The organism is Paenibacillus lacisediminis (assembly GCF_046567315.2).
The window spans coordinates 173,015-288,357 of the sequence record NZ_JBKIAX020000008.1 but is presented as its reverse complement, the minus strand read 5'-3'; the positions used below and the strand labels follow the sequence as shown (position 1 = coordinate 288,357).

Annotated in this window: 99 protein-coding genes, 5 pseudogenes and 1 riboswitch (1 of these 105 cut by a window edge); of the genes and pseudogenes, 32 read left to right on the top strand and 72 right to left on the bottom strand. The window is 54.2% G+C overall.

Annotated elements, in window-relative coordinates; genetic code table 11:
- Window positions 1-1,382, bottom strand: the 5' portion of a protein-coding gene (locus ACLD72_RS17805; protein ID WP_410998570.1) for a sensor histidine kinase. Its footprint begins 454 nt before the window's first position; the window shows 1,382 of its 1,836 coding nt (coding positions 1-1,382); it begins with the start codon at window positions 1,380-1,382; its stop codon lies beyond the left edge, outside the window.
- A gap of 730 nt (window positions 1,383-2,112) precedes the next feature.
- On the opposite strand from ACLD72_RS17805, the gene ACLD72_RS17800 reads away from it, so the two are divergent.
- Window positions 2,113-3,246, top strand: coding sequence for an asparaginase (locus tag ACLD72_RS17800; protein ID WP_410998572.1), 1,134 nt, complete (start codon window positions 2,113-2,115; stop codon window positions 3,244-3,246).
- A 95-nt stretch (window positions 3,247-3,341) separates the two neighbouring features.
- On the opposite strand, the gene pgmB is transcribed toward ACLD72_RS17800, so the two are convergent.
- The 11 genes from pgmB to ACLD72_RS17745 form a co-directional block, all read right to left on the bottom strand.
- The gene (pgmB, locus tag ACLD72_RS17795; RefSeq protein WP_410998574.1) at window positions 3,342-3,977 is read right to left on the bottom strand and encodes a beta-phosphoglucomutase; all 636 of its coding nucleotides are present in this window, start codon (window positions 3,975-3,977) and stop codon (window positions 3,342-3,344) included.
- A 47-nt stretch (window positions 3,978-4,024) separates the two neighbouring features.
- Window positions 4,025-6,493 (bottom strand): glycoside hydrolase family 65 protein, encoded by a 2,469-nt coding sequence (locus tag ACLD72_RS17790; protein ID WP_410998576.1) that lies wholly within the window; start codon window positions 6,491-6,493, stop codon window positions 4,025-4,027.
- On the bottom strand, window positions 6,490-8,796 hold the full coding sequence (locus ACLD72_RS17785; protein ID WP_410998578.1) for a glycoside hydrolase family 65 protein: 2,307 nt from the start codon (window positions 8,794-8,796) through the stop codon (window positions 6,490-6,492). The genes ACLD72_RS17790 and ACLD72_RS17785 overlap by 4 nt, the downstream gene beginning before the upstream one ends.
- Window positions 8,797-9,422: 626 nt before the next feature.
- Window positions 9,423-10,559, bottom strand: a complete 1,137-nt coding sequence (locus ACLD72_RS17780; RefSeq protein ID WP_458476081.1) for a stalk domain-containing protein — start codon at window positions 10,557-10,559, stop codon at window positions 9,423-9,425.
- Window positions 10,556-10,843, bottom strand: coding sequence for a hypothetical protein (locus tag ACLD72_RS17775; protein ID WP_458476080.1), 288 nt, complete (start codon window positions 10,841-10,843; stop codon window positions 10,556-10,558). Before ACLD72_RS17775 ends, ACLD72_RS17780 begins: the two co-directional genes overlap by 4 nt.
- Before the next feature lie 633 nt (window positions 10,844-11,476).
- Window positions 11,477-11,725: a hypothetical protein gene (locus ACLD72_RS17770; protein ID WP_410998582.1), complete on the bottom strand. Its 249-nt coding sequence runs from the start codon at window positions 11,723-11,725 to the stop codon at window positions 11,477-11,479.
- A gap of 289 nt (window positions 11,726-12,014) precedes the next feature.
- Complete coding sequence (locus ACLD72_RS17765) at window positions 12,015-12,884, bottom strand: inositol monophosphatase family protein (RefSeq protein WP_410998583.1); 870 nt, start codon at window positions 12,882-12,884, stop codon at window positions 12,015-12,017.
- A gap of 208 nt (window positions 12,885-13,092) precedes the next feature.
- Window positions 13,093-13,863 carry an enoyl-ACP reductase FabI gene (gene fabI, locus ACLD72_RS17760; protein WP_251592486.1) on the bottom strand — a complete coding sequence of 257 codons (771 nt, stop codon included), beginning with the start codon at window positions 13,861-13,863 and terminating at the stop codon, window positions 13,093-13,095.
- Between the two features lie 115 nt (window positions 13,864-13,978).
- Complete coding sequence (locus ACLD72_RS17755; protein ID WP_251592178.1) at window positions 13,979-14,302, bottom strand: hypothetical protein; 324 nt, start codon at window positions 14,300-14,302, stop codon at window positions 13,979-13,981.
- 27 nt (window positions 14,303-14,329) lie between these two features.
- A complete protein-coding gene (locus ACLD72_RS17750; protein ID WP_410998585.1) occupies window positions 14,330-15,427 on the bottom strand; it encodes a D-alanine--D-alanine ligase in 1,098 nt (365 codons plus the stop codon).
- Window positions 15,428-15,734: 307 nt separating this feature from the next.
- Window positions 15,735-16,736, bottom strand: a complete 1,002-nt coding sequence (locus tag ACLD72_RS17745) for an amidase domain-containing protein (protein WP_410998587.1) — start codon at window positions 16,734-16,736, stop codon at window positions 15,735-15,737.
- A gap of 222 nt (window positions 16,737-16,958) precedes the next feature.
- On the opposite strand from ACLD72_RS17745, the gene acnA reads away from it, so the two are divergent.
- The 4 genes from acnA (at window position 16,959) to ACLD72_RS17725 (ending at window position 23,049) form a co-directional block, all read left to right on the top strand.
- The gene (gene acnA, locus ACLD72_RS17740; protein ID WP_410998589.1) at window positions 16,959-19,676 is read left to right on the top strand and encodes an aconitate hydratase AcnA; all 2,718 of its coding nucleotides are present in this window, start codon (window positions 16,959-16,961) and stop codon (window positions 19,674-19,676) included.
- Window positions 19,677-19,897: 221 nt separating this feature from the next.
- Window positions 19,898-20,293 (top strand): GntR family transcriptional regulator, encoded by a 396-nt coding sequence (locus ACLD72_RS17735; RefSeq protein WP_410998590.1) that lies wholly within the window; start codon window positions 19,898-19,900, stop codon window positions 20,291-20,293.
- Between the two features lie 2 nt (window positions 20,294-20,295).
- A complete protein-coding gene (locus ACLD72_RS17730) occupies window positions 20,296-21,396 on the top strand; it encodes a DUF1648 domain-containing protein (RefSeq protein ID WP_410998591.1) in 1,101 nt (366 codons plus the stop codon).
- A 45-nt stretch (window positions 21,397-21,441) separates the two neighbouring features.
- The gene (locus ACLD72_RS17725) at window positions 21,442-23,049 is read left to right on the top strand and encodes an alpha/beta fold hydrolase (RefSeq protein WP_410998592.1); all 1,608 of its coding nucleotides are present in this window, start codon (window positions 21,442-21,444) and stop codon (window positions 23,047-23,049) included.
- 466 nt (window positions 23,050-23,515) lie between these two features.
- Here ACLD72_RS17725 and ACLD72_RS17720 read toward each other — a convergent pair whose 3' ends face one another.
- The gene (locus tag ACLD72_RS17720; RefSeq protein ID WP_410998829.1) at window positions 23,516-24,262 is read right to left on the bottom strand and encodes an IclR family transcriptional regulator; all 747 of its coding nucleotides are present in this window, start codon (window positions 24,260-24,262) and stop codon (window positions 23,516-23,518) included.
- 293 nt (window positions 24,263-24,555) lie between these two features.
- Here ACLD72_RS17720 and ACLD72_RS17715 point away from each other — a divergent pair, with 293 nt between their 5' ends.
- Window positions 24,556-25,593 carry an alpha/beta hydrolase gene (locus tag ACLD72_RS17715; protein ID WP_410998593.1) on the top strand — a complete coding sequence of 346 codons (1,038 nt, stop codon included), beginning with the start codon at window positions 24,556-24,558 and terminating at the stop codon, window positions 25,591-25,593.
- A 65-nt stretch (window positions 25,594-25,658) separates the two neighbouring features.
- Window positions 25,659-27,389 carry a Fe-Mn family superoxide dismutase gene (locus ACLD72_RS17710; protein WP_410998594.1) on the top strand — a complete coding sequence of 577 codons (1,731 nt, stop codon included), beginning with the start codon at window positions 25,659-25,661 and terminating at the stop codon, window positions 27,387-27,389.
- Window positions 27,390-27,580: 191 nt separating this feature from the next.
- Here the strand turns inward: ACLD72_RS17710 and folE are convergent, their stop codons facing one another.
- The 6 genes and pseudogenes from folE to ACLD72_RS17680 all read right to left on the bottom strand — a co-directional run bounded on the left by folE (window position 27,581) and on the right by ACLD72_RS17680 (window position 32,004).
- A complete protein-coding gene (folE, locus tag ACLD72_RS17705; RefSeq protein ID WP_410998596.1) occupies window positions 27,581-28,174 on the bottom strand; it encodes a GTP cyclohydrolase I FolE in 594 nt (197 codons plus the stop codon).
- Window positions 28,175-28,289: 115 nt separating this feature from the next.
- Window positions 28,290-28,526 carry a YneF family protein gene (locus ACLD72_RS17700; RefSeq protein WP_251592488.1) on the bottom strand — a complete coding sequence of 79 codons (237 nt, stop codon included), beginning with the start codon at window positions 28,524-28,526 and terminating at the stop codon, window positions 28,290-28,292.
- 87 nt (window positions 28,527-28,613) lie between these two features.
- Window positions 28,614-29,654, bottom strand: coding sequence for an HD-GYP domain-containing protein (locus ACLD72_RS17695; RefSeq protein WP_410998598.1), 1,041 nt, complete (start codon window positions 29,652-29,654; stop codon window positions 28,614-28,616).
- A gap of 75 nt (window positions 29,655-29,729) precedes the next feature.
- A pseudogene (gene queG, locus ACLD72_RS17690) lies at window positions 29,730-30,911 on the bottom strand (tRNA epoxyqueuosine(34) reductase QueG); the annotation flags it as partial.
- 90 nt (window positions 30,912-31,001) lie between these two features.
- Window positions 31,002-31,442 carry a ribonuclease HI gene (gene rnhA / locus ACLD72_RS17685; protein WP_410998600.1) on the bottom strand — a complete coding sequence of 147 codons (441 nt, stop codon included), beginning with the start codon at window positions 31,440-31,442 and terminating at the stop codon, window positions 31,002-31,004.
- 118 nt (window positions 31,443-31,560) lie between these two features.
- Window positions 31,561-32,004 carry a GNAT family N-acetyltransferase gene (locus tag ACLD72_RS17680; protein WP_128631642.1) on the bottom strand — a complete coding sequence of 148 codons (444 nt, stop codon included), beginning with the start codon at window positions 32,002-32,004 and terminating at the stop codon, window positions 31,561-31,563.
- Between the two features lie 483 nt (window positions 32,005-32,487).
- Between ACLD72_RS17680 and ACLD72_RS17675 the strand changes: the two genes are divergently transcribed.
- The gene (locus ACLD72_RS17675) at window positions 32,488-33,102 is read left to right on the top strand and encodes a superoxide dismutase (protein ID WP_410998602.1); all 615 of its coding nucleotides are present in this window, start codon (window positions 32,488-32,490) and stop codon (window positions 33,100-33,102) included.
- Between the two features lie 30 nt (window positions 33,103-33,132).
- Window positions 33,133-33,348, top strand: coding sequence for a hypothetical protein (locus tag ACLD72_RS17670; protein WP_410998603.1), 216 nt, complete (start codon window positions 33,133-33,135; stop codon window positions 33,346-33,348).
- Between the two features lie 44 nt (window positions 33,349-33,392).
- On the opposite strand, the gene ACLD72_RS17665 is transcribed toward ACLD72_RS17670, so the two are convergent.
- The 3 genes and pseudogenes from ACLD72_RS17665 to acpS form a co-directional block, all read right to left on the bottom strand.
- Entirely contained in the window at window positions 33,393-34,172 is a 780-nt protein-coding gene (locus ACLD72_RS17665) for a family 16 glycosylhydrolase (RefSeq protein WP_458476079.1), read from the bottom strand.
- A 1,530-nt stretch (window positions 34,173-35,702) separates the two neighbouring features.
- Window positions 35,703-36,728 (bottom strand): annotated as a pseudogene (mutY, locus tag ACLD72_RS17660) (A/G-specific adenine glycosylase); the annotation flags it as partial.
- A 12-nt stretch (window positions 36,729-36,740) separates the two neighbouring features.
- On the bottom strand, window positions 36,741-37,133 hold the full coding sequence (gene acpS, locus ACLD72_RS17655) for a holo-ACP synthase (protein ID WP_410998608.1): 393 nt from the start codon (window positions 37,131-37,133) through the stop codon (window positions 36,741-36,743).
- A gap of 756 nt (window positions 37,134-37,889) precedes the next feature.
- Between acpS and ACLD72_RS17650 the strand changes: the two genes are divergently transcribed.
- The gene (locus ACLD72_RS17650; RefSeq protein ID WP_410998609.1) at window positions 37,890-38,801 is read left to right on the top strand and encodes a GyrI-like domain-containing protein; all 912 of its coding nucleotides are present in this window, start codon (window positions 37,890-37,892) and stop codon (window positions 38,799-38,801) included.
- An 85-nt stretch (window positions 38,802-38,886) separates the two neighbouring features.
- On the opposite strand, the gene ACLD72_RS17645 is transcribed toward ACLD72_RS17650, so the two are convergent.
- Genes ACLD72_RS17645 through ACLD72_RS17630 form a run of 4 tightly spaced genes read right to left on the bottom strand, consistent with a single transcriptional unit; the run spans window position 38,887 to window position 42,346 of the window.
- Window positions 38,887-39,663 carry a VOC family protein gene (locus tag ACLD72_RS17645; RefSeq protein WP_410998611.1) on the bottom strand — a complete coding sequence of 259 codons (777 nt, stop codon included), beginning with the start codon at window positions 39,661-39,663 and terminating at the stop codon, window positions 38,887-38,889.
- Complete coding sequence (locus ACLD72_RS17640) at window positions 39,660-40,475, bottom strand: pyrroline-5-carboxylate reductase family protein (RefSeq protein WP_410998613.1); 816 nt, start codon at window positions 40,473-40,475, stop codon at window positions 39,660-39,662. The genes ACLD72_RS17645 and ACLD72_RS17640 overlap by 4 nt, the downstream gene beginning before the upstream one ends.
- An 18-nt stretch (window positions 40,476-40,493) precedes the next feature.
- A complete protein-coding gene (locus ACLD72_RS17635; RefSeq protein ID WP_410998615.1) occupies window positions 40,494-41,318 on the bottom strand; it encodes a MetQ/NlpA family ABC transporter substrate-binding protein in 825 nt (274 codons plus the stop codon).
- A gap of 2 nt (window positions 41,319-41,320) precedes the next feature.
- Window positions 41,321-42,346 carry a uroporphyrinogen decarboxylase family protein gene (locus ACLD72_RS17630; RefSeq protein WP_410998616.1) on the bottom strand — a complete coding sequence of 342 codons (1,026 nt, stop codon included), beginning with the start codon at window positions 42,344-42,346 and terminating at the stop codon, window positions 41,321-41,323.
- Between the two features lie 196 nt (window positions 42,347-42,542).
- On the opposite strand from ACLD72_RS17630, the gene ACLD72_RS17625 reads away from it, so the two are divergent.
- The 3 genes from ACLD72_RS17625 to ACLD72_RS17615 all read left to right on the top strand — a co-directional run bounded on the left by ACLD72_RS17625 (window position 42,543) and on the right by ACLD72_RS17615 (window position 44,961).
- Window positions 42,543-43,613, top strand: a complete 1,071-nt coding sequence (locus ACLD72_RS17625; RefSeq protein ID WP_410998618.1) for a methionine ABC transporter ATP-binding protein — start codon at window positions 42,543-42,545, stop codon at window positions 43,611-43,613.
- Entirely contained in the window at window positions 43,607-44,266 is a 660-nt protein-coding gene (locus ACLD72_RS17620) for a methionine ABC transporter permease (RefSeq protein ID WP_410998620.1), read from the top strand. Before ACLD72_RS17625 ends, ACLD72_RS17620 begins: the two co-directional genes overlap by 7 nt.
- Before the next feature lie 86 nt (window positions 44,267-44,352).
- Window positions 44,353-44,961 (top strand): 3'-5' exonuclease, encoded by a 609-nt coding sequence (locus ACLD72_RS17615; RefSeq protein ID WP_410998622.1) that lies wholly within the window; start codon window positions 44,353-44,355, stop codon window positions 44,959-44,961.
- 61 nt (window positions 44,962-45,022) lie between these two features.
- On the opposite strand, the gene nadE is transcribed toward ACLD72_RS17615, so the two are convergent.
- The 3 genes from nadE to ACLD72_RS17600 form a co-directional block, all read right to left on the bottom strand.
- Window positions 45,023-45,832: an ammonia-dependent NAD(+) synthetase gene (gene nadE, locus ACLD72_RS17610; RefSeq protein WP_251592218.1), complete on the bottom strand. Its 810-nt coding sequence runs from the start codon at window positions 45,830-45,832 to the stop codon at window positions 45,023-45,025.
- A gap of 114 nt (window positions 45,833-45,946) precedes the next feature.
- On the bottom strand, window positions 45,947-46,381 hold the full coding sequence (locus ACLD72_RS17605) for a BrxA/BrxB family bacilliredoxin (protein ID WP_410998624.1): 435 nt from the start codon (window positions 46,379-46,381) through the stop codon (window positions 45,947-45,949).
- 197 nt (window positions 46,382-46,578) lie between these two features.
- Window positions 46,579-48,279 (bottom strand): two-component system sensor histidine kinase NtrB, encoded by a 1,701-nt coding sequence (locus ACLD72_RS17600; protein ID WP_410998626.1) that lies wholly within the window; start codon window positions 48,277-48,279, stop codon window positions 46,579-46,581.
- A gap of 172 nt (window positions 48,280-48,451) precedes the next feature.
- Here ACLD72_RS17600 and ACLD72_RS17595 point away from each other — a divergent pair, with 172 nt between their 5' ends.
- Window positions 48,452-49,753, top strand: coding sequence for an NAD(P)/FAD-dependent oxidoreductase (locus ACLD72_RS17595; RefSeq protein ID WP_410998628.1), 1,302 nt, complete (start codon window positions 48,452-48,454; stop codon window positions 49,751-49,753).
- A gap of 268 nt (window positions 49,754-50,021) precedes the next feature.
- On the opposite strand, the gene ACLD72_RS17590 is transcribed toward ACLD72_RS17595, so the two are convergent.
- The 3 genes from ACLD72_RS17590 to ACLD72_RS17580 form a co-directional block, all read right to left on the bottom strand.
- On the bottom strand, window positions 50,022-51,293 hold the full coding sequence (locus tag ACLD72_RS17590) for an ABC transporter permease (protein WP_410998630.1): 1,272 nt from the start codon (window positions 51,291-51,293) through the stop codon (window positions 50,022-50,024).
- Between the two features lie 14 nt (window positions 51,294-51,307).
- A complete protein-coding gene (locus tag ACLD72_RS17585; protein WP_410998632.1) occupies window positions 51,308-52,012 on the bottom strand; it encodes an ABC transporter ATP-binding protein in 705 nt (234 codons plus the stop codon).
- A gap of 73 nt (window positions 52,013-52,085) precedes the next feature.
- Complete coding sequence (locus ACLD72_RS17580; RefSeq protein WP_458476088.1) at window positions 52,086-53,054, bottom strand: MFS transporter; 969 nt, start codon at window positions 53,052-53,054, stop codon at window positions 52,086-52,088.
- Window positions 53,055-53,584: 530 nt separating this feature from the next.
- Between ACLD72_RS17580 and ACLD72_RS17575 the strand changes: the two genes are divergently transcribed.
- Window positions 53,585-54,055 (top strand): MarR family winged helix-turn-helix transcriptional regulator, encoded by a 471-nt coding sequence (locus tag ACLD72_RS17575; RefSeq protein ID WP_251592229.1) that lies wholly within the window; start codon window positions 53,585-53,587, stop codon window positions 54,053-54,055.
- Window positions 54,056-54,117: 62 nt separating this feature from the next.
- Here the strand turns inward: ACLD72_RS17575 and ACLD72_RS17570 are convergent, their stop codons facing one another.
- The 3 genes from ACLD72_RS17570 to ACLD72_RS17560 form a co-directional block, all read right to left on the bottom strand.
- Window positions 54,118-54,291 carry a hypothetical protein gene (locus ACLD72_RS17570; protein WP_251592231.1) on the bottom strand — a complete coding sequence of 58 codons (174 nt, stop codon included), beginning with the start codon at window positions 54,289-54,291 and terminating at the stop codon, window positions 54,118-54,120.
- A 21-nt stretch (window positions 54,292-54,312) separates the two neighbouring features.
- Window positions 54,313-54,657: a hypothetical protein gene (locus tag ACLD72_RS17565; RefSeq protein WP_251592233.1), complete on the bottom strand. Its 345-nt coding sequence runs from the start codon at window positions 54,655-54,657 to the stop codon at window positions 54,313-54,315.
- A 97-nt stretch (window positions 54,658-54,754) separates the two neighbouring features.
- Window positions 54,755-56,320, bottom strand: coding sequence for a DHA2 family efflux MFS transporter permease subunit (locus tag ACLD72_RS17560; protein WP_410998635.1), 1,566 nt, complete (start codon window positions 56,318-56,320; stop codon window positions 54,755-54,757).
- A gap of 342 nt (window positions 56,321-56,662) precedes the next feature.
- On the opposite strand from ACLD72_RS17560, the gene ACLD72_RS17555 reads away from it, so the two are divergent.
- Both ACLD72_RS17555 and ACLD72_RS17550 read left to right on the top strand, forming a co-directional pair.
- Window positions 56,663-58,591 (top strand): hypothetical protein, encoded by a 1,929-nt coding sequence (locus ACLD72_RS17555; protein ID WP_458476078.1) that lies wholly within the window; start codon window positions 56,663-56,665, stop codon window positions 58,589-58,591.
- Between the two features lie 100 nt (window positions 58,592-58,691).
- The gene (locus tag ACLD72_RS17550; protein WP_458476077.1) at window positions 58,692-58,814 is read left to right on the top strand and encodes a hypothetical protein; all 123 of its coding nucleotides are present in this window, start codon (window positions 58,692-58,694) and stop codon (window positions 58,812-58,814) included.
- Window positions 58,815-59,976: 1,162 nt separating this feature from the next.
- Here ACLD72_RS17550 and ACLD72_RS17545 read toward each other — a convergent pair.
- The 5 genes and pseudogenes from ACLD72_RS17545 to ACLD72_RS17525 form a co-directional block, all read right to left on the bottom strand.
- Window positions 59,977-61,197 carry an ABC transporter ATP-binding protein gene (locus ACLD72_RS17545; protein ID WP_458476087.1) on the bottom strand — a complete coding sequence of 407 codons (1,221 nt, stop codon included), beginning with the start codon at window positions 61,195-61,197 and terminating at the stop codon, window positions 59,977-59,979.
- 189 nt (window positions 61,198-61,386) lie between these two features.
- Window positions 61,387-61,845 (bottom strand): annotated as a pseudogene (locus ACLD72_RS17540) (ABC transporter ATP-binding protein); the annotation flags it as partial.
- Window positions 61,842-62,444 (bottom strand): ECF transporter S component, encoded by a 603-nt coding sequence (locus tag ACLD72_RS17535; protein ID WP_410998641.1) that lies wholly within the window; start codon window positions 62,442-62,444, stop codon window positions 61,842-61,844. The pseudogene ACLD72_RS17540 and the gene ACLD72_RS17535, both read right to left, overlap by 4 nt.
- A 96-nt stretch (window positions 62,445-62,540) precedes the next feature.
- On the bottom strand, window positions 62,541-63,293 hold the full coding sequence (locus ACLD72_RS17530; RefSeq protein ID WP_410998643.1) for an energy-coupling factor transporter transmembrane component T family protein: 753 nt from the start codon (window positions 63,291-63,293) through the stop codon (window positions 62,541-62,543).
- Window positions 63,294-63,313: 20 nt separating this feature from the next.
- A complete protein-coding gene (locus tag ACLD72_RS17525; RefSeq protein WP_410998645.1) occupies window positions 63,314-63,880 on the bottom strand; it encodes a GNAT family N-acetyltransferase in 567 nt (188 codons plus the stop codon).
- A 225-nt stretch (window positions 63,881-64,105) separates the two neighbouring features.
- On the opposite strand from ACLD72_RS17525, the gene ACLD72_RS17520 reads away from it, so the two are divergent.
- Window positions 64,106-65,068 carry an alpha/beta hydrolase gene (locus tag ACLD72_RS17520; protein ID WP_410998647.1) on the top strand — a complete coding sequence of 321 codons (963 nt, stop codon included), beginning with the start codon at window positions 64,106-64,108 and terminating at the stop codon, window positions 65,066-65,068.
- On the opposite strand, the gene ACLD72_RS17515 is transcribed toward ACLD72_RS17520, so the two are convergent.
- Window positions 65,050-65,250, bottom strand: coding sequence for an aspartyl-phosphate phosphatase Spo0E family protein (locus tag ACLD72_RS17515; protein ID WP_410998649.1), 201 nt, complete (start codon window positions 65,248-65,250; stop codon window positions 65,050-65,052). The two genes, ACLD72_RS17520 and ACLD72_RS17515, sit on opposite strands and share 19 nt — an antisense overlap.
- A gap of 209 nt (window positions 65,251-65,459) precedes the next feature.
- Between ACLD72_RS17515 and ACLD72_RS17510 the strand changes: the two genes are divergently transcribed.
- Window positions 65,460-65,954, top strand: a complete 495-nt coding sequence (locus ACLD72_RS17510) for a GAF domain-containing protein (RefSeq protein WP_410998651.1) — start codon at window positions 65,460-65,462, stop codon at window positions 65,952-65,954.
- A 314-nt stretch (window positions 65,955-66,268) separates the two neighbouring features.
- Here ACLD72_RS17510 and ACLD72_RS17505 read toward each other — a convergent pair whose 3' ends face one another.
- Window positions 66,269-68,356, bottom strand: coding sequence for an endonuclease MutS2 (locus ACLD72_RS17505; protein ID WP_410998652.1), 2,088 nt, complete (start codon window positions 68,354-68,356; stop codon window positions 66,269-66,271).
- Window positions 68,357-68,944: 588 nt separating this feature from the next.
- Between ACLD72_RS17505 and ACLD72_RS17500 the strand changes: the two genes are divergently transcribed.
- Window positions 68,945-70,819 (top strand): LTA synthase family protein, encoded by a 1,875-nt coding sequence (locus ACLD72_RS17500; protein WP_410998654.1) that lies wholly within the window; start codon window positions 68,945-68,947, stop codon window positions 70,817-70,819.
- Window positions 70,820-71,231: 412 nt separating this feature from the next.
- Here the strand turns inward: ACLD72_RS17500 and ACLD72_RS17495 are convergent, their stop codons facing one another.
- Window positions 71,232-72,644, bottom strand: a complete 1,413-nt coding sequence (locus ACLD72_RS17495) for an MATE family efflux transporter (RefSeq protein WP_410998656.1) — start codon at window positions 72,642-72,644, stop codon at window positions 71,232-71,234.
- A gap of 150 nt (window positions 72,645-72,794) precedes the next feature.
- On the opposite strand from ACLD72_RS17495, the gene ACLD72_RS17490 reads away from it, so the two are divergent.
- Window positions 72,795-73,700 carry a helix-turn-helix domain-containing protein gene (locus ACLD72_RS17490; RefSeq protein ID WP_410998658.1) on the top strand — a complete coding sequence of 302 codons (906 nt, stop codon included), beginning with the start codon at window positions 72,795-72,797 and terminating at the stop codon, window positions 73,698-73,700.
- 313 nt (window positions 73,701-74,013) lie between these two features.
- Here the strand turns inward: ACLD72_RS17490 and ACLD72_RS17485 are convergent, their stop codons facing one another.
- Window positions 74,014-75,150 carry a phosphodiester glycosidase family protein gene (locus ACLD72_RS17485; RefSeq protein ID WP_410998660.1) on the bottom strand — a complete coding sequence of 379 codons (1,137 nt, stop codon included), beginning with the start codon at window positions 75,148-75,150 and terminating at the stop codon, window positions 74,014-74,016.
- Between the two features lie 144 nt (window positions 75,151-75,294).
- Here ACLD72_RS17485 and wrbA point away from each other — a divergent pair, with 144 nt between their 5' ends.
- Window positions 75,295-75,897: an NAD(P)H:quinone oxidoreductase gene (wrbA, locus tag ACLD72_RS17480; RefSeq protein ID WP_410998662.1), complete on the top strand. Its 603-nt coding sequence runs from the start codon at window positions 75,295-75,297 to the stop codon at window positions 75,895-75,897.
- 110 nt (window positions 75,898-76,007) lie between these two features.
- Here the strand turns inward: wrbA and ACLD72_RS17475 are convergent, their stop codons facing one another.
- Window positions 76,008-77,276: an ABC transporter substrate-binding protein gene (locus tag ACLD72_RS17475; protein WP_410998664.1), complete on the bottom strand. Its 1,269-nt coding sequence runs from the start codon at window positions 77,274-77,276 to the stop codon at window positions 76,008-76,010.
- 318 nt (window positions 77,277-77,594) lie between these two features.
- Here ACLD72_RS17475 and ACLD72_RS17470 point away from each other — a divergent pair, with 318 nt between their 5' ends.
- The 4 genes from ACLD72_RS17470 (at window position 77,595) to ACLD72_RS17455 (ending at window position 82,101) form a co-directional block, all read left to right on the top strand.
- Window positions 77,595-78,599, top strand: coding sequence for a LacI family DNA-binding transcriptional regulator (locus ACLD72_RS17470; protein ID WP_410998666.1), 1,005 nt, complete (start codon window positions 77,595-77,597; stop codon window positions 78,597-78,599).
- 75 nt (window positions 78,600-78,674) lie between these two features.
- A complete protein-coding gene (locus ACLD72_RS17465) occupies window positions 78,675-79,544 on the top strand; it encodes a carbohydrate ABC transporter permease (protein ID WP_251592253.1) in 870 nt (289 codons plus the stop codon).
- Entirely contained in the window at window positions 79,541-80,362 is an 822-nt protein-coding gene (locus tag ACLD72_RS17460) for a carbohydrate ABC transporter permease (RefSeq protein ID WP_251592255.1), read from the top strand. Before ACLD72_RS17465 ends, ACLD72_RS17460 begins: the two co-directional genes overlap by 4 nt.
- A gap of 50 nt (window positions 80,363-80,412) precedes the next feature.
- Window positions 80,413-82,101 (top strand): glycoside hydrolase family 13 protein, encoded by a 1,689-nt coding sequence (locus ACLD72_RS17455; RefSeq protein ID WP_410998669.1) that lies wholly within the window; start codon window positions 80,413-80,415, stop codon window positions 82,099-82,101.
- On the opposite strand, the gene ACLD72_RS17450 is transcribed toward ACLD72_RS17455, so the two are convergent.
- Together ACLD72_RS17450 and ACLD72_RS17445 are read right to left on the bottom strand one after the other, a co-directional pair.
- Window positions 82,098-82,862, bottom strand: coding sequence for an SDR family oxidoreductase (locus tag ACLD72_RS17450; protein WP_410998671.1), 765 nt, complete (start codon window positions 82,860-82,862; stop codon window positions 82,098-82,100). The genes ACLD72_RS17455 and ACLD72_RS17450 overlap by 4 nt on opposite strands.
- A gap of 101 nt (window positions 82,863-82,963) precedes the next feature.
- Entirely contained in the window at window positions 82,964-83,545 is a 582-nt protein-coding gene (locus ACLD72_RS17445) for a TetR/AcrR family transcriptional regulator (RefSeq protein WP_410998673.1), read from the bottom strand.
- Between the two features lie 188 nt (window positions 83,546-83,733).
- Between ACLD72_RS17445 and ACLD72_RS17440 the strand changes: the two genes are divergently transcribed.
- The 3 genes from ACLD72_RS17440 (at window position 83,734) to ACLD72_RS17430 (ending at window position 86,248) form a co-directional block, all read left to right on the top strand.
- Window positions 83,734-84,948 carry an MFS transporter gene (locus tag ACLD72_RS17440; RefSeq protein WP_410998675.1) on the top strand — a complete coding sequence of 405 codons (1,215 nt, stop codon included), beginning with the start codon at window positions 83,734-83,736 and terminating at the stop codon, window positions 84,946-84,948.
- A gap of 146 nt (window positions 84,949-85,094) precedes the next feature.
- Window positions 85,095-85,508 (top strand): hypothetical protein, encoded by a 414-nt coding sequence (locus ACLD72_RS17435; protein WP_410998677.1) that lies wholly within the window; start codon window positions 85,095-85,097, stop codon window positions 85,506-85,508.
- 29 nt (window positions 85,509-85,537) lie between these two features.
- Window positions 85,538-86,248, top strand: coding sequence for an AIM24 family protein (locus tag ACLD72_RS17430; protein WP_410998679.1), 711 nt, complete (start codon window positions 85,538-85,540; stop codon window positions 86,246-86,248).
- Between the two features lie 5 nt (window positions 86,249-86,253).
- Here the strand turns inward: ACLD72_RS17430 and ACLD72_RS17425 are convergent, their stop codons facing one another.
- From ACLD72_RS17425 to ACLD72_RS17325, 21 genes and pseudogenes are all read right to left on the bottom strand, one after another.
- Entirely contained in the window at window positions 86,254-87,543 is a 1,290-nt protein-coding gene (locus ACLD72_RS17425) for a DUF4179 domain-containing protein (protein WP_410998681.1), read from the bottom strand.
- Entirely contained in the window at window positions 87,509-88,072 is a 564-nt protein-coding gene (locus ACLD72_RS17420) for an RNA polymerase sigma factor (RefSeq protein WP_410998683.1), read from the bottom strand. Before ACLD72_RS17420 ends, ACLD72_RS17425 begins: the two co-directional genes overlap by 35 nt.
- A 165-nt stretch (window positions 88,073-88,237) precedes the next feature.
- A complete protein-coding gene (locus ACLD72_RS17415) occupies window positions 88,238-89,428 on the bottom strand; it encodes an acyltransferase family protein (RefSeq protein ID WP_410998685.1) in 1,191 nt (396 codons plus the stop codon).
- A gap of 231 nt (window positions 89,429-89,659) precedes the next feature.
- On the bottom strand, window positions 89,660-91,090 hold the full coding sequence (locus tag ACLD72_RS17410) for a glycoside hydrolase family 1 protein (RefSeq protein WP_410998687.1): 1,431 nt from the start codon (window positions 91,088-91,090) through the stop codon (window positions 89,660-89,662).
- Between the two features lie 49 nt (window positions 91,091-91,139).
- A complete protein-coding gene (locus ACLD72_RS17405) occupies window positions 91,140-93,044 on the bottom strand; it encodes a beta-glucoside-specific PTS transporter subunit IIABC (protein ID WP_410998689.1) in 1,905 nt (634 codons plus the stop codon).
- A 127-nt stretch (window positions 93,045-93,171) separates the two neighbouring features.
- Complete coding sequence (gene licT / locus ACLD72_RS17400) at window positions 93,172-94,029, bottom strand: BglG family transcription antiterminator LicT (RefSeq protein WP_410998833.1); 858 nt, start codon at window positions 94,027-94,029, stop codon at window positions 93,172-93,174.
- 464 nt (window positions 94,030-94,493) lie between these two features.
- A pseudogene (locus ACLD72_RS17395) lies at window positions 94,494-94,805 on the bottom strand (VOC family protein); the annotation flags it as partial.
- 2 nt (window positions 94,806-94,807) lie between these two features.
- Window positions 94,808-95,284, bottom strand: a pseudogene (locus ACLD72_RS17390) (LD-carboxypeptidase); the annotation flags it as partial.
- Window positions 95,285-95,846: 562 nt separating this feature from the next.
- Window positions 95,847-97,124: an ABC transporter permease gene (locus ACLD72_RS17385; protein ID WP_410998691.1), complete on the bottom strand. Its 1,278-nt coding sequence runs from the start codon at window positions 97,122-97,124 to the stop codon at window positions 95,847-95,849.
- Entirely contained in the window at window positions 97,117-98,022 is a 906-nt protein-coding gene (locus tag ACLD72_RS17380) for an ABC transporter ATP-binding protein (protein ID WP_410998693.1), read from the bottom strand. The genes ACLD72_RS17385 and ACLD72_RS17380 overlap by 8 nt, the downstream gene beginning before the upstream one ends.
- A complete protein-coding gene (locus tag ACLD72_RS17375; RefSeq protein WP_410998694.1) occupies window positions 98,022-98,948 on the bottom strand; it encodes an ATP-binding cassette domain-containing protein in 927 nt (308 codons plus the stop codon). Before ACLD72_RS17375 ends, ACLD72_RS17380 begins: the two co-directional genes overlap by 1 nt.
- Window positions 98,948-99,361 (bottom strand): GntR family transcriptional regulator, encoded by a 414-nt coding sequence (locus ACLD72_RS17370; protein ID WP_410998696.1) that lies wholly within the window; start codon window positions 99,359-99,361, stop codon window positions 98,948-98,950. Before ACLD72_RS17370 ends, ACLD72_RS17375 begins: the two co-directional genes overlap by 1 nt.
- Window positions 99,362-99,406: 45 nt before the next feature.
- A complete protein-coding gene (locus tag ACLD72_RS17365; protein ID WP_410998697.1) occupies window positions 99,407-100,126 on the bottom strand; it encodes a hypothetical protein in 720 nt (239 codons plus the stop codon).
- A gap of 342 nt (window positions 100,127-100,468) precedes the next feature.
- Complete coding sequence (locus ACLD72_RS17360) at window positions 100,469-100,933, bottom strand: DUF420 domain-containing protein (RefSeq protein ID WP_410998699.1); 465 nt, start codon at window positions 100,931-100,933, stop codon at window positions 100,469-100,471.
- A 1,000-nt stretch (window positions 100,934-101,933) separates the two neighbouring features.
- On the bottom strand, window positions 101,934-102,917 hold the full coding sequence (gene ctaG / locus ACLD72_RS17355; protein ID WP_410998701.1) for a cytochrome c oxidase assembly factor CtaG: 984 nt from the start codon (window positions 102,915-102,917) through the stop codon (window positions 101,934-101,936).
- Window positions 102,918-103,012: 95 nt separating this feature from the next.
- Window positions 103,013-103,333, bottom strand: coding sequence for a cytochrome C oxidase subunit IV family protein (locus ACLD72_RS17350; protein WP_410998703.1), 321 nt, complete (start codon window positions 103,331-103,333; stop codon window positions 103,013-103,015).
- Window positions 103,334-103,336: 3 nt separating this feature from the next.
- Window positions 103,337-103,963, bottom strand: coding sequence for a cytochrome (ubi)quinol oxidase subunit III (locus ACLD72_RS17345; protein ID WP_410998705.1), 627 nt, complete (start codon window positions 103,961-103,963; stop codon window positions 103,337-103,339).
- Entirely contained in the window at window positions 103,960-105,810 is a 1,851-nt protein-coding gene (gene ctaD / locus ACLD72_RS17340; RefSeq protein ID WP_410998835.1) for a cytochrome c oxidase subunit I, read from the bottom strand. Before ctaD ends, ACLD72_RS17345 begins: the two co-directional genes overlap by 4 nt.
- A 72-nt stretch (window positions 105,811-105,882) precedes the next feature.
- Window positions 105,883-106,941 (bottom strand): cytochrome c oxidase subunit II, encoded by a 1,059-nt coding sequence (gene coxB / locus ACLD72_RS17335; RefSeq protein ID WP_410998707.1) that lies wholly within the window; start codon window positions 106,939-106,941, stop codon window positions 105,883-105,885.
- Window positions 106,942-107,574: 633 nt separating this feature from the next.
- Window positions 107,575-108,327, bottom strand: a complete 753-nt coding sequence (map, locus tag ACLD72_RS17330) for a type I methionyl aminopeptidase (protein WP_410998709.1) — start codon at window positions 108,325-108,327, stop codon at window positions 107,575-107,577.
- Between the two features lie 141 nt (window positions 108,328-108,468).
- Window positions 108,469-108,657, bottom strand: a complete 189-nt coding sequence (locus ACLD72_RS17325; protein WP_036626318.1) for a hypothetical protein — start codon at window positions 108,655-108,657, stop codon at window positions 108,469-108,471.
- A 275-nt stretch (window positions 108,658-108,932) separates the two neighbouring features.
- Between ACLD72_RS17325 and ACLD72_RS17320 the strand changes: the two genes are divergently transcribed.
- On the top strand, window positions 108,933-110,099 hold the full coding sequence (locus tag ACLD72_RS17320) for an MGDG synthase family glycosyltransferase (RefSeq protein WP_410998711.1): 1,167 nt from the start codon (window positions 108,933-108,935) through the stop codon (window positions 110,097-110,099).
- A 33-nt stretch (window positions 110,100-110,132) separates the two neighbouring features.
- Window positions 110,133-110,471, top strand: coding sequence for a DUF4870 domain-containing protein (locus tag ACLD72_RS17315; protein WP_251592296.1), 339 nt, complete (start codon window positions 110,133-110,135; stop codon window positions 110,469-110,471).
- Window positions 110,472-110,516: 45 nt separating this feature from the next.
- Here ACLD72_RS17315 and ACLD72_RS17310 read toward each other — a convergent pair whose 3' ends face one another.
- The 4 genes from ACLD72_RS17310 to ACLD72_RS17295 form a co-directional block, all read right to left on the bottom strand.
- Window positions 110,517-111,887 carry a nucleobase:cation symporter-2 family protein gene (locus tag ACLD72_RS17310; RefSeq protein ID WP_410998713.1) on the bottom strand — a complete coding sequence of 457 codons (1,371 nt, stop codon included), beginning with the start codon at window positions 111,885-111,887 and terminating at the stop codon, window positions 110,517-110,519.
- Between the two features lie 65 nt (window positions 111,888-111,952).
- Window positions 111,953-112,534 carry a xanthine phosphoribosyltransferase gene (locus ACLD72_RS17305; protein WP_410998837.1) on the bottom strand — a complete coding sequence of 194 codons (582 nt, stop codon included), beginning with the start codon at window positions 112,532-112,534 and terminating at the stop codon, window positions 111,953-111,955.
- Between the two features lie 173 nt (window positions 112,535-112,707).
- A riboswitch (purine riboswitch) is annotated at window positions 112,708-112,808 on the bottom strand.
- Window positions 112,809-112,939: 131 nt separating this feature from the next.
- The gene (locus tag ACLD72_RS17300) at window positions 112,940-113,245 is read right to left on the bottom strand and encodes a hypothetical protein (RefSeq protein ID WP_251592299.1); all 306 of its coding nucleotides are present in this window, start codon (window positions 113,243-113,245) and stop codon (window positions 112,940-112,942) included.
- 183 nt (window positions 113,246-113,428) lie between these two features.
- Window positions 113,429-114,208, bottom strand: a complete 780-nt coding sequence (locus ACLD72_RS17295) for a zinc ribbon domain-containing protein (protein WP_410998715.1) — start codon at window positions 114,206-114,208, stop codon at window positions 113,429-113,431.
- Window positions 114,209-114,466: 258 nt separating this feature from the next.
- Between ACLD72_RS17295 and ACLD72_RS17290 the strand changes: the two genes are divergently transcribed.
- Entirely contained in the window at window positions 114,467-115,147 is a 681-nt protein-coding gene (locus ACLD72_RS17290; RefSeq protein ID WP_410998839.1) for a GTP pyrophosphokinase family protein, read from the top strand.
- Window positions 115,148-115,343: the final 196 nt, after the last annotated feature.

Genomic DNA, 115,343 nt, shown 5'->3' with positions numbered 1-115,343 from the left:
GTAATCAGCTCCCGGCCGCGGCTTAAGCTGATTTTCATCAGCTTGGACAACTCCTTGATCATTTCCGCGGACGACGTGCCTCCCTCCATCGTGCTTTTCCAATAAATGCTTTCCAGCGTGTTGTACAGCAAATGCGGGTTGATCTGCTGGTACAAAATTTGCAGCTGCGCCTCTTTTTGCTTGATATCCATCTGATATTTGTAATGCACCAGCCCGTTCAAACGGCGCGCCATCCCGTAGATGCTGGAGACGAGCACGCTGATTTCGTCGTTCCTCCGCCATTTTGGCGTTTCCGGCACGGATTTGCCCGGTTCATATCGGCGCACAAAATAAACGAGCTTTTGCAGCGGGGTCATCAGCCCTCGCCAAAAGTACAGAATCATGATCAGCCCCACCGCAAAATAAGCCACAGAGATCAGCAGAATGATCCGCTTGATTTCGTTTTGCTGCTGAAGCAGGGCTTTCAGCGGAACTTTGTAGACCAGCTTCTGCTGGAGCACGCCATTATAATGGATGACGTAAATAAAATCATGGGTGATGACATCCTTGGCCCCGATCATCGCGTTCTCCACCGCCGCTTCCGGCGGCAAATCAAGCAACCGGCCCGCCTCGGGCGGCAAGGTGAGTCCCCCGGCTACCCCCGGCATCGCCGCCGTCAAAATCCGGTCAGTCCAATCCGTGTAATAAAGCTCGCCCTCGGGAATCGATACGGTTTGCAGCGATTCTCCGATCCGCGCCTCCACGTTGGAGACAACCAGCACGCCGATCGTCCCACCCTTGTCGATGTTGTTGATCGCCCGGACATAGGCAAGAGTCCGCTGATTTTTTTGCCCCTGGGCCGGGGGCGACAAATGCTCGATTAAGCGCAAATAGCCGTTCCCTTTCTTGGCGACGGCTTCCTCAAACCATTCCGGCTTCTCCCGTTCAAGAAAAAAATAAACCCCGGCTTTCTTGGACTCCGGATAATACGGCGCAAAAGAATACGAGTTCAACGGGTCGTACACGAACAGCGAATAATAAAGCGGCTCATGCTGGCCGGTCTCATCGGAATAACTGTTCAGCAGATTTTCCAGCTTCTCGTAATTTTTCACCCGCTCTGGCACCGTGTTATTCTCGGCCGGGTTTAACTGCTGGACCAGCGGATGCTGAAACACCGTCGACGCCACCTTGTTGATCGATTCGATATCCCGGCTGATCAGCCGGAAATTTTGATTGTTCAGCTCGATGTAGGCATTGGTGACATTCCGTTTCAAAATTTGATCCGCCCGATAATTTCCGTACAAATTCAAAATAAACAGAGGGACGACCAGCACCAGAAAAACCAGGATCAACTGCTGCTTCAAACCGATCTGCGTCAACGGATTCTTGAATCCCGATTTCACCTGTCATGCACCTCCGGCCACTTTAAGTACGAGTTCAAAAAGCCGGCTTTTCAGCACCGAGAAGGTTGGATGAAGCTAGGGACTGAGTAGCGGAGCGTAGGCAAACCTACGTGAGCAACGGAAGGCCCGGCTGAATTCAAGATTCGACGTCGAGACACTTCCTGGTCTGCTTCGTGATCAAAAGACGGCTTTTTGAACAACCTATAACAACTTATTTAACTATAGCAAGCTTGAAAACCCGCAAGGTATGCGTATTACTACGGATATCGTGGCGTTTCTTAAGATTTGCGGGTGCGCGCGGGGTCAAATGCGTTCATTCTCTCCCGATCATGGGCAGGTCCAAACGGGCTGTTTCTCAAAGAGTTACACGGAGCCAATGTCAACCATTTTTCCAGAGCTCGCGCTGATTCAATGCAACTATGGCTTGTCCGCTGCCGCTGTTCATAAGTTTAGAGCATTTTCCGCGTTTTGCCAGCTACAAATTTGAGCTCTCGTTGAAATTATCCAATAGAATCGGAAAGTCTCTTCCAATATCGCCGGATTGATTGGATTTTCCCAACGGCTTCAATGTTATATAATGTAACACTAAAGACTGTATAAATTTCTTTTTTTCAGAAAAATACAGTGAATTCAGATTCTAATGAAATAATATGTGACATAGATATTGCTCTATTTTATTTCATGTTGTACTATTGTGTTACTTTATATGACATATTGATAGGAGGCAGCTATGAAGATTAAAAGGTGGTTTACGTTGTGTTTGCTTGTCGGGGTGTTGTTCTTTACGAGCGTTCCAAGCACATTTTCAGAGTCGGCATCCGGCTCCGCCGAGAGTTCCGTGCCGAACGTAACGATTGTCGCTATGGGAGGCACGATTACCAGCACGGCGGTCGGGCGGGAGATGTTTCAATCTTACGGCTCCGAAAAAGTTTCAATTCAAAATATTCTCGACCGTCTTGAGCCCGAAATTTCCAAGGTTGCGAACGTCAGCATCAAGGAGCTTGAAAACATCGGGTCTGCCCAAACGACAACGGAACACCTTTACAATCTAAGCTTGGCTATTGACGAAGTACTGGCCGACCATAAGACCGATGCGGTTGTCGTGACCGCGGGCACCAACATTATGGAGGAGTTGGCTTACTTCGCGGATCTGACCGTACGCAGTCCCAAGCCCGTTGTGTTTACCGGCTCCATGAGGCAATCCAATACCTTCTCTTTTGACGGGGAGGCGAACCTGTTCAACGCGATCCGTTTGGCGGCCAGCCAAGAGACGACTTGTTACGGTACGGTTCTAATGATGAACGATGAGTTTTTCGCCGCCCGTGAAGTCACGAAAACGGACGCCGTCCGTATGGATACATTCGATGGAGGACGTTACGGAGCACTGGGTACCGTTGATGAGGGCCGCATTCGCTCCGTCAGAGCACCTGCAAGAGTGATGGAATGCGGACAGAGCGGCTGGAAAACACCGTTTGATCTATCCACCATCAAGCCAGAGGATTTAGCCAAGGTAGAAATCGTATACAGCTATACCGAAGCCAGCGGTTTACCGATAAAAGCATTGGTAGACGCAGGAGTGGACGGAATCGTCACCGCCGGGCACGGGGCAGGGGGAATTTCGACGGAGCAGCAGGCGGCTCGTGCGGAAGGCGTTAAGAAAGGCGTTGTTTTTGTTACCACTACCCGGACCGGCTCGGGAGCCGTCTATGACGCGAAAACGCCCGGAATTATCGGCGGAGCCGACCTCTTGCCGCAAAAAGCGCGTATTCTGCTGCAGCTCGGACTCACTTTCTCCGACGATCCCGAGCAGGTTCGCCAATGGTTTACCTCCATTGGATTACCCGAGTTCAACATGTCCCACTAGCATAATTAATTGCCGGGGCGTCTCCTATTTAGTTTTCGGACTAAATAGGAGACGCCTTGCTTGGCCATAAGGCGATGTACCTGGGCGGTTGTCTGTTAAACCATCAGTTCATGCAATCCGCTGACGACCCGATCGGCGGCGGCGAGGATCGCCGGGCTGCCGATGCCGACAACGCCGCAGCCGGCGGCTTTGCCCGCCTGCACGCCTGCCGCTGCGTCCTCAAACACAACGCATTCGGACGGTTGGAGCCCCAGGGCTGCGCTCGCGGCCAGGAACACTTCGGGGTCCGGCTTCGCCTTGGACACTTTGGTGCCGTCGATCATCGCGTCGAACAAATCCGCGATACCCAGCCGGGACAAAATAAGCCCGGCGTTTTTGCTGGCCGAACCCAAAGCGATTTTCACGCCTTGGCCGCGCAGCTGCCGCAGATATGCTTCCGCTCCCGGCAATATTTCTGACGGCTCCAGCCGGGAAATGTAGTCGACATACTCCCGGTTTTTGCTCGCCGCCATTTCCTCGCGTTCTTCCTCCGTGGCCTCTACGCCGCCAATCTCAAGCAGAATGCGCAGCGACTCCATCCGGCTGACGCCTTTTAGCCGCTCATTATCCGCTCCGGTAAACTCGAAACCAAGCCGGCGTGCCAGCGACCGCCAGGCCAGATAATGGTATTTGGCCGTATCGACAATCACGCCGTCGAGGTCGAAAATCGCGCCTTTCATCGTTTCCAGCATGCTGTGTACTCTCCTTTGGTCAATGGTGTGTTCTAGTTCAACTTTGCTCAGAACCGCCCGGGGTTTCCGGCGGTCGCGTACGGGACGCGAATCTCCTGTCCCGGAGCGACGGCAAACTCCTGCCCGCCAATTGCAAACGGCAGCGGCTGCGGGTTTCCCGCTTCCGCCGAAATCACGATCGCTTCCCGCTCGACACGGATCCGATACGATCCTTGGCGGAGGCGGATCGGGAACTCCACGGCCTGCCAGGAGGAGGGCAAAGCCGGCTCCAGCGTCACCTTGCCGTCATCGTACCGCAGCCCCGCAAAGCCCAGCACCGCGGCCATCCAGGCTCCGCCGTTGGCCGCCGGATGCGTGCCGCCGATGTAAAGGTCGCCGACGTATTGTTTAGAATCCCCAGTCAAGTCGATCGTTGCCGTCCGCATAAAGTATGGGTACGCCCAGTCCGGCGAGCCGATATCCGCCGCCACCAGCGCATAGATGCAGGAGCTTAAGCTTGAACCGTGCTCGGTCCGCGGCTCGTAGAACGCCCAGTTGGCTTTTTTGACGGCCTGACTAAAGCGGTCCCTGAACAGATGCAGCATCAGCACGACGTCGGCCTGCTTCAAAATTTGCGTCATCGTCGCCAGGCCGTTCCCCCCGCCCAGGTACTCATGCGGATTCAGCATCCTCGCCTTCAGCTCCGCCAGCGTAACCTCCTCCAGCGTGTAATACCGGTCAAACTGCTCGATCAGCCCGCTCGCCGCATCCGGCTGCGGCACGTACAGGCGATCGTACATGTCGCGAATCTGCTCCGGACGGATGGAGCCGCCCGCAAGCAGTTCCTCGTACCGCCGAGGGTCACGGCTCCGCAATATCTCCAACGCTTCCAGCGCGGTGCCAAGGCACTCTTTTACCATTATATTGGTAAAGGCATTATTGTTCACCCGCTCATGGTATTCGTCGGGTCCGGTGACATCGAGAATCTCATACCGCTGCTTGTGCGGGTTGAAGTAACCGTATGAGTAAAAAAACCGCGCACACTCCCAGATGACTTCGGCCCCGCCATCCAACAGGATGCTTTCATCGCCGGTAAACATGTAGTACTGCCAGATGCCGTACGCTACGTCCGCGCTGATATGCACCTGCTTGTCGCGGAAATAGGTGCGCATCGGGCGGCCGGTAAACACGTCGTTCACGTTGAACAGCGTACAAGCGTCATCCCCCGTCTCCTGGCTTTCCCAAGCGTAAAACGCGCCTTCGTAGCCGTATTCCGCCGCTTTGCGCCGCGCCCCATCCAGCGTATGCACGCGGTACATCATCAGATTCCGGGCCACCTCCGGCTGCGTGTACAGGAAAAACGGCAGCATAAACATTTCCGTGTCCCAGAACACAGCTCCTTTATAGACCTGGCCGGATAATCCGCGAGCCGGGATCGATACTTTCTCCGAACGGTCCGGCGCGATGATATGCAGTTGATACATGCTGTACCGCAGCGCAAGCTGGGCTTCGTCATCGCCTTCGATAACGATGTCCGTTTCGTCCCATTTGCGCTCCCACTGCTTGGCATGTTCGCCTAGCAGCCGCTCGTACCCTACCCCGCAAGCATCCCTACTCGACCGGGCCGCCGCCAAATCGATGTCTAAGGCCTCATCCAACCCAGTAAATACGGAGACGTATTTTGTCAGGGTATAGGCCGCTCCGGCCTTGCAGTTCAACCGGATTCTCCGGCGAACCGAGTTTCCCCCGCGCAGAAGCTCCTGCTCCCCGAACTCGCATTCCACCGCCTCCGCGACGGATACCGGCACGTTCAATTCATGCGTCCAGCCAGTAAGCGTCAGCACCCCACCGGCTTCATCCGCTCCGCTGGCCAACCGCTCCAAATGCGGGCCGTTGATGTCCCAGACATCGCCGTCGATGCCCGTCACGATCTCCAGTTCGCCGTCCCGGCTGCTCTCCAGCGAAATCCGGGCTACGATCAGATGCGGCCGCTCCGCACTGCAAAACCGTTCGGACGTAACCGTCACTTCCGCGCCGCCCGCCGTGCGAAACACCGAACGGCGGCGATGGATCGCATGGCGGAGATCCAGCGACTGCTCGTGCTCGAGCAGATCGGGCCCGGTGGCCGCACTGGGGCTTGCCGAAAGCGAATGCTCGCGGAACTCCCCGTCGCCAGCCCGTCCGCCGCCAGCCTGCGGCGCTTTTTGCTCCCCGCTCCCGCCGTGTCCGCCGCCCGTTAGGTGCGCCTGCCCCTCGCCGCGCCCAGCGACTGTCCCGGGCACGGCTTCCAGCACGCTGAGCGGCGCCCCGTCAAAATATACCGCCGCCGCCAACCCGTTTGGCGCATTCACCGGCTCGCGCCACTTGTCCCCGACCTTGTCGTACAGTCCGGCGACGATCGTGGCTGTCAGTTCCCTTTTGCCAAACTCCTCCAACGTTCCCCGGTACCCCAAAACTCCGTTGCCGATCATAAACTTATTGCCGTTCGTCGTGATCCGGCTCGGGTCAAACCCGCTTTCCCGCACGATCCAGCTCATTGAGCTACCGCCTTTCGCAGCGGCACCCGGACGCCCTCTTCGCCCACGCGACAGCTTTCCCCGTACACTGTAATTTCCACTTCCCCGCCTGATACCGCCCGGATCGACACCTGCTCCCGGTCAACCTCCACGAGCAGCTTCGTGCCGCGATAAGAGACCGGGAAACGGTAGCTGTCCCAGCGCTGCGGCAAGCTGGGCTGAAACACAAGCGTGTCCCCGTCCGAGCGCATCCCGCCGAACCCGTACACGATGTTCATCCAAGCTGCGGCGATCGACGTCGTATGCAGTCCTTCCCGCGTATTGCGGTTGTAGTTGTCCAAATCGAGCCGGGTGGCAAATTCGAAAAACTTGTACGCCTCCGCTTCCCGCCCGATTTCCGCGGCCAAAATCGAATGGATCGACGGCGAAAGCGACGACTCGTGGATGCAGCGCGGCTCGTAGTAATCGTAGTTCGCCCGCTTCTCCTCCGGCGTAAACTCGCCGCTATGCAAAAACATAAACATCAGCACGTCCGGCTGCTTGATCATGTCGTAACGGTACAGGCGGTCGTACGACCAATGCGAATACAGCGGAAATTCGCTGACCGGAATCGCATGGATATCGAGATGCGGCAGGTCAAAAAAGCCGTCATGCTCCTCGTACACACCCGTCTGCGCATCCCGTGGAATTTTCATATGCTCCGCTTTGTTCCGCCAGTCGGCCTGCTCCGCCTCCGTCAAGCCAAGCCGCCCCTTCAGATCGCCATAAGCCGCAGGGACTTCGCTTTGCATATCGGCGAGCACCTCCAGCGTGTATTCGAACAGCTTTTTGGCCATGTAATTGATGTAGCAGTTATTATTGACCATCAATTGGAACTCGTCAGGACCCATCACGCCGAAATATCCGTATAACCCCGACCGCTGTCCCCACTGCCCCCGGGTTGCGTAGAAACGGCTAATCTGAACCAGCATTTCCGCCCCTTTTTCAAACAAAAACGCCTTATCCCCGGTGATGCTCACATAATGACGCAGCCCGTACGCCACCGCCGTGCCGACATGCAGCTGCAGGTTGGAATGCTGCCACAGGTCGCAGCTTTCCGTGCCGTCGATCGTGGCAATCGGATAAAACGCCCCTTCACAATCCAGCTTCTGCGCCCGCTTCAGCGCCTCGGGGAGCGATTTGTAGCGGAATTCGAGCAAGCTTTTGGCCGCCTTTGGGTTGTTGAAAATGTAGAACGGCAGACAATACGATTCCGTATCCCAAAAAGCCAACCCCCGGTACGCCTCGCCGGTTAGCCCCTTCGCGCCGATGTTGAAGCCGGGATTATCCCCGTGGTAGGTCTGATACAGCTGAAAAATACAAAAGCGGATGCCTTGCTGGTTCTCCGGGTCTCCTTCGATGGCAATGTCCGAGTCCGCCCAAACCTGGGACCAGTAGGCCTGCTGCTCCGCTGCCGCCTCGTCGTAGCCCGCCTGCGTGTGCCGCGCCATGAGCTCCATTCCCCGCCGCCAAACTGCTTCGTCTTCCAGGGAGCGGTCTTTTTCCGCATAATTGACGGCCTGTTTGTCCAGCACCGTCCGCCCCCCTTGCTCCAGCTTCAGCACCAGGTCCCGGCCGATAAACCGTTCACCCTCCACAAGCTTGTTCTCCAGAGCGTCCCGCGCCTCGATACGGAAAGCGGAAAACAACCGGTTGCCCGTGTTCTCCGTTTGCCCGAGGATACCCGCGATCCCGCCGCTCTCTTCCCTTTGCTTGAGCGCCTGCCAATAGCGGCGTTGCTGATCCTCGTGAATGACGGAAAAATCCAGCCCCGTCCGCACGTGCACCGTACCCGAAAAATTAAGCGGCTCAAACGTAATCCGCTGGCAGCCGAGATTAGGCACCTTCATGCTGACCAGGCGCTCGAAGGTGAGTTTCACGTCTTTTCCGCCGGATAGATGCCACACCAGCTCCCGAGTATAGATGCCAGTCTTAAAATCCAGCTCCCTGCGGAAACCGCTAAACCGGCTGACCGCCAAATCCAGCGTCTCCCCGTCCAGCTTAATCCGCGTATACAGCCAATCCACCGCATTCACCATAAAGCGCAGCGATTTGATGATGCCTTTGTAATGGGCCGTCACCGGGCTTTCCTCGAACAGTCCGTTGAAATAGCTGCCCAGCAGCGAGTCCCCGCCGTAGCCTTCCTCCGGATAACCCCTCACCCCCATATATTCATTGCCCAACGAAAAAATAGACTCGGACACCCGGTTTCGCCCCGGGTCAAATCCCTCCTCCACAACTTTCCAAGGATCGACCTGCAAATATCTGTCCGCGATTTTCGGCATGCTCCGCCCTCTCCTTTTGCATATTTCGCTTGTCTTCAGCCGCTTTGCCGCCGGCAACCCGTGCCGCATGGCTGCGCGGCCGTTCTCCTCCAGCTTAGCGAAACAGCCGCCGCGGCCAAATGCCCATGTCTAATGAGCTTATGTGCGATTATACGGAGTTGGGCCGGGATTTTAAGGCCGGATTGCTGAAATGAGGTGATGGGGCTTGCTGTGGCGTGGCATGAGGTATTGTGACTGTGATGGTGTGATTTACTTTGGTGTGACTGGGGGGCGACTGACGGTTGGTACGACTGGTGGTACGACCTGCGGTGGTGCGACTTGCAGTAGTGTGACTTACGGTGGTGCGACCTGCGGTGGTGCGAAATTCCACCAAATGCAAAAGTGCATGCGATATTCGTCGAATTTCCTCGAAATGGGTGGTTCAACTGCAAATGTGCAGTTCATTTCCAGTCATAAGCTACTTTTTTATCCAATAGCCCCAAATGAGAGGTACTTTTGCATTTCAATCGCTCTAAAACAAAATTTTACGGAAAATCAAATGCACTTTTGCAGTTCATTTTAATCCGAAAAACGCCGGAGCTCCTTTGCCCCGGCGTTCAGTCTTACCATCCGCTATCACCCGCTATTTATTCGTTCACAAACACCGTTTTCATTTTGGCGCTATACTGTACGTCCAGCCCCAAACCTTGCGCCAGTACGGTGAGTGGCACATAGGTTTTGCGGTCCCCGCCGATGGTTTGCAAGAAGGCCGGCTCCGCTGTCAGCGCCGGGGCCCCGTTTACCGTAATTTGTCCGGAACCGGTCGGGATGACAGCCCTCTGGCTTCCGTAAACGACGCTGGCGGTTTGCGTCCGGGAATCCCATTGGCTTTGGGCCCCGATCGCCTCGGTAATGTCCTTGATCGCCACAAACGTTTGGCCGCTTTTTAGCACAGGCGGATACGGCGTTTTCAGCTCCTGCCCTTTGACGACGACGGAAATTGGCGCGGTGCCGGTTTTCGCCGCCGTTTCCCGGTAGTTTCCCCACACGGCCTTAGCGAACACCTTGGCGATTTCCTCGTATCCCGCCTGATTCGGATGGATGTCGGATTCCGTAAAAATATGCGTCAAAGACAACTCGCGGCCCTCGAACGCCGCAGCCACATGCGCGGCTTGAACCGGCTTTGCCTCGGCCGCAAACTCGGCGGCGATCCCGTCTACGATCGCGCTAAACTTCCCCGCCATAGCCGTGAGCTCGGCGTGGACGGCAGCGCCGGCCAAGGATGGAATCGGCTGGTACTGATCGGCGAGCACGATTTGCGCCGACGGATTAAGCTCCGTTAGGATGCCAAGCACCTCGCGGACATTTTCCCCATAGGCGTTCAGCACCCCGTCCGCCCCGGCGCGAAGCTCGTCCAACGTGAGGTGCTGAACGTCCGGCAGCAGCTTCAGCAAGTCGTTCCCGCCGATCGTAATCGTGATCAGATCCGCCTGCTCCAGTTGGCGTTTGGCCTCAGCCGTCCCTGCTGCCAACGCCGCCATTCGCTGGTCCGCCAGCTTGGGCTGGATCACGTCAGCCGTAACTGGCACTCCTGCTTGGATCGCCGCCACATAGTTTTTGAGGCCTTCGCTGGTCAAACCGAGAATGCCGTAATTGACCGCCCGGGTTCGGCCATGGAACAGGCCCTGCTCCTTGAGCCGTTCAACGAAACCGTACGGGACACCGCTTGTGTCCATCCCCGGCTCGTACCCGGCGGTAATGGAATCGCCAAGCGCGACGATCAAGTAATCATCGGCCTGAACCTGTGACTGCTTTGCAACTGTACTTGTGAATGCATCGGGTCCTGTACTTGGATATGCATCTGCTCTTGCACTTGTGAATGCATCTGCTCCTGTACTTGGGTATGCTTCTGCACCTGCACTTGTGAATACATCGGCTCCTGTGCTTGGATACGCGTCTGCTCTTGCACCTGCGCCATTCTCCCCTCTAACGGCCGAGCCTGCATGCGCCCTGCTTCCGCCTCGGCCATCACGGCACCGCCGCTGGTCAACAATAAAATAAGCGCCATAGCTCCCGTCGGCAAAAATCGTTTCCAAAGGACTCCCCTAAGTCCATTCCCAATTCGAAATTGCACCAATCCCACTCCACCCCTTGTCCCGGCGATTTTGAAAAAACTAGTCCCGCCCGAAAATGTAACGGACCGTAATGACGTTATTCGCTCATTTCCCGGATATTTCCCAATGTAACGGACAGAGCAGACGCTATCGGGCTACAAATGTAGTGGATTGGGCTGATTTGAGCGAAATAAGGTCTGCTCGGTCCGTTACAATGTTTACTCCTCTGTTTTTGGACAAATAACGCTCCTCAGGTCCCTTAGAATCTCCGATCCTCCAACTTGTGTAATCCTTCTTGCGCAACTTGAACTTACTTTATCCGGGGTTGATCATTACAAAAAAGCCCGGGGCATTTGCCGCCCCAGGCTAAAGTTGCCTCTTGTGCCGACAGCTTCCCGCTTGTCGATCGTTTACCGCTTTCCGGCAGTTTGGAGAGCCTGACCGTCGCTCGCATTTTTGCTCTCGCGCAATCTTCTTCTCCCTGACGCTTTGCACGACGACTAATACAATGCCTTGCACGACGCATAGCACAGCCGGCCCTTAACGCATGCAGCCACCCTTCAATCAGCCGGGCAGAGCCGGCCGGGTTATCCCTTCTTTTCGTCGGCACGCTTGGCTTTTTTCAAATATTCGTCGTACCGTCCATCGAGCTCCTTGCCCATTTTCCGGTAGGCCAGCGTTTCTTCCACGATCGGATCCAACGTCGTCTGGACCCGGATCTCGTATTTCGGAGACAACCGTCTTCGTTCTTCCTTCCGGCGCTCCTCTTCACTGCCGTATTCCCCTTCGGTCAGCATCTCGCTGAGCTCACGTTCCAACTCTTTATGATCGCTCATCCCTGGACACCCCTTCCGGTTAAATTGGCTTTATCGGTTGCCGCCACGGCCATGGATCACCAGTGCTATTGTTCACTAGTGGTGTTGTTCACTAGTGCTATTGTTCACCAGTGCCACTGCTCCCAGCGCTACTGCTTTCAGCACTAGTGCCACTACCCCAGCGCTACTGCTCTCAGCACTACTGCTCACCAGTGCCACTGCTCCCAGCGCTACTGCTCCCAGTACCTCTCAGCACTACTGCTCACTGTCCGCTACCCCCTAGCAAATCGGCCGAATGAGCGGTGAGACTCTACATTCCTGTGGCGTCCGCGCTCTTCAAAATCCCCAGCAGTTCGTTGTGGATTTTGCCGTTGCTGGCCGCCAGATGACGTACGCCGATGTCATAAGGGTTGCCTACGGTATCGGTGACTATTCCTCCCGATTCCGCAACGATCAGCGCCCCAGCGGCCACATCCCAGGCATTCAGTCCTACTTCATAATATCCGCTCAGCCGTCCGGCCGCGACGTAGGCCAGATGCAGGGCGGCCGAGCCGGCGGCGCGCAGGCTGCGAACCTCGCCGGACAAGGCGTTCAGGCCGCGCATATTCGTCGGCAGTGCGAACTCCCGGTCAGGGTTGAAGCCAACCGCCACCACGCTGTCCGAAAGCGCCGACTCCGCCGAGACCTTGCATCTTTGACCGTGCATATAAGCACCTTTTCCTTTTTCCGCTAAAAACAATTCATCGCGCATCGGGTCGTAAATGACCCCGACGGTAATTTCCCCGCGGTAAGCGAGCGCGATTGATACGCAAAAAAACGGAAATCCGTGCACAAAATTGGTCGTGCCGTCGATCGGATCAACAATCCACAAATATTCCGCTTCGCTGGCCGCGGCGAGCGCGGCCGCAGAAGCCGCCGCTCCGGGAGCGACTCCTTCTTCGCCGAGAATGCTGTGATCCGGGAAGTGCGTCAAAATAAGCTTGCGGATCATCGCTTCGGCGCCCTTGTCCACATCCGTCACCAAATCGCGCGAAGAAAGCTTCGTGCCGAGCTCGCCGTAGCCGCCGAGCTTGCTCTTGATCCATTCCCCCGCCTTGGATGCGCAGTTGATCGCCACGGCTGTCGGGCTTTTACTGCCCACCACATATGGTACTTTCGGATTTGATTCCAATGATTTCACTCTACCTTCATCGTAAACTTGTAATACTTTACCAGTAAATCTATACGTCCCACAAAGAGCAAAGTTGCGTCCTTTATCCCCTTCTCATACCTTTTCGCATCAGATACGCGGGGCACACCTGGATCGCCGATATGCAAAAAGTTCGCATCCGGAGCGGGCCTCCCTGGCCCCGCCGGAAACGAACTTCTTCTTCATGAAATGCGGCGGTTTAAGCGCCGACGATATTGTAGCCGCCATCCACGAAAATAACTTCCCCGGTAATTCCCCGGGAGAGGTGGCTGAGCAGGAACATCGCCGTATCGCCCACCTCCGCGGTTTCGGTCGTTTTGCGCAGCGGAGCTTTTTCCTCCACCTGCTTCAGGATGGAGTTAAAGTCGCTGATGCCCTTCGCCGCCAAAGTGCGGATCGGACCAGCGGAAATCGCATTGACGCGGATGTTTTTCGGGCCGAGATCATTCGCCAGATAACGCACCGAAGCCTCCAGCCCGGCTTTGGCCACGCCCATCACGTTGTAATTGCGCATCACGCGCTCCGAGCCCATGTACGTCATCGTCATGATGCTGCCGCCTTCGGTCATGAGCTTGGACAACCGCTGCGACACCGCTACCAGCGAATACACGCTGATGTCATTCGCCAAGGCAAAGCCTTCGCGGGAGGTGTCCATAAATTCGCCGGCCAAATCTTCGGCTTTGGCAAACGCGATGCTGTGCACGAGGCCGTGCAGCACGCCGAATTCGCTGCGCAGCGTTTCCGCCAGCGTGTCGATCTCCGCGTCCACCGTCACGTTGCACGGCAAAACCAGCGAATTCGGAAGCGTTTCGGCCAGCTTGCGCACACGGCCTTCCACGCGTTCGCTCTCGTATGTAAACGCCAGGCGCGCGCCCTGCTCTGCAAGGCTTTGGGCAATCGCCCAAGCGATGCTCCGCTCGTTGGCAACCCCCATCACGATAATATTTTTACCTGCCATTAAATCACCCATCATGATCCTCCTCAATAAAGACACTTCATTTTGTACAACTTACCTTATTTGACGGCTTTTTTCAAGGGATGCGCCGGAGCTTGTCCATCGACATGGCCGCTGCCGAAACGAACGATCATGAAGCGGACGTTTCTCCAAAAAACATCTCGTAAGCCAGTGCCGTCTGTACCTTGGACTCCTCTTCCGTCAGCTGGCGCACCAACTCCAGCTCCACCGATGTAACTTCCTCACCATTGAAGTTGATTTCGGCGACACAGGCGGTGATTTTGACGATGGCCACCGCCTTGTTGTCGGGCGTATAGGCGATCACCTTTTGCCCGGTAGGAAACACCCGCAGCCCCTGCTTCAGCATTTTGCCGCGGCCGTATTCCAACAGCTCATACAGTTCCTGTTCCTTTTTGAATTTGCAGACGGAGTTGAATTCCGTTTGAAAACCCATTGGCCCACTTCCTTTCCCTAATTAAAGTTAAAGCACGCCGCTCTCGAACTCCAGCTTCTGCCGGGCTTCATAGCGCTCAAGCGCCAACCCGATCAGACGGTCAAGCAGCCCCTCGTAGGACAGCCCCGTCTCCCGCCAAAGCAGCGGATACATGCTGAACGGAGTAAAGCCCGGCATCGTGTTGACTTCGTTGATCCATACCGCCTGATCCGCTTTCCGCACAAAAAAATCGGCCCGGCAAAGCCCGCTCCCCGAAATCGCTTTGAAGGCCTTGACGGCGAGGTCCCGAATCCGATCGGCCAGATCGGGATCCAGTGGCGCCGGAATAAGCATCTGTGATTTGCCGTCCAAATATTTGGCCTGGTAATCGTAATATTCTCCGGAAGAGACGATTTCTCCCGGCACGGACGGCAAAGGCTCGTCATTGCCGAGCACCCCGACCTCCACCTCGCGGGCGTCGACGAACTCCTCGACGATCACCTTCACGTCATAACGAAGCGCAAGCGCGATCGAATTCAGCAACTCGTCCCGCGTTCTCGCTTTGGAAATACCCACGCTGGAGCCCAGATTGGCGGGCTTTACGAAGCAAGGATAACCGAGCTTATCTTCGATCCCCTGAACCAGCGTATGACCGGCGCGCTCCCACTCCGTGGCGGTGAAGAAGCAATACTTGCATTGCTCAAGGCCCGCTTCGGCGAACAGCTTCTTCATGATCACCTTATCCATCCCTGCGGCCGAAGCAAGCACACCGGCCCCCACATAAGGCAGGTCGGCCATTTCAAACAATCCCTGAATCGTCCCGTCCTCGCCGTTCGTCCCATGCAGCAGCGGAAACGCCACGTCGATGGCCGACTCGCCGGTCGAGAGCTTGCTGAACAGCAGGCTCATCGCCGCCGGCGTATCGCCTGCGCCATTTTCCAGCTTCAGCTCCTCCAGCGCGGAAAACGGGGCCGACAGCTTGCTCCCGACGCTCCATTTTCCCTGCTTGTTGATATAAAAAGGAAGCAACTCGTATTTATCATAATTAAACGCCTGCGAAACGGCGAAGGCCGTCTGCAGCGAAACTTCATGCTCTCCCGATTTGCCCCCGTAGATAAGCCCTACGGTCAATTTGTCCTGTCCCATGGGTAACCTCTTTTCTTTAGTTATACACAGCTGCCAAAGTCATCTTTTGAAGATATAAGAAAGAGTTAACTACTAAGCATTGGCTTCCTTATATCGCAAGAAAAACTACCGCTAATCGCGGTCTGTCTTCCTTGAATTTACGTCGATAAACGTTTTTCTTATCACGAAGCAGGTCAAGAAGCTTAATCGACATCGAATCTTGAATTCAGCCGGGTCTTCCGTTGCTCACGTAGGCTCACCTACGCTCCGCTACTCAGTCCCTAGGTTCATCCAACCTTCTCGGTGCTCAAAACCTGACTCCGCCATTTCAAAACCGGTCCGCGATATGAAAAAAACGATACACCGTATTTTCGGTCCAGGCGTAGGAATCCCTGTAGTCCCAATAACGGTGTTTGCTTGGCGTCGTATGGGCGTTGACCAGCGGCATCCCGCCGGCGTCGAAGGCGGTGACGATCGTGCTGTGCTGGAACCTGCCGTTGGCGTCCCAGTCGTAGATGATCACATCCCCCAGCTCCAGCTGCTCCGGCCGTTCGCGGATTTCCGCGCGCAGCCCGGCGTCGCTGCGGACGAGATGGCCGTGCAGCGCATGCGCCACGGACCAGCTGTAACTCCAGCCTTCCCGTCCGCCGACGTAGCCTTTGTACCACCAGCCCGATTCTCTTTTTCCAGTATAGTTTATTGGGGCTCCGCCTGCAAAGAGGCATTGCGAGATATAGTTGGTGCAGTCGACTTCAAAAGCGGCGAATTCCGGGTTGAACCCGTCCCACCAGCGGTCGGCGTACAACGCCGCCTCTTCGCGCCGGTAAGCAATGCCTCTTGGCGGGGTCCCCCCAAGCAGCTCGCGGTTTAAAAACGGCCGCGGCGCCGCCGGCCTGCGGCCGTCCCCAGCTTCGTCCGGCTCCGGCAAAGGCATCGACGGATGGCGCTCCGGCACGGGCAGCTCCACGCGCGAGACGATCCAGCCGGCCCCGTCGCGCTGCAGCGTCAGCCGCTGCTTCTCGATCCGCTCCTCCAGATGACGGGCACCGCCTTTTTCGTAATATATTTTTTTCAACAGCTGCAGGTCAACTTCGATCTCGCCTTCCCGTTTTTCGATTTCCCGCACCAGCTTGGCCCGCGTTTCACAGCGCAGCGGCGCCGCTCTCCGGCTGCGATACCACATGTCCAGCTGCCGTTTGCGCTCCCCGCGCCGCAGCAGGTAATCCAGGTCGGTGACAACCGTTCCTGTGCTTGGCGTCCGGTAATCCACTTCATCCTGGTTTTGTTCGTTCACATAAATGGACAACGTCTTTCTCCATTCTTCCGCCACTGTTCACGCCTCCTTTTCCATTAGTTCCAAGTATATGAACGCCCGTACGGGAGTATGTTCCCTCAAGGCAGCCGTGAAAGCCCATTCAACCGCGTTATCTCGGCAAAATCAGGCGGGTCTGGCCGCAAAAAGTTCTTTACTCTCCGGGTCAGGGACGGTATACTTAATGAAGTGGTTGTTTTTGAAATTACGTTTCACCTAATGAAACAAGGAGGTACATTCATGTCAGCTAACGATTTTAACTCCGCAGCCCGTTCGCTTGAAGTCGGCGGCAAAAGCTACCGTTACTTCAACCTGCAGTCCTTGGAAGAACAGGGACTCGGCAAAATCTCCAAACTGCCGTTTTCCATTAAAGTGTTGCTTGAAGCGGCTGTCCGCCAATTCGACGGAAGAGCCATTACCCAGGAGCATGTGAAGCAAATCGCCGGCTGGAGCGAGGGCCGCGATGAGACCAAAGAGATTCCTTTTATCCCCGCTCGCATCGTTTTGCAGGACTTTACCGGCGTGCCGGTCGTCGTCGATCTGGCCGCCATGCGCGACACCGTGAAGAAAGCCGGCGGCGATCCGAAACGGATCAACCCGCTCGTGCCGGTCGACCTCGTCATCGACCACTCCGTCATGGTCGACGCCTTCGGTTCGCCGGAAGCGCTCGAATATAACATGAAGGTTGAATTCGAACGCAACGAGGAACGCTACCGCTTCCTGCGCTGGGCGCAAACGGCGTTCGACAACTTCCGCGCCGTGCCGCCAGCCACGGGGATCGTGCACCAGGTCAACTTGGAGTACCTGGCATCCGTTGCGGCGACCAAAACGGTGAACGGTGAAACGTTCGTTTTCCCGGATTCTCTCGTCGGCACGGACTCCCATACAACGATGATCAACGGCCTTGGCGTTGTCGGCTGGGGCGTCGGAGGCATCGAAGCGGAAGCCGGCATGCTCGGCCAACCGCTGTATTTTGTGGCGCCGGAAGTCATCGGCTTTAAACTGACCGGCAGCCTGGCCGAAGGCGCCACGGCGACCGACCTTGCGCTGACCGTCACGCAAATGCTGCGCAAAAAAGGCGTCGTCGGCAAATTCGTCGAGTTCTACGGCCCGGGCCTGTCGAACATCAGCCTGGCCGACCGCGCTACCGTGGCGAACATGGCTCCGGAATACGGCGCGACGATCGGCTACTTCCCGGTCGACCAGGAGACGCTCGCTTACATGCGCAGCACCGGGCGCTCCGAGGAGCAAATCGCGCTCGTGGAAGCTTATTACAAAGCGCAAGGCATGTTCCGTACGGACAATACGGAAGATCCGGTGTTCACCGATCTGATCGAGCTCGACCTCGGCACCGTTGTTCCGAGCTTGGCCGGACCGAAACGTCCGCAGGACCGTATCGAATTGACGGCGATGAAAGAAAGCTTCAACAGCATCATCCGCACGCCGATCGATAAAGGCGGATACGGCCTTAGCGATGAGAAAATCACGCAATCGGTGGCGGTGAAGCATCCGGACGGCTCGAACAGCGAGCTGAAAACCGGCGCGGTTGTGATCGCGGCAATTACGAGCTGCACGAACACGTCCAACCCAAGCGTCATGGTCGGCGCCGGCCTGCTGGCGAAAAAAGCGGTCGAACGCGGCCTGAAAAAGCCGGGCTACGTGAAGAGCAGCTTAACGCCGGGCTCCCTCGTCGTGACCGAATACCTGCAAAAAGCCGGCCTGATCGAACCGCTTGAGGCGCTGGGCTTCCACGTCGCCGGTTACGGCTGTGCGACCTGCATCGGGAACTCCGGTCCGCTGCCGGAGGAAGTCGGCGCGGCGATCGCCGACAATGACATGACCGTGGCCGCGGTGCTGTCCGGCAACCGGAACTTCGAAGGCCGCGTGCACGCGCAGGTTAAAGCCAACTACCTGGCTTCCCCGCCGCTCGTCGTCGCATACGCTTTGGCCGGCACGGTTAATATCGATCTGCAAAACGATCCGATCGGCTACGACGGAAACAACCAGCCGGTATATCTGAAGGATATCTGGCCGTCTTCGGCGGAAATCAAGGAAGCGATCGCCGCGTCCCTGAGCCCCGATATGTTCCGCAGCAAATACGAGCATGTATTTACGCAAAACGAGCGCTGGAACGCGATCCCGGTGCCGCAAGGCGAACTGTACGAGTGGGATGAACAATCGACGTACATCCAGAACCCGCCGTTCTTCGAGAAGATCGGCGACGGCCTGTCCGATATCGCCGACATCCGCAGCGCGCGCGTGCTTGCCCTGCTCGGCGACTCCGTAACGACCGACCATATTTCTCCGGCCGGCAACATTTCGCCAAGCAGCCCGGCGGGCAGCTATTTGAGCGAGCGCGGCGTCGAGCGCAAGGACTTCAACTCCTACGGCTCCCGCCGCGGTAACCACGAAGTGATGATGCGCGGCACCTTCGCCAACATCCGCATCCGCAATCAGGTGGCGCCGGGTACGGAAGGCGGCGTCACGAAATATTTGCTGTCCGATGAAGTGATGTCGATCTACGACGCCTCGATGAAATACCAGGCGAACGGCCAGAACCTCGTCGTCATCGCCGGCAAAGAGTACGGCACCGGCAGCTCCCGTGACTGGGCGGCCAAAGGCACGTACCTGCTGGGCGTCAAAGCCGTCATCGCCGAAAGCTTCGAGCGGATTCACCGCAGCAACCTGGTTGGCATGGGGGTTCTGCCGCTGCAGTTCCAGGAAGGCACCAGTTGGAAGACGCTGGGCATCGACGGCACAGAAACGTTCGACATCGCCGGCCTCAGCAATGACGTGAAGCCAGGCCAAGAGTTGACCGTAACGGCGACCCGCCAGGACGGCAGCACGTTCCAGTTCCCGGCGATCGCCCGCCTCGACAGCACGGTCGACGTCGATTACTATCACAACGGCGGTATTCTGCAAACCGTGCTGCGGCAGATGATTGCGGCAGGCGTGTAATTTTGCGGAAGTCTCCGAGATAAAAGTTTAAATGCAAAAAGCGCGAGTGCGAAGGGGTGAACGCCCCTTGCAACTCGCGCTTTTTTTAACTTATATATCGTTTAATGATCATCATACCTTTTACCGGCCATAATGGGAAAAGAATAACTGGATCTTTCAATTTTAAGTTCCATGTGTTATATTATAACTATAACAGTTGTAACAAAGGAGATGCTCTACCCTTGATCATAAAGCTGGATTTGCAGTCGGAGGTTCCCATTTACACGCAGCTGGTGAACCAGATTATCGAAGGGATCGCCAGCGGTAAGCTGCAATTGGGTGAGCCTCTCCCCTCGGTGCGCAGTCTGGCCTCCGATATCGGCGTTAACCTGCATACGGTCAACAAGGCCTATACCCTGCTGAAGCAGGAAGGTTATATTCAAGTCCACCGCCAAAAAGGCGTCGTCGTTGATCCGGTCGGCATGCCGCCGGTTACCGCAGAGTTCCTGGAGAAGCAGGAGCGGGAACTGCGGCCGATTGTGGCGGAAGCCATTTGCCGGGGCATGAGCAAGGAAGAGCTTCTGAAGATGGTGGAACGCCTTCACCACGAAATTACCCAGTCCGAAAGGAGCGAATAAAGATGCAATGGATGTCCGCTTTGGTGCTGATCTTGATGTTTGTGCCTCTTTTGGCTTCGCTCGCGTTTATGCCGTATTTGACGAGGGAAACGGTCAGCTTCGGGGTGTCCGTCAGCGAGGAGCAATATCGCAGCGAACCGCTCCGCCGGATGCGCAAGCAGTATACCGTTCTCAGCAGCATGATCTATACCGCCCTGCTGCTGCTGTGCACCGCCGGAATGCGGAGCGTGGAGGGGAATGAGCAAGGCCGGGTGTTCGGCACGTTTGTCGCGGTCATGGTCGCCGTTTCGATCCTGCTGAACATAAGCTTTTATTTCCGGATGAAAAAAATCCGCCCTACGCTTCCATCCCCCCAGCCGCAAAAAGTTTTATTGGCGGTGGATACCGGCTTTCACCGGCAGAAGCTGACTTTTTCCGGCAGATGGTTTCTGATTCATGTCCTGATCATCGCCGTAAGCGCCTCGATCATGTTCATGAACTACGAGGCCATTCCCGATCCGGTCGCTACGAAATTCGATTTCGCGGGCAATGTCGTAAGCAGTGCGGCCAAATCGTACCGCATCATCCTGTTTCCAAGCGCCATGCAGGCGATCATGACCCTGCTGTTCTGGTCCGTCAATTGGAGTATTCAAAAAAGCAAGCAGCAAATCCACGCCGGCCACCCCGAACAATCGATCCGGCAAAATGCGGCCTTCCGGCGCAGATGGTCGCTGTTTACGATTTTGTCGTCGCTTGCGCTGGTGTTCATGTTTACACTGGTGCAGCTCAGCATGATCCGTCCGCTGGAAGCGAGGATTGTACCATTCGTCAGCCTGGTCGTTCCGGCGTTTATCATCTTGTTTGCGATGGTGTTGTCCTTCATGACGGGCCAAGGCGGGAGCCGGCTGGGAAGATCGGCCGAAGCTTCGGCGGCCGCGCCGCCGAACGATGACCGCTATTGGAAGCTCGGAGCGATTTATTTCAATCCGCAGGACCCTTCCGTTTTTGTGGAAAAACGATCCGGCATCGGCTGGACGCTTAACTTCGCGAACCCGGTGGGCTGGTTTGTGCTTGCCGGCATCGCCGCCCTGATCATCGGTTCCAGCCTGTTTTTCAGGGGCTGAGGCTGCTGCAATAATTTCATGGATACCATAAGGAGGAAAAAGATTATGAACAATCATCCCAAAAAGGTAAAACGTGCCATTGCTGTTACTATGGCCTTAGGCCTTGCTATGCCCACAGCGTCCGTGCTTGCCGCCCAGGAGAGCAGCGCGGCCTTTGAGCCGGTAAGAGAAGCCGCTGCAAAGCTTGGCGCCGAGGTATCATGGGAGCAAAGCACCCGCACGATTACCGTGACAAAAGGCGGTCATATCCTAAAGCTTGCGGCTGGATCGGACCGAGCGGTTCTGGACGGCGAAACCGTCGCCTTAAACCAGCCGGTCCGCCTCTCGGACGGCCAGGCGCTGGCCGACGCCGGTTTGATCGCCAAGGCGTTCGCCGGTGATAACGGGCAAACGGAGGATACGGCAGACTTGTTCCTCGAGGCTTTGCAGGCCGGAAACGGAGCCAAAGCCGCCGAATACGTAAGCGAAGCATCCGCCTATGCGCTGCCGGAAACCATGCTGAACCGGCTGTGGAGCAGCTATGGGAGCATGTTCGGCAAAACAGTGGGCGAGCCTGCCAAAAGCGAAAGCTTGAATACGGTACACCGGAATGTGACTTACTCCTTCCAAAGCACCATCGTTCCGTTTCAAGTTACGCTGCGGCTGGATCGGGGCGGGAAGGTCGATGATTTATACTTTGCCGCGGCCTCCGCTTCCGCTTACCAAAAGCCGGCATACGACAATCCTGCAGCTTATAGCGAACGGGAGGTTACCATCGGAAGCGGCGCGATGGCGCTCCCCGGCACTTTATCCGTACCTGCGGGAGACGGTCCCTTCCCGGCCGTCGTACTCGTCCACGGCTCCGGTCCGAACGACCGGGACGCTTCAATTCTTGGAGCCAAACCGTTCCGCGATTTGGCCGCCGGTCTCGCCGCACAAGGCATCGCCGTACTGCGGTACGACAAGGTGACCTACGAGCATTCCTTCAAGGTGGCGGCCGATCCGAAATTTACGCTGAAGCAGGAAAGCGTTGACGATGCTTTGGAAGCGGTGAAACTGCTGCAAAGCACGCCCGGCATCGATGACTCCCGCATTTTCGTCGCCGGCCACAGCCAGGGCGGCTTTGCCATGCCGCTGATTAGCGCCGGCGCCCCGGACGGGGCCATCGCCGGAACGATTCTCTTGTCCGCCCCAAGCAGCAAATTCGCCGACGTACTGTCCGAGCAACAGACCGAGCTGGTCCGCCGCGTCAAGGAGCTAGGGCTTGATTCGACGCTGTACGAGCAGCAAGCCGCGATGTATACGTCAATCGCCGATATGGTCAACGATCCGGAAAACACGGTCAATCATATGCCGGCGGAATTTCCGCTGCAGCCCGCTTACTGGTGGTTTGAGCAGAAAAATTACGTGCCGGCTGAACTCGCCAAAACGCAAACCGGGCCGATGCTCGTCCTGCAGGGTGAAAACGACTGGCAGGTGACCATGAAGCAATTCGAGGGCTGGAAAACGGCGCTGAAAGACCGTGGGAATATCGAGTTCAAGTCTTACCCGAAGGTGAACCACCTGCTCGCCGAATATGACGGCCTTTCTACCGGGACCGAATACGGCAAGCCTTCCAATGTGTCCAAGGCCATCATTGACGATATTGCAAATTGGATTCATAGCGCGAAATAATACCAATAGAAGAGGCCGTCCCAAACAGTTAAACTTACTGTCGGGCCGGCCTCTTTTAGGCTACATCCGCTTCCTAATCTGTGGACACTGCTCTAACGGACTCCAGCGACCTTATCCGCCCATTTCCCGGGTATTTCCCAGCCTAACGGACCCACGTGACGTTATTTGGCTCAAAACGAGTTCAACCTGGCTGGTTCGAGGTAAATAGAGTCATCTGTGACCGTTACGTTCTGCAAACCTCCGTTTTTCCGCAGATAACGGCTCTGGTGTCCTTTAGCCTCCGGAACTCTCTTCTCCCCCCCCTTTTTATCTGAGCCTTTGAGCTCTACCCGGGCGGAAATTTTATAGATAATCTAAAAGACCGTCCGGCCAGATCAGTGGATCCAGGCGACGGTCTGCTCATGTTTTTGTAAATGTACTTTTTGTACTTACTACTCCCATCACGAAATGGACACTTTAAACGGGTTTAACCCTGCATCATCATCCCCATCTCCCGGGCCGCTTCGATCAGCACCGGCCCGTATTCCTCCAGCCGCTCCGGCGTCATACGGCTGACCGGCCCGGATACGGACAAGGCGGCGGCAATTTTGCCGGACCGGTCAAAGATCGGCGCGGCGACGGCGGAAACCCCCGGCTCCCGCTCCTCGTAGCTGGTGGCGTAACCGCGCTCGCGGACCAGCTGCAATTGGGACACATAAGCCGCCGTGTCCAACCCCGCCGGCCAGTCGGGGCTGTCCAGCACCGCCCGCATCACCGGCTCGTCCGAATAGGCGACAAGCACCTTGCTGGACGCTCCGACGTACAGCGGCAGCCGCGCCCCAACCTGGGCCACCCGCCGGATCGCCTGATTGCTCTGCACCGCCTGGATGCGCAGCCGGTCGTTGCCGTCGCGCAAATAAAGGCTGACCGTTTCCCCCAACCGGTCGCGCAGCCGCTCCATCAGCGGCAGCAGCAGAACGGCCGGATCGTCGTTATGGGACAAATGCGCCGACAGCTCCCATATTTTCAGGCCCAAGCGGTATTTCTCCGTCGCCGGATCACGCACGACAAATCCACGCTCTTCAAGCGTGGTCATCAAACGGTGCACCGTGCTTTTATGTAAACCGATCTCGCCGGCAATCTCCGTTAGCCCCAAATCGCTTCCTTTCGTAAAACACATCAATATATCCAGCGCCCTTTCGACGGCGCGAACCGTTAGCTTCCGGTCTTCCATCCGGCATCCACTCTCCTCAGGATGTTTCACTATATGAAACTCGGTTACATAAATTATATGAAAGACCGCGGCTTCCGTCAATGAACGATTCCGTCAATTCTCCGGTTTTCCATTGACTTTACGGCACCCCCGGCTTACGATAAATTTAAGAGTGTCGCCTTATTTCGACAATATCTTCGGGATTTCTTCGTATCGGCAATATATCTTGGACTTAGCCGTAAACTGCTGCTTTTTTCGTCATATACTCTAATAGAGGTTGTTTAAAATATTTTAAAGACACAGGAGGGAAGCCTATGAGCCATAGCGGCCGCAAGGACCTTCCCTTGCCTTCGGCGTTCTCTAAGAACAACTCTCCCGCAAGCGTAAGCCGGCGTATCAGCATTAAGCATATCGCTGTGGCTTTGCTGTTGTCCATTTTGTTTTTCCTGATTTTCTGCTTCGTTTCTCTGCACGGCTATATCGCCTGGGTGCTGTCCAATCCGACGGTAGCGCCGCTTTATTCCAATCCGAAGCTGTCCAAAAATCTGGATTACGAGAACATCGTGTTTCCCGCGGCAGACGGGAGCCGAATGATGCAAGGGTGGTATATACCCGCGGAAGATTCTGTCAAAACGATTGTATTTAGCCACGGTTACGGGGCCAATCGCGAGGAATCTTGGATTCCGATGTACGATCTGGCCAGTTTTGCCCACCGGCTGAATTTTAACGTCTTGATGTTTGACTACGGCTTCGCCGCCCAGAACAGCAAAGAGGTGGCTACCGGCGGCAAAAAAGAAGCCAAACAATTGCTGGGCGCCATCGATTACGTTAAACAGCGCGGGGCGCAGGAAATCGTCGTCTGGGGTTTCTCGATGGGCGCCGGCACAGCGCTTCAGGCCGGATTGACGAGCGGCGATATCGACGGCATGATCCTCGACAGCACGTTTTTGCTTGAGCCGGACACGATGTACCATAACATCCGGCAGCAAATCGATCTGCCGCGGCATCCGTCGCTGGAGATCATCGGCATGCTGCTTCCGGTGCTGAACGGCACGAGCCTGCGGCAAATTCCATACATGCAGGTCAAGTCGGAGGACTACCCGTTCCCGACCTTGTTCATTCATGGGACGGAGGATGAGAAAGCGCCTTATCCGATCGCCGAGAAGCTGGCCGCCAATCAGACGAACCCCAATTCGGGCGTGTGGATTGTGGAAGGGGCGCATCATGAACTGATTTTTCGCGAGCACCCTAAGGAATATTTGCGAAAAGTATCGCTTTTCCTCAGCCGGATCAAAACCGCCGCTTCCGGCAGCGGCAACAATAGCGCCCTTACCGGGCCCGTATCCGAATAGCATAGGCCAAACCTCCCCGCGAATAAGCTGGTAGTAATGACTTTAAGCAAGGGGAGGTTAACCGGATGCTGTTCGTTTACGGGCCTTATTTGCCTGTACGCATTTTGGAAGAGATCCGTTTCTGGAAGCAGCAGGAAGCGGAGCATACGGAAGTGATCAAAGCGATCATACCCAATTTGGAGCACCACTACGTCAGGATACTGGACGAGTGGAAAAAAGTGTTTACCGCTACGGAGGCAGCGGCCGACCGGCTGCTTCAGCACGGCCTGACGTCCAAGGAAGCAGCCTCAAGCCCTCAGCTGATCAAGCAAACCGAGCGGCTGCTCGGCACCGCCTTTCAGCAGTCGAAGGAATTTGTCCGCCAGCTGTACCATATTCTCGACCGGAGCGAGGCGGTCAAGGCCGTTCCGCTTGCCCCCGTCGTGCTGATGCACATTATCCGCGAATCGGAGTATTTCCTGGCCGTGCTGGAAAGGCTCAACCGCCCTGGGGAAATTGCGGGCTGCGTCGCCGGCGGGCCGGCGGTGTACGACCCGTATCATCAAGCTGGCGGAACCCAGACTTACGCATCTTCCCAGCAGCCTGACGATCCGCCGCCTTTCGGGCCCTATCAGCAGCCTACCGGGCCATCGTCTTTCGGGCCTTATCAACAACCTACCGGGCCATCACCTTTCGGGCCTTACCAACAACCTACCGGGCCATCGCCTTTTGGGCCTTATCAGCAGCCTACCGGGCCATCACCTTTTGGGCCTTATCAGCAGCCTACCGGGCCGGCGCCTTTTGGGCCTTATCAGCAGCCTACCGGGCCATCGCCTTTTGGGCCTTATCAGCAACCTACCGGGCCGGCGCCTTTCGGACCCTATCAGCAGCCTACCGGGCCGACGCCTTTCGGGCCAACTGGCTCGAGAGAGGAAGCGCCTGAAGTGTCCTGGCCGCAGCATTCGCCGCATCAGCAGTCGATTTCCCCGGAGGAGGCGGATTCCGATTTTGAAACACTAAACGTATCGAATGTGGGGCTTGAAGCGGAAGCACCTGCGCCAGCCGAGAATCTGGCGAATGACCATGCAGTGGGAAATTCGGCAAAAAAAGCTGACGAGGAAATGGCCGGCCGAGAAAACCTGCGCCAAGAAAACAACGCGCCCTCAAGCGGCCCCCGCATTCATGAACGACCTGTCCCGATCGGCGGGCACACGCTTCCGCCCCTGCCCTACCCTTACAATGCCCTCGAGCCTTACATCGATGAGGCTACCATGCGCATCCATCACGACAAGCACCATAAAACCTACGTTGATGACTTGAACAAGGCGGAAAAAAAGCTCCAGGAGGCTCGCAAAAACGGAAACTTCGAGCTGGTCAAGCATTGGGAACGGGAACTCGCCTTTAACGGCGCCGGCCATTATCTTCACACCATCTTTTGGGAGATCATGAACCCGAAGGGCGGCGGAAGACCGGAGGGCGAGCTGCTCCAGCAAATCACTCGTGATTTCGGCAGCTACGACGCCTTCCATCGGCAATTTTCCGAAGCGGCCGCCAAAGTGGAAGGCGGCGGCTGGGCGATCCTCGTCTGGAGCCCGCGCAGCCACCGGCTGGAAATTTTGACAGCGGAGAAGCATCAAAATCTGTCGCAATGGGACATCGTGCCTCTGCTTCCGCTCGACGTTTGGGAGCACGCTTACTATTTGAAGCATCAAAACGTGCGTGCCGACTATATCAAGGACTGGTGGAACGTCGTGTACTGGCCGGCCGTGGCGGAACGTTACGAAGCCGCCAAAAAACTAAAATGGCAGCCGTATTAAACGGCTGCCATAATGCAGTTGGTTGCCCGTAACGACGCTCTCCCCTCATTTCCCGGCTATTTCCCATTTTACGGCTCCTGTTTTGGGGAGTTTAGCGTCACTCAAGTCCGTTAAGATATGCTCATCGTCAAGCATCGCCAACCTTACGGCTGCGGTCACCGCCTGTTCTGGCCGTAGACCGCAGCTTTCCGTTATTGCTTGATCAAGGACAAAAACTCCGCTCTCGAAGCCGCGTCCTTGCGGAAGCTGCCGCGCACCGCAGACGTTACCGTTTTGCTGCCCGGCTTCTTGACGCCGCGCGCGCACATGCAGAGATGCTCGCCTTCCACGACGACCATCACGCCTTGCGGGTTCAGCACTTCTTCCATAATGTCGGCGATCTGCGAGGTGATGCGCTCCTGCACCTGCAGGCGGCGGGTCACCGCCTCCACCAGCCTTGCCAGCTTGCTGAGCCCGGCGATTCTGCCGCTCGGAATGTAGCCGATATGCACTTTGCCGAAGAAAGGCGCCATATGATGCTCGCATTGACTGTAATAGACGATATCTTTGACAATGACAAGCTCCTCATGGTTTTCTTCGAACGTTACCCCAAGCACGTCGCGGGGATCCACTTCATAACCGGCAAAAATCTCCTCGTACATCCGGGCAACCCGGGCGGGCGTATCGAGCAGTCCTTCCCGTTCGACGTCTTCCCCGATCAGTTTTAGGATTTCACGAACATGATGTTCGATTTTCTCGTGATTTTCTCCAACCTGCTTGTTTACGTAATCTTTAAGTCCAGCCATTTAAGCGCCTCCTCCTTTCAAAAAAAAGTATGGCAATGCGCAGCTGACGCCGGTTTCATGACGCCATAATTGCGCACAGGCCACACTTTTTAAGACTCTTCATTTGAGCCGATGATTATCTTTTCTTCCGCGGCCGTGCCGCTCCGGGAACCTGTCCCTGGTTTTTCATCATTTGCTGTGCGCGTTGCATCTGCTTGTTGTTCAAATTATAGCCCATCTGTTTCGCCACTTTTTGCAGCATTTCCGGATCGTTTTGCATTTTTGTCATCTGCCGCCGCAAATAAAAGACGCCGATCAGAAAACCGCCGACCAATCCGACGACGAGCGTAATAATTGGAATTACGATATCCATCATTCAGCCACCCCTGCATTAATATCCGTGCAGCCCCCTCGTTTGGCTAACGCACTCCACATATAATAGCATTCACCCTGCCGCGATTCAAGCCAGAACCGTTTCGATAAACAGCGTTGTTTCCGTGGCCAAATCTACTTCCTTCACGTCCAGTTCATCCCCGGCGCCACGCACGATGCGGATAACCGGCCGGCCCGGCAGCCCCCGGTGCTGGCTTACGACCACGCCGGTTTCCTTGGTCGACAGCCTTACCGCCGTACCGTTCGGGTAGACGGATACGATGCGGGTAAACTCCACCAGCACGTCGTGATCCAGTTCGTGCTCCGAATAAGCCAGCAGTTGTTCGCAGGCCTCGTGAGGCAGCAGAGTGCGCTGCGAGCCGCCTGCACCTCCGCCGCTGATCAGATTGTCATACATATTCGCAACGGCGACGATGCGGGGGAACAGGTGAATTTCGTCCCCTGCCAGGCCGCGGGGTATCCCCGTCCCGTTAAGCCGCTCATGATGCTGAAGCGCCGTATGGGCGATGAGCAGATTAAACTCGCGTTTATGCTTCAACATTTCGTATCCCCGCCATGTATGATGCTGCTTTGGATCGTCCTCCGCCGCGCCTTCCGGCAACGGAACGGACTTGCCGATATCGTGCAGCAGCGCCCCGATCGCCAGATCCTTCAACTGGGAATAACCCAGCCCCATGTTCAGGCCGATCATCGACGAGATCAGGCAGACGTTAACCGCATGCAGGTAAGCCGCATTGTCCGCCGTGCGAATGTCGGTCAGCTGCAAAAGCACTTCCTTGCTGTTCAGCACGTCCGTCAGTAAAGTATCCACGCTGGCGCCGACTTTTTTCGTGCTCCATTCCTTTCCCGACCGGATCGCTTCCTGGGTCTCCACCATTTCGTGAAATACCGCCTGTTTGGTCGATTCGCTGATCACATCTTCGATTTCGACATCGTCGTAATCGGGATCTTTGATGTACAGCATCGTGACGCCGATCCGTTTGAGCGTGCTGATCATAAATACGGTCAGTTGAATCCCCGCCGACAAAAGCACGGTGCCGTTCGCGGAATAAACCGTTTTTCCCAAGTATTGCCCTGGCTCGATATCTTCAATACCGATGAAACGCATCCCTTCATCCCCCTTGACGGCTGGCTACCGCTTCCGTCATCGTTGTCAATCTGGCTTTCCTTAATCGTCGCGGCTTTCTTCGGGTGACGCTGCCCCTCGCAGCTTCCGGTCCGCGACCTGGAGGCGCTCCAGCACTTCCTTGTCCTGTTCGCTCTTCAGCGCCTGGCTCACCGCCTCCGCTGCCGCTTCTCCTCCGATCCGGCTTAGTGCCCAAGCGGCCGTGCCGCGAAGCACCGGACGGGGGTCGTGAAACAGTATATCTATTAATTTCGGCACGGAAGCCGCGTCTTTGAAGTTTCCGAGCGCAATGACCGCATTTCGCTGGATCGGTTTTTTCCCCCTCCAGGCCGCCGCGCTGTCGCCGAAGCGCTCCTTGAATTCCCGGTTGCTTATATCAAGAAGCGGCAGGAGCAGCGGCTTAACCGTCTCCGGATCGGGCTGAAGCTCAGGCCGGTGGTTCCAGGACTTGCCTCTGTTTTTCGGGCAAACGATCTGGCAGGTGTCGCACCCGTAAAGCCGGTTGCCGATTTTGAGCATAAACTCCTCTTCCACAAACCCCTTCGTTTGCGTCAAAAAAGAAATGCATCGCTGCGCGTTCAGCACGCCGGGGCCGACCAGCGCCCCGGTCGGACAGGCGTCGATGCATTTCGTGCATTCGCCGCAATCCTCCGTGACCGGGGAATCCGGCGGAAAAGGAATATTGGTGATCATCTCGCCAAGATAGATCCATGAACCCCATTTGGGTGAAATGATCGCGCAATTTTTTCCTTTAAAGCCGATTCCCGCCCGCTCAGCAACCGCACGGTCGACTAAAGCTCCGGTATCCACCATGCTCTCGATCCGCGCTTCCGGAACCCGCTGCCGGATGAAATCCTCCAGCTTGGCCATCGCCTCGCGAAGCACCAGGTGGTAATCCCGTCCCCAGGCCGATCTGGCCAGTATCCCGCGCCGCAGCCCCGGCTCGGACTTGGGCGGGCTGTCCATCTTGGAAGGATACGCCACGGCGATCGAAATCAGGGAAGCCGGCTGCTCAAGGGACAGCTCGGGGTAAACGCGCTTATCGATATCCGGTTCCTCGAACCCGGATTCGTATCCTTTTTCACGCCGGTCCAGCAAAATCGCCTTCAGCGAAATAAAAGGGTCCGCGGAGGCAAAGCCGATATCGTCGATGCCAAGCGATGCCGCGTTTTCCTTGATTTCGCGCTTCAAATCCGCCCATCCGCTGGTGCTTGCAGGAACGACGCTGCCGTCGTGTATGGTCTTTGCCACTCCCTTCCCCTCCTTGATGTAAATTTTACGGGGCGGCAAACGGCCCCCAAAGTTGTTGTTTTCCGAATGATGTTAGTCTCAGGAAAACAGCCGCTTAATCGCTTCCCGGGCCAGCAGATCGCAATGATTGTTGAGCTCATTGTCGCTATGCCCTTTGACCTTGACGTATTCGACCTGATGGATGCCCATCAGCCGCCACAGTTCCTCCCACAGGTCCTTGTTTTCCACCGGCTGGTTTTTGCTGTTTTTCCAACCGTTTTTGAGCCAGCCGCGAATCCAGCCCTGCTGAAAGCAGTTCACCACGTAGGCGGAATCGCTGTAAACTTTGGCCCGGCACGGCTCCTTGAGTTGACTGAGCGCGGAAATGACCGCCTGAATTTCCATCCGATTGTTCGTAGTCATTTTCTCGCCGCCGGACAGTTCCTTGCGATGTCCGTTAAACATTAAAACAGCGCCCCATCCCCCCGGGCCCGGGTTTCCGGAACAAGCGCCGTCGGTATATATCGTTATCTCTTTCATCGTTTATCCTCCAGATTCGCAGGCTCTATAAATAGAAAAGCATATCCCGCACCCATTTGCAACGGATGGAAGATATGCTTCAATCATTCCTCTTCTTACCTATCTAGAATTAAAAAAATCAATTAGACCCCGATAAAGAACGCGCAGCAGCGATGCTAAGCTTCTGGAACGCTTCTAAAAACTTGCTTGCGCCGTAGCCCATCGCTTCGTACAGCGGCATAATCGCTTTGTTATGCTCGTCACCGGCTACCATGATCCGGCGGACATTACGCTGCTGAAAACGTTGTTCCATCGCGGAGACGAGGCTTCTGCCTACACCGCGCCGGCGGTAATCCGGGTGAACGGCCATCCGGTAAATACACCCGGTATTCTGATCGATCGTTCCGATCAAGACCCCCTGAATTTCTTCCTCCGCTTCCGCAACTAGAATCAGTTCGGAATCCCAGGCCAATTGTCTGGCAAAAGCTTTTTTGGTGTCCTCGTAGCAAGCCTCGGACAAGGATACCTGCAAAAGATCCATCACTTGATTCACATCACTCAACTGAAAGGAACGAATAAGCATGCTATGATCTCCTTTTTCCTTAACACTAGATAGATTCATGTTAAAGGCGCGGCCTTTATTTTTACATCAAGCAAATAATTAAAACCAGACAAAAATCGAGAAAAAACTGCTTCCTTGTCCATTAAACCATATAAATCAGCGAAATACACCAATTTTCTTCTGAAAGCGCTTAATGTTAAGCGTTTACATTTAATTTTTGTGAATTTCCCTTCACAAAACAGGTTTTCATACATATATTTTGATCATCTGCCAATAATAGGTTTTGTTTGGAGCATGTAAAACAGGTCGAGACCACTTCCTGATCTGCTTCGTGATAAGAAAAACTTCTATCGAAGTATCTTCTAGGAAGCCAGACCGCGATTAGCGGTAGTTTTTCTTGCGATATAAGGAAGCTGATACTTGGATGCCCATTCTTTCTTATATCTTCAAAAGACGACTTTTTGAACAACCTTTTTAACAAAAAAATCGGGAGGTTTTTCCGTTATGGCCCATGAATTGCCTGCGTTGCCCTATCCGGCAAACGCGCTTGAACCCTACATCGACGAGCAGACGATGAACATTCACCATGATCGTCACCACAATACGTACGTGACCAACCTGAACGCCGCGCTGGAAAGCGCCCCGGAACTGCAAAGCAAGAGCGTGGAAGAGCTCATTTCCAGCCTCGACAGCGTTCCCGAAAATATCCGCACCGCCGTACGCAACAACGGCGGCGGCCACGCCAACCACAGTCTGTTCTGGACCGTGATCGGGCCCGGCGGCGGCGGAGCTCCAAGCGGAGCGGTCGCTTCCGCTATCGACAGCGAGCTTGGAGGGTTCGACAAATTCAAAGAGGATTTTACAAAAGCGGCGACGACCCGTTTCGGCAGCGGCTGGGCCTGGCTGGTCGTCGGCAAGGACGGCAAGCTGGCCGTAACGAGCACGCCAAACCAGGACAACCCGCTCTCCGAGGGGCAAACGCCCATTCTTGGCCTGGACGTTTGGGAGCACGCCTACTATTTGAAATATCAAAACAAACGCCCGGATTATATCGCGGCATTTTGGAACGTGATCAATTGGGACGAAGTGAACCGGCGTTACGAGGCCGCCAAGAAATGAAGGCTATTGCCAGGAGAAGGAGGTTGCGATATGGCCGAGCAAAAGCGTAAGCTGACCAACGATCCGGAGGAGCTGCTGCAAGCCAAACACGCGGAAGATCAGCATAAGCAACAGTTTACGAATTTCGCGCACAGCGTTACCGGCGGAAGCAAGGCGGCGGATCCGGGCAAGGTGGTGGGTGAAGAACACCGCGAACCGGATACGCAAAACTATATGAAAACGGTAGAAAACCGCACGCTGGAATAAAGAAATTAAAAAAGAGGCCTTCCATGAAGGAAGGCCTCTTGATATTATTTTGCCGGGGTATACTTGATCCAGTCATAGTACGCCCGAACCGGGGACCCGGGATAAACAAAATCCCCTGTCCAATATTTGGCGGCGTCGCCCGCCCCCGCCCAGAAGTTGACCATAATGCTGCCCGGATGGCTCGGCAGCGGTCCGCGGGAGCCGTCCTCGGTATGCACCAGCTTGCCGTCGACATACCATTTGATCGAGGCCGGCGACCATTCAAAAGCATAGTCATGGAAGTCCAGCGATGCATCGAAGCCAAGATCAATGACCGTGCTATGATCTCCGTCTCCGGCCGTATAATAGTTAGTCTCCAGTTTCGTCGGGTCTTTTCCGAGAATCTCAATATCAATTTCGTCATTCTCTTCAATGTCCGGATCCGGATTAAGGTCATAATAGGTGAACAGTGAAGTTACCAGCCCCACGCCTTTCGCCACTTTCATCCGCGCTTCTACGCGCCCGTACCCGTAGTCTTCCCCGATGGTCGCATATTCGCCGGAGGCGTACTGCTCGCCGGAGCATCGGCTTGGGCATCCCGACTTGTCCAATCGAAGGGCCATGATTCCGCTGTTGAATTCGATGTTGTTCGCCCGCCAGCCTACGCCGAAGTCATCGCCGTTCTCCCAGCCGTCCGAGGCATAAAACAGCTTCCCGTTAAAAGCGTTCAGCGGCTCCTCAAACCCGCCCGCCGCCGACGCCGGAACCGCCAGCAAGAGGCTGCATCCTATCAAACAAACTCCCAAACCTCCGCGAACCTTTTGTAAAAACGTTAACTTTTTCATCATATCCCTCCTAATGAATTGCCGCGAAAAATCGCGGGAGATAACGCCGGTTTTGTTCCAGCATTTCCGCTGGAAAGTTCTGCTCCCTCCTTTGCGCGTTTTACCGCGATGCCGATCCAAGTTGTTTATTATATGTATAAATGTACTATGAAAGTGATTTGTTGGATATAAGTAGGAAGTAGCAGCAGCCAGTTGAGCAGCATGATATAGCGGAGCTATATAAGTTGAACTAAAAAAATGCGGAAGTTAGGCAAGAGTGTTCAATATTCTAAAAGAGTGCACATTTTAGACTATTGAACCTAGGTGAAATGATTCTGAAGAAACTAAAAGATTTCTGGAAGAAAGCTACATCGGAAGCATATGCTTGGTCGCCTTTGTCAGCGGATTTCTTCCTTGTTGGAATCTATAAAATCAAGAAATCCGCGAACAACAGCGATCGTAAGAACATTTCACACGGCTGCCCTGATCCGTACAATTAATAGTTCAACATATATAGAATTCCAGTGGCACGAAATTCCTGCCGTGCGGGATCCCAGCAATGCGGGATTACTCGGTATGAGTTTCCGCAGTGCTGGATTCTGCAGTACGAGATTACACGGTACCAGTTTCCGTAGTACTGGATTCTACAGTGCGAGATTACATGGTACCAGTTTCCGTAGTACTGGATTCTACAGTGCGAGATTTCTGCGGCATGGGATTCCGTGAGATGAGATTCCTCGCCATGGGATTCCGCGAGATGCAAAAGTGCATGCGATCTTTGTCGAACTTCCTCGAAAGAGGCTCGCCAAATGCAAAAGTGCAGTTCATATCCGGTCAAAATACTCTTTTTTATCGAATAGTCCCAAAACAGATGTATTTTTGCATTTCACACGCTCAAATAGGCTGATTACGGGAAAATGAGATGCACTTTTGCAGTTGAGTTAATTCGCCAAGCCGTGGGTTCCTTCCAAAAGGAACATGTATGGTTTTTAAGCATTTAGCGTCTCTCGAGTCCGTTAGCCTCGTTACGATGTAAAAAGAAAACCGCACCCAGGTACAATACCCAGGTACGGTTTTGGCTTATGCTTGTTTAAAATACTGGTTCAATATCCGCAAAAAGACGTTCGGAAACGCAAGGCTCCCCATATCTTCCCGGGTGATCCAGCGGTATTCCGCGGAGTCCGCGTCCAGATCGAAGCCCTCCTGCTTGATCCCGACTCCGGACGGTGATGCCGCTCCCGAAGACGTGTTCGCTGCGCTGGCCAAAGCCAAAGGAGCTCCGGCTTCATAAGCCGCGGCGGTTTCGGCGGCGAATAAGGCGGCCGAACCGGCTTCCGCTGGATGCTGCCCTGGCGGATGGGTGCCGGCAGTCCCGGCACTAGAGGCCACGGCGTAGGGAGTTCGGCCGTTCGCGGCCGCGGCGTTGCCACCTACACTGTTTTCGGCCCCGCCCTTCACGACCTCACCGTTCACAGCCCCACCATTCACGGCCTCACTGCTCACAGCCCCACCGTTCACGCCACCATCGTTCACATACTCGCCGTTCACGGCCCCGCCGCTGGCGGCCTGGCCAGCGGCATCCTCCGCGGCGAACCGGAACACGCGGAGGTTCCAGTGAATGTGGCTGAACGTATGCTCCGCGTTCATCCACGCTTCCCCGGGCCGCGCCGGCACGCCCGCACCGGCCAGCGCCGCCGCCAGCCGGTCCATCGCCGGGCCGTCCGGCAGCCCGGCGCCTTCGCCCGGCACGGTGTCGGCCGGGATATGGGGCAGCTCCCACATCCGTGCGAGCAGCCCCGTGTCCGGCCGCCGGCGCACGAGCACGCGGCCCGCCAGCGCCCCGCCGCCCTCCACGAGGGCGACGAGCCGGTATTCCGGCCGCGGCGGCTTCGCCTTGCTCTTCACCGGCAGGCGCTCCTCAGCGCCCGCAAGCCGCCCGGCGCAGCGGGCCATGACCGGGCAAATCAGGCATTGCGGCGACTTGGGCGTACAGACTAACGCCCCCAGCTCCATCAGCGCCTGATTAAAATCCGCGGCCCGGCCCTCGGGGATCAGCTCCGCCGCCAGCTCCTCCATCAGCGTGCGCGTCCCGGTTTTCATGATATCCTCTTCGATCAGGAAATACCGCGACAGCACCCGCATGACGTTTCCGTCGACGGCCGGCTCGGGCCGGTTAAAGGCAATGCTCATAATCGCCCCTGCCGTATACGGGCCGACGCCTTTCAATGCCGACACGTCGGCCTTGTTGTCCGGCACAACCCCGCCGTGCCGCTCGACCACTTGGCGCGCGGCCGCCTGCAGATTGCGGGCCCGCGAATAATACCCGAGCCCCTCCCAGCATTTCAGCACGTCTTCCTCCGGGGCTTCCGCCAAATCCCGAATCGTCGGAAACCGCTCGATAAACCGGTGAAAATAGGGGATCACCGTATCCACGCGCGTCTGCTGCAGCATGATTTCCGAAACCCAAATATAATACGGATCGCGATGCCGGCGCCAAGGCAAATCGCGCTTGGAGCGTTCATACCATTCCAATAGCTCCGTACTAAAGAAAGTTTTGTTTTCACTGCTCTCCTGCATCTGCTACTCCTTCTATTCCACGCGTTCCACCACGGCAAAGGCGGATGCCAACTGCCGTTCATGCGTGATGCTCAAATGAATGACATACCGGTTCGGCTCGGGTACGGCGAGCCGCTCCCAAGCTTCCGGGGAAAGGGATACGGTCGGCTTACCGCTCGCATCCGGCAAAATATCCATATCCGCAAACCCAAGCGCCTTCCCGATACCACAGCCAAACGCCTTGCTGACCGCTTCCTTGGCGGCGAACCGCCCGGCCAAAAATTCCGCCGGACGCGCGGCTTGTCCCGGCAGGCGCCGCTCGGCCACAGTCAGGATGCGCCGCGACAGCCGCTCGCCGACCGGACCGCTTAACATCCGCCGGACGCGTTCGATTTCGACAACATCATGTCCGATTCCGTATATCAAAGCGATTCCCTTCTTCCCTATGCATCACGGCAAATGCAGGGCTTATCCCTGCACAGCCGCCACTCACATTGTAACAGGGAAGCCGCTCCGGCGCGAGTTCGGCAGGGACAAAAAAACGCCCGCTGTTTTCCAAAACGAGTAGCGAACCGACACAGGCGTTGCCCACATACACAAACACAAGCACATGAGCACGAGCATGAGCATGAGCATGAGCACGAGCACGAGCATGAGCACGAGCATGAGCACGAGCATGAGCATGAGCACAAGCACGAGCAGAGTGCGTACGATTCCGAAAACTCCCCACTTCGCCTCACTTGGACTAGCTCCGGCCATTTCACTCTTGATATACTAGTAGACAATAGGAAAAACTGCAAAAGTTAGCTTGTATAAAAATTCTGGCGAAAGCATAAAGGAAAAAAATACCGTTATTTTATCGATAGTATCTACTTCGAGAGAAATAGGGGAAATTTATACCGTTATTTTCCCGAATCATAAAGAAATAGCCGCCTTTCGCACCGTTCATAGGAAAATAAGGACAAAAAATTCCGCTAATGGGATTGATCATGTTCCAAACAGAAAATAAGACCATAAAGTTCCGCTATCGCAGATGCGCCACGTTATTCCCGGGTCGTTTTACTAGATTAAAATCGCTGTGACCATGGTTCTGTCCCCCTGTTTTGCGGAAAGCAAGAATGATCAAGAAGAAGCGGCGCCCCCCGTTTATACTAACCACATAGACCGGTCTGGAGGATGTTCATGAACGCAGTCAGCACTATTCAACAAAGCATCGATTACATTGAAGAGCGGCTTGGCGAAGAGTTAACGTTAAGCAGGATCGCTAGCGCGATGTTTTACTCCGAATATCATTTTCACCGCACTTTCTTGTACTTTGTCGGCGACACGGTTACATCCTATGTGCGGAAACGGAGACTGTCGACGGCGGCGGAACTGCTGACCGAAACCAACTTGAAGGTGCTGGATATCGCGCTGCGGTGCGGCTTCGGCTCCCATGAGGTATTTACCCGGGCATTCCGGAAAATGTACGGCATCCTGCCAACGGAATGCCGTAAGCTAGGCCGTCCGCCGTTTCTCGTGCCACGCGCCGCGCCTCTTCTGACCATCGATGCGCAAATAACCAGTGATTGGGGAGATCAAATCATGCAATACCGTATCGAACAACTGCCCGCCATGCGGATTCTGGGCTTCTCGCTTCAAACCGCCATCGTAGAAGGCAAAAATCATGACGACATTCCTGCGTTCTGGCAGACGTACATGCAGGAGCGGCTTGGCGAGCGGATCCCCGGCAAAAAAAATCCCAACGTCGAGCTTGGCGTTTGCTCCCCCACCGACGAAGACGGCACCTTCCAATATATCATCGGCTTTGAAGCGGACGAAGCGGCCGAGGTTCCGGAGGGCATAACGGAATATCTCATTCCGGCGGCTACCTATGCCATCTTTACAACGCCTCCAGCCGGCGAGGAAGATTTCAGCACGTCCATCCAAACGACCTGGGACGAGATTTTTGCGAACTGGTTCCCCGCATCCGGTTACGAGCAGATAAACGCCCCCGATTTCGAATGGTACGATGAACGCTGCTGGCCAAAAGAAGGCAAGCAGATCGACATCTACATTCCCGTTCAGCCGGCGAAATCCAAGTCGGAAGCTTAAGTAGCCAACAACGCAAGCAAAACAACAAAGAGGCTGTCTCGTAAGCCGCTGCGGCTAACGGGACAGCCTCATTATTTTCAACAACTTATTCCGGCAAAAAGACAAACTGCGCTTCGCCGATTTCCAGCGTCTTGTTCTGCAAATCCGGGGCATTGGTCTTAAAAACAAGCTGCGTTAACCGTTCCGCTCCCCCCTGCTTGAACAGAAACGATTTGTCTCCGATGCCAAGCTCGGCCGTTTCGCCGCCGGGCGCCGCTTCCAGCAGCGGCAAACCGAATAACTCCCGCCAATGAGCGGCTGCCGCTGCCGGATCGGAAACCGTGAACACAGCGCTTTGAATGTTCACTTCTCCCGCGGGGTGATCTTTGATGACCCCTGTTGCTATCAGCCCCGACAAACGCTCCTCATCCGCACCGCTCCATTGCAGGATAAACGGATAGGACAGGCCCCGATAATGTCCGTCGATCGTAAACATCCGCCACTCGATCCAGTTCCCCTGCGCATCGAGCCTCCGGCCGTCCAAAATCGGCGAAAGTTCAAGGCCTTGGCCCTGTAAACGGGACGCCAGCCCGTCGATATCGTCCGTACGCAGCGCGACCCGGCTGAACGCTTGGCGGGCGGGCAGCTCGGATAAAGCGTCGCGCACGACCGCGTTAGGTGAGTCGATTTTTTCCGCAAGCTCCCGGTCCTCGATCCCGAGAAATTCAATATACGTTAATCCAAAATAACTTAGCGCGTTATACGTTCCCCAGAACTTGTGGGAGCCGCCTTTAAAAGCGGCCAGCCCCCATTTCGCAAACGCCGCAACCGGCGTATCCAAATCGTTGACGTATTGCACGGTGTGATCCCATTTCAGCATCATTGGGACACTTCCTTTCCGAGTTCCGTTGTCCGTTTGACCGCCGTCAGCACACTTCGCTGCAAACCGGCGGCAAAATCGCTGCGGTTCAGTTCGTACAAGGCGTTAATGCCCACGCCGCCCGGGGAGTTGTTGATATCGAGAAGCTGCCGCGGATGCAGCCCGGTATGCCGCAGCATCGCCACCGCGCCTTCAACGTTTTCCAACGCGATCCGCCAGGCCTGTTCTCTCGGCAATCCGGCCAGCACACCCGCATCGGCAAGGGATTCAATGAAATAATAGACATAATTCGGCCCGGCCACACCATAACCGGTAAAAACATCAAGCAGCGATTCATCCACAACCTGCACTTTGCCAAACCCGCCCAGGAATGCTTCCACCTGGGCGAGTTCAGCATGTTCATTAAACGCCACCCCGCTGTAACCTAACCCGGTATCCGTGAGCGTGTTGGGAATAACCCGGACAACGGGGCGCTCGGCGCCGACATAACTTTCCAGTTTGGCTATGGTCACGCCCGCTACGATCGATACGATAACGCTGTTCCCGCCGGCAAATTCGCGAATCGTCTTGCCTACACCGGCCAAATCGTCCTGCGGCCGCACGCCAATCACAATAAGCCCGGCATCCTTCAGCGCTTGGCCCGGTTCATCCGGCCCCTGTATACGGTAGGTTTCACTTAAATAACGCACGCGCTCCTCCCGAATGTCCGCCACGCTGATCAGGTGAGCCGGCACCGTCTCACTGCTGACAAGCGCCCGGATGATCGCTTCGGCCATCTGCCCTCCGCCGATGAAATGAATGCGTTGCTGCGCCATTTTACATTACCTCCTCTTTTAATTGTTCTCCCATGCCGCCGGCAAAATAAATCCGTCATACTTGTCCTGAGACTTGATGAACTCCTCGAACTCCGTGGATTCATAAGCGGCTTTAAGGTCTTTCGCCCATTGCGTATTTTCGTCGGCCTTGTTTATAGATACGATAATCCGGTGCTGCTCAGGCGTATTTTCGATTTTTAAAGCCTCGGTAATTTTCCGTTTCGCATTGGCAATGTAGTTGCCGTTCACTACCCCGAAATCAACGTCCTTCAGCGACACCAAAATTTGTGCCGGATCCAGCACCTGAATGTCGATCGCGTATTGACCCGGCGACACGCTGTTCAAGTTGAAGTCGGTCGTGCCGGCATCTTCGGCCACCTTCACCCAGCCAAGCTCCTCCAAAATCCGGACGGCGCGCTCCTGATTCACCGGATCGTTGGGGACAGCGACCGTGCTGCCGTCCTTCACTTCATCCAAAGACTGGTGCCTTTCGGAAAACAAGCCTTGCGGCGCGCTGGGAGCAAATGTGATGCCGATCATATCCATGTGCAGCTCATCATTGATCCCTTCCATGTAAGCAGTGCTCTGGAACACGCTGGCATCGATAGAACCTTCCTGCATTGCCGGATTCACCTGCATATTCTGGGAAAAAGTCTTGATGTTCACCTTATAGCCTTTTTTCTCAAGGATAGGCAAGATACCCGCCCGGAATTGTTCCTCATAGGTTCCGACACCGAAACCGACCGTAATCACCTTTTTGTCTTGACCGGCGGTGCTTTGTTTGCCGCAGGCGGATAACACCAACAACAGTCCGATCAATACAACAGCCGCAAATTTCTTCATGATTACAACCCCTCTTCCAGTGAATTGCGCAATTGGTGTAAAGCATCATCCGTTGCACTCACCGGCACCGCGCAGTTTGGCGCCAGCAGGAACGGTTGGCCCCGCATCAGCGAAAGCGCTTCGCGAGCCTGCTCGCGAATGCGTTCAAGATCGCCGCCGGCGAACAGGGCATGGTCGACCCCTCCCACCTTGGTTGCATGGAGCGGAGCGTCCAAACCGGCGTTGCCGGCAGCGTATGTATCCCAACTGATCCCCTCGATCGGATAATCGTTAAACCGTTCAGGCTGGGAAAAAGCTCCGCAAGTATGCAGGATCCGTTTGCCGAAACCTGCCGCTTCGAGCACGATGTGATCATAAGGCCTCGAGAACTCGTTAAAAGCGGATTCATCGAATAATCCCGGATGGGCGGTTCCCGTAACCGCGTAAAAAATCCCGTCAATCCCGATCCGGCCAAGCTCCTCCACATAATCCGCCAAAGTTACGGCAATGGCGTGCAGAGCGCGGTGCACTCCGTCCCGCTGCCCGCCAAATAAAGTTTCCAGCGGGACGGGATGTTCGCTGCCGTAAACCGTATCGCTCACGTAAGCCGACTGCCCCGCCAGAAACAACAATACCGTTAGCGGCGAGAAAACGGTTTGCGTCAGCGGCGTACCCGTTAGTCCGGCCCGGATCAGCCGGGCCGCCTGAAGCTGCTCCGCCAGCGGGGCCGCTTCCGCCGCGCGCCGCGGTTCAACCCGCCAGACATCGGCCGCCTCCCGAAGGGCCACCGCGGTCTGTTTGGGAAATACCGTGCGGTAATCGCGGAAATCGTAGCTGTTTCCCCAAGTTTCCGCGTAATAGGTTGCGCGCGGATTGATCTTAACCCAATCCCAAGCGAATTTCCGCGTAAAAGCGATCGTGGCTTCCGCCAAGTCTTCGGCATTTTGTTCTTTATCCAAGAAATGATGCCAGCCGCTGACAATGGGGCGATCCGCCGTTTCGCCGGACAACAGGGCCTGAAATCGGGCCGTTTTGTTCCAATCTGCCATGTCATTATTCTCCCTTTTATCAATTCCGAGTTTGCGGGTTGGAAAAGTTTTAATCATACTAGCACACCGAAAAGTTTGACGTCAATGTGATTTTTAATTGACTTCGCTTAATTCATAGAGTTATATTTTTGGAAATACTATAAAGTTCATCGGAAAAGTATATATATTAAACATCAATGAATCAGGAGGACGCCAAATGACTTCAGACTATCGGCCATCGGCAGGACTGCAAACGATTGAGATCAGGGATGTTTCCAAAGTTTTCGAGCGCAAAGGAATTTCCAGCACCGCGCTGCAAGGAGTGAGCTTAACCGTTGAAAAAGGGGACATTTTCGGGGTAATCGGTTACAGCGGAGCGGGCAAAAGCACCTTGATCCGCCTGGTCAACTGCCTGGAAAAGCCCAGCGGCGGACAAGTATTTGTCGAGGGGCAGCCGCTTGCTTCCTTAAACGCCGAGCAGCTGCGGGCTTTGAAGAAACGGATCGGCATGATCTTTCAGCATTTTAACTTGCTGGAGTCGGGGACGGTTTATCATAATGTGGCGATCCCGCTCATCCTGCAAAAAAAGCCGCAGCAGGAGATCCGGGAACGGGTAACCGAACTGCTGGAATTCGTCGGCCTTGGCGACAAAGCCGCAAGTTACCCGGACGAGCTGTCGGGCGGTCAAAAACAACGGGTTGGCATCGCCCGGGCGCTGGCCTCCAATCCGTCCATTTTGCTGTGCGACGAACCGACCTCGGCGCTGGACCCGCAAACAACACAAGCGATTTTGCAATTGCTCAAACGAATCAATGCCGAATACCGGATTACGATCATGATTATTACGCATGAAATGGCCGTCATTCAGGAAATTTGCAACCGCGTTGCCGTTATGGAAGCCGGTCGGATCGTCGAACAGGGCACCGTGCTTGACGTGTTTGGCAGCCCGCAGCATCCAACGACCCGCAGCTTTGTGCAAACGGTCATTCATGACCGCCTGCCGCAAAGCTTAAAAATAAACCTTGGCCAAGAAGCGAAGAAATCCCGCTTATTTAAGCTGGGATTTGTCGGAGCCGCCGCTTCCGCTCCAATTGTCAGCAGGTTGATTCGCCAGTTTGCCGAAGTGGAAGTAAATATATTGTTTGCCTCGACCTCCGAAATTCAGGACACGGCGTTGGGAAGCATGATCCTGCAGTTCCAGGGACCTTCCCGCACCATTGATGAAGCGGCCTGTTTCCTGCATGCCCAAGGCGTGCAAATCCAGGAGGTGACCGATTCCGTATGTTAAGTACAACCATTACCCTCGGCCAATTTATGCAAGCCATTTATGAAACGATCTACATGGTCAGCGTCTCCCTGCTGCTGGGGGCATTGCTGGGCATCCCGCTGGGCATTTTTCTGGTGGTAACACGCCCCGGAGGTTTGCTGGAAAATAGAGCCGTATATTCGCTGCTTAATCCGATCATTAATATTGTCCGTTCGCTGCCGTTCATCATTTTGCTAGTGGCGATCATTCCGTTGACCCGGGCAATCGTCCAGACCTCCATCGGTACGAATGCCGCCATCGTTCCGCTGATCATTTATATTGCCCCGTATATTGCCCGGCTGGTCGAAAACTCGCTGCTGGAAGTAAATCCGGGGATTTTGGAAGCGGCGGAAGCCATGGGCGCGACGCCTGCGCAGGTCATCCGGCATTTTCTGCTGCCCGAAGCGTTTGGTTCACTTATTTTAAGCTTGACCACCGCCACGGTCGGACTGATTGGCGCGACCGCGATGGCCGGAACGGTTGGCGGAGGCGGTGTCGGGGATTTGGCCATTTCATACGGATACCAACGTTTCGACGATGTGGTGATGGCGGCTACGGTCATCGTGCTTGTTCTGTTCGTTCAGGGGCTGCAATCGCTCGGCAACTGGCTGGCGCGAAAAATAAGGCGGCATTAACGAAATCCTTCATGGCATGCATTGTAATTGCCCCCTATACTAGTAGAATGGAGAATGATAGACCGGATTAATAGGGGGATGTACCAGTGAATTTTACAGCGATTGATTTTGAGACCGCCAATACAAGCCGTGCCAGCGCCTGTTCCCTTGGGTTGGTTCAAGTTAGAAATGGAGTGGTAACGAGAGAACATACCTGGTTGATTGATCCGCTCCAGCCGTTTGACAGGATGAATATCGCGATTCATGGGATTACTCCTTCCATGGTGGAGGGACAGCCGACATTTGCGGAGCTTTGGCCGACTGTGGAGCCGCTGCTGCAAGGAGAAATCGTCGTGGCCCATAATGCCGTTTTTGATATAAGCGTGCTGCGCCATTGTCTGGATGCCGGGGAATTGCCTTATCCTGATTTCCAGTACTTATGTACATACCGCATTGGAAAGACGATGCTTCGGGAGTTGCCTTCCCATAAACTAAATGTCATCTCCGAGCATTTCGGCATTAGCTTCAATCATCATGATGCCCTTGATGACGCCAGAGCAGCCGCTTATGTTTTATTAAAATTAATGGAGCAACAACAGCAGGCTGACCCGCTCCTGCTTGCCGCCAGCCAAGGTTACAATCCTGGAACGATGTTTGCGGACGGTTATACTCCTTTTAAAGCTTTGCCAAAAAAACAGCAAAAAGTCGGACAATGAAATGAAGCCCTTTTGCCCCCCGTTATCCGGAAGGCAAAAGGGCCTCATTACTGGTAAAACGTTAAATCCCCGGAATCGGACTGCGCTTATGCTCCGTTTTCAAATAAAACGATTCCAGCCGTTCCCGAATGGCCGGATCAACCTCTTTGCCTTCCAGATAATCGCTGTTGTCTTCGTAGCTGATTCCAAGCTCCTTCTCGTCCGTCTGGCCTTCCCACAGCCCGGCGGTCGGCGCTTTGTCGAGTATGCTCTGCGGCACGCCCAGGCGGGCGGCGAGCTGGCGAACCTGCCGCTTGTTCAGGGAACTTAGCGGCGTAATGTCCACCGCGCCATCCCCCCATTTAGTATAGAAGCCGGTGATCGCTTCGGATGCGTGATCGGTGCCGACCACCAACAAACTTAATTCAAAGGCGAGCGCGTATTGCATCACCATTCTCGTCCGCGCTTTGACGTTGCCTTTGCCCTGTGGGCTGAGATGACGCGGTTTGCCGATATTTTTGAGGCCGTGCTCCACCTCCAGCGCAATTTCGTCCACGGCTTCCGCGATGTTCGTCTCCGCGGTATGATCAAGCCCAAACGCCTTGGCCACCTCGTAGCTGTGCTCGATGTCTTCCTGCTGCCCGTAAGGCTGGAACACGCCAAGGGTCATGTAAGGCTGGCCGGTTTCCCGGGTCAGCTCATCCGTGGCTCGTTTACACAGGCCGGCCGCCACGGCGCTGTCGATGCCGCCGCTGATGGCGATCAGCAGACCGGTCGTCCGTGAACTTTTTACATGCTCCTTCAAAAAATCGACGCGTCTCCGGATTTCCGCATCAACGTCAATGACGGGTTTTACACCCAAACGCTCAATAATTTCCTGCTGTAAACTCATTCCTCATCCCTCCACTCTATATGTAAAACGCCCCTGCGGTAACGGATTTGAGCCGAACCTCGGGGCGTTGCGGCGCTAGGCGGATAGCCTTGCCGCGGATTGCAAACATGTCTGTTACCGGCAGAAGCGGTCGAACGCGCTGGTAAGATCAGCGGCGATTTCCTCGGCCGAGCGGTCTTCGATTTGATGGCGCTCGATAAAATGCACCAATTCCCCATCCTTCATCAGCGCGATGGAAGGCGAGGACGGCGGATACGGCGCGAAATATTCGCGGGCCTTGGCGGTCGCTTCCTTATCCTGCCCGGCAAACACCGTAAACAGATGGTCTGGCGTCATGTCGTGCTGCAGCGCCTTCGCCACGCCCGGACGGCATTGGCCTGCCGCGCAGCCGCAGACGGAGTTTACGACCACCAAAGCGGTCCCTTTCGCGTCAGGCAGCTTCTCCGCAACCTCTTCCGGAGTCCGCAATTCCTGAACCCCCAGTACGGTCAATTCGTCTCTCATCGGTTGAACCATGTCTCTCATATATTGGTCAAATGACATAGACATTCAAATCACTCCTTGTGCATACGAAATAAGTGGTACCCGCAGCCTGCAGTACCTGTAGCCCCCGGCTGCCGGATTATATCTATTATACATTCATCAAGTTGGAAAGCAAAGCAAACTGCGCAAGATTAACCCCCGCGTTTGGTGGCCCGTTCCTGACGGAGGCCGCCCTAACGGGGCGATTCTTTTCGCTGTACACATTACGCCTCGGCGAACGGAAAAAAGACCGTAAACACCGTTCCTTCCCCCTCCTCGGAGCGGACGCTGATCTTCCCCCGGTGGCGCTCGACGATGCTGAGGCATAAAGCCAGTCCAAGCCCCGTCCCCTTCTCTTTTGTCGTATAAAAGGGCTCGAATAGCTTCTCCCGCTGGCTGGCCGGTATTCCCGGGCCCGTGTCGGCAACAAGCAGCTCCACACCGGAAACGGCCATCCGCGTTTCCAGCGTCAGCTGCCCTTTTCCGTCCATCGCTTCCATGCCGTTGCGCGCCAAGTTCAAAAGCAGTTGCTTGATCTCCTTCACGTTCAGCAGCAGCGCGGGCACCTGCTCATCCAGCTTAACTTCGATCGTCTGTCCGCGCAAATTGGCGTCCGCCCACAATAAAGGCGTCAGTTCCATGATGATGTCGTGCAGATTGCACTGCTCGTTTTCCACCGGGCGGTTCTGCGCCAGCGAGAGAAAATCGTTGATGATTCCGTTGGCCCGGTCGAGTTCTTCCAACACGATCCGGTAATAATGGTCCAGATTGGACGGGCTCTTCTCCCGCATCAACTGCAAAAAACCGCGAACGACAGCCATCGGGTTGCGGAGCTCATGCGTAATGCCGGCCGCCATTTGTCCGACAAGGCTCATGCGTTCGACGTGTCCCCGCTCCATACGGAGCTTCTCCAGTTCCGTGATGTCCTGGACGATCGCTACAGCGCCGATGACTTCCTGGCTTTTTAGGATCGGCGTAGTGCTGGTAAAATAAATATAGTCATCGCTTTGCAGCAGCTCGGATGTTTTGGTTTTTCCCGCAAGCGTGGTCTCCACCCGGGAAGCGAGCTCGCCGATCGGCAAACCGTGAAGGACGTCTTCCGGCTTGCGGAAGATCAGTTCCTCGCGGGCCGCCGCTACCTCGTCATCGCTGCGGTACATTCTGTATAACTGGAGAAACGTATCGTTTATCGATATAATATAACCTTGCTGATCCAGCAGGACGATACCAAGCGGCGCGGCGTCCATCATCTGCTGCAGCCGTTCGGCCTCGCGGAAATATTCGCGCGAGAGCTCCGTAACCTGCTCGCGGAGTTTTTCTTTTTCCAGCGCATTCTCCACCATATGGACAAATAAACTGCCGACCCCTACGGCAACGCCTGCGTTAACAAGAGTGGAAATTAAAGCGCTTAAATCGGAAAATATCGGGAGGCTCCCCATCAGGAACGGAGATGCTCCGATCATCAGCTCGCCGCCCGTGAAACAAAGCGAAAGGATTGCAACTTTGCCGCGGCGGCTGGTCTTTTTGAAATAACGGGAGGCTAAAAATACAAGCGGATAAAGCGGCAGTCCCGTCTCCAATACGATTCCGGCCAAGGTGTAGTTTATTGTGTACAACGGATAGATTATAATATGAAGCGCCGCAAGGACGGCCCCGCTCCGAAATCTGCCGTAAAGAATGAGCGCAAACAGCGGCAGTATTCCGAAATTAAGAGGAACGATGCCCCACAGGCGACAGGCGAACAAGGCGCAGAGCAGCATGCTGAACATGCACGTGAACGTCAATCCCTGGACGTAGGGCAGACGTTTGACGACAGCACCGTTTTTCAGTAAATGACAATTTCCTTTTTCATACGACAACGGAAACAGAAACGCAGGCAAGCTGGCAATGAGCACCTGCAATACGATTTCTTTTACAGCCTCCACGTTCTCCCTCCTCAGGCGGAAGAATACCATTCTAGTTCGATTAAAACATAGGCGACAAAGTTTTACAATAATGCTTGCTTCAGAAAAATATAAATTATTTTAGGGGACAGGTGGATGCGCCCCGCAGTGTTGCATCATTTCAAGAGTTTTATAAATAAGTAAGAAAGTACAAATGGAAAGGATCGACGGCATGGAAAAGTTTGAAGTTATCGTCATCGGAGGGGGACCTTCCGGGTTAATGGCGGCGATCGCCGCGGCCGAACAAGGCGCGAAGGTGGCCCTGCTCGATAAAGGGGACAAACTCGGACGCAAGCTCGGGATATCGGGAGGCGGCCGCTGCAACGTGACCAACAATAAGGAAATCGACGAGCTGATCACTTACATCCCGGGGGGCGGCCGTTTTCTGTACAGCGCCTTTTCGCTGTTCAGCAACCGGGATATTATCGCCTTTTTTGAAAACTTGGGGATCGCCCTGAAAGAGGAAGACAACGGAAGGATGTTTCCGGTTTCGGACAAAGCGAAGACGGTGGTCGACGCGCTGATCGGCAAAGCCCGCGCGCTCGGGGTGCGGCTGCTCGTTCACCATCCCGTCGGCGCAATCGAATACGGGACGGACCGGGTGCGCGGGGTGAAGCTGGCCTCCGGCGAAACGCTGCTCGCCGCCTCGGTCATCGTGGCGACCGGCGGAAAATCGGTGCCGCATACCGGTTCCACCGGGGACGGATACCCTTGGGCCACCGCCGCCGGCCATACGATTACCGAGCTCTACCCGACCGAGGTGCCGATCGTTTCCCGGGAGCCGTTTATTCAAAGCCGGGAGCTGCAGGGCTTGTCGCTGCGCGACGTGGAGCTGTCCGTGCTGAACGCGAAAGGCAAGCCGGCCGTTTCCCACCGGGGGGACATGCTGTTTACCCATTTCGGGCTGTCCGGCCCGATCGCTTTGCGCTGCAGCGGATTTATCCGGGGCGTCAAGCAGAAAAACGGAGGAGCCGACGTGACGATGGCCATCGACCTGTTTCCGGGCGAAAAAGCCGGCGAATTGGAAATCCGCCTGCGGCAGATGGCTGCGGCGGAGCCGAAAAAAGCGCTGAAAAACGTGTTTAAGGGAACTTTGCCAGAGCGCCTGCTGCCGCTGCTGTTCGAACGCGCCGGCCTGGCCGCCGATACGACCTACGAGCATCTGCCCAAGGAGCCCTGGCAGCAGTTTGTCGCCGTGCTCAAAAACTTTACGCTTAAGGTCACGGGAACCCGCTCCTTCGAGGAAGCGTTCGTCACCGGCGGAGGCGTCAACCTCAAAGAAGTCGATCCGCGGACGATGGGCTCGAAGCTGATGTCAGGGCTGTATTTTTGCGGCGAAATTTTGGACATCCACGGCTATACCGGCGGTTATAACATCACGGCCGCCTTCGCGACCGGTTACACCGCTGGGCATCACGCCGGGCTGGCGGCGCTGGAGAGCGGAAGCTATGCCTAGCAGATCGAACCGGGACAGTAGTGCCAATCCTAACGGACCCTAGTGCCGTTATTTGGGTGAAATCAACAGTTTTCAAAATGTAACGGACACCACAGACCTTATTCGGCATTTTGGAGCACGTATCCGGCCATTTTCAAGCAAATAAGGGCTCCCCTGTCCGTTAGAAATTAAAACGGCGGCTTTTCAGGCCAATAAGGGCTTTCAGGTCCGTTAGCCTGCTTGCGGTCGGATCTGCCGTCACCAACGCTCAAGATTTCAGAAGCAAGTTTTACGATCTGCGCAGAAGCAAGATTCCGATCTTTCCATAAAAGCCGCCCAACACGATCGCCAGCAAAACTCCGCAGGGAATCGCCCCCAGGCCTCCCCAAAGCGGCGGATACAAGGTGACCCCAAGCCCGGCCGTAAAGCAAACCAGTCCGGGAAGCAGCAGCAAGGTCATCGCCGGAACGGCCGTGCGGTACTCCAGCATTTCCCCGGGATTCAGCATCTGCATGCCATCCCTGGCAAAAAAGGCGCGCAGATGTCCGCTTAACCAATACATCAGCACAAAAATCAAAACGATATAAACGATGGCATTCACCGGATAAGGCGGAATAACGAGCGCGGCCAGGCCGGCCAGGATCAATTGCCCGTACAGCTTCAGCTCGCTGCCGCGAAAAAAAGCTTTGACGAGCGCTTCCGCGACCCTCGCCTCCGGACTGCGCGACGGCAGCAGCCGGCGCCAGCGCCGGAACAGCCAGGGCCTCGCTCCCGGCTTCGGCGCTTTCGGCTTGTCGATGGCGGAAGCCAGCAAAAGCGCGATCAGCTTCGTTTTTTGCCGTTCCTCTTCACGAACTTCAGCATCAAACCGCCCTTTAAGCCGGAACCTCCACCTTGCAAGCGCGGCCGCTAACATGGCGGCAGCCAGCACGGCAAGCAGAAAGCTTGCCGCTCCGACTGCCGCCCCTGCGGCGGATGCCCAAACCAAAAAAACGGCGCTAAGCAAGCCATAGGACAACCAGCTGTATATGATGCGCCGCCAGCCTGTGGTCAAGACACCCAGCAAATTGGCCAACAGCATTTGCACGGCCTTGAGGCCGTATGTCACGGCAATCCAGGCGGCGATGGCGGTCCCGCTCATCCCGTACACCCGGACAAGCAGCGGGCTTAACACCGCAAAAACCGCGCACAATACCGCGGCCTGCCTCGCCATGGATAACCTCCATCCACGCAGCATCAGCCCCTTTATCCAGCGGGGGCGCTGCCTGAGAAACAATACATCGGCGGCTTCGATATAAAGCGACAGCCCGCCTAGGGAGTACACCAGGAACAGCAGCAGCGCCGGAACGGCCGCAAACGGCAGCGAAACGAGCCAGGCCGGGAGCTCGTCCCGCCAGAGCCCATAGTAGGCCCGCCCTCCCAGCAGCAGCCCGGGGATGCCGATATACAGCAAGATCGTTAGATCAAAAGTGCTGCGCAGGACGCCGAGCTGCAGCCGCAGACGATCCCTCCACCTTCGGAAGAACAAACGGTTTACGGTTAAGGACGTTATATTTTTCATGCGGCATTGTCTCCTTAGGTCAAAGCGTCGAAGCAGTCGAACAGCGACGCCCCCGGCAGTGAAGCGGCGGCGCGAATATCGTCCAGCGTTCCGCCGGCTTGGGTGCGGCCATCCGACACGAGAATAAAATCGTCGCAAACCCGCTCCGCCGTATCCAGCACGTGCGTGGACATTAGCACGCCGGCCCCGCGCCGCCGCTCTTCCTCAAGCAGGCTGAGAAAATCCTTGGTCGCCCGCGGATCAAGCCCGATAAAAGGCTCGTCGACGATATATATGTCCGGGCGGCCGAGAAATCCAACCATCAGCATCATTTTCTGGCGCATGCCTTTGGAGAATCCGTCCGGAAGATGATCCTTCACCTTCGTCATGCGGAATTTTTCCAGCAACAGCCCCGCCTCCCGTTCGAAGCTTTGTTCCTCCATGCCGTAAACGGCCGCAGCCAGCCCCAGATGCTCCCATAACGTTAACGTGTCAAAATAGACGGGATGCTCCGGAATATAAGCGTAACGCTCGGACCCGCCACGAAACCGCACCTCGGCATCCGCGTAAGGCAGCAGGCCGAGAATGGCCTTTAATGTCGTGCTTTTTCCCGCCCCGTTCGGGCCGATCAGCCCGGTTAGCCGCCCCGGCCTCACCTGGAACGAAACGTTTTCGATCGTGGCCTTTTCGGGTTCGTATCCGGCCTTGCGGATCGCCACGTCCAATAGTACATCTGTCAAAATCTTTCACCTGCCGTAGATTGTAATACTATGATTATACCTTAACCGGGAGGGGGGGACACGAGGGCAGGCTTCAAGCGCCTGGCGCTGCCGCTTCGCATTGGGTATAGTCGCGTTGCAGAATGGCCGGACTGAACAAAAGCAGCAGCAGGCCGATGAGCGCCACCAGTCCCCCCGACAAAATAAACGCCGGCTCCGGACCGAAAGCCGTTACCAGAACCCCGCCGCCAAGCGGTCCCGCAACCGCGGCCGTCGAAGTCAAGCTGTTCACCGTACCGAAGACGCGCCCGGTAAAAGCTTCCGGGGTCCGCTGCTGAAGCGTGACTTGAAACGGGATAAACGTCATGCCCGCGCCTAAGCCGGCCACAAAAAAGAGCGGCATAATCGCGGCGGACAACCATTGGCCGGAAGGGCTGAACAGCACCGCGAAACCGGCGAGGGCAAACACGCATCCCAGCAGCGCAGCTCCGGCGCCCATCCTGATCAGCGGCGACCAGCGCCCGAGCATCCGGTTCATAGCGGCGGCAACCAGTGTACCGCCTCCGCTCAGCGCGATGCACCAGCCCAGCAAATCGTCCGCCACCCCGGGAATTTCCCGGAACAGCACGACGGCTTGAGAATCGGCAATCTGCAGTACAAGCAGCACCATGCACAGCGTCAACGTACCGAAGGCGATCAGCGGGATGCCCGCGATGATCCGCATGCTGGCCGAAGCCTCCCGCCAAAATCCAGCCTTGCCCGCCCCTTTCACGGAAGCCGTCTGCCGCGTAATGTCAGGCGCGCCCACTCTCGCCGGCTTACCCGGAACCGCGCACAAAATAGCGGCGGACACGAGAAAGGTCGCCCCATCGATAACAAAGCAAACCGCCACGCCAAAGACAGCCGTTAGCATCCCGCCCAAGGCAGGGCCGATGATTTTGCTGCCCTGCTCGATGATCGCGCTGTAGGACACCGCCTGCTCCATCTGCTCCGGCGGAACGATCTCTTTGATTTTCCCGTTTTGGGCCGGCGAAAACATAACGTCAAATAGATTTAGTAGAATGATCCGGAAATAATATGGCTTATCTGCGGACGGGGGCTATGGATCGCTTTGTTTCCTATTAGTCTTGTGCTCTTAGTATCATCCCCATGAAATAGAGGAACTTTTGGGCCTTATTTTCCGAATTTGAGCCTATTCATCACCATAGGGGAACTTTGGGGTCTTATTTTTCGATGAACAGGTCGGAAGGTGGTCTTTCGCCACTAAATCGTGAAAATAGCGCCATAAAATTCCTCTATTTTACGCAACATGGGGGATGTCGCTGAAATAGCGCCCTTTTCTTCCTTTATGTTGTACCCGAGATCTTCAATAGACTAATTTTGCCGTTTTCTCAAGTCTTCACTTGCCATCATGCTAACGTTATTTCCAGAATCGTCTACTAGGTGCAAACGGGTTGTAATACTGTAACTTTTTTACATTAAAAAGCCGCAAATTGTGATAAATTATATTTTTTTAAAATTCCGATTGTTTTACGATAGCAATAATTCACCTATGTAAAATTATTCACAAATATAAGATAAGGCGGGATGTATATGTTAAAGACTGAGGAAATCGGCACGGATTTGTCCATGCATTTGTACCGGGTTTTTGCCAAATCCTTCAAAAGCGTTAACGAACACGCCGTGACCGGAAGCAAAATTCAAGGCTTCAACCCGACGGCCTTTGCCGTGCTGGAGGTGTTGTATTACAAGGGCTCGCAGCCGATCCAACAAATCGGCGCCAAGCTGCTGCTGCAGAGCGGCAACGTGACTTACGTGATCGACAAGCTGGAAACGGCGGGTCTGCTGCACCGCACCCCCTGCCCGCGCGACCGGCGCGTTATTTACGCGGAGCTTACCTCCAAAGGGCAAGCGCTGATGGATCAGCTGTATCCCGAATTTGCCAACCGGATCGATTATGCCTTAAGCGGCCTGAACGATGAAGAGAAAAACATCATGATCAATCTGCTGAAAAAGATGGGACGCGAAGCGGAAAAGCTGGCCCCGCTGGCGCGTAAAGGTTAATCTGATGCAAAAAGCCTGCGCTCTTGTGTGTGAACCAAGAGATGCAGGCTTTTTGATTACGGCTAATGTGAAGGGTCCATATCCTTGTTTTTATGGTGGTTCAAGGCGTCCCGGTGTCTTCGATCGTTGACCGCTTGCTGCATTTGCTGGGCCTCATGACTGTTGACCGGATCACGCTCCAAATCGGAAACGACGTTGGTCAGGTTTTTGTCTGCCCCTGCCTTGCCTTTGGCCATTCGCTTATCCTCGCTTTCTCGTCATGGGTTCGTGAGCTGTCCGAGAGCTTGGGCACATTCGTGAATATGACGGACGTAATCCCCCGTCAGCTCCTGGATTTGCGCGGTGTGTTCGGCAACCGTCTGCCCGGCGCGTTCAACATCGACCAGTTCCACACGAACCTCGCGCGGGTCCATGTAGGAGCAGGAAAAATCAAAGGAAAACATTTGATGGCCCGCTGCGTTGATATGAATCCGCAAACCTTGGGGATTCGCCATGTCGGCCTGAACCTTGGCCGAATCTCCGGGGTTCAAGTACTCCGGAAGCTGTTTTTTCCACGCGTCTACGAGCGTGTTCTGATCCACGTTCATTTGTTCCTTACTCATGGTAACACCTCCCCTTTCCCGTTAAGATGCGGAGGGGAGGCTTTTTTTATACCGCACCGGCGGTTAAAACGGCCGCAGGCCGGCCGCCCTTCCCCGGTTAAACTCCGGAAGCGTCCGGCGCCGTGCTTGCTTCATCCTCCTGTTCATCGTCCGGTCCCGGGGCCCGGTTGCGCAGCCCCAATACGAAAAGAACACCGATCACGGCCAACACCGCCATCACCATAAACAACGAGTGCAGGCTGGCTCCAAGCACATGTTTTAACTCGCTCCACAGATCGCGAGGCAGCAGATGCACCTTCTCCGGCGACAGCAGCTGGTCGATGTCGCTTTGGGAAACCTCGATGCCCGAAGCGGCGAGGTCTTTGGTTTTGACGGCGATTTGCAGATTGATCAGCGTGCCGAAAACGGTAACACCGATCGTTTGCCCGATCGATTTGACGAACGAATTCAAAGCGTTGGAAGCGCCCCGCAGGCTGTACCCCACCGACGATTGGGCGATGATCGTAAATACGGCGAACGAAAAGCCGAAGCCGATCCCGTACAAGGCGTTAAACAGCAGCAGCGGGAGCAGCGGCGTTCCCTCCGTCATGAACGCGAGCCCGCCGGCGCCGACGGCAACCACCGTCATCCCGATCAAAGAGGTCAGACGCGAGCCGCGGGTAATGAGCATCCGGCTGCCCAGCACGGAGCCGAGCATCCAGCCGATCGACATCGGCGCCAGGATCAGGCCCGAGGCGGTGGCGCTTTCCCCGCGCACTCCCTGCACCCACAGCGGCAAATAGGAGGTCAGCCCGATCAGCAAGGCGCTGGCCACAAGGCTGGCCAGATTCGAGTAAGCGATGTCCCGCACCCGGAACAGCTTCAGCGGTACAAGCGGTTCGGAGGCTTTTTTCTCAACGATAAAAAAGAGGATCAGCGAACAGACTGCCAGCGCCAGGATCAGGATCATCCACGGCGAACTCCAGGGAAGCTGCTGGCCGCCGGTCGCAAGTCCGATCAATAAAGCGCCGACCCCGAGCGTCAAGGTTAGCGCACCTGCAACATCGATTTTGACTTTTCTTTTCTCCACCCGTTCCCGCAAATATTTAATGATAAAAAATAACGACAGCAATCCGAACGGTATATTGAAATAGAACACCCAGCGCCAGTTGAGCGAATCGACGAAATAACCGCCCAGCAGCGGCCCGACGAGCGAGGAAATCCCCCAGACGGAGCTGATCCAGCCCTGGATTTTGGCGCGTTCTTCTATGGAAAAAATATCGCCGATAATCGTAAACGTCACCGGAAGCAATCCGCCCGCGCCGATCCCCTGCAGCGCCCGAAAGCCGATCAGCTGCTCCATGTTCTGGGCCATCCCGGAAAATATCGAACCAGCCAAAAACAGCAGCGAGCTGATGACGAACACCGGCCGTCTTCCGTAAAGGTCGCTGATCTTCCCAAAAATCGGCGTCGCCACGGTCATCGTCAGCAAATAGGCGGTAAACACCCAGCTCAGCAAATGCGCCCCGCCCAGATCGCCAACGATTCTCGGCCCGGCCGGCCCGATCACCGTCCCTTCGATCGCCGCCAGAAATGTCGAAAGCAGCAGCCCCAGCAAAATATAATTGCGTTGTAACCCGGTTTTCAAAGGTAAAACTTCCTTTCCTCTCACACTACATGTCATTCATCCGTAAACTCAAATTATAATGGAACACGCTGGAAAAGAAAAGGACCGCGGTCCGGAGCGATTTTCTCCGATCCGTTGTCCAGTTTAGTACAGGCAACCGCCCGGCTTCTATTATAGTCCCGCTTGCTTTACAGTCATAGGAAACCCGGACTGCGATCCCGTTGCCGCACGGTTGTTTAGTCCCGGCTTCATTACCCTTATATGTCCCGATGACCATTTTACAACATTCTGGAAATAAGCGTTTAGCGGGATTCCCTGTCCATCCGGCTTCCTTGATAATAAAATGGAGGAATATTCCTTGATAACCATTTTGAGAGGAGAGCGCTGATGTCACTATTTTTGAAAAGACTAATTGCAATATCCTTCAGCTGCCTGCTGGCCTGGACAGGTTGGCCCTGGAACGGTATGGCCGCCGCGTCTGCGGAGCAGCCGGAGCCGGGGACGCCGAAAGTCGAGTGGAGCTCCGATTACGGACAAGCTTTTAGAACGGCGAAAGGAAAAGCGGTTGTCTCCGCTGCGGACGGAGGATACGTTGCCATCGGGGATGTATCCACCATTTCAAATTTTTATGGTTACGTCATAAAAGTGGATGAACATGGCCGCACCCTATGGGAGAAAACCTTGGATGTTGACGGAGAACCCGATATAGAAGACGTTTCGGTCTCTGAGATCATTCCTGTACGCGATGGCGGTTATTTGGTGGGCGGGTCAACGATGGACCGGACGGAAAGACCGGCAACCACCCTTCCCTATTTGGCCAAGCTGGACGAACAGGGAAACGTCGAGTGGTCCCGCTACTACCACCTTTTGGATTACACTCATTTTTATGCTGGATCCGTAAGCGAGACTGCGGATGGCGGGTTCGTTGTTACGGGGTACAGCGCCAATTCCGGGTTTTTGGCTCCGGTTTACCTGCTGAAAGTGGATCGGGAAGGAAATGAGGTGTGGCATAAAACCTGGTGGATTGGTGACAACCAGTCTTTTAGTGAAGTATTGAGCACTTCGGACGGCGGGGTGCTGGCAGTCGGTAGAATCGACAGTACGGCAACTTCGGATTCCGACGCCTCCCTGGTCGTGAAAGTGGACGCGAACGGCGAAGTGGAATGGGAAAAACAGCAAGTGTTTCCCGGCAGCGGCCGCTCCGCTTGGTCCGCACAGATGACTCCGGACGGGAGCTTTATCATTTCCGGGATGATGTATCAAGACGGAATGCGAGTCACGTTCGTATTCAAAATGGACGGTAACGGAGAGATCCTATGGGAGAAAACCTACCCGTTTGCGGAGGGGGAACATTTCTTCCGTCAGCTAGTTTCGACCCCGGATGGCTATGCGTTGCTGGGAAGTTACACCACCGGCGACTATCCGGATCAGCAGACGCAGTATCAAATTTTGCGGATCGACAACGACGGGGAAGTAACCGGACATCTTCAGTTTGCAAGCCCGGGATTGGACTCGGTCGGGAAAGGTACGTACACCGCGGATGGCGGCTTTCTCATGACGGGTGAAATTAGAGAAAAGAACAGCCTTCCCTTGATGCAACTAATCAAGGTGAAGGGCCAAGGCCAGCAGCCCCCGGCGAATTTGCAGGAACTCCGGTTTGATCAACCGGCCCTGGAGCTTGGCGTCGGCGAACGCCGGCCTAGCGTCGTTCAAGCGGTCTATGCGGATGGAACCGCGGCGGTCATTACGAACCAGGCCGTACTCACCTCACTGAATCCGGAGATCGCCGCCGTGGATAGTGACGGATTTATTACCGGACTGTCCCCTGGGACAACGGAAATCGTCGCCGAATATGAAGGCTTCTCCGCAAAGCTGCCGGTGACGGTGGCCGTGACGGATAACCCTTCCGAAACGCCCGGACGGTTTTACCTGGACTCGGAGGATTATTCGCTGATGGCCGGCGGTGAACTGGATACCCTAGCCTTCTTCACCGACGAGTTGGGCCACGCCTCGATCGTGAACGGGGAAACCCAGTTTACGATCGCCGATCCCGAAATCGCTCAAGTGAATGAGCGCGGCTATCTCCTCGGCCTCAAGCCAGGGTTCACTTCCGTGACGGCCGTTTTCCGGGAGCACACCTTTACGGCAAGCGTGCTGGTCGTGAAGCCGTACGTACCGGTGCCGCAGGTGCCTGGTCCGCCCGAACCGGTGGATGAGCAGCCATCGGCCCCGGAAGCGCCGGAAGTGCCGGAAGTGAATGAAGTAAATGAAGTGAATGAAGGGCCTGAGGTGCCGCCGGTGGTGGAATCACCGGTAGACCCGGCCTAACCTGAAGCGGATGCGGGGCTGGTGGGGCAGCCGGTGATCGAAACACCGGCTGGGCCCGTCGAGCCTGAAGCGGACGGGGGACTGGCGGGGCGCCCCGCTGGTGACAGAAACACCGTCATGCCGGTCAAGCCTGAAGCTGGCGCGGGACTGGTGGGGCTGCCAGTTGGCGAGACGCCCGCTAAGACAGACGAGTAGCCTGGAATGCTGGCCGAACCTGCTGTAGATGGGCTCCAGTTGCACCTTCTGCCCCTGAAACGGCGGACGGCTTGAAATAGCCTCACAGCCTGGATAACAAGCCCGAACCTTAACAACAAGCCCGAACTTGGTTCGGGTTTGTTGCTTTTGCCCCAGCCTCGCAAGAGTTGTATTGCGCCGAAAAAACCTACATCACCCAGCTACCTGACCCCGAGAACTCCAGGATAAAAATAAGGACAAAAAATGTCGTTATTCCAGCGGCATCCATCCATTTGCGAGAAATAGCGGAAATTTATGTCGCTATTTTCCCTGGTCGTATGGAAATGCTCGTGTTCTGGACTATCCATAGGAAAATAAGGCCAAAAAATGCCGCTAATGGCGATGAATACGTTAGGCTCCGGATAATAAGTACATAAAGTTCCGCTATTTTGATGGCCGACGGTTGGTCGTTGTTCGGTTGGTCTTTGTTCGGTTGGTCGCTAGGTTGCCAGTTAGATTGGTGGTTAGAATAGCCGGATGTTAAGCGCACTCCCTACACCTACTTCCGATATTTCTAGGTAGAACCAAAAAAGTGGCTCAAAAACAAAAATCGGTGCTTGATTGCGGGATAAGTGGAATAGTGTAAAAAAGTGCGAAAAAAATCTAACGGTTGTGAGCGACGCTAATTGGGTAAAAAAGAGCGGATACGAAATGTAACGGTTGCCATCGAGCTTATTATCCGTTTTATCGGCAGTAGTGGGGTGGTTTCGCCTAAATAAGCGCGAATACAACCGTTAAAAAAGAAATATCTGCCTTTTCGGTCGAATAAGCTCGATGACAACCGTTAGCGTAGAAAATGTTCCGGATAGCTTGATTCTTCGAGATTAACCCGTTAGTCATGCGCCGATTTCCAGGTTAAGTGCAAAAAGTACAGTCTGTCATAAAAAGTACGGTTAAATTCTGGCTCAAGACCAAAATCAGTGCTTGACAAAATAAAAGATGACGGAGATAGGGGGTGTTGTCTCTCCAAATCACTTTGCACGATTATCCCTCTGGTTCAGGCAGCCAAGTCACCCGATCAAACGGGATAATCGTGCAAAGCCCCCGGATCACGAGTCTCGCTTCAGGCCACGGTCTGTTGCCGGCTTGACTGTCAAGCACTGATGATTAGGTTGAACCTAAATTCTTATTATACATTTTCTGCGGTTGGCTCATTCCGTTCCGGATGAACCCGTAGTTACCAACCTGCCTTCGCGCATCGACCACTGCCCAACCGGATTTCCTGCAAAAAGCTCAGGCTCATGGGTGATCACGATCAGCGAAGCGCCGCCGGCCAGAGCCTGGCGGCAAAGGGCGATCAGCATGCGCACGCCGTTATAATCGATGCCGGCCGTCGGCTCGTCGAGGATGTACAGCTTTTTGGGGCTGATCATCGACGCGGCGATGCTGAGCAGGCGCTTTTCTCCTCCGCTCAGCAAATAGGGTGAAACCCCGGGCTTGTTCTGAAGCCCGATCGTTTCGAGCAGCTCGAGCGCCCGCCGGTTAAGCGCCTCCGGCAGTGGATCGCGTTTCTTCAGGCGCAGCTGGCAGCGTGGTCCGTACAGCAGCTCGTCCCACACGGTGGCGGCGACGAACTGCTGCTCCGGCTGCTGGAAGACATAGCCGATGTCCGCCGCCAGCTTGTACAAAGACAGTCGGGCCGCATCCTTGCCCCGCCAAAAGACCGCGCCTTTGGGCGGACGGAGCAGCCCCATGAGCAGCCGGGACAAGGTCGTTTTGCCGGAGCCGTTTTCGCCGCACAGCAGCCGCCATTCGCCAGGGCCCAGCGTTAAGTCGACACCGGAGAGTACCGGCGCACTTTTAGGGGCGTAAGCGAAGGTCAGGCCCCGCACTGCGAGCAGCGGGGCGGCTGCGGGCGCCTGCTCGGCTGGCGGCGCGGCGTTGGCAAGCGGCGGCTGCGGCAGGTGGGCGCCTGCAGTGATGGCGGGCAGCGGCTGCGGCAGGCCAGCCTCTTCAGGAGCCGCCGGCGGAAACCCGGCCTCCGCGGCGGTGATGGCCCCTTTGGCGGCGGTCAATGGAGGCGCTACTGCAACAGCGCTGGGAGCGGCATCCGTGAGCGTTGGTGCGCTTGCCGCCGAAGGGACCGCTGCCGGGAGGGCTGTATGGCTAGCGCCTGCCCCCCCGTTTTGCGGCCCCGCGGCGGCCATAGAGCCGGCCCGGGGCTGCGCCCGGCCCAAGGCCGCCGTCGGCGCAGCCGCTTCGCCTGCGGCGGCGGTGCCGACGGCCCGTGGCGGCGGTACCGCGCCCGCCGCGCCGCCCCGGGCTGCTGCTGCGCCTCGCGGCAGCAGCCCCAGCCCCTCCATCCGCGCGCGTTCGCCGCGGATGAGCTCGTCCGCCGGACCGTCCATAACGACGGTGCCGGCGTCCAACACGACGAGCCGCGGCGCCGCAGCCGCGAGCTCGTCGATCCGGCCGGACAGCGTCACGACGGTCCGGCCTTCGCGGTGCAGGCGGCGCAGCAGCGCCAGCAGCCGCGACCTCGCGGCGGCGTCCAAGCTGGCCGCCGGCTCGTCAAACACGAGCAGCGGCGGCTCCAGCGCCAGCGCCGCAGCGATCGCCGTGCGCTGGCGCTGGCCGCCGGACAGCGCGTGCACGCGCACCATCCGCTGCGGCGTCAGCTGCACCGCCGTCAGCGCATCCGCGACCCGCCGCTCGATGCCGGCGGCGGGCACGCGCAGGTTTTCCGGGCCGAAGGCGACCTCGTCTTCGACCCGGCCCTGCACGAGCTGCGCATCGGGATCCTGAAACACGACCCCGATGCGCTGTGCTACGGCGGCGATTTCCGCCTCCGCGGGGTCCGCGCCGAAGACGAGCAGCCGGCCCGTCCGCACGCCGCCCCCGGAGCGCGGGAGATACCCGCTCAGCAGCTGGGCCAGAACCGATTTGCCGCTGCCGCTTGCTCCGGCTACGGCAATCCACTCCCCGGCGGCCGCGCGGAGCGTTACTTCGCGCAGCACCGGTTCCACCCCCGCCTCAAAACTGTAGCCGACTCGCTCCAAATCAAAGGCCGGAGCCGTCATGTCAGGCTTTTCGCTCCCCGGCTGACCGCAAACCGGCGCAGCAGTCCGCTGCGCGCCAACCCGTCGCCGATCAGTTTCGTCAGCAGCCCGCAGAAAACAACTCCGCTCAAAGTGCGGACCACGAGCGCGGTCAACAGCACCCCGGTTCCCCATTTCGTATAACCGAACATCTGCGCGGCAAAGAAAAACCAAACCGGCACCATCGCGCCACCGGTCGCCAGCACGACCGTCCAGCCCCACTTTTTATAACGCGTCAGCGCAAAAATCCCCTCAGCGATCACAAGATAACAAGCCGCAGCGGCAAAGCAGGAAACGATACCGTAGGCGGAACCCATAAACGACTGCACCACCGCCCCGATTCCGTATGTAATCAGCCCTGTGCCCGGCTTGCGGATAATGTAATAGGCCAGCAATCCGTAAACCATGTACAAACCGGTAATCGTCGAAGTCGCGATAGGCCCCCCTAGTCCGTTCAATGCTTGATTAACCGGCGACAAATATACGGTCATCACCGCGTTGGCCGCCGCCAGCATAGCCATCAGCACGATATCCAGCGTCGTAAATTTGGCAAAAGCGGTTTTTTTCGTCGATTCGTTCATATCTGTTTTGTCATCCTCTCCCAATCAATTGTTAACCACAAATTAAAATTTAGGTTAACAATCACGGCGCGTCAAGTCCTTTTTTTCGGACCTAACCTAAATAAACCATAATCCGGCGCTGAAAATCACACTGAACGCCATCAGCCACACCCCATTCCGGGACAAAGCCGCCTCCCGTAAAAACGTCCGCTCCGGATATGCCCCAAAGCCCTTGGCGTCCATCGCTCCGGCAGTCTGCTCGATCCGGCGGATCGCCCCGGCGAACACCGCCAGCAAACTTCCCCGAACCTGCGTCAAACGTTCCGCCAATCCTCTAGGTCCTCTGGCAGACCGGATTTTACGCGCATCGGCGGCAACCCGCCCCTCCTCGGCCAGCAGCGGCAAAAACGTCAAGGCCATCGACACGCCGAAAACAAAGCGGTAAGGCAGCTTGAGCCGGGTCGTCATCATGACGACGAACTGCTTGGGGTCCGTCGTTTCAATATAGATCAGCGAGGATATAAACAGGCAGAACATCCGCAGGCAGACCGCTGCTCCCGCGGAGAGCGAGTTTACCGGGATTGACAGGAAGCCGGCGGAAATCGCCTCCCCGGAGGGTGGCGCGGCCAAAGCGGTGACGGCAAATAACGGCACGCCGAAACCGGCGATGTACCCCATTCGTCTACCTAGCTTCCCCCAAGCCATTCCGGCCCCGTACCTGGCGGTCCCGACCAAAAAAAGCAACATAGCGCTGAGCGGCACCGCCTTATCCCAATGCATGCTCAAGCCCGCAATGCAGAGCAACGAAACCAGTTTGCTGAGCGGATCCAGCACCTGAAGCGGGACGCGCGCCGTATGCATTTTTTCCATCGTTATCACGTCCCTCGTTGTTAAATGCTTTTTGCATACTCTTTTTTGAGCAATGAGTACATCAGCAGGTCGACAAAGCCCTTTTCCGTCTGCTGGTATTCCCGCAGCAGCCCTTCTTCCTTAAACCCAAAAGCCTGCAACAACTTAAGTGATCCGGCGTTTTCCGGCTCCACCAGCGCTTCGATCCGGTTGAGCCCCATCGTGTCGTAACCATAGGCCAGCAGCATTCTCAGCGCCTCCGACATATATCCGCGCCCCCAGTATTCCCGCCCGAGATCATAACCGATCTCGCCGCGGTAAGCCCCGGACAGTTCCCAAACATTATATCCGCAGCTGCCGATCAGTTTCCCTTCTTCCTTCAATTCGATGCCAAAACGCATCGCATCTTCGCTTTCGGACAAACCGTTCAGCAGATTGATCATGTCCCAGGCTTCTTCCACGGAGGCAAACGGAGGTACGTTCATATACCGGGTAACTTCCGGATCGCTCCAATAACGAAACATCACCTCGGCGTCGCCGCGCTCCATTCTCCTTAACCTCAGCCTTTCGCTTTCCAGGACAGGAATATTCCCGCCGCATTTAAACATGTGCCGTCCTCCTCTCTTTACTTTAGAATACAAAACCGGAGGTTTCGGCAAACGCCGCCCGCTCCCCGGCATAATTATAGCTAATCATATCGAAGAGTCCCCGTCAAAGGTAAGCGGCAATTTTCGCACGCTATGATTTTCTTGCCGTCTTTTCGGTGATACTATGGTCTACAGATAGAGCTTTATGGATAGGTTTCGACTCTAAAAAAAGGAGGGAAAACCCGGATGATCCTCTCTTTCGGCATCACCGTTCTGCTGCTGGCCGCGCTGATCTCCGGCGGTCTGCCGCGTTACGCCCTTCGTCAGATCACGCAAATGCGGTTGCAGACGAAAGAGCGCATTTATGAATATTTGGAGCGTACGGGCGTCTATTCCTTGGACCGGTTTGACCGTCTGGACAAACGCAAGGTGCAGGTCACGTCGCAGGACGGCCTGCAGCTCAGCGGGTACGTGCTGGATTTTTTTCCGAAGAGCCCCCGCTGGATGATCATCGTTCACGGTTATACGGTTTCACTGCACGCCTCGACGCAATACATCGACATGTTTCGCGAGACGGGCTTCAACATTTTGCTGATCGATCAGCGGCGCCACGGCGGCAGTCAAGGCAAATATACGACATATGGATACTATGAAAAATATGACGTGCAAACCTGGGTAAATTGGATTTTGGAACATTACGGGGAACAAACCGAAATCGGTCTGCATGGCCAATCCCTTGGCGGAGGAACGGTATTGGAATATCTAAGCATCGCGCATCCGAACGTAAAGTTCGTTATTGCCGATTGCCCTTACTCCGATTTGACGGAACTGATGCGGCATCAATTCACAAAGCTGAACAAGCTGCCGGCATATCCGCTGCTGCCTTTGGTGAACAGGCTTTTGCAGCGCAAAGCGGGCTTCCGGCTCGACCAGGTCAGTCCGATCAAAGCGGTGGAAAAAAGCCGCCTGCCCGTCTTATTCATCCACGGAACGAAAGACAACTACGTTCCTACCTACATGAGCAAAGAGATGTACCGGAGTAAACCGGAACCAAAAAGATTGCTGCTGATCGAAGGCGCCGTCCATGCCAACGCCTACGGCGTTGATCCGAAACGCTACAAAGCGGAAGTGCATTCCTTCATTCATGAGGTGCTTGGCGCGGAAAAGGTAACGGAAGCAGTGACGGCGGCTTATTTGCCGAGCATCTGATTTTGAGCCATGACGATGTAATGATCCAGACGTTGGCTTAATTCCAATATAGCGCCGCTGCTGAAGTTGTCCTCCACTACGGCGTTCATCAGCTCGGAGCGCAGATGCTCAATCGTCGCTTTAAGCTCGTTGCTTACTTTTTTATGTTTTCGATAGGTTTCACTGTACACTGGTGTCGCCATAAAATCACCTTTTCTACGATCTTTCCCCTATTTTACCTCATGATGCCAAAAAACATATTTTGCAAATTTGATAAAAAATAGCACACCGTGTCGGAGTTTGTAAAATAAACGAACCTACCCTTCGGACGCGAGCTGGCTTATAATAGCTTTATCGCGTAGCGCGGCTTACGGACCTGATCCGGAAGCGAAGTCAAGGAGGGAATACCCTTATGTTTCACGCAAACGAATTCTCAGGCTCCCGGGAAGAGCGGCAAAACGCCGTATTGTCACAGCTTCGGGGCTTGATTTATGAGGAGAGCAGCAACGTGGCGAATTTGGCCAACGCCGCCGCGTTGCTGAATTTTTATTTGGACGATATCAACTGGGTCGGGTTTTATCTTTATGACGGCAAGGAACTGGTGCTCGGCCCGTTCCAAGGGCTGCCGGCCTGCATCCGTATTCCGCTGGGCAAAGGCGTCTGCGGCACCAGCGCCGAGCGCCGGGAAACGCTGCGGATCGGCGACGTGCACGAATTTCCCGGGCATATCGCCTGCGACGCGGCTTCCAACAGCGAAATCGTCGTTCCGATTGTCAAGGACGGGCAACTGTTTGGCGTGCTCGACATCGATAGCCCGAACAAGCGGCGGTTCGACGAGTTTGACCAGGCTTTCCTCGAGCAATTTGTGGCCACGCTGGCTGAGCAGCTTACCGTTGGCTGGGGTTAATTCGGAACCGCGCATCATTGCGCATCATTGTAACTGATTGTACCTGACGCAACGTACTGATTGGATATATCCAATAGAATTGGAAATTCGATGGAAAATACAAACGCCAGATTGGATATTTCCAACAGATTGGGCTTGGCGAGGCGCAAAACGGGTGGTTTGAGCGAATTCTAATGGATTTTTTCCAATATGAGCTTCAGGCCGTAATGGATTTGCCTCAATCTATTGGATTTTTTCCAAGGAACTCCCTGCAAAACGAAAGAAGCATCCTCACCGCTATTCGGCGGATTGGGATGCTTCTTTATTAGTTCAACCTAATTCTCGCCCGGTCTCCGGACGATCTCCAAACCATCCACGTGCCGTTTGCCCATCAGCTTCCGCTTTTTGCGGTTTTCCTTGCTGTCGAACACAATATCGAAATCATAATCGTCGGGATACAGTTCTTCTTTTTTGATGTAGGGCTTGAGCCGTTTATGGTTGACCTTGATCCGCTGCTTCTGCACGAGCACCTCGACGATGCCCCGGTTGTCCTGCGGCGCGCTGACAATGCCGAGCTTCCCGATCGAAGTGACCATCACCGAGTCGCCCACCTCGAAAACAGGCGATTTCTTTGGCGCCGGCTGCTCTGGGGCGGATGAGGCCGCAGCTTGTTGATCCCGCTGCCCGGCCGGGTCCGTCCCCGGTTTGCCCGGGCCGGGCTCGGAGGCGGCATGCCCGGCTAAGGCTTGCCCGGCCGTGACGGGTCCGGGTTCCGCGCCGGCCAAAGCCCCAGGCGCCGCAACCTCCGGCTCCCCAGCCTGCAAAGGCAGCCCCGGTGGCGGCGCAGGCTCCGGCAAAATGTCGTCCCACAACGCCGAGCTTCCGCCACCTTCCGCAGCCTGGCGGCTGACGATATGCTGCGACCGCTCCACGATGCCCGGGGCGATCCCGAGCCGGCTCGCGATCTCGAGCGCGTAGCTGCGGCCGGCCTGGCCGATCGTCAGCCGGTACAGCGGGCGCAGCGTCTCCGCGTCGAATTCCATGCGCGCGTTCTGGAAGCCTTGCGCCCGGGAGGCAAACGTCTTCAGCTCGTTAAAGTGCGTCGTCACCAACACCGTTGCTCCTTTGCGCGCGAACTCCTCCAGGATGGCGATCGACAGGGCGATGCCTTCGCCGGGATCGGTTCCCGCCGCCAGCTCGTCGATCAGCAGCAGCGTGGACGGACCGGCCTCGCGCAGCATCGTAACGAGCGCGCTGATTTGCGCGGAAAACGTGCTGAGCGACTGCTCCAGGTTTTGCCCGTCGCCGATCACGGCCATAATGCCGCGGTACACCGCGAACCGGCTGCCGGGCGCCACCGGTACGAGCAGACCGGACTGAACCATCAGGGCCAGCAGTCCGAACGTCTTGAGCACAACGGTTTTGCCGCCCGTATTCGGGCCGGTGATGATCAGCGTCCGGTACTTCCGGCCGATCTCCATGTCCAGCGGAACCATTGTCTGCAGCAGCTTCGGATGTTTGGCCCCGCGAATGACGGTGTGCCCGTCCTCGCCGATCTCCACCGCTACGCCGCCGATCGCCGCCGCATACTTCGCTTTGGCGAAGATGAAGTCGTACGTCCCCGTAATTTCAATATTCCGGTAAATCGCCTCGGCTTCCCGCTCAACCAGCTCCGCCAGGTAGCCGAGCACCTTGGCTTCCTCCCGCGCCTCTTCTCCCTGCAGCAGCTCCAGCTCGCTTTGCAGCGCCGACACCTCCTGCGGCTCGATAAACACCGTTTGCCCGCTGGTTGACTGATCCAGCATACGGCCGTTCACTTGCTTGTAGTAATCCTTCCTGACGGGGATGACGTACCTGCCGCCGCGCACGCTGACGATGTTTTCCTGCAAAATCGCGGCATGGCGGGCCATCACGGACTGGAGCTTTTTCTGAATCCGCTCTTTTACCACCGCGATCCTTTTACGGACTTTCTCCAGCTCCCGGCTTGCTTCATTCGTAATCACCCCGTGCCGGATGCAACGCAAAATTTCCTGCTGCAATGCTGGTAAATCCCGCAGGTCTTGGGCGTAAACGCCAATTCTCCAGGCCAGTTCGCCTTTGGAGGCCATATACTTCTTCAGTTGGCCGCAGCTGTGGAGAAAGGTTTGCACCGCCGTCAGGTCCTGCTCGGTAAACAGATACCCGGTGCCCAACAGCGAAGCCACCAGCTCGATTCCATCCAGTGAAGGGAGCGGAACGCTGGCCCCTTTTCCATATAGGGCACGCGCCTCCGCCGTTTCCGCGATCGCCCGTTCGATCGGCCGTTTCTCCTCCAGCGGCGCCAGCTCGGCGATCCGGTTTCGCCCTTCATACGATACGGCGTAACTCATCAGCTCCTGTTTGATGCTCTCGTATTCCAGCATGTGAAGCGAAAATTTTTCCATGTCCAAAACCTCCTCATTCTCGGTTCATCCTTCCATCCGGGTGCGCAAAAAAAGGCAAAGGACAGCACGAATGCCATCCTTTGCCTATACCTCTCCCGCTATATGCCTGTTCCCCCGAAAAATGCAAAAAAGCCGCGCTGAATACAGCACGGCTTACATTCCAAAGCAACAGGCAGCGCTAAAGGCACTGCATGATGTTCCGCGTGTGTTCTTAACTAAATTCAACAGACCGAAACAAGAGTACGCTCAAACAGACGTACGCGCCTAGCATCAAACAGCCGCGAGGTCGCCCTGAATGCTTCCCTAAAAACCCGCTATCGGTCCATATGAAATTTGATTAGTTAAGAACATTCACCGACATCAAAATCTCTCCCGTCCAGAAGGATACCTCTAATTTAGCAAAAACCGCCGTAACAAGTCAATAATGAGAACTAACGCAATTTTAACAAAGCCATGTTTGGGATATCTTGTTAAATGAGTGAATTGAATTATTTTATTCTTTCTCCTAATTCATGTATTATATTAGGGGTGTTAAAATGTAAAGCCAGTATTAAACAGCGTAACAAAGCGGAAAGGAAGGAACACGCCGTGTTACAATTCAACCGCATCCGGCTGGCCAACATCAAGCCGTTTGTCTTTTTCTCCGTCATCATGATATTGAAAATTTACATCGTTTGGATCACCATCTTTGACGAAGTTCCCGCCTGGGGGCCTTTGCTGCGGGAAATCCCCTTTATTTGGGCGCTGTTCTGCCTGATCGAATGGTTTTCTTCCAAGCGTAAAATCGGCCTTTATCTGACCGTCAACTTTATCGTCACCGCCATTTTTTTTGCCGCAGTTATGTATCATAAATATTACGGGGTCATCGTTAATTACCATGCCCTGGATCAGGTCAATCAGGTTACCGCGGTCAAACACAGCGTATTTTCCTTGCTGGCGCCGTACTATCTGCTGATTTTTCTCGATATCGTCATCATCGGCTACTGGCTCCTACGCAAAAAAAGAGCCGAGCAGCTCAGAAACTTTTTCAACTTAAAAAAGACCAGCACCGGTGTGATCGCGGGTATTTTTGCGGCTTCGGTGCTCCTGTGCATCTTCAACATATGGCCTAATCGCGCCAGCATGAACGAAATCAAGCAAGCGGAGAAAATGGGTATCCTGAACTACGAAACATATACGATTTTTTCCGGCAAAAAAGAAGATCTCGTCGACAGCAAACAGATTACCCAAGCCAAAATCGACCATCTTAAAGGGATTACGCAGCCGGCCCACCCGAAATATTTCGGCGCGGCCAAAGGCAAAAACCTGATCATCATTCAATTGGAGTCGTTCCAAAATTTCCTGATCAACCTGCAGGTCGACGGCCAGGAAGTCACGCCGGTCATGAACCGGCTCGTGAAGGATAACATTTATTTCAAGCATTTTTATCAAATGGTCGGACAAGGCAACACCTCGGACGCCGAATTCGTCGTGAACACCTCGTTTTACATTCCCTATAATGAGGCGGCCACGCAAAACTATCCGGACAAGGAGCTGCCCAGCCTGCCGAAATTGATGAAGTCGCAGGGCTACGACACCGCTACATTCCACACCAATGCGGTCGATTTCTGGAACCGCGGGGAATTGTACGCCGCTTTGGGTTGGGACCGTTACTATGACCAGAAGTTTTTCGGCACGGACGATATGGTCTTCTTTGGCCCGTCCGACGAGGTGCTGTACAAGAAAACCGCGGAAGAGCTGGACAAAATGCAACAGGGCGGCAAACCGTTTTACGCTCAGGTTATTTCGATGACGGCGCACCATCCGTTTACGACACCGCACGAGAAGGACAAAGTCCAACTGCCGGAACGGTATCAGGACAACATGGTTGGCGACTATTTGCGGGCGCAAAGCTACGCCGATTACGCGCTTGGCCAGTTTATCGACGATCTGAAGCAAAAAGGCATTTGGGATAACAGCGTTGTGGTCATTTACGGCGACCACCTCGGCCTGCCGATGTATTCCCTGGACAAACACGGCCTGGAACTAATGCAGGAAATCTATGGCCGGGAATACAGCTATCGCGACATGGTCAACATCCCGCTGATCATTTCCGTCCCGGGCGAATCCCCGAAGGTGATGGAAAACGTCGGCGGCCAGGTTGATATTTTGCCTACGGTGGCCAACCTGTTGGGAGCGTCTTTGGACGATCACATTCATTTCGGCGAGGACATCCTGAATCAAACGGACTACAATCTGCTGCCGCAGCGTTACTACCTGCCTTCCGGTTCGTTCCTGAACAACAAAGCTTTGTTTATGCCAGGGGTTTGGTACAACGACGGGACCCAATACCCGCTGGCCAAAGACGGCGTAAGCCAGGCTTTGACAACGGAAGACGAATACAACCGGGCGCTCGAGCTGCTCCGTCTCTCCGACAGCTATGTACAGCAGCTTCCGGACCGTGTTAAGAAAGACAAGGAATAACATGTATAAAGATAGCTGCCCCACGGCGCGCGAGCTGCCTCTGTTGTAAAACAGGAAGCAGCCGCCAGCCTGGGACAGCTTTTTTGTGTCGCTCGCGGAGATGCCGATTCTAACGGACACCAGCGCCGCTATTTCGGCGAAATCCAGGGTTTGCGCGATGTAACGGACACAGTAGACCTTATTTGGCGTTCTGGAACGTATTTTCGGCCTTTTTCCAGCAAATAAGCGCATTTCAGTCCGTTAGAAAATAAAGAGCCGTGTTTTCGGGCAAATAAGGTCTCTCACGTCCGTTAGCCATAGGCAGTGTGCGGTCGAGCCGGTAATTAGCCGCATGCAATGTACAGCCTAGTCCGGTAGTTAGCCGCATACAGCGTGCGGTCGAGCCGGTAGCCGGTCACAACACAACACTGCATCACAACGCCGGGCTCGCCACACCGTCCAGCGGGGTGCCCCCCGGCGGTTTCCCTTCCCTGCTCAGGTCGGCTTCTTTCATCCGCAAGTATTTACGGCCCCGCCAGCGAAAGTACGACAGGATGCCGCGCACGTATTCATCGGTGATCATGCTAAGGTAGATCGCGATGATGCCCCAGCCCATGGAAACGCCAAACCAATAGGAGCAGCCCGTGGCGATCAGCCACATGAAGATCAGGGAGATGACCATCGTATATTTTGTGTCCCCAACCGCGTTCAGCGAGTTGCCGATCGCCATGTTGACCATTTTGCCTGGCTGCAGCAACAAATTCAGCCACAGCAGCGTAACGCACAACGTCAAAATCTCCGGATCTTTCGTAAACACGCCCATCAACGCCGGACCAACCAATACGAGAATAAAAGCGTTGACGATCACCAGCGGGAGCCCGAAGGCCAGCACGCGGTATACCGCGCGGTAAGCCTCCTTCGTTTTGCCGGCGCCGTACAGGTGGGCGATCTGGATTTGCGCCGCCATCGCCAAGGAGAAGCCCAGCATGAAGCAAAACGATTCCAGCGTATTCATGTACGTCCTTGCCGCGAGCTCGGTGGAACCGAGGATAGCGAGGAACGAAAAAATCGCAAGCTGCGAAAATACCCAGCTGGCCGAATTGACGCCAAGCGGCCAACCGATGACCAAAATTTCCTTGAACAGTTTGCGGTCGAAGACCGGCAAATCCCTAAATCCGATACGCCGCTGGAAGGTGCCAAGGAAAATCAGCAGCAGGACCACCGTTGCAATCAGCCGGCTGATCACGGTCGAGATAGCCACCCCGGTCAACCCCCACTGCGGAAAACCGAATGCGCCGAAAATAAAGCAATAGTTCATTGCGATATGGATGATGTTCATTCCTACCGCCGTGTACATCGGTCCTTTTGTGTTTCCGGTATTGCGGATCGCCGTTCCAAGCATGGAGATCATGGCTGTCAGGATCATACCTCCGCCCACGATCGAAATGTACACCTCCGCCATCGGCAGTAATTCTTCCGGCAGCTGCAGCGCCCGGGCGATCGGCTTCGGCACGGCGATCAGCAAAATGCTGAGGAAAATGCCAATGTACCCCGTCACTTTAAAGGCGATGATCGCTACGGTCCGGGCGTCTTCTTCCCGGCCGGAGCCTATTTTTTGCGCGATTACGATGCCGGCGCCGCTGGCGATGGTGGCAAACAGCGTCGTAAGCGCGTTAAACAACTGATTGGAGAATCCCACGACCGCGACCGCGTTGTCGGAAATCCGGCTGACCATCAACGTGTCGACGGTGCCGAGCAAAATTTGCAGAAACAGCTCGATAAAAATCGGCCAGGCGAGCAGCCAAAGGGAAAACTTGTCTCTTTCGCCGCCCTTGATTTTCTTCATTATTACAACCTCCTGCAGAATGTGAAACGGCTTTCACGCCCACCTCTATCTTGTTAGCACGAAACACATTATAGATGTTATATTGATATTAATGTATCAATGAATCAACTCAATCTTTTAATATTCCAACCTAAGAGGAGCTGGCGTTTTATGTCTCCGATCATCGAATTTACCGCGCCTCCCCTGCCGCATTATATCGTCAGCGGGGCTACGCCCATGCCAGTCGGCAGCAAACATCCCAGCCGGCAAAATATCGGCGCGTTTGACCTGCTCGTCGTCGTTTCGGGCTGCCTGTATGTTGGTGAAGAAGGCCGGAATTATGAAATCGGCGCGGGCCACGCTTTGATCCTGCGGCCGGATTGCTATCATTACGCCGTAGAAGGCTGCCGGGAAGAAACACTGCATCATTGGCTGCATTTTCAAATTCTCGGCGATTGGCGCGTCGTCGAAGAGGAGGAATACCGGCAACAGCAGGGAAGCTATGGGGACAAGGAAACGCCGGGGCCGCCGGCTTTGCCCCTGTTCTCCGCGACCTCCTATACCGTGCCGCTCCCGCAGTACACGAAACTCGCCCAACCGCAAAAACTGGCCGCCGCGATCAGCGAGCTGACGGAGATGAACCGGAGCATTCACTTAAGCGGCGTCCGGCTCAGGCAGCAGGCCTTGTTTCAGGAGGTCATCGTCCAGCTTTCCGCCTCCGCCGGCGGAGATGCGCCGTCCCCGCAATCGGTTTGCGCGGAAGCGGCCGCCTCCTACCTGCGCGAGCATTACCGCGAGCCCTTTTCCGCCACAAAGCTGGGCGAAAGCATCAACTTCCATCCCGTCTACATCGCCCGCTGCATGCAAAAAGTGTTCGGCTGCCCGCCGGCCGTATATTTGCTGCGCCTGCGCATCCAGCAGTCCAAGCTGCTGCTGCTGCAAACGGACCTGACCGTAGAGCGGATCGCCGAGCAGGTCGGCTTCAACACCGCCTCCTATTTCACCGCCTGCTTCACGAAAATGGAAGGCCTGTCACCGCGGAAATACCGGCAGCGCTTCTTTTGGAGCAAACATTAGCTGCCGGTTTTAAAACTCCAGCGAAAACATAAGGGGAAAAAATGTCGCTATTTCGGCGGTATTGCCCATTTTTAGATAAATAGAGGAGTTTAATGGCGCTATTTTCTCGAGTCGCAGGGAGATGGCTGCTTTTTGCCCTGTTCATTGGAAAATAAGGCCAAAAACTTCCGCTAAGTGTAATGGACACGCTTCATTCCGGAAAATAAGACCATAAAGTTCCGCTATTTTATGTGTGTGTGGCGGCGCTTCTCTCTAAGACAAAAAAAGGCTGTCCAAAAGCAGATTTGTCTGCTTGGACAGCCTGAACGCCGACTTATTTTTTGCCCGGATCGATATCCTGCGGCCGCAGCCCTTCCCAAATATTCGGGATGTTGACCTGTTCCGGATGCTCGAAGACGAGAAAGGCGGTCGGGAGATACCGCTCCCCGTATTCCGAGGACGGCTTGTTGACGATTTCCCCGCCTTGTTTCACCAACACGGTGGACGACCCGCCGTCCAGATTAGCGGCGATCACCGCGCCGTGCTCCAGCATGATCTGCTGCACGTCATACAGGCTCGCGCCGATGCTGTAGCCCGGCTGGCGCCCGTCGATCACGACGAACAGAATCGCGCCGTCTTCCCTTTGCCCCATCGCCGTTCGCGGCGCGATGCCCCAGCCTTCTTTCTGGTTACGGATCTGCCCCTTGCCGTTGACGATGATCCGCGGCTGGAACGTGACGGCTTCCTGAATCCCAAGCTCCTTCAACTCCTCCAGCGTATACTTCCCGGCGACCATCTTCCCCTGCTTGTCCAGTCCGACCACCTGGGTGGACGTTTTGGAGCCGAGGCCGTTGTAATAAACCTTGCCTTGTGAAATCACAAGCCCGATCGGCTTAAAGCCGTTGCCTTTCCAATTCGGGTCGGCGAATCCCCCGCCATTGACGCCGGCGACGGCTCCGGTCCGCTGCACCATGCTGGACACCTTCTCGCCTTTGCCGCGTTTGGCCGGGACGCCAAGCCGGATTTTCGTCGGGTCGTTGACGGTCATGACGTATCCGTGATAACCGCTCCCCGAAACCTCTTCGATTTCGATAAGCGGTTTTTCTTCTTTAGTTTCTTCCTGCTGCGGGACCGCGATCGTATGGGTATCCTTCTCTTCGCCCATCTGCTCGAATTGCGCTTGATAAGCGGCCACCCGCTTGTCCAGCTCCGCCTGCCCGATAATATATTTGGCCCAATGCCGGTGCTGCGTCGTAATCAAGGTATCGGCCATAAGGAATCGGACGTTATTGCCGGAAGGCGTAAAAAACAGCCAAATCGCAGCCGCCATTCCGATCCATAACATCACTAAAAACACTCGTGAGGAAAAATAGATAAAGCCGCGCTTCCGCCGTTTTTGCGTTTTTCTGCGTTTTTGCCCCCGTTTCCCCCGTTTAACCGAGGTCCGGCTGGGTAAAGATGCTGTGGGCATGTCGATTTTCCCCTTACCTTGTCTAAGATCAACTGATGCTTATATAACGAATACTCCGGTACGAAAGTTTCAGTGACCGAATAATTGCCACGTTTTTCTCTCATACTTAGCATGATTCCAACCTATTACAGGAGGCATAAACGCATGTCCGCAATTAAATTTGCAATCGTGTATTACAGCTCCACGGGAACCAACCATAAGCTGGCCAAGATGGCGGAGGAAGCCGCCAAGGGCAACGGGGCTGAAGTAAAGGTGATGAAAGTCCAGGAACTCGCGCCGGAAGCGGCCATCAACGGCAATCCGCAATGGAAAGCCCATGTGGAAAACACCAAAGACGTCCCCGTCGTCACGCTCGACGATCTGCAATGGGCAGATGCCGTGCTGTTCAGCGTGCCTACGCGGTTCGGCAACGTTCCGGCGCAAATGAAGCAGTTTTTGGACACGACCGGCGGACTGTGGTTTCAAGGCAAGCTGATCAATAAAGTCGTCAGCGCGATGACATCAGCCCAAAATGACCACGGCGGTCAGGAAGCGACGATCTTGTCATTGTATACCACGATGTACCATTGGGGAGCCATCATCGCGGCACCGGGCTATACGGATCCCGTTCTGTTCACGACAGGCGGAAATCCTTACGGCACAAGCGTCACCGTCGATCAGGACGGTAACATGACCGAAAACGTTCAACCCGCCGTCGCGCATCAGGTGAAGCGGATGCTGGAGATCGCCGGCAAACTAAAAAGTTGAAGGAAAATGGATAATTTTTCATATGTGGGGTTTCTATCCCGAAAAAAACAAGGCCCCCTACGGTTTGGGCGGCCTTGCCGTACGTTACTCGAACACGGGCAACACTTCTTTTACTTGCGGGCGGCGACTTTATCCCATTCTGTGTCCAACTGATTCAAGTAGGCGCCGGCATCCTTCTTTTGCAGGAATCCCTGGATCAAAGAGTCGAGCTTTATAGCTCCCGGAACATAGTGGTCCGCGAAGTCGGAAATTTGCCCGGCCGTGAACGCTTCTTTGAAGCCGTCCATGATCGGATCGTCCTGCGTAACCCCGGTGATTGCCGGGAACGCCTTCTGTTCGTCGATGTATTGCTTCACATTATCGGGCTGCAGCAAAAATTGAATGAATTTCATCGCTTCTTCCGGATGCTTCGTATTTTTCGAAACCGTCAGCAGCGTGTCCACCCCGGAAATCACTTTGTTTTGCGCCGGATCGTTGGTCGCCGGGAGCGGGAACACGCCGAGTTCAATCGAAGGGTTGGCTTTCTGAATTTCCGGTATTGCCCATACCCCTTGCAGATACATCGCGGATTCACCCTTGGCGAAAGCGGTGTTGCCGTCATTGTAACCTTTGCCGAAAATATCCTTCTGCCCGTAATCAAGCAGCTTCAGCTGCTTCTCGGCCACTTCCTTTAACGTATCCGCAAACTTCACCGTGCCTTCCTGACGCTGCTTGAAAATATCGGTGCCGGCGATGCTCGGCTCAAGGGCGTTGAACGGCACTAGCGTGGTCCAGGAATCTTTATACGTGAGATAAAAGGCGTTTATCCCTTCTGCTTTGAATTTCTCGGCCACGGCGATGAATTCGTCCCAGGTTTTCGGTACTTCGACGCCGGATTCCTTGAAGATTGTCTTATTGTAAATCACGCCGCTGGCGTTGGCGGAGAACGGAATCCCGTTCAGCTCCGCGGAGCCCGTCAGGTCGTTCAGCATTTTGATATAAGCCGGTTGAATCGTCTGGACGAGCGGATCGTCCGTAAAATCCTTAAACATGCCGCCGGCGGCCAGCGTCTTGAACGTGTCGGTGGCCCCGATCCCTACGACGTCCGGGATATCCTTTTTCGCCGCGCGGGTTTTCAGCACGGTTTCAGCGTCAGGCGGATTAACTTGGGTCACCTTGATGTCCGGATTGGCTTCGTTAAACTTGGCGATGAGCTTGTCGAACGTCGCTTTGGCTTCCGTTTTATTTTGGAAAAATTCGATTTCGACCTTCTTGCCGGAGGAACCGCCGGAGGTTTGGCCCGCCGCCGCTCCCGTGTCATTTCCGGAGCCATTGCCGCAGGCGCTGAGCAGGGATACTGCCAGCAGGCCAGTCAATACGGGTGCTATTATTTTCTTCATCGTCTTAAATCCCCCTGATCAAATTGGAGTGGAAAACGTAAACGTTTACGTAAATGGCCCTGCTTTCTGGCGTTGTTTGCCCATTCTAGCCGATTCCTGATGTCCCAAAAAAGCCAAGGTTCAATACGTAAACGCTTACCAAGAATATATAACCGGGATTTTGGTTTGTCAATGCCCTTTGAAAAAGCCCTTCCCTCCATGAAAAAAACGAAGTTGACAAAATAAAAGGCGCGTTCTAAGATTTGAGTAAGCGTTTACGTTGGATGCCGCTCGTTCCTGCGTAAGCAAAATTTATTGCAGACGGGACTGGTAAAGAAAATGAACCCCACCATCAAGGACGTGGCCAACAAAGCCAATGTCTCTATCGCGACTGTGTCGCGGGTGCTCAACAACCTGCCCGGATACTCGGAAAAGACGAAAGATAAGGTGTTTAAAGCCATCGAAGAAATCGGGTATCAGCCCAATGCGATCGCCCGCGGTCTGATCAATAAGCGGACGCATACGATCGGTGTCATGTTTCCCACCGTGTCCAGTCTCTTCTCTTCGGAAATTCTCCGCGGGGTGGAAGACTACGCCCAGGACAACGGCTACAGCGTCGTGGTGTGCAATACCGATTCTGATGGAAAGCGGACGCTCAAATATTTGCAGGTGCTGCGGGAGAAGCAGGTTGACGGCGTGATTTTTTCAAGCGAAGTGTTGAAGAAGGAGTACTATCAAGCATTAAAAAAAATGCAAATTCCGTTCGTGCTGGTCTCGACGGAGTCGAATTACAAGAACGTTCCGTACGTGAAAGTCGATGATTATAAGGCTGCCTTTGACGCGGTTCAGTATCTGATCCGGATCGGCCACCGGAAAATCGCCTTGATCGGCGGGACGAAACATGACAAAATCGCCGGGGTCACAAGAATCGAAGGTTACAAGAAGGCGCTGGAGATGTACGGCCTAACTGTTGACCCCGCTTATATCGCTTACGGGGACTTCTTATTCGAGAGAGGCTGCGAAGCGATGGAAATCCTGTTGCGGAAGGCTCCGGATATGACCGCCGTGTTCGCGGCCAGCGACGAGATGGCCATCGCCGCCCTTTCCGTAGCCGCCAAGCATGGGATCAAGGTTCCGGAGGACCTGTCGATTATAGGGTATGACGATCTCAAGCTGGCCCAAATGGCGGTCCCTCCTTTGACCACCGTCCGCCAGCCGCTGTATGACATGGGGAATCTGGCATCCCAGAAACTGATCCGTATGATCAAAACCGGCGAAACCGAAAGCAGTCGGATTATGGCCCATTCGATCGTGGAAAGACAGACGGTAAAACCCTATGCCTGATGTCTTTTTTTCGCGCAAAACGTAAACGTTTACGTTCATTTTCCATACTTCATTCCGTTTTGAGGAGGACCACCCATGACCAAGCGCCGCACGGCCTTTTATTGGATGACTTTGCCCGCTCTGCTGCTGTTTTTCGCCTTTCACACCTACCCGGCCCTGCAGGGGATATTTTACGCCTTTACGAACTGGGACGGCTTTAGCGACGGTTATGAGTTCGTCGGGCTGAAAAATTTCATCAACGTATTCAAAGACACCAATGTGCTCGAATCGTATATTTTCACATTCAAGTACGCGATCGTTTCAACGATTCTCATCAATGTTATCAGCCTGGTGATCGCGCTTGGGCTGAATGCGAAGATCAAAGCGAAAAACTTCTTCCGCGCCGTTTATTTCCTGCCGAACGTGCTGGGTGTTTTGATTATCGGCTACATTTTCAACTACCTGTTTTCCAACGCTTTTCCCGTTTGGGGCGAGAAGCTGGGCAGCGAGTTTTTCTCGACCAACCTGCTCGGAAACGCCGACTGGGCTTGGGCAGGCATCGTCATCGTCGGTGTCTGGCAGTCCATCGCCTACAATACGATCCTGTACCTGGCCGGGCTTCAGACCATTCCGAACGATCTTTATGAAGCCTCAAGCCTGGACGGCGCATCCAAATGGAAAGAGTTCTGGAAGATCACGTTCCCGATGCTCGCTTCGTTTTTTACCATCAACATGGTTTTGGCCATGAAGGGCGGGCTCATGGTGTTTGACCAGATCATCGCGCTGACCGGAGGCGGCCCGGGTACGGCTACCCGCTCGATCGCGCTGCTGATTTACCAAGGCGGGTTTACCGGCGGCGAATTCGCTTACCAGTCGGCCAACGCGGTCATTTACTTTATCGTCATCGTGGCGATTTCCCTGTTCCAAATCAAAGTTCTGCAAAGACGGGAGTTGGATCAATTATGAGAAAACCTACAAACTGGCTGGCCACGGTTCTCATAGCGCTGGGCTCTCTGTTCATCCTGTTCCCGCTCTATATGACGGTGAGCATCGCGCTCAAAAATCCGGAGGAAATGGCGAAGTCGATCTTCTCGCCGCCCACGGGACTGCACTTCAGCAACTTTGCGCGGGCCATCGAAGCGACCGGTTTTTTTCATGCGTTGGCCAATAGTGCCGTTATCACCGTTGTATCCGTCGTTTGCATCCTGTTGACCAATTCATTGGTTTCTTATGCGATTGCGCGGAATATGAACCGCCGTTTTTTCAAGCTGCTGTATCTCTACTTTGTCAGCGCGATGTTCATCCCGTTTCAGATCATCATGCTGCCCGTCGTCAAAGTGACGACCGATCTGGGCATGAACAACATTCCGGGCCTCATCATGCTGTACATCGTTTACGGCCTGCCGTTTAACGTATTCGTCTACGTCGGATACATCCGCTCCGTACCGATTGAACTGGAGGAAGCGGCCAGAGTTGACGGGACCTCGACGTGGGGAACGTTCTGGCGGATCATCTTCCCGCTGCTCGCGCCGATCAGCGCGACCGTGGTGATTTTGTCCAGCTTGTCGACGTGGAACGACTTCCTGCTGCCGCTGATCCTGCTGGCCGAACCGGCGCAATATACGCTGCCGCTGGTGCAGTACGTCTTCCAGGGGCAATTCAGCACGGACTACAACCTGGCGTTCGCCTCCTATTTGCTGGCCCTGTTGCCGATGGTTATCGTTTACCTGTTTCTGCAAAAATGGATCATCAACGGCATTACGCAAGGCGCGGTCAAAGCATAGGCTGCAGTTCAACCGGTTACGACTCAACTAAATAAAGAGGAGAGCTCATCATGCAAAAAAAATGGTGGAAAGAAAGCGTAGTGTATCAAATTTACCCCCGCAGTTTTATGGACAGCAATGGCGACGGCATCGGGGATCTGCAAGGCATCGTGTCCAAACTCGATTACCTCATGACGCTTGGCGTCGATGTGATCTGGTTATGCCCCGTTTTCCGCTCGCCCAATGACGACAACGGCTACGACATCAGCGATTACCGGGAAATCATGGCCGAATTCGGCACGCTTGCCGATTGGCGGGAGCTGCTGGACGGCCTGCACGCGCGGGGCATGAAACTGATCATGGATTTGGTCGTAAACCATACTTCCGACGAACATGCCTGGTTTGCCGAATCCCGCAAATCGCCGGACAATCCGTACCGGGATTACTACATCTGGCGCCCGGGCAAGGACGGACGGGAACCAAACGACTGGAGTTCTTTTTTCGGCGGGCCGGCATGGGAGTATGACGAGGCGACCGGTGAATATTTCCTGCACCTGTTCTCCCGCAAGCAGCCCGACCTGAACTGGGATAACGAAGAGGTCCGCCGCGAAGTCTACGAGATGATGGCCTGGTGGCTAGATCAGGGGATCGACGGCTTCCGGATGGACGTCATCAACCTGATTTCCAAAGTTCCGGAACTGCCGGATGCGGAGACGGACGTACGGGACGGCAGCTATCATTTTGGCGGAAAATATTTTGTCAACGGCCCGCGGGTCCATGAATACCTGCAGGAAATGAACCGGGAAGTGCTGTCGAAATACGATGTGATGACCGTCGGCGAGGCGATCGGCGCCAGCCCCGAGGATGCGCTGCTTTATGTCGGTGAGGACCGCAGCGAACTCAATATGATTTTCCATTTTGAGCTGATGGATGTCGATTCCGGTCCCGGCGGCAAATGGGACGTCAAACCCTGGAGGCTTGCCGATATCAAAGCGAACATTACCAGATGGCAGACCTCGCTGAACGGAAAAGGCTGGAACAGCCTGTATTTGAACAATCACGATCAGCCGCGTTTGCTCTCCCGGTTTGGCGACGATGTCCGTTATGCGAAAGAATCAGGGAAAATGCTGGCCACGCTCCTTCATACACTGCAGGGCACGCCTTATATTTATCAAGGTGAAGAAATTGGCATGACCAACGTGAAATTCGCTTCAATCGACGAATACAAGGACATCGAGACGATCAACATGTACAGGGAGTATAAGGCCTTGGGGCATCCGGAAGAAAAGATCATGAACTCCATTTACGTTAAAGGACGCGACAATGCGCGCACGCCGATGCAGTGGAACGCGGAAGGGCAGGCCGGTTTTACGACGGGAACGCCCTGGATCGCCGTCAACCCGAATTACAAGGAGATCAACGTGGAGGCAGCCTTGGCGGATCCAGATTCCCTTTTCCACTATTACCGCCGTCTCATCGAATTGCGCAAACAGCACGAAATCATCGTTTACGGGGATTACGCCTTGCTCGCGGAAGACGATGACCGGGTATTCGCCTATTTGCGTTCGCTCGGAAACGAGCGACTGCTCGTCATCCTGAATTTCTTCGGCGAAGAGAGCAGCTTTGCCCTCCCCGCCGAGGTTGCCGGAGCGGACGCGGCGCTGCTCATCGGCAATTATCCGTGCGAGCCGCTGCCGGATCAGGAATTGTTGACGCTGCGGCCTTACGAAGCCCGAGTGTACAAGTATACAGTATCTTAAAGATGCGATCCCCCGCTGGCGTCGATCAGTTGCCCCGTAATCCAACGGCTGTCTTCGGAAGACAGGAATGCGGCGATATCCGCGACATCCTGCGGCTGTCCCCATCTTCCGAAGATGGAATAGTCCGCGCCAAATTGACGCGAGTCCGGATCCTGGAGCATCGGGGCGTTCATCTCCGTCTCCACGAAGCCGGGCTGGATGGCATTGATCGTAATGCGGCGCGGGCCAAGCTGGGCGGACAAGGACAACGTCAGCGCGTTGATCGCCCCTTTTGTCATGCTGTAGGCGGCAACGCCGGGCAAAGAGATCCGCGTCACGGCCGACGATAGGTTAATGATCCGCCCCTCGTCCCGCAGTCTCGGCAAAGCTTGCTTGACCAGGAAAAACGGGACTTTCACGTTGATGTCCATAAGTTCGTTGAAAACCTCTTCCGTAGTATCCTCAATCGGCAGCGTGGAGGCGATCCCCGCATTATTCACCAAAATATCGAACCTGGTGTCGTACGTACGTGTTTTTAGCGCCACGTCCAATGCCTCATAAAACGCCCCCACGCTTTCGGCATCGCCGAATCTTTGACCTATCGCAAATGCGGTTCCCCCGTTTTGCTCGATGGCGCGGACGACCTCTTCGGCCGCTTCCCGGTTTTGCCCGTAATGGACGGCTACCAATGCCCCTTCTTGCGCCAGACGCATCGCGATGGCTCTGCCGATTCCTCTGCTGGCTCCGGTAACCAGCGCGGTTTTTCCTGTTAATTTCCCCATGTTCCATAACCTCCAAAAATTTAATATTAAATTCAAATAGATTATGGCATAGGGAGGATTTTGTTATGTTGCTCTCTCATTCGTGCCTAACGGAATGCGCGTTAATCCAATAAGGACAGTACCACCGATACGGAATTGTCGGCAAATGACCGTTCAGGGCGCGATTTCAGCAGCACAGTAAGACCGATGAGCGATACAACCAAGGTTTGTGCCAGAGCTTGCGCATTTAAATCCGCTTTAAGCTCGCCGGATTGTACGCCTTGTTCAAGCTTCTCTTGAAATATTACGGCAAGATACACCTCATGTTCCCTCGTAAGAACTTCAAATTTCTTGTCATGAGGCGCCAGTTCCACCATCGTATTGATGCAAAAACACCCGCGATTCTCCCCCCCTTGGTATTCCGCCTCCACCAGACTCTCAAAGTAGGAGCGAAACGCTTCTTTGACGGATACGTGTTTCTGAAGTCTGGCGCGGACATAAGAAGCGTGGGATCCCATATATTTGCGCAGCGCAGCTTCGAACAGCTCCGTTTTGTCTCCAAAAGCCGCGTATAGGCTTGGCCGCTGAATCCCCATTCTTGAAGTCAAATCGGTTAAAGAAGTAGCCTCATACCCTTTCTCCCAAAACAATTCCATGGCAGCCTTTAATGCTTTCTCCGTATCAAATTCGCGAAGTCTGGCCATCGTTACCTCCATCATTAAATATCGATCGGTATAAAATATATTCTATTTTTTAAAGTGTTTATTGTCAATCACAGTTAATATCACAAACAAAAAAGTGTTGACAAAAAAAGTTTATAAACGGTATAGTTTACGATAAATTATGTACCGTTCGGTATATATGATTATTTTTGAGCGATGGAGGATACAAGATGGAAAACGGTCAAGAAAAAATAGCCGAACCTGCCGCTTCTTCTTTCATGTCGTACAAGGTGGCTTTGTTGTTTGCCATCGCCTGCGGCCTAGCGGTTTCCAACGTTTACTACGCACAGCCGCTGCTCGACTCGCTGGCGGAACAATTCGATATCACCCGGTCGTCCGTTGGAATCGTCATTACCGTTACGCAAATTTGCTATGCGCTGGGGCTATTCATGCTCGTACCACTCGGCGATCTTCTAAATCAACGCCGGCTTATCATCGTGATGATGCTAATATCCATAGGGGCCCTTACCGTTGTTGGCACCGCCAATACCGTCACCGTGCTGTTTGCCGGCTTAGCGGTTGTAGGGTTGCTTGCGGTCGTAACGCAGGTGTTGGTATCGTACGCCTCTATTTTGGCCGCCCCGGCCGAGCGGGGAAGCATCGTCGGGTTGGTGACCAGCGGAGTGGTAATCGGCATTTTGCTCGCGCGAACATTTGCCGGGATTTTAACGGATATTGCCGGATGGCGCTCGGTTTATCTGGTCTCTGCAGCTTTAATGCTAATCATGTGTGTAACTTTATACCGGGTACTCCCGCAATATCACGGCAAAAAGGACACGTTACCCTATCCGCAATTGCTTCGCTCGGTGGTTCAATTATTTGTACAAGAAAGAGTGCTGCGCATCCGCGCAGGTTTGGCTTTTCTCATATTCACGGCGTTTAGCACATTATGGACATCCCTGGTGCTGCCTTTGAGCTCACCTCCGACATCGCTATCGCATACCGCAATCGGGGCGTTTGGCCTGGCCGGCGTTGCCGGCGCGTTAGCGGCGTCTAAGGCCGGGCAGCTTGCCGATCGTGGCCTGGGGCAGAGAACGACGGGCTTGGCGTTGGTATTGTTGCTGATATCTTGGCTGCCGATCAGTTATACCGAATACTCCTTGCCTGTCCTGGTCATCGGCATCCTCCTCCTTGACGCGGCAGTGCAAGCGGTGCATGTCACGAACCAGAGTTTGATTTTTGCCGTGCGTCCCGAAGCGCGAAGCCGGCTCACTGGGGGATACATGATCTTTTATTCCATCGGCAGCGCAACCGGAGCTATCGCTTCAACGCATATCTACGCTTACTCCGGTTGGGGAGGGGTATGCCTGTTCGGCGCCGCTGTCAGCGCCATCGCCCTCTTGTTTTGGGCTTTGACCCTTCGGGGCAATTCAGGTAGACCGTGAAGGGGCATCAGAATTCAAATGGAACGCAACCGGGAAAATGCGTAAGCCCTAATCCAAGAAATAACTCTTTCGGAAACTTTTCATCCTCCTCTTACGTAAAAGTTGATAGATATTGTCGATACTTTCTGAACTTTGGAGGTGGGGAATTGAACAGAAACCGGAAACGGGGCGTTCCCATGCTTATCCTTGTCCTGCTCGCCGGCGGGCTGCTTTTTGGTGGCGGAAAACCGGCTGAAGCGGGCTATTGGAACGATTTTTGGAGCGGGGTCAATGAACTGTCGCAACTCCCCTCCGAAGTGAGTGAATTAAAGGCGGAATACCAGAACACTTTGGACAAGCTCGATGAGACGCGGGAAACGCTGGAAAGCTTCCGTCTGCAAAACGAGGAGTTAATGGAGCGGAACAGGGAGCTTGCCGCTACCGTATCGTCCTTGACGGAGGCCCAGCAGATCCGTGATGCCAATGCGCGGAAAATCCGGGTGCTGCTGCTCACCGGCCTTGCGCTGTTTGCGGGCTATTTTATCGTGCTGCGGCTCGTCCGGTTAGCGCTCCGCCGCTAACTGCCGCTACCGGATAGGAGGAGTCGAGGATGGATATTCAAGAATATAACGATCAGCCGGGGGCTGGCGGGCACACGATAACTTTCGACTTGCGCGAATCCGACAAGCTGCATTTGCTGCACCCCGGGCAGGTCATTGCTTACCGGGGCCCCGCCCATCACCGCACCGACAGGCTGATGAATATGAAGGGCATTTACCGGAAACGCAAGCTGTTGCAGGCCGACTTCACGGGGTCCTGCCGGGTAACCGCGACTCTTCCTCCCGCCATCGGTTTGAAACGGATCGAGTTTGCCGGAGAGAGCGATTTGCTGTACGATTTCCGGCATCTCTTTTTTTATACCGAAGGCATCCGTATGGAAAATCGCATTCTCAGCATGAAAAACATGGTGATCACCCGTGACGCGGTGAAAGTCAAGTTTTCCGGCCAGGGACAAATCGGGATTCTGACCCAAGGACAGGTGATCGAGCTGCCGCTGCATCCCGAAGAACCGCTTTATGTGGAAGCCGGACGGGTGCTAGCTTATCCCGAGCACGCCAAGTTGGAGCTCTCCGTTTACGGCAATCATCTGGCCAGCCAACATATGCGCTACCAGTGGAAAATGACTGGCCGGGGCTCGGTGCTGGTTCAATCCGGCGGCCCCGGAAGCGGTGAACTGGCGCGGGATCTGCAGGCGGAGGACGGCATCGTCAAACGTTTCCTGCGCGAGGTGATCCCTTTTGGCGGCGTGTTTATTAAGTGAACGGCCTATTTTTTGATATCTACAGATACGGTCTTATTGTAGGTTTTAATATAATCGAATCCGTCCACCAGTAGGAGCTCCGGTTTGTCCGTGGTGTTAAAAGAATACGTATTCTCCCACAGAATGTTGCCATTTTTCAAATCCCAAGGGCGGGATACGGAAATCGATGACACGGGAACTATTTTACCGCCGGCTTGTATGGATAAATGGTCCGTTTCCAAATGTACAAATTGTTTTCTGGCGATCACGATATCATAGCCTGTATCGGTTTTGGTTACGCTGCGAATCCATATCTTTTCATTTCCTATTTTGACGGATCGGTCTGATGGTGCGGCAAGGGAGACGGGTTCTGCTACTTTCTGAAATCCCGGGAAACTTTCCAGTACAAGTTCAATGGTCTTGATCTTGTCTGTTGGAAGCACATCAAATTCAATTTCGAATCCCGAACTAACCGACCCCATTCCCCGAAATTCCACCTCCGCTCCATTAACATAAAGCTTGGTATCGGCTGAATATCTTGGGGGTTCCTTTAATTCATAATGCCCCTTTACGATGGTTGAAGATGGTGAAGCGGTAATGGAGTCATAGTGGACAGCACCCTGATCGACAGGAACGGATTTGGAAATATTCTCTTTAATGATACTCTTCATCGCTTGAGTAGGGTCAAACTTGAAAGAAATAGGATACGATGCCCGTTCCCCATTGTCCAGCCGCTCACTGAATGTGGCAGTTAATGTTCTGGAGAATGGGCTAACCGGCTCGAATTTATACACTCCCTCGTACCTTGTTTCATCTTTGCTGTAATTGCCATTTCCTTGTGTCGGATTGGAATCGGTCAAGAACCCTTGCAATTGGTCTACACCGTAACGAGCGAAACCATCGTCATCCAATACGGAGCCTGCGGGCCGATCAATGGTGTAATACATTAGAAACGCATTATCGTCGGCAATAACACCGTTAATGGTAATGACAGTACCGTCATTAAGCGTTTTGCTTTGGTTTACCTGTTGTCCGTATCCTTGCTCCGCCACTTCGGAAAAACTCAGAGAGGTCAACTCGCTTTGATTAAGCAACTTACCTCCGTAGTAAGCGAAGGCCGGATATTCAAATATTCCAACGATAAGAATAAGCGCCGCGGCGATTGATGCGGTCCATGCCAAAGCCGTGTTCTTCTTTTTCTTTTTAGCGGGGACATTTTGAAGTGCATTGCGAAGTCTGCCCTCAAGTTCCGGTGGGGCCTGCACCCTGTTCAAGATCTGCTTATGCTCCTGAAATTTCTCCTCGATCGTGTTCATAACGATCACCTCCGATCATGACTTTCAGTTTTTGGATGCCTTGTGAGATCCTTGATTTGATGGTTCCAAGCGGCGCACCGGTCATGTCCGCAATCGTCTGATACGGAAGATCATGAACATAACGAAGTTCGATCGCTTCCCGCTGCTGTGCGTTCAAATGAGATAGCAGCACTTGCATGTCCATCTCGGATTCCGTATAGTGATAAGGATTATCGTCAGCCAATGCGGCAAGTGATGGTCCTCGCTCGTCTTCCAGCGGAAGAAACCGCGCCTTTTTGCGGAGTAACGTTTTGCACCGGTTGACGAGAATGGTTTTGCTCCAGCTGTAGAAGGCATCGCCCTTTTGCAATTGACCAATCTTTTCATACAACGTAACAATCATGTCTTCCATCGCATCCATCGCGTCGTGCTCGTTTCCCATGTATGCATAGGCAAGACGATAATAAGCGTCCTGATCGGCTATGACTAGCTGCAGTAAAGCTTCCTTGTTGCCTTTTTGGGCTTGTTTGACCAGATGGCTTACTTTCATGTCCTCCCCCCTTTTCCTTAATAAGAGATCGCAGAGGTTATAAAAGTTCATTTTGTACAAAAAAAACTCCACACCCAGGCCTCAGGGAAGTTACTGCATCCCTAAGAGGTTGTAGAGGGATAAATTCAATTGAAACTATCTACCATTTGGGAATAGGTTTTTAGGTTATGCGGTTATCTTTATTTCAACTTTTCGCGCTAGTTTTAATGCCCCTTGATCGATATATTTCATATAATAATGCGACAAAATAAATAAGGGCACCATGGAAACCATAAATGTAATTGCATAGGCAAGATTATAACTAAAATGATGCATCACTTTACTAAACAGGAACGCGGAGAACGTATTTAGGAAAGTGAAATGAATGAGGTAAAGGGAAAATGAAATCTGTCCTAAATAAGCAAACGGTTTCCATCCAAACACATGCTGCAGCACTTTTAAACGAAGCAGAGCAAACAAAATCATAGCAGAACCTAGGGTTCGGGCAAGAAGTCGCGGATCGATGTTAAATTGAATCCATACATTGATATTTTTTGTCCACACTTCTATGGGTTCGTACATAGTCCCCATTAATGGAGTATAAGGCGCCGAACCTAAGTAAATCCCCATGAAAAGCACAAGTACTGCCGTTATTTTACTTTGGACCCATTTGTGCTTGAGCAAATCGGCCAGCAGCATTCCCCATAAAAAAGCGGCAAAATAGGTCTGTATAAAAGCAATGGATAAGACCACATACACCATCCATCTATTTTTCACTCGGCCAAATAAAGCAAGAAAACCGAAAATTAAAAAAGAACCTAATAGTTCATAGCCCATTGTCCAAAGGACTGGATTGTAATGATGTGCATCAAACCGGAAAAATGGATCAAAAATAGCCGCCTTGATAACGGTATATACATTTGTATCTAAAGCGTAGTAGTCCTTTTTCATATCCGTCCATGTTGTTCCCCATATTTCTTGGAGATAAAAGGCCTTTGTAATAATTGCTAGATACACAAGCAATACGGATACCGCTGCCGGCACGGCAAGCCGAATGTACCTTCGTATAGCGCTGGAATGCAACCATTTTTGAAAGGTCTCACTATCGAGCTCTTTTTCAAACATTTTGACACTGAGCACATAACCGCTTAGCACAAAAAACAAACAAACGGCAAATTGTCCATTATAAAATAAATTAATCGGAGAATGTCCATACCAGATATCCCATTTAAAATGAGCTTGTTGCGGCCTTCCATTTAACGCAGCTGGATAAAATACCTGTACGTAGTGCGAAATAACCACGGCAAATGCCGCGAGTCCCCTGATGCCTTCCAAATAGAATAGCTTCTGCTTTTTCTCGGATGTCTCTTCTTTCATTTTTTATTTTTTCCCCTTCTTTCATGAGTAGAATTACTATAACATATTTTTAGCAACCAGTTTATTTTTCTGAAAACGTGAAATATAGGTGCATCCGCGTCGACTTTGACAAACGAGATGAACGGTAGTGTAAAGTTGGACTTTTGTTACCTGGGGGGTCAAACGCCAAAAAGCCGCCCGGAAAATCACCGGGCGGTCATCCTGCCGGAATAGCGGTCAATTGCGATCTACTTAATTTCTACCGCCGGTAAACAAGCTCTCGCCGTTGCTGGCAATGACCTCTTTATACCAGTCAAAGCTGTCTTTCCTCATCCGCTTCAGTGTACCGTTCCCCTCGTTGTCTTTGTCCACATAGATAAACCCGTAGCGTTTGCGCATTTCGCCGGTACCGGCACTGACGATATCGATCGGCCCCCAGTAAGCGTAGCCCAATACTTCGCAGCCGTCTTTCAGCGCTTCGCTGATTTCAATCAGATGCCGGCGCACATAATCGATCCGGTAGGCATCGTGGATTTTGCCGTCTTCGGCAATGACATCCACATCGCCGAAACCGTTCTCGACGATAAACAGCGGCTTTTCGTAACGGTCATATAGTTCATTGCATACGTAGCGCAACCCCTTAGGGTCGATCGCCCAACCATATGAGGATTTTTCCAGATACGGGTTGTCGATGCCGCGGACTCCGCCGGTCGTTCCTTGAATCGGCATGCCGGCTTTGTGAGTGGAGCTCATATAATAGCTGAATGCCAAGAAGGCGCAGGTATGATCCCGAATCAACTCCTCATCCCCGGGCTCCATGTTCAGATGAACGTCAAATTCCTCGAAAACGCGGTTCATGTAAGCCGGATAGTGGCCCCGCAGCATTACATCGGAATAGAACAGCGACCGTCTGCGGAATTCGTAAGCTTCAAACACATCGTCCGGATGGCATGTATTCGGGTAAAAGGCGCTCAACGACAGCATGCAGCCCACCTGATTGTCCGGCATAATCTCTTTGCCCAGCTTTACCGCCTGCGCGTTAGCCACAATCATATTGTGACTGGCCTGGTAAATACGCCGCACTTTATCCGGCCCTTCATCAATCCGGCATGCCCCAGCGGCAAACGGAATTTTATGCATATTGTTAATTTCGTTGAAGGTCATCCAGTACTTCACTTTATCCTTGTACCGCTTGAATATCGTCTCACAGAAACGGCTAAAGAAGCCGATCAGCTTTCGGTTCTCCCAGCCGCCATATTCGGTTGCCAGATGAAGTGGTGTCTCGTAATGGGAAATGGTCACCATCGGCTGAATACCGTATTTCAGCAATTCATCGAACAGTTTGTCGTAAAAAGCGAGACCGGCCTCGTTAGGCTCCGACTCGTCGCCTTTGGGGAAGATACGCGACCAATTGATCGACGTGCGAAACAGCGTGAAGCCCATTTCCGCAAACATGGCGACATCTTCCTGGTAACGGTGGTAAAAGTCGATCGCCTCATGGCTGGGATAATATTTGCCGGGCTCCACCTTCTCATCCGCCACACCGGATATAATGCCCCCGCGGCAAACATCCGCGATAGACGGACCTTTGCCGTCCGCGTCCCATGCGCCTTCCGCCTGATTGGCAGCAATGGCGCCGCCCCATAGAAAATCTTCCGGAAAAGCCGATCTTGATCTGCTCATTGTATATTCCTCCTGGTTTCATTATTCTTTTTCTAAATTTCCGGTCAGGTTAGCTTCGGCCGACGATAGTGAGCAGTTGCTCTCCCTCAACCACATCTTCTCCTTTCTCCTTCATCACCAGTACGTCCATATATGAAGCCGTATTGGATACAATGATCGGAGTCGTGGTATCATACCCCGCCGCAAGAATAGCTTCCACATCAAATTCCGCCAATAGATCGCCCGCTTTGACCGTATCGCCTTGTTTGACATGCGAGATAAAATACTGCCCTTTCAGCTTTACGGTATTGATCCCGATATGAATCAGTAGCTCAGCTCCATCCTCCGTCACCACGCTGTACGCGTGCCCCGTTCGGAAGACAAGCGCCACGGTGCCATCTGCCGGCGCAAACAGCTTGCCCTCGGAAGGAAGGATAGCCGCCCCTTTCCCCATCGCCAACGAAGCGAAAGCCTCATCCTCCATTTCGGTTAAGGGGATGATCCGCCCTTTTAACGGGCTGAGGATTTCTTGCTTCTCATAGATTTGCAAATCCGATGCTTGTTGCCGTTCAATAGCTGTAGCTCCCCGGGCGGTTGATCCTGCCGGTTCCGCATCCGTATTCTCTTCCACAGGATCGTCGAAGCCAACAAGATACGTCAAAATCACACTGAGGACAAAAGCCACTCCAAATCCGATCGCATAGCCGATAAAACCCGGGCCGACAAAAGCCGGAAAGGTTAAGACGCTTTTGGGGACGAGCGCCACCGCGGACGCGTGATAACCGCCGGCAATCGCGCCGCCGATCCCGCCGCTGATACAGGCCACGATAAACGGCTTCTTCAATTTCAGCGTAACCCCGTAAATCGCCGGCTCAGTTACACCGAATACCCCGGTGATAAATGCGGATAGCGACAGAGACTTCAGCTTTTTATTTTTCGTTTTCAGGAACACGCCGAGGGATGCTCCGGCCTGGGAGATGACCGCAGGCCCGTACAACGGCGACAGAGAGTCCCGGCCGTATTTGGCGATATTGTTGAGCATGACGGGAATAAGACCCCAGTGAACTCCGAAAATGACGAGCACCTGGAAAAGAGCGCCAAGGGCAAACCCTGCGATGATCGGGTTCAAATTATACAGCCATGAAATCGCCGATGCCAGTCCGGTCCCGGCATAGGTGCCGATGGGGCCGATTACCAGATACGTCAACGGTACCATCACGATCAGACAGATGACAGGCACAAACAAAGTTCGTATGCTTTCATGCAGCTTGTTCTTCAGAAATTTCTCCAAGTAAGACAATACCCACACGGATAAAATGATCGGAATGACTGTTGACGAGTATTGCATCAGAATAACGGGAATCCCCAAAAAATCGATGCTCGTGCCAGCCGTTTTCAGGGCCACGATATCCGGATAGATCAGTGCGCCGGCAATCGTTACGGCGATGAATTGATTCGCCTCAAACTTCCGTGCAGCCGTAATGGCCAGAAAAATCGGCAGGAAATAGAAGAAACTGTCCGCCGCCGCATACAACAGCTTGTACGTCCCGCCGGCCGGATCCAGCCAGTGGAAGTTCGTCGCCAGCGTCAGCAGCCCTTTAAGCAGCCCGGCCCCGGCCAAAACGGTCAGGAGCGGACTGAAGATGCTGGAGATCAGGTCGATCGCCCTGCTGAGCGGCGAACCTTCTTTTTTGGAACCTGTGCTCTCTGAAGATTCGCTTTTGCTCTCAAGATGGGCAATGCCAACAATCAGCTTATAGACATCCGCTACCGCATTCCCCACGATAACCTGGAACTGCCCGCCGCTACGAACGACGCTGATGACTCCGTCCAGCTTCTCGATGCTGCTTTTATCCGCTTTACTGTCGTCCTTTAGGGTAAAGCGCAGGCGGGTGGCACAATGGATCAGCGATTGGATATTATCCCGGCCGCCGACGTAATGAACGATACGTTCGGCCAATTGATCATACTTCATGGCGTTATCTCTCCTTGTCAGATGAAAAATGAAAAAACCTGAACCGGCACTGCATCGATTGCGGTGCTGATTCAGGTCAAGCCTGCCCGAAAGCAGTAACTATCCTGATGCGTACATGTAGTTTTCCTCATTCCCGGCTCACAATCCGTTGAATATGAATCGTGAGGTACAGCTTTTCATCCTGCGACATCGTGTGATCATACTTTTTCTCAATAAACGAGCTTATTTTCTCAACGCATTGAAACGCCTGGGGGTAGGAGGACTTTACGACACTATACAATTCTCCGTCCCGATCGCCCATCGTACTGTGGTTGAAAATACGCTGGGCGAAAAATTTCAGATGGGTGACGAAACGGTAATAGTTCAAAGAATTTTCATCCAGCGTGATCGTAAAATGATATTCTACAATCTTGAGAACTTCCTGAAGAAACTTCGTAAGGTTCACCACATTATGCATTTCTTCATTCAATTCGGCGTTGACGAAATGAAAGGCGATAAAACCAGCTTCGTCATCCGGCAAGCGGACGTGCAATCTTTCCTCGATCATGTCCAGCGCCGTTTTGGCTACAGCATATTCGTCCCTATGAATACGCTTGATCTCCCAAAGCAGCGCATTGCTTACCTCGATCCCCTTGCGGACGCGTTCCACAGCTAAACTAATATGATCCGGCAGCGAGATATAGATGCTTTCATTCAAATTTTTCTTGAGCGTTTTTCTGGCATAGCTGATGATATCATGAGCCAGATCCATCTCTTCCGCCGAAACTTCTTCAAGCAGCTTTTTATATTTTTCATATAAACCGGCATCCTCCAGGTAGAACCTTTTCTCGATCCGGCCTTGGTTTACCGCGTCCCCCTCCTTTTTCTGAAACCCGATGCCCTTGCCCATCAAGATCAGTTCATCGCCCCGTTCATTGACCGCGCTTACAATGTTGTTATTAATTACTTTTTTATTTGCATTCCGATCACCCCCCTCGCCCTTCAGATGTCAGCCGCTTGTCCAGGTCCCGCTCCAGAAGAGGCTATATCCCGTTCGCCATTTGAACCGGAAAAAATACCAAAAAAAGACAAGGCCTCAGCACAAATAAAACACAGGTCTGTGCTGAGGTCTTGCCTGCATTAAATCAGTAACAATCCCCAGTATATACATTTAGTTGTAAAAATTATTCAACAAACACTTATATTTATAATTATCTTAGAAAACGCAACCATGGAAGCGATGTAATCATAATAATTGATACTACCAAAGAAATCAACAGGTAATTTCAGTGTGTAGTATCATAATTCTTTAATCTTTCTTGCTCGGTATCCTTATTCGAGTATCAAGTACCCGTTAGCGTAGAATATCCGGCTCTATTAGGATCACGACATTTCCTTTTTTGTGTCCTTTTTCAACATATTCATGAACTTGAGTAATTTGATCGAATTGAACAAATGAATGACAACTCGTTATTTCTCCCAAAGCTCGACCAGTCGGCCTTCAGGATCTTCAATCCAAACAAACTTTCCGAATTCGCTGCTCTCTTTTTCCTTTGCAAGAGGCACGCCAAGCTGTTCAAGATGCTGAATCGTCTCGTCTAGATTATGTACTTGGAAATTTAACATCACTTGTTGTTCGGTCGGAAAATAACCGTCATTTTCGGTAAAGAAAGAGAAGATCGTCTCATTTCCTACTTGGGGTTTTATCACCGTCCCATTCCAATCTCCGATGTCAATCTTCAACACTTTGCTGTACCACTTCTTTACAACTTCAAGATTCTTGGCTCCCCGTACACATCTTTTGCTGTATACCCGTCGACCGGTTGGTTCGCCGGACTTCGTCCGAAAAGCAAACCCGCACAGCCATCGAACCAGCCGGCGTATTTCATGTGTACGAGTGAGCGGCGAAGATCGGCCGTGTTAAGATCGCAATTTTCCAAATACCAGACGATCGATTCGCCCCGAAGGTGCGTTTCCCGAAACCGGGCAATGTCTCCGTAAGGCGTTCCGATTAAATGACGGATGACATCAATGCAGCCGCCAAGAAGTCGACCCTGCATGCTTACAGGCCCATCCCCTACTGTATGCCACCTCGTTGGTTCAGTGAGGTCAAAGACCTCGGACGATTTGGAGCGGTCCGGCCACTGCTTTTGGTATGCTGGCGAGGACCGCTGGAGAATCGATTCGCCCTCCAACGCGGATAGCACTTTTTCCCACATGGCGGTGGTCTTATCCGTCCGTTCGCCGCGCAAATCTGCCAGAGTATAATAAAGTCAGTTAGGTTGTTTGAACGTTTTAGAGATGCAGCTTCTTCCGAAACGAAATCAACCTACAACAGTTGGGTTTCACTTATGGAGGCTGTTTATTGAAGCTAAAGTTTTCTCCATTTATGTAAATACACAGCTGAAATAAGAAAAGAAGTGGGGATACCCACTTCTTTTCTTATTTCATACAAGGGAGTTGGCCCACTACACTCTTTAGGATTTTGAGGATTTTCTAAGCACAGTACATACGCGAATGATTATATAGGTGAAAACAATAATATATTTTAGGTTCAACCTAATCATCAGTGCTTGACAGTCAAGCCGGCAACAGACCGTGGCCTGGAGCGAGACTCGTTATCCAGAGGCTTTGCACGATTATCCCGTTTGATCGGGTGACTTGGATTCCTGAACCAGAGGGATAATCGTGCAAAGCGGTTTGAAGAGACAACACCCCCTATCTCTGTCATCTTTTATTTAGCCAGAAACGTTTATTTTGACCAAATGAATTATATATATCTCAGCAATTTATGAAGCAACTCAATTACTGCCACCTTCCCGCCTATATCCGGTAAGCCTTCATCGCCTTGCGCAGTTCTTTCAACGTCGGGCGTTTGCCGTACAGCAGCACGCCCGTGCGGTAAATTTTTGCCGAGAGCCAGCCGAACAGGAAAATCGCGGCGGCGAGGATGAGCAGCGAAAGCGCGATCTCCCACACCGGCGTTGTTCCGACGCCGACCCGGACGATCATCGATACGGGTGAAACGAACGGGATATAGGAGCTTATCTTAAGCAGCATAGAATCGGGGCTGCTCAAGCTGAAAATCCCGATGTAAAAAGCGACCAACGACAGCATCGTAATCGGCATCACCGCCTGGCCGAGCTCCTCTGTCCGGCTCACCAGCGAACCAATGGCGGCAAACAGCGTCGCGTACAAAAAGTAGCCAAGAATATAAAAGATTAGACCAAGCACCAGCACCTCAACGCGGATTTGCGACAAATCGAGATTGAAATCGGCCAGCACCGGCTTATTGTACGGCAGCGAAACGTTGATCGCAATGACGGCGGCGAACACGAAAATCTGCAGTAAGCCGATAAAAAACATGCCGATGATTTTGCCGAACATCTGCGCCAGCGGCGACACGCTGGTAATGAGAATCTCCATGATGCGCGAGCTTTTTTCCGCCGTCACCTCGGAGGCGATCATATTCCCGGTCATGGTGATCGTCATGAAGAACAGGATGATCAGCGCGTATACGACGACATAGTTGATCGGGCCGGGTTCCCCCACGCCGTTACCGGCCTGGCCCGCTTCCGCGGCGGACTTTACCGCTTCGATCTGAACCGGCGCGTTGAGCGCGGCGATCTGGGCTTCATTCAGCATGCCCTTCGTAATGTATTGCACCTTCACGTGCTGCAGTGCCGCCTGCAGGGCAGCTTGCAATTCCGCTTTCATCTGGCCCGACTCGGACGTATAAGTCACCGCCGGAAAGCCGCTATCCGCCCCGGGGGCAAACTGCAAATAACCGTCGATTTTGCCTGCCTCGAGCTCTTGATTCAGCGCAGTCGTATCCGCATTTTCGTAGGGGACCAGCGTAAAATTAGCTGCCGTCTGCTTTTCCGCATAGGCCGTTAAGGCATCCGCCAGCTCCGGCTGACCGGCATAGACGACGCCGATCTTCGACGGCTGATCGTTGCCTCCGGTAAATTTATCGATAAAATAAGGCACATGCAGGCCGACCGAAACGAGCAAAGCCAACACGACCGTCGTGATGATAAAGGCTTTCGTCCGCACCTTGTTCATAAACGTAAAGCCGATCACCGTGCGCATTTTATTCATTCGACTCACCTACCTCCCGAATAAAAATTTGGTTGAGCGTCGGCTCCTTGATTTCAAAATGCTCCACCTCGGCGGATTCCAGCGCTTTTTTCAGGATGGCCTGCGCGGCGGACGCATCGCTGATCTGAAGCAAATAACCGTTACCAGTCCGCTCCACCGAATTAACGCCGTCTAGAGTTTCCAGGCCGGTCACTTCCCCCGCCGTTTTCAGCAGCACCTCTTCGCGGGGATAACGTTTTTTGATTTCCTGCAAGTTCCCTTGCAGTACCGTATTGGAGCGGTGCAAAATCGTAATGTTGCGGCACAACTCCTCCACATGCTCCATCCGGTGCGTGGAAAATAAAATGCTGGTGCCCTGATCGCGCAACTCCTTCACCGTCGCCTTGAGCAGCTCGACGTTAACCGGATCCAGCCCGCTGAACGCCTCGTCCATGATGACGATTTTCGGCTTGTGGACGACGGCGGCGATGAAGCCCATTTTTTGCTGGTTCCCTTTGGACAACTCCTCGATTTTTTTGTCGTAATATTCCGGCACTTCGAAGCGGTCGAGCCAATATTTCAGGCTTTTGTCGGCCTCCGCCGCCGACACCCCCCTTAGGCGGGCCAAATAAATGATTTGGTCACTGACCTTCACCTTAGGGTACATGCCCCGTTCTTCCGGCAAATACCCCATCTCGTGCTGAAGTTCCCGGCCGTACGGCTTGTCGTGGTACAAAATGCTGCCGCTGTCCGGATATATCAGCCCCAGCACCATTCGCATCGTCGTCGTTTTGCCGGCCCCGTTTGCGCCAAGCAGACCGTAAATTTCCCCTTCCTCCACCCGAAGCGAAATATGATTAACGGCCGTCTTATCACCGAACTGCTTCACTACGTTTTCCAAAACCAACGGATATGCCATCACTTTTCCCCTTCTTTCGTAAAAAAATCACCCGGAGGATAACCCTGCAGCCATAACTTCAAAATTTCCTCCAGTTCCAGACTCCGACTCTGAATCACCTGCAGTCCATGGTCTTTACACCACCACGTAAAATCGCCATGGTTCTGAACAACCAGTTTGCTGATGGCAGGACCATCCTCCCGGGAAACTACGGTGCCAGGGAAATCATCCAGCCTCAAGTTTTCCCCTTTCAGCCAAATTTCTTTCCAGCTTCCAAGCAGCAGGTCTTTTTCGGCCATGCCCAGCACTTGGCCTTCATGAACGAGGGTGATGTAATCGGCCAGCCGCTTCACTTCTTCGACCATATGCGTGCTGAGCACGATCGACACCGCCTCGCCTCCCTCATCCATAAAATCACGCAGTTCCTCGATCATCGCGCCCCAAGCGAACGGGTCAAGCCCTGACGAAGGCTCGTCAAGCAGCAGCAGCTTCGGTTTGGCCGCCAGTGCAGCGGCGATTTCGAATTTACGCCGTTCGCCCTTGGACATCCGGTTTAAACGTTCACGCCGCGGCACATTAAAACGGTCCATTAACCGCTCAAACCGCTTCGCATCCCAATCCGGGTACCAATGGGAACGGAATTTTGCCGCTTCTTCCGGGGTCATAAAATTCTCGTCCACCGCCGGATTTTCCGGAACATACCCAATTTGCCGGCGAATTTCAAGCGGCAGTTCGCCGGCCGGAGCGTGGCCGTACCATTTGATTTCTCCCTCATCCGGTGCGACGATCTGCAGAGTCATCTGCATGATCGTGCTTTTTCCCGCACCATTGGGTCCAACCAAAGCGACGATATAGCCTGCGGGAATTTGCAGATTCAGCGGGCCGATCGTTTTCCTCCGCCCTCTTTTTACGGCCCCGATCAGCTCTACAGCCAGCTCGAATTCCATCAGCTTTCCTCCCCTTTTTTGTCCCTCGGTTCATATTTCATCCGCACTACTTGCAAGAACAGCCGTTTCAGCTCTTCCTCTCCGAAATTCATCGATTTCCCGGTATCTACCGCCGCAGCGATAGCCTGCTGTACGACTGTTTTTCGGTACTCGCCGCGTTCCTGGGCATCCACCTTCGCCACAAAGGTCCCGGTACCTTGCTTCGTCCGCAGCAGCCCCTCGTTCTCCAGATCCTGATAAACGCGGCGAACGGTAATTACACTGCAGTTCAGACTTCCGGCGAATTCCCGGATCGAAGGCAGCAATGTTCCTTCCTCGATTTGCCCGCTGATGATCAGCGATTTGAGTTGTGTTTCGATTTGATGGTACAACGGCGCTCCGCTCTCCTCATTCAGCTGAATGGGAATCCACATCGATCTCGTCACCTCCGCCTTCCAGCGCTTTCCCCAAGGCTCCCATCACGCCAGATCCCGCACGGCCAGCTTGCGCTTCGTGATGGCGGCAAACAGGCTTACTCCCAGTGTTCCGCAGACCAAGGAGCCCCACATCAGCGGGGACAAGAGTGCATACCGTCCGGAAAAGCCCACCGTCAGCTCTATCAGATTCCCCCCGAAGCCGTTGACGACAAAAGCGAGCAAAGCGACCAGCACCATCGCCGCCAGCGACATCCAAAGATAAGTGCTGCCTTTCTTTAAAAATTCAAAGTAAATATACGCGCCATTAAGCAGCAAACCGTAGCCGCACCAAGTTAAGGCAAAAGCAATGTATCCCGCCAGACTCAGCTCGCTTCGCAGGGTTGCCGAAAGCAGATAAAGCGCCGGAAAATAAAGCACGCCATTAAAAAAGATCGCCGTAACCAACTGGATAATCCGGCCGAGCATCACCGCGTCCGCCGGGATGGGGAGCGTGCGGTAAAACCGCAGCATCTGCGTATATGAATCTTCTTTAAGGTAGTTAAAAGAGCGCCGCGAAAAATAAAAACCGGTAAACGGAATCAACAGCAGCAGCATAAAATCCGCCAGCGGCTTAAGCAAAGAAGCCTCCCGTTCGCCGGGTTCAAACATAAAGCTCATCATCAGCGCCATATACAGCATAAATAAGACGTTCATGATCAGATACAACCGGTCCCCGCGCAGATCCCTTTTGAAGATGACCCAAGCGTCTTTCCACCTGTTCAATACACTCAACCTTTCTTTTTCGAGCAGTAAGGTTTGTACACTCCATGATGCGCCAATTGCGGTTCAAATGAAGCTTTAAACTTTACACCTAATGACGCGTCAAACCGAACTGTATCTACTGTGTATATCTTTATATACAGTATAATGACTTGGAACAGTTTCGTCAAACCTTCTGGGCAGTCCCTCCTGCATGCAAAAAAATAAACGCCCCGAGTTTAAAACTCAGGACGTTTCTGTGTGCGGACAAGTGTTTCGGTTGGTGCTTGGTTGGTGCTTGGTTAGTGCTTGGTTAGTGCTTGGTTAGTGCTTGGTTAGTGCCTGGTTAGCTCGTTCCCCGCATCCTCAAATGCCGAGGATCACTTCCCATACCGGCTTGGTATGTCCGCCCGGGTACATTAAGTACAGCAGCACATAGACGGCCACCCCGGTAATCGCCGTAAAAAACCAGATGACCGAAGTCGTTCTGCCCCATTTGCGGTGTTTCGCATACTTTTCCCGAAATCCAAGCACCAGCGTCGTGATGCCGAAAACAGCCGCCACCGTCGCCAAAACGATGTGGAAAATGAGGAAGGTCTGATAATATCCTTTCAGGCTATCCGGACCGCCCCAGGACGTATTCCCGATAAACACCGTACGGGACATATAAATAATAAAAAACAGCAGCGCCGCGATCGCGGCGGCGATCATCGTCTTCTTGTGGGCTTCCCGTTTACCCTTGATGATCAATCGCCACCCGATGGCAACCAGCACCGCACTAATGACGATAAACGACGTGCTGATCGTCGGGAACAACGTGTACAGATCCAATTTCGAACCTCCTAAAAGTTTTGTGAGCGTTACTTCATCGAATTTGCTTCGAACAAAACTTGCTTCGTAAGCATCCGCTTAGTTTTGTGAGCGTTACTTCTTGGAAATTACTTCGAACAAAACTCGCTTCGTAAGCATTGGCGCCGGGCTCTCACTGGAAAAAATCCAATAGATTGACGGAAATCTAATGCAATTTAAGGCTCTTATTGGAATATTTCCAATAGATTTCGCTTAAATCGCCCGTTTAGCACCCTGCCGACCAGATCTATTGGAAATATCCAATCTAGCCGCTGTATTTTCCAGATAATTTCCATTTCTATTGGAAATATCCAATCACCCCGCTTATTTCGGTTCAAAATCGAAATCGGTGCTTGACCGGACGGAAACAGGTACTAGTGCGTAAAAGGGTACATAAAAGTGCACGAAAAATCTAACGGTTGTGAGCGACGCTAATTGGGTAAAAACGAGGGTTTACCAGATGTAACGGTTGCCAGCGAGCTTATTTCCCGTTTTTCTGCAGGAAAAGGGGCTGTTTCGCCCAAATAAGCGCGAATACAACCGTTAGAAATGAAATCTTCGTTTTTTCGGCTGAATAAGCGCTATGACAACCGTTAGCATAAAAATGTGCCGAATAGTTGTGCCTGATAGATGTACCGGATAGATCGATCATTCGCTGCGCCCCCACTGGTCAAGCGCAATTACTGGACAATCTTCAAGCACCGTCGTGCAGCACGGGAACGCGCAGCGAGAGTCAAGCTAGGGCCGTTTTCGCTGTGTCAGAAGCTCCGTACGCCTCAATATCCGAGGGTAACAAACAGCAGCTCGTCGGCTCCGTCATCCAGCATTAACCCACGTAAGGCGTCTATTCCACTACTTTCCCCGGCGGCAGAATCGCTGTATCCGAACGGAGCCCGGAAAGCTCACGCGCCTCAGAGCCCTCACGAGCCTCAGAAGACTTAGGAACTTCAGAGCGCTCACGAACCTTAGAAGGCTCACGAACCTAAGAAGGCTTAGGAACCCCGAAATCGTCGGAAGGCCCAGGAGCCTCAGCAAGTTCACCCACCCCAGAACGCTCAGGAGCCTCAGCAAGCTGGGCCGTCAGCTCCTCGTCGTCGCCTCCGCGATTTTCCTGCTTGTACCACTGGTAAAAGACATACGCCAGCATCGAGGCGAAGATAAACTCCTGGATGAACTTCATCAAAATGCCGCCTACCTGCTGATCGATGCCGGGTTCCAGGAACCCGAAAAATTGCGGGCCGCCAAATTGGCTTAACAGCATATCGGGATTCCCCGAAACGCAATATCCCATCGCTCTCGCCCATACGTTTGGATCGCTGTAGGTCGCGTATAACGGCGCTTTCGCAAAGATGATCAAGCCGCAGGCCGGGGTCAGCAGCACCATGTTCAGAAAAATAAACCCCATTTTCTTCAGCCCCTGCACGCCCGGCCGTTCAGGCAGCGGGTTCACCAGCGTCCACCACATCAGCCCCGAGGCGATAAACAGGACGATATAATAAAGCCGGTGTACGCCGAAATGCAGCATCACGTAATCGTGAACCGCCGGGATATGATAAAACGAAAACAGCCCGTTAAACACCACGGCCGCCACCACCGGCTTCACCCAAAACCGCAGATGGCGCAGCGGGCTGCCGGCAAGAAACGAAACGGCTTTCCGCCAAACCCAGGGCGGGATGCCCAACATCAGCAGCGGCGGAGCAACCAGATAAGACAATGCCATGCTGAGCATATGGAAGCTGAACATCATGTGCCCGAGCAGTTCGATCGGACCTCCTTGAGCCAGGTATAACAACACCATACCAGCCACAAACAGCAGCTTTCTCCACGCCGGAACACGTTCCTCCGCGGCCCATTTCCCGCCGGCCGGACCGATCAGCACGAAGTATCCCGCCGTAACCAGCAGCATAAATGCCAGAAATACCGGACTCCAGACATCCTCAAATTTAAAATATTCTAATCCAAGCACCGTAAAACCTCCCTCCGCCGCCGGATTTTCTGTCTAAATTGTGAAAAAAGAGGAGGGCCATTGATCTCCGGATCAGACCCGCCTCTTTTTTCATCTTACCACCACATCCAGTATAGAGCGGCAATGACCGCGGTAAAAGCGACAAAGAATCCCCCGAACATAAACAGGATCGGAATCATGTGGCCTTTATCTTTCATGTGCATCCAATATCCCAATTGTACAAGCACTTGCAGCACCGCCATTACCAGCAGCAGAATGACGGTAAACGCCGCATTCACTCCGCCGGCAGCGACCGCGGCGAAAGCGATTAAGGTCAAAACGATGGAGAACGCGAAAGCGATGATGTGCTTCTGCGGACCCTCATGGCGCTGATGGCGTTTGACCGCTGGCGTGCCGTTTGTTTCCTGGTTCACCATCTGTTATACCACCTTTCCGAGCAGGTACACGACCGTGAAAATGAACACCCAAACGACGTCGATAAAGTGCCAGTAGATAGCCGATACATACACTTTCGGCGCCGTTACGACGGTGAGGCCTTTATTGAACAGTTGCCCGATCAATAGCGAGATCCAAAGAATTCCAAACAAGACGTGAGCCCCGTGGAACCCGACCAGCGTATAAAAGGCCGAACTGAACGCACTCGTCGTCATGCCGTATTCATCATGATGCACGTATTCGTAAAACTCGTAAATTTCCAGGACGAGGAACGCCAATCCGAGCAAAACCGTGACGGCCAGCCAGGTCGCCAGCTTCTTTTGATCGCCGCGGTGCATCGCCTGGATGGCGAATACGCTCGTCAAGCTGCTCACCAGCAGGATAAACGTCGCAGCCGCCGTCATCGGCAGGCTGAACAGCTCGGCCGCCGACGGACCGTCGGCGACTTGGTTCCGCAAAGTCAGGAAGGTGGCGAACAGCGTACCGAACAGCACGGACTCGCCGCCGAGAAACAACCAGAAGGCCAGGATCTTATTGCGTCCTTCCAGCGTTGCTTTCTCCGGCTCATGAGGCAAAGTGTCCGTAGCCTGATGCGCATGTGGTGTCGTCATGCCGTGACCTCCTTCTCACTCGGTTCTTCCGGTTCGATATGCCAGCCATGGTCGTCATACAGCGAACGAACCAGCATGCACCCAAACGTAATCGCCAAACCGATGATGACTACGATGTACTTATTAAAGAGCAGATTCAGGAAACTGTTGCCGAAATCGTCATTGGTGAACATAAAACCTAAGCCGGCGATAAACAGGCCCACCGACATGACGAACGGAAGGATCGTCGGCGAAGGCATGTGAATCGGCCCTACTGGTTCGGCCGGCGTCATTTCCTTGTTGCCAGCCATCTTCTCTTTCCAGAAAGCGTCAAGCCCGCGCACCAGCGGAATTTGCTTGAAGTTGTATTCCGGCGGCGGTGAAGGAATGGCCCATTCCAGGGTACGGCCGTCTTCCCAAGGATCGTTTGCCGCGCCTTTCGGTTGTTTTGCCGTAATTCCGACATTGACCAGGAACACGATGACGCCCACGCCCATCAAAAATGCGCCGACCGTACTGATCAGGTTCATCAGGTCAAAGCCCTGGTTCGGCAAATACGTAAATACGCGGCGCTGCATGCCCATCAGGCCAAGGAAATGCTGGACAAAGAAGGTCAGATGGAAACCGATAATAAACGTCCAAAACTCGATTTTGCCCAATCTTTCGCTTAACATGCGTCCGAACATCTTCGGCCACCAATAGTGCAAACCGGCAAACAAACCGAGCACCAGGCCGCCGACGATCACGTAGTGGAAATGCGCCACGACGAAATACGTGTCATGGTATTGATAGTCCGCAGGCGCGGAAGCCAGCATCACACCGGTGACCCCGCCCATGACGAACGTCGGGATAAAGCCGGAGGCGAACAGGTTCGCCGTCGTAAAGCGGATTTGCCCGCCCCACATCGTAAACAGCCAGTTGAAGATTTTGATCCCTGTCGGAACGGCAATCAGCATCGTCGAAATGGAGAACAGGGCGTTGGCGACCGGTCCCATCCCCGTCGTGAACATATGGTGAGCCCAGACCATGAAGCCAAGGAAGGCGATCAAAATCGTCGCAAACACCATCGAGCTGTAACCGAACAGCCGCTTGCGCGCGAAAGTCGGAATGACTTCGGAAATCACCCCGAAAGCCGGCAGAATCAAAATGTACACTTCCGGATGACCGAAAATCCAGAAAATATGCTGCCAGAGCACCGGGTTCCCGCCGCTTTCCACATTGAAGAAATTGGCGCTCAAAATCCGGTCAAAGGTCAGCAGCACCAGGCCGACCGTAATCGCCGGGAACGCGAACAAAATGATGGCCGAGGTGATAAACGTCGTCCACGAGAACATCGGCATCCGCATAAAAGACATGCCCGGGGCGCGCATCGTAATGATCGTCGCCAGGAAGTTCAGGCCCCCGATCAATGTCCCCAGACCGGCGATCTGCAGGCCGATCGTGTAGAAGTCCACGCCATGCGTCAGACTGTACGTGTTTGACGACAGCGGCGTATAGGACGTCCAACCGGCATCCGGAGCGCCGCCCATCAGCCAGCTGAGGTTCAACAGCAGGCCGCCGAACAAAAACGTCCAAAATCCGAGCGCGTTCAAAAATGGAAACGCCACGTCGCGAGCCCCGATCTGCAGCGGGATAACCGCGTTCATCAAGGCGAAAATGACCGGCATGACGCCGAGGAAAATCATCGTTGTGCCATGCATCGTAATCAATTCGTTAAACTGCTGGGCCGATACGAAATCGTTCATCGGCTTTGCAAGCTGCACGCGGATCAGCAACGCCTCGATCCCGCCGATCCCGAAGAAAAATCCGCCCGCCACCAAATACAGGATGGCGATTTTTTTGTGATCGACCGTCGTTAACCAGTCCATCAACCCCTTGTGCCGCTTGACACTGTGAGCATGAGCCAAGGTTTGTACCCCCTTTAAATTGCTATCCATCCATCAGTAAGACAATTTGCTGTTTGCCAAGTAATCGGCGATGGCTTCGATTTGGTCATCCGACAGCCCCAGGTCTTCCTTCGGGTTCGGCATTTTATTGCCAGGCTTCACTTTTTGCGGATCCGTCAGCCATTCCACCAAATTATCCTTGATCGGTTTTCCGTCCACTGACTTGCCGGACCCTTCTGCATTATGTAAGATGCTGGCAACGGTTTCCCTGCTTCCGATCCCCGTCAGGTTCGGTCCGACCGGGCCGCCTTGGTCACCGACAGCGTGGCAGCTCAAGCATTGCGTCTTGAACACTTCCGCCAATGCCGGATCGGCGATCGTCTGAACCGGGGCTTTCATGGAGTCCGCCCATTTGTTGAAAGAATCCTCGCTCACCGCTTTAACCCGGAATTCCATGAACGCATGGGATTTCCCGCAGAGTTCGGCGCATTTCCCCAAGAAAACGCCTTCGTGGGAAGCTTCGAGCCAGGCTTTATTGATCGTTCCGTCCGTATTCGTATCGATTTTCCCCGCCAGGGAAGGCACCCAGAAGGAGTGCAGCACGTCGGCCGTTTTCAGCTCAAGCGCGATCTTCTTGCCGGTCGGAATAATCATGTCCTGGGCCGTTGTGATGCCGTAATCAGGATACGTGAATTCCCACCAGAACTGGTGCGACGTTACTTTGATTTTGACGGCATTTTTATCCTTCGAGTAGTCTTCACCGATCGCAAACACCTTTTGCACCGTAGCCACGGCCAGAATGAGTACCAGAACTAACGGGATGGCCGTCCAAATAACCTCCAATTTAAAGTTGCCCTCGACTTGCTTCGGCACTTCGGTTTGTCCCGGTTTGCGCCGGTACTTTACCAGGACGTAAGCGGCGATGCCGAACACGATCAGCATGACGACGATCATGATCGAAATCGACAGCTTAATAAGTCCGAGTTGCCCTTCGGCTACCGGGCCCTGCGGTCTAAGCACAGACAGGTCCTCACGGCCGCATGCGGACAAGAGGAGCGAAAGTCCGGCAAACAAAGGCAACAGCCGCTTTACAACCTTCCACGGTTTCATCATTCATCTACCCCACTTCTTCCGTTTTCTTCCGATCTGGCACAGGGTTTCCAGTGAGCCAAGGGCTCAAAATTCTACCTGCGTATCACGGAAACTACATTCCTGTCAATTACAACAATCACCTATTAAATATATGATCGAACCCCTGTTTTGTCAATGATCGAAGGGGAGTTCACAAATTGTTCAAAAATCCGGAAATGCGCGTCACAAAGGGATTTGTTAACGTTTTCTCAATTTCAACAACTGTCGAAAGGGCTGCCAATCGTGAACATTTTCCCGCGTTTTTCGGAGTTTTTCGCCTTACTTCATTTTTGACATTTCTTCAAATTTTATTTCATCTTAGGTGCAAGAAGTACGAATTCAAAAAGTGAGGTTTGGACGTGAGAGACGGCAGATTTTGAGAGAAAAAATCAAATCTCTGTCCGGTGGGCGTGTTACATTGGATTCAAGGGGGCGCAGTTATGAGGAACAAGGACGTTTGAAAAAAGGAAGGGTATTCCGACTTTATAGGGGTCCAACTCACGCTTATAAAGTATTTACTCGAATATAAAAAATTAAGAGCGGAGCAAGCGGCGGTCCAGACCTTCACGAGAGTCTCCAGAACACGTCTGATCGCCGCAGCCGCTCCATCCTCTCTTATAAGATCGACAAAACCACCGGCCCATCCTCCGTAATGGCCAGCGTATGCTCATAATGAGCCCCCAGGCTGCCGTCCGCCGAGCGGATCGTCCAGCCGTCATCCTCCCACAGCACGGCTCCCGTATTGCCACCGGTAAAGATCGGTTCAATGGTGATGACCATGCCCGGCTGCAGCGTCACCCCGCTCTTCGGGCGCCCGAAATTCGGCACATCCGGCGGCTCGTGCATCGATCTCCCGATGCCGTGTCCGATCAGCGCCTTTACGATGCCGCTGTTCGCAGCCGCCGCTACGCGCTGCACAGCGTAACCGATGTCGCCGATTTTGTTGCCCGGATAAGCCTGAGCGATCCCGGCGCCAAGCGCTTGTTCGGTCGCCTGGAGCAGCTTCTCCGCGTCCGGTCCGACCTCCCCGACGCGGTAGGACCAGGCCGAGTCCGCCAGCCAGCCGTTTTTATTAACCACAATGTCGATCGTCACGATATCCCCCGCTTGCAGCTTGCGGTCGTTCGGAAACCCGTGGCAAACGACATCGTTGACGGAAGCGCAGGTCGCAAACGGAAACCCGTGGTATCCTTTTTGCTCCGGCGTGGCGCCGCGTCCCGCCAGAAACGACTCGACAAAGCGGTCGATCTCCAGCGTCGTAATCCCCGGACCGATCAGCTGGGCGATTCCCTGATGGCATTCCGCCAGAATGCGGCCGGCTTCCCCTATCCGCAAAATTTCCTCTTTCGTTTTCAATCGTATTTTCACGCCTTCCGATTCTCCCCTCGTTGTTTAACAAAACGCAAAATTTGACGATGATGCATCCATTTATTATATGTAGATAGAGAAGAAAAAAAACGTTCCGGACGCGGTTTCCGCGCCGGAACGAAACATAACGATTTCAAGTTGCTAGGATACGGATGAATCAAGCTTGCCCAGCTCAAGCTCAACAAGGTGGGTCAATTCTTCTTCGTAGCCGCCCATGATACGATACTTGCGAACATATTCTTTCACGAATTTTTTCGGATCTTTCGGTTTGAAGATTCGGGTCATCTCCCGTAAACTTTCTTTAACTTCATCGTGACCTTTCGTTGCCATATGAATTCCCTCCCAGAACGTTTAAGGTAAATGCTCCGATGCCAGAGAACGCGAAATGTCTTGATCCATGTTTTCATGCAGTCGCTGTGGGCTAGTTTTGAATGACCTCCTATTTTTTCATTGTAGCATATTCAGCATCAGGTTTCAGCTTCTTCCAAACATACATTTTTTGTCCTGCGCCCACATTAATTATATTTATATGTCCGGCCGTAGGTTAAAATAAGGCTTAACCGCAAAAAAGTCAGCTCGACTTAAACAGGAGTGATATTATCTTCATGACTTATAAAACGCCTAAAATTATGATCTTGTACGCCAGCTACGGGGATGGCCATTATCAAGCGTCCAAAGCCCTCGAAGCCAGCTTCCGCAGCCAAGGCATTGCGGATATCGTCCTGCTGGATTTAATGGCCGAAGCCCATCCGCTGCTGAATGAGCTGACCAAGTTCGTGTACATGCAAAGCTTCCGTACGCTGCCGCTTATCTACGGTTGGGTGTATAACGCGACCAAAGAAATGCAGTTTGAAACCTCGCCGCTCGGCGTCATCAATTCGTTAGGCATGGGAAAACTCCAGCAGACCATTGACCAGATACAACCCGATATTATCATCCATACGTTCCCCCAGCTGGCAATGCCCAAGCTGAGCAAAAGGACCGGCAAATCGCTGCCGCTGGTCAATATCGTCACCGATTTTGACCTGCACGGGCGCTGGATTCACCCGAGCGTCGACCGTTATTACGTCGCAACCGACGATTTAAAGCGGGAGATGACGTCACGGGGGATTCCCGAAGGGAACGTCGTCGTCAGCGGCATTCCGCTGAAGCCCGATTTCTTCCGGGAGCCGGCTCCTGGCGGGGAAATCGCGGACCGGCTTGATCCGCGCAAAAAAACGGTTCTGCTCATGGCCGGCGCTTACGGGGTGATGACGGGCATCCGCGATATTTGCAATCGGCTCGTATCCTCCGGGCGCCACCAGGTCGTTGTCGTCTGTGGACGCAACCGCAATTTGCACCGCGGGCTGAGCAAGCAATTGGGCCAGCATCCGGACGTGCATGTCTACGGCTACGTCAGCGAGGTGGCCGCGCTGATGCAAGCCTGCGACTGCATTATCACCAAGCCTGGCGGAATCACGTTGTCGGAAGCGCTGGCCTGCCGACTGCCGATTTTCTTGTATAAGCCGGTCCCCGGGCAGGAGCTCAACAACGCCCTGTATCTGCAGCAAAAAGGCGTAGCGATGGTCGCCGAGGATTCCGCGACGCTGACGGGTCAAATCGAAGCTCTCCTAAGCAATGAAGAACACCTTGCCGGCGTGGCCCGCGAAATCGAAAACCTCCGCAGGCCGGAGGCCGCGGAGGCGATCGTAAGCGATATTTTGCGGCAATGGTTTGCGCCGCCGGAAGCAGAGCTGGTTCTTACCGCCGAGGGCTCGTCATACATTAGGTAGTAAGAACCTAGCCTTGCGAAAGAAGGTGATGCCGTGTCTCCCTTCAAATCTTCCACCGGCCTTTACGAGAACGTCGCCGGATTTCTTTGCTACTTGCTCGCCTTTGTGGGAGGCGTCGCATTTTTGGCCCTTGAACGAAGAAGCCGGTTTGTGCTGTTTCATGCCCTGCAATCGGTCATGCTGTTCGGCGGGCTGATGCTGGCCCACGCGCTTTCCGGCTTCCTGCCGGTGATCGGCGTCGTCGTCAACCTGCTGCTGACCGCGCTGGGCGTCACGCTTTGGGTTGTGCTGATGCTGGCCGCGCTGCAGGGCAAATGGCTGAAGCTCCCTTGGCTCGGCGAGCTGGCGGAAAAGCAGCTGCAGCGGATGTAGCAGGGGGTATGGGCTTGTCCAGTCCATTACCAGGAACCCGGCTTATTAGCCCTGCAGAGCTTCCCCAGCCTCAGCCTTAGCCTTAGCCTCGGCCTCGGCCTCGACCTTGCGCGGTCCTCCCAGCCCGTTGAACAGCAGGTTCATGACGATCGCCGTAACGCTGCCCGCCACGATGCCGTTATCCGCCAAAATGCGCAACGCCGCCGGCAGCCGGTCGAAAATATCCGGCTGCACCGTCACGCCCAGCCCCATGCCGACGGAGCAGGCGATAATCAGCAGATTTTCGTGCCGGTTCAAATCGACCTGATCCCCCAGCATCCGGATGCCGGAGGAAAGCACAAGCCCAAACAACGCGATCATCGCCCCGCCAAGCACCGAGGTTGGCACAAGCTGCGTCAACGCGGCGATTTTAGGCACGAAGCCGATCAGGATCAACAACCCGCCGGCGACCACGATCACGTCGCGGGTTTTGACCCGGCTCATTTGGACAAGGCCGACGTTTTGCGAATACGTGGTGTACGGGAACGAGTTGAAAATCCCCCCCAGAATGATCGCCAGCCCTTCGGCGCGGTAGCCGCGCGTCAAATCCTTCGATGTGATGTCTTTGTCCACGATTTTGCCGAGCGCCATAAACACCCCGGTCGACTCGGCCACGCTAACGATCGCCACCAGAATCATCGTCAAAATCGCCGACGCATGGAAGGTCGGTTTGCCGAAATAAAAAGGCTGGATCGCATGAAACCAGCCCGCTTCCTTCAGCGGCGTCAGGTCCACTTTACCGGCCAGAGCGGCCGCGAGCGTCCCGATGATCAAGCCCAGCAGGACGGAAATGGAACGCGGGAACCCTTTGGCGAAACGGTTCATCAGGATGACGAACAACATCACCCCAAAGCCGAGCGCCAGATTGAGCGGGCTGCCGAAATCCGGGTTTTCGCCCGGGCTGCCGCCCCCCAGATCGGAAATGGCCACCGGAATCAAGGTGACCCCGATGATCGTTACAACCGAGCCGGTCACCACCGGCGGAAACAGGGCGATAAGCTTGCCGAACAAACCGGCAAACAGGAACACGAACACCCCTGAGGCAATGATTGCCCCGTAAATGGCGGAAACTCCCATCCCCTCCTGCTGGCCGATGGCGATCATCGGCGAAACCGCCTGAAAGGCGCAGCCCAGCATCACCGGGAGCCCGATGCCGAAGAAGCGGTTCCCCCATACCTGCAGCAGCGTCGCCACGCCGCAGGCGAGCAAATCGATCGCGATCAGGTAGGTAAGCTGCGCTTGCGTGAAGTTAAGCGCACCGCCGACGATCAGCGGCACGATGACCGCGCCGGCATACATCGCCAGCACATGCTGGATGCCCAGCGAAAAAGTTTTAAGCGGATGCCTGTGATGCTGAAAAATACGTTCTCGTTCCATGCTGAACCTTTCCCCCCGAAATTCGTTAATACGATGAATAACTGCAACTGCGTTTAGTAATACGCTTAATTAAGCTCATCGGCAAAGGTGACCACGCCGTCTTCCAGCGAAGCGACCCGAACCAGCGATTCGACGCGGTATCCCGCTTCTTCCAACAGGCGCGCCCCCGGCTGGAACGATTTCTCGATCACGATGCCGATGCCGACGACATCCGCCCCAACCTGCTCTACGATGCGGGCGAGGCCGAAGGCGGCTTCGCCGTTGGCCAGGAAATCGTCGATGATCAGCACCCGGTCGCTGTCGGACAGAAATTTTTTGGACACCGTAATCTCGTTCGTCTCCCGCTTCGTAAACGAGTACACTTTTTCCACGAGAATGTTGTCCTTTAGCGTCAATGATTTATGCTTTCTCGCAAAAATCATCGGAACCTGGAGCTCCAGCGCCGTCATGATCGCCGGGGCGATGCCCGAGGATTCAATCGTCAGCACCTTGGTAATCTTTTCTCCGGCAAAACGCCGGGCGAACTCTCCTCCCATCTCCCGCATCAGCTCCGGGTCCATTTGGTGGTTCAGGAAGGAATCGACTTTGAGCACCTGATCGCTCAGCACGATGCCTTCGGTCATAACCTTGTCCTTAAGCAGCTTCATTGCAAACCTTCCCCCTTCAATTTTCGTTCCTGCAAAAAACAAAAAGCCCATTTTCCACAATCGGAAAATGGACCCGTAAGAATCGCTCTACATTTCAGCTTAACGCCGCAAGCCTCCCGAACCTGTTTGGACAGCCGCTTGGCTTGGTAATCCCCGGGGACGCGAAAAGACGCGAAAAATAGAGCTCCTCCCGTAGTCCGATCATTTCCGGTGATCAGGTAGAAACATGCAGGCCAATCCCCGCACTTATACGAGAAAAAACGTCGAACCTCTTTTAAGCAATGTCAGAAGTATAACGCAAATCGCCCAGGGAAATAAAGAGGGATTTCGTCCCTTTCTTGAATATTTTGTAGAAATTCAGCGCCGGCCCTGTGACGGGGACGGAAAAATACGGCTAACAACAGCTTATATCGGCCGGAACTCGCGCGGCATGAGGTTGGACAGCAGCGATTTTAACTCGCCGTCTTCCTTGTAGCTTTTCTCCCCCGTATCGAGGCGGCGCACCCGGATTTTGCTGTAATCGGCGCCGGAGCCGAGCGGCTCAAACACCAGGTTCTCCCGATCCGTCAGCCGCAGCTTATACCCCATTTCCTCGAACATTTTCAAAAAATCCGCTTCCGTCGGCAGCTTGCCTTCGTCCAAAAAGATAAGCCCCCTTAACTCCTTCGGTCCCTCACTGTGCATGACTTCAAAATGGACGATGCATTCCATGCAAATTCACGCTCCCTGATCTCTATGGTTTGATGCTTATAGCATCCCCCCGCCTTTTGACGGGCATCCTAACTATTACTACGTATCATCTCCCCGATCAGCGGGAGGCTTTTGTGACATTCCGGTGAAATTATCCAGAGCACCTTAAACACTTGCGCCAAATCTTCCCGCGAATCCGCAAGTCTAAATTTGCTCCGAGCCGCAATGCGGGCACCACTTGGTGCCTTTGACGAGCATAGACCCGCAGATTTGGCATTTAACGGTTGCGACCGTGATGCCTGGCGATGGTTTCTCCTCATCAGGCTGCTCCGCTTTTTGCGTCCATGAGCGAATCCGCCGGTCAAGCTCCTCCTGGCGTCTGCGTTCCCGTTCGAGACTGCGCTGCAGCCGCTCCTCCGCCTCAGGATCGGCCGGTTCACGTACCGTGTCGCTGTCCCTCTTCTCCGCGGATTCAATCAGATCGGCCGAAAACAACAGCTGCTCCAGGTCGATGCTTCTCTTCGTTTCCTTCTCGAGCGTTTCCGGCACGACGGGAGTTCTGGTATCCTCCACCGTCGGCGCCGCCGCCCTGGCCGGCTCGATCAAATCCTCGGGAAAAACCGATTTCCGTTTGACCAGCTTATGTCCGCAATACTGGCAGAAAACAGCGTCCTCAGCCACCGTCCGCCCGCACGCTCCGCACAAACGCTCGTTTTTGAGCTCGGCGACTTTGGCCCGGATCTCGTCCCGCTCCTCGGCCAGCAAATCGCAGGTTTTGGCCAAATCAAGCATCTCTTTCTCCGCATAAGACATGTCTTTCTTGCGGTAACCTTCGTAAAAAACCTCGCCCATTTTTTGATAGTACAAACCGAGTTCCCGTTCGATATTTGAAATTTGCGTATTAAGTTTTCCAATTTCAACGACGTTTTGCGCGCGATCGGTCACCTTGCCCGCACCATCTTTTAATCGCTGTAAAAAATTCATGATGATTCCTCCCCGCGAAATATTCATTATCATACCAGATTTTTCACTCCAGTGAAAACCGCCCTAAGGCTTATGGCGCGGTATTTCGCCGTTTCGCCATATTGCTGAATGCGTTTTCTTTTTTGATTCGCCGCGGCGTTCACGGTACAATTAAAGGGAGAGTTCCATTAACTAAAGGAGTGGAAGCTTCATCAACCTGAACGTGATTAGGAGTAGATAGCCTTGAGCGTATTAGATACGAATTCAGACGACAGTGTGCTGAAGCAATTGGATTTAAGGGAGCTGTACCAGTGGGAGATCGGCGAGGATGAGCTGCGCAAGCTGGAGGAGTGGAAAAAGCTGCCCTTCCTGTACGAGCTTGCCCTGGATGAACTGGGGAACAAAATCAAGCTGATCCAAACGGAGTGGAAAATCCATAACGGATACAGCCCGATCGAGCATATCAAATCCCGGATCAAAGAGCCGAAAAGCATTCTTCAAAAACTTGAACGTAAAGGCCTGGACCTGACCGTCGACAATATGGTGAACCAAATCCACGACATCGCCGGGATGCGGATCGTTTTTTCGTTCGTGCGCGACATTTACAGCCTGCTCGACCATCTGAAGCACCGCGAAGACATCACCGTCCTGGAGGTCAAGGATTACATTGAAAATCCTAAACCCAACGGTTACCAGAGCCTGCACATCATCGTCGCCGTGCCGCTCACCTTGTTCGAAGGCCAGCGGTGGATGAAGGTCGAGATCCAGATGCGCACGCTCGCGATGGATTTCTGGGCGAGCATGGAGCATATTTTGTACTACAAATACGACAAACAGGTGCCGCCGCACGTCGTGCGCGAGCTGTCCGAAGCGGCCAAAGCCGCCGACGCCCTGGACAAAAAAATGCACGGCCTGCGCAAGGAAATCATGGGCGTATCCGAAGCCGCTTTGCCGGAGTAGGTATGCGGTGCGGGCGGGTGCAAGCGAGTGAAGGCGGGGGCGGACGAGGGTGAGCCGGCAGGGCCAGCTCTGCGCGGAGCGGGGGAATACCTGCAAAAAGTACAACTATTTCTGAGAATTAGCCGGCTTCCTCTGAAATAATTGGGAAAAGCGCAACTATTCCCTGCACAAGTTCCACCTTCTCCAAAATATCAAA

What these genes read in the sequence shown, in the direction of transcription:
- ACLD72_RS17800 (WP_410998572.1), top strand. Translation starts at nt 2,113, where the DNA reads ATGAAGATTAAAAGGTGGTTTACGTTGTGTTTGCTTGTCGGGGTGTTG.
- pgmB (WP_410998574.1), bottom strand. Translation starts at nt 3,977, where the DNA reads ATGCTGGAAACGATGAAAGGCGCGATTTTCGACCTCGACGGCGTGATT.
- ACLD72_RS17790 (WP_410998576.1), bottom strand. Translation starts at nt 6,493, where the DNA reads ATGAGCTGGATCGTGCGGGAAAGCGGGTTTGACCCGAGCCGGATCACG.
- ACLD72_RS17785 (WP_410998578.1), bottom strand. Translation starts at nt 8,796, where the DNA reads ATGCCGAAAATCGCGGACAGATATTTGCAGGTCGATCCTTGGAAAGTT.
- ACLD72_RS17775 (WP_458476080.1), bottom strand. Translation starts at nt 10,843, where the DNA reads ATGGCGCTTATTTTATTGTTGACCAGCGGCGGTGCCGTGATGGCCGAG.
- ACLD72_RS17770 (WP_410998582.1), bottom strand. Translation starts at nt 11,725, where the DNA reads ATGAGCGATCATAAAGAGTTGGAACGTGAGCTCAGCGAGATGCTGACC.
- fabI (WP_251592486.1), bottom strand. Translation starts at nt 13,863, where the DNA reads ATGGGTGATTTAATGGCAGGTAAAAATATTATCGTGATGGGGGTTGCC.
- ACLD72_RS17755 (WP_251592178.1), bottom strand. Translation starts at nt 14,302, where the DNA reads ATGGGTTTTCAAACGGAATTCAACTCCGTCTGCAAATTCAAAAAGGAA.
- ACLD72_RS17750 (WP_410998585.1), bottom strand. Translation starts at nt 15,427, where the DNA reads ATGGGACAGGACAAATTGACCGTAGGGCTTATCTACGGGGGCAAATCG.
- acnA (WP_410998589.1), top strand. Translation starts at nt 16,959, where the DNA reads ATGTCAGCTAACGATTTTAACTCCGCAGCCCGTTCGCTTGAAGTCGGC.
- ACLD72_RS17730 (WP_410998591.1), top strand. Translation starts at nt 20,296, where the DNA reads ATGCAATGGATGTCCGCTTTGGTGCTGATCTTGATGTTTGTGCCTCTT.
- ACLD72_RS17725 (WP_410998592.1), top strand. Translation starts at nt 21,442, where the DNA reads ATGAACAATCATCCCAAAAAGGTAAAACGTGCCATTGCTGTTACTATG.
- ACLD72_RS17720 (WP_410998829.1), bottom strand. Translation starts at nt 24,262, where the DNA reads ATGGAAGACCGGAAGCTAACGGTTCGCGCCGTCGAAAGGGCGCTGGAT.
- ACLD72_RS17715 (WP_410998593.1), top strand. Translation starts at nt 24,556, where the DNA reads ATGAGCCATAGCGGCCGCAAGGACCTTCCCTTGCCTTCGGCGTTCTCT.
- ACLD72_RS17710 (WP_410998594.1), top strand. Translation starts at nt 25,659, where the DNA reads ATGCTGTTCGTTTACGGGCCTTATTTGCCTGTACGCATTTTGGAAGAG.
- folE (WP_410998596.1), bottom strand. Translation starts at nt 28,174, where the DNA reads ATGGCTGGACTTAAAGATTACGTAAACAAGCAGGTTGGAGAAAATCAC.
- ACLD72_RS17700 (WP_251592488.1), bottom strand. Translation starts at nt 28,526, where the DNA reads ATGGATATCGTAATTCCAATTATTACGCTCGTCGTCGGATTGGTCGGC.
- ACLD72_RS17695 (WP_410998598.1), bottom strand. Translation starts at nt 29,654, where the DNA reads ATGCGTTTCATCGGTATTGAAGATATCGAGCCAGGGCAATACTTGGGA.
- rnhA (WP_410998600.1), bottom strand. Translation starts at nt 31,442, where the DNA reads ATGAAAGAGATAACGATATATACCGACGGCGCTTGTTCCGGAAACCCG.
- ACLD72_RS17680 (WP_128631642.1), bottom strand. Translation starts at nt 32,004, where the DNA reads ATGCTTATTCGTTCCTTTCAGTTGAGTGATGTGAATCAAGTGATGGAT.
- ACLD72_RS17675 (WP_410998602.1), top strand. Translation starts at nt 32,488, where the DNA reads ATGGCCCATGAATTGCCTGCGTTGCCCTATCCGGCAAACGCGCTTGAA.
- ACLD72_RS17670 (WP_410998603.1), top strand. Translation starts at nt 33,133, where the DNA reads ATGGCCGAGCAAAAGCGTAAGCTGACCAACGATCCGGAGGAGCTGCTG.
- ACLD72_RS17665 (WP_458476079.1), bottom strand. Translation starts at nt 34,172, where the DNA reads ATGAAAAAGTTAACGTTTTTACAAAAGGTTCGCGGAGGTTTGGGAGTT.
- ACLD72_RS17650 (WP_410998609.1), top strand. Translation starts at nt 37,890, where the DNA reads ATGAACGCAGTCAGCACTATTCAACAAAGCATCGATTACATTGAAGAG.
- ACLD72_RS17645 (WP_410998611.1), bottom strand. Translation starts at nt 39,663, where the DNA reads ATGATGCTGAAATGGGATCACACCGTGCAATACGTCAACGATTTGGAT.
- ACLD72_RS17640 (WP_410998613.1), bottom strand. Translation starts at nt 40,475, where the DNA reads ATGGCGCAGCAACGCATTCATTTCATCGGCGGAGGGCAGATGGCCGAA.
- ACLD72_RS17635 (WP_410998615.1), bottom strand. Translation starts at nt 41,318, where the DNA reads ATGAAGAAATTTGCGGCTGTTGTATTGATCGGACTGTTGTTGGTGTTA.
- ACLD72_RS17630 (WP_410998616.1), bottom strand. Translation starts at nt 42,346, where the DNA reads ATGGCAGATTGGAACAAAACGGCCCGATTTCAGGCCCTGTTGTCCGGC.
- ACLD72_RS17625 (WP_410998618.1), top strand. Translation starts at nt 42,543, where the DNA reads ATGACTTCAGACTATCGGCCATCGGCAGGACTGCAAACGATTGAGATC.
- ACLD72_RS17620 (WP_410998620.1), top strand. Translation starts at nt 43,607, where the DNA reads ATGTTAAGTACAACCATTACCCTCGGCCAATTTATGCAAGCCATTTAT.
- nadE (WP_251592218.1), bottom strand. Translation starts at nt 45,832, where the DNA reads ATGAGTTTACAGCAGGAAATTATTGAGCGTTTGGGTGTAAAACCCGTC.
- ACLD72_RS17605 (WP_410998624.1), bottom strand. Translation starts at nt 46,381, where the DNA reads ATGTCTATGTCATTTGACCAATATATGAGAGACATGGTTCAACCGATG.
- ACLD72_RS17595 (WP_410998628.1), top strand. Translation starts at nt 48,452, where the DNA reads ATGGAAAGGATCGACGGCATGGAAAAGTTTGAAGTTATCGTCATCGGA.
- ACLD72_RS17590 (WP_410998630.1), bottom strand. Translation starts at nt 51,293, where the DNA reads ATGAAAAATATAACGTCCTTAACCGTAAACCGTTTGTTCTTCCGAAGG.
- ACLD72_RS17575 (WP_251592229.1), top strand. Translation starts at nt 53,585, where the DNA reads ATGTTAAAGACTGAGGAAATCGGCACGGATTTGTCCATGCATTTGTAC.
- ACLD72_RS17570 (WP_251592231.1), bottom strand. Translation starts at nt 54,291, where the DNA reads ATGGCCAAAGGCAAGGCAGGGGCAGACAAAAACCTGACCAACGTCGTT.
- ACLD72_RS17565 (WP_251592233.1), bottom strand. Translation starts at nt 54,657, where the DNA reads ATGAGTAAGGAACAAATGAACGTGGATCAGAACACGCTCGTAGACGCG.
- ACLD72_RS17560 (WP_410998635.1), bottom strand. Translation starts at nt 56,320, where the DNA reads ATGACATGTAGTGTGAGAGGAAAGGAAGTTTTACCTTTGAAAACCGGG.
- ACLD72_RS17535 (WP_410998641.1), bottom strand. Translation starts at nt 62,444, where the DNA reads ATGAACGAATCGACGAAAAAAACCGCTTTTGCCAAATTTACGACGCTG.
- ACLD72_RS17530 (WP_410998643.1), bottom strand. Translation starts at nt 63,293, where the DNA reads ATGGAAAAAATGCATACGGCGCGCGTCCCGCTTCAGGTGCTGGATCCG.
- ACLD72_RS17525 (WP_410998645.1), bottom strand. Translation starts at nt 63,880, where the DNA reads ATGTTTAAATGCGGCGGGAATATTCCTGTCCTGGAAAGCGAAAGGCTG.
- ACLD72_RS17520 (WP_410998647.1), top strand. Translation starts at nt 64,106, where the DNA reads ATGATCCTCTCTTTCGGCATCACCGTTCTGCTGCTGGCCGCGCTGATC.
- ACLD72_RS17515 (WP_410998649.1), bottom strand. Translation starts at nt 65,250, where the DNA reads ATGGCGACACCAGTGTACAGTGAAACCTATCGAAAACATAAAAAAGTA.
- ACLD72_RS17510 (WP_410998651.1), top strand. Translation starts at nt 65,460, where the DNA reads ATGTTTCACGCAAACGAATTCTCAGGCTCCCGGGAAGAGCGGCAAAAC.
- ACLD72_RS17505 (WP_410998652.1), bottom strand. Translation starts at nt 68,356, where the DNA reads ATGGAAAAATTTTCGCTTCACATGCTGGAATACGAGAGCATCAAACAG.
- ACLD72_RS17495 (WP_410998656.1), bottom strand. Translation starts at nt 72,644, where the DNA reads ATGAAGAAAATCAAGGGCGGCGAAAGAGACAAGTTTTCCCTTTGGCTG.
- ACLD72_RS17490 (WP_410998658.1), top strand. Translation starts at nt 72,795, where the DNA reads ATGTCTCCGATCATCGAATTTACCGCGCCTCCCCTGCCGCATTATATC.
- ACLD72_RS17485 (WP_410998660.1), bottom strand. Translation starts at nt 75,150, where the DNA reads ATGCCCACAGCATCTTTACCCAGCCGGACCTCGGTTAAACGGGGGAAA.
- wrbA (WP_410998662.1), top strand. Translation starts at nt 75,295, where the DNA reads ATGTCCGCAATTAAATTTGCAATCGTGTATTACAGCTCCACGGGAACC.
- ACLD72_RS17475 (WP_410998664.1), bottom strand. Translation starts at nt 77,276, where the DNA reads ATGAAGAAAATAATAGCACCCGTATTGACTGGCCTGCTGGCAGTATCC.
- ACLD72_RS17470 (WP_410998666.1), top strand. Translation starts at nt 77,595, where the DNA reads ATGAACCCCACCATCAAGGACGTGGCCAACAAAGCCAATGTCTCTATC.
- ACLD72_RS17465 (WP_251592253.1), top strand. Translation starts at nt 78,675, where the DNA reads ATGACCAAGCGCCGCACGGCCTTTTATTGGATGACTTTGCCCGCTCTG.
- ACLD72_RS17460 (WP_251592255.1), top strand. Translation starts at nt 79,541, where the DNA reads ATGAGAAAACCTACAAACTGGCTGGCCACGGTTCTCATAGCGCTGGGC.
- ACLD72_RS17455 (WP_410998669.1), top strand. Translation starts at nt 80,413, where the DNA reads ATGCAAAAAAAATGGTGGAAAGAAAGCGTAGTGTATCAAATTTACCCC.
- ACLD72_RS17450 (WP_410998671.1), bottom strand. Translation starts at nt 82,862, where the DNA reads ATGGGGAAATTAACAGGAAAAACCGCGCTGGTTACCGGAGCCAGCAGA.
- ACLD72_RS17445 (WP_410998673.1), bottom strand. Translation starts at nt 83,545, where the DNA reads ATGGCCAGACTTCGCGAATTTGATACGGAGAAAGCATTAAAGGCTGCC.
- ACLD72_RS17440 (WP_410998675.1), top strand. Translation starts at nt 83,734, where the DNA reads ATGGAAAACGGTCAAGAAAAAATAGCCGAACCTGCCGCTTCTTCTTTC.
- ACLD72_RS17430 (WP_410998679.1), top strand. Translation starts at nt 85,538, where the DNA reads ATGGATATTCAAGAATATAACGATCAGCCGGGGGCTGGCGGGCACACG.
- ACLD72_RS17425 (WP_410998681.1), bottom strand. Translation starts at nt 87,543, where the DNA reads ATGAACACGATCGAGGAGAAATTTCAGGAGCATAAGCAGATCTTGAAC.
- ACLD72_RS17420 (WP_410998683.1), bottom strand. Translation starts at nt 88,072, where the DNA reads ATGAAAGTAAGCCATCTGGTCAAACAAGCCCAAAAAGGCAACAAGGAA.
- ACLD72_RS17415 (WP_410998685.1), bottom strand. Translation starts at nt 89,428, where the DNA reads ATGAAAGAAGAGACATCCGAGAAAAAGCAGAAGCTATTCTATTTGGAA.
- ACLD72_RS17410 (WP_410998687.1), bottom strand. Translation starts at nt 91,090, where the DNA reads ATGAGCAGATCAAGATCGGCTTTTCCGGAAGATTTTCTATGGGGCGGC.
- ACLD72_RS17405 (WP_410998689.1), bottom strand. Translation starts at nt 93,044, where the DNA reads ATGAAGTATGATCAATTGGCCGAACGTATCGTTCATTACGTCGGCGGC.
- ACLD72_RS17385 (WP_410998691.1), bottom strand. Translation starts at nt 97,124, where the DNA reads ATGAATAAAATGCGCACGGTGATCGGCTTTACGTTTATGAACAAGGTG.
- ACLD72_RS17380 (WP_410998693.1), bottom strand. Translation starts at nt 98,022, where the DNA reads ATGGCATATCCGTTGGTTTTGGAAAACGTAGTGAAGCAGTTCGGTGAT.
- ACLD72_RS17375 (WP_410998694.1), bottom strand. Translation starts at nt 98,948, where the DNA reads ATGGAATTCGAGCTGGCTGTAGAGCTGATCGGGGCCGTAAAAAGAGGG.
- ACLD72_RS17370 (WP_410998696.1), bottom strand. Translation starts at nt 99,361, where the DNA reads ATGTGGATTCCCATTCAGCTGAATGAGGAGAGCGGAGCGCCGTTGTAC.
- ACLD72_RS17350 (WP_410998703.1), bottom strand. Translation starts at nt 103,333, where the DNA reads ATGGTGAACCAGGAAACAAACGGCACGCCAGCGGTCAAACGCCATCAG.
- ACLD72_RS17345 (WP_410998705.1), bottom strand. Translation starts at nt 103,963, where the DNA reads ATGACGACACCACATGCGCATCAGGCTACGGACACTTTGCCTCATGAG.
- ctaD (WP_410998835.1), bottom strand. Translation starts at nt 105,810, where the DNA reads ATGGACTGGTTAACGACGGTCGATCACAAAAAAATCGCCATCCTGTAT.
- coxB (WP_410998707.1), bottom strand. Translation starts at nt 106,941, where the DNA reads ATGATGAAACCGTGGAAGGTTGTAAAGCGGCTGTTGCCTTTGTTTGCC.
- ACLD72_RS17325 (WP_036626318.1), bottom strand. Translation starts at nt 108,657, where the DNA reads ATGGCAACGAAAGGTCACGATGAAGTTAAAGAAAGTTTACGGGAGATG.
- ACLD72_RS17320 (WP_410998711.1), top strand. Translation starts at nt 108,933, where the DNA reads ATGACTTATAAAACGCCTAAAATTATGATCTTGTACGCCAGCTACGGG.
- ACLD72_RS17310 (WP_410998713.1), bottom strand. Translation starts at nt 111,887, where the DNA reads ATGGAACGAGAACGTATTTTTCAGCATCACAGGCATCCGCTTAAAACT.
- ACLD72_RS17305 (WP_410998837.1), bottom strand. Translation starts at nt 112,534, where the DNA reads ATGAAGCTGCTTAAGGACAAGGTTATGACCGAAGGCATCGTGCTGAGC.
- ACLD72_RS17300 (WP_251592299.1), bottom strand. Translation starts at nt 113,245, where the DNA reads ATGGAATGCATCGTCCATTTTGAAGTCATGCACAGTGAGGGACCGAAG.
- ACLD72_RS17295 (WP_410998715.1), bottom strand. Translation starts at nt 114,208, where the DNA reads ATGAATTTTTTACAGCGATTAAAAGATGGTGCGGGCAAGGTGACCGAT.